The sequence below is a fragment of the Pseudomonas sp. WS 5412 genome, assembly GCF_012985615.1.
GTDB classification, from domain to species: Bacteria; Pseudomonadota; Gammaproteobacteria; order Pseudomonadales; family Pseudomonadaceae; genus Aquipseudomonas; species Aquipseudomonas shahriarae.
This window is the reverse complement of record NZ_JAARMB010000010.1, coordinates 57,672-166,957: the sequence shown is the minus strand read 5'-3', so window position 1 is coordinate 166,957 and position 109,286 is coordinate 57,672. Positions and strand designations below refer to the sequence as shown.

Below are 109,286 nucleotides of genomic sequence, written 5' to 3'. Positions count from 1 at the left end.
TTGTAGTCCTCAAGCTCTTTGGTCCGCTTTTGCTCATTGGTCAACGACGACTTGGTCAGCGCGTCAACTTTGGTCATGGCAGTAACGGCCGCACCCTGTGCCTTGGCCTGCTCGCCCTCCCACTTGGCGATATCTTCCTGGGCGGCTTTCTCATCTTCCAGCATGTTCAGGCGGTTTTGCCGGAACTCGATCAAGGCATCCTTGGACTTTTGGTTTTGGAATAGGCCATCCATGCCCTGGGCTTCAGCCAATCCAGCGCGGGCATTTTCGATGTCCGCGTTGATATCTCGGCGGCCGGCATTTTTGAGGCCATCGGCTGCCTGAGCAACCGCGTTGTAAGCCCTCTCCCAAAAACTGAGGTTCTCCAGGATCTTCGGTGTACGCTCATTGATGGCATCGGCGTACTGCTCTGTGGCCAGCTTCACCGCGCCGGCGTGATCGCCTTGCTCTTCCAGTGCCGCGATCTGCGAGTAAACCGAGGCTGTCAGGTAGTGGTATTGATCATTCAGCGCGGCAGACGCCTTGACCGGGTCGTCGGCCAGCTTCACGAACTCCGCGACCGTCTCGCTGACCGCCTTACCGGTGGCTTCCTGCATCGACACGGCAGCCTGGGTAATCCCGGTGAAGCTATCACCAGTGATCTTTCCGTTGTCCGCCAGCATCGCCAGAACGGCAGCAGCCTGGCCAGTGGTGCCCACGGTAGCGCTGACCTGCCGCGCCATGTCGCCCAACTGGCCCGCACTCACGCCGGCGTAGTTGCCAGTAAGGATCAGGGATTTGTTGTAGCGGTCCTGTTCTTCGCTGCCCTTGTCGTACGCAACGGCCAGGCCGCCCACAGCAGCAGTGGCCAACGCCAGCGGCGCCAGGATGGCGAGCAGACCAGCAGCACCAGCGCCAGCTCCGGCGCCCAACTGAGCGACGGCGCGAACGCCACTACCCCAGTCGCCAGAGGACAGCGCATTACCCAACTGCACAACGTTTTCCTGCGCCTGGCGGGTGCCGAGGCGCAGCTTGTCGAAACCGGTGGCCGTCTTTTCGAGCTTGGCGTAGTCCTTGTCGATCTTGCTCAGGGCAGTGTTGTACTGATCCTGGCTGATGCGGCCGGCGTCCAGATGCTTACCAAGCTGCTCGACCTGAGTGTCAAGCTTCGCCAGTGCGGCGCGGGCCGGGTCGATTGCGCCCAGCAGGCTGTTCAGGGCCTTCTGTTCGTCCAGGGCAGACTTGGCCAGGGCCACCTGCTGCTTGTCGAGCTGCGCGGAGATCTTCGCCGCCTCGGCCTCGCCATAGGCGCCGGTCTTGGTCAGCTTGGCAAGAGCCTCACGCTGCTTTGCCAGGTCCTGGGTAGTCTTAGCGCTGGTGGACAGCGACTTCTCCAGGGCCTGCATTTCGTTCATCAGCGAAACGGCGGACTGCTCGGCCCGGCCGCCGGCCTTCGCCATTTCATCCAGGCTCGTTTTTGCCTGGATCGCATCGGCCGAGTCGATCTTGACGCCGAGTTCTGCAATGTTCATCGACTCACCTTGAATAAGTGCCCGTGGTTACGGGCTGTTTTCCCTTTCCTCCGCCATAACGCGCAGGGCTTCACCTTCCAGCACCTGAAGGTCAGGGAAGATTTCAGCGAGTTTCTTTTTCTTGATGCCGAGGAAGCCGGCCACGTCGCGGATGCAGTTGTAGTCGAGACCGATCGCGCCGCCGGCGCCTGCTCGCCACTGGGTGGACATGCGGTTGAAAAGGAGGAAGGCAGGCCAGTTACAGGGCCAGACCTCCACCTCCTCAACCAGATCTCCCGGGGCAAGGCCGAACATCCCGATAATCGCGTCGGGCACGCTCGGCGAGTACATGGCGCGGGCGGCGTCGGTTAGTTTCCCAGGCGGGCCTGGTTATATGCGCCTTCATGGGCTTTAACGACCGCCTCGGCGGCGCCCTGGCAGGACTTCACGAATGCAACGATGTTGTCGTCGTTGTATTCGTCGTCGAAGCCCCAGCCTACTACCAGATCCTTGATCTGCTGGGTTTGCTGCTCGGTATCCACGGCCACAATTTCTGACCATGACGGTTTATCGCCCAATGCGGCCTGCGCTTTCTTCCGCTTCTCGTTCCATTCATCGAACAGAGCAGCAAGCTCGGCGCGATCCCGGTACTTGAAGGTGAACTCAACCTTCTCAGGCGCGCTGCCGACGATTGGAATCAGCACTGGAGCAGCGAAAGTGGCGTTCTGCGCGATACGGATCTTGGCCATGGGTTACACCACCGCAGTCAGGTAGCGAGTCGGCTCGGCCTGTAGCGCAAGGTTGACGGTGCGCGTCAGCAGGTTGTTACGAGACACCGCCGGCTGTTTGGAGAACGACGTGTAGGCGCCGTACAGCAGCGTGTCATTGCCCGGCAGGTTCAAACGTGCGGCCTCGACCTGCTTGCCCGCATCGGCCTTCATCAACACCTTGTTGAAGTCTTGAATCGGATCGTCGGCAAGGGTCAGTACCATGCTGGCAGCCGACTTATCGGTGGGAATCTGCTTGCCCTGGTCGTCTTCGAGGAAAACCACGTCGAGGTAGTTCTGCTCGCCACCGGAGAAGGCCACATCGGAGATTTGCGGGATCTGAACCCAGGTCAGCACCTTGCGCATGGTCCCGGCACCACCACCGACAGGGAAGGCCTGGGTGTCGGTAGTGTCGATACTTTCCAGGGTGATTGCAGTAGCAGTCGCCGCCTTCACGCGCACGACCTTGCTATCCAGCTTGCTCCAGCCGGAAGTGAGCAGGACGATGTCGCCCGCAGCCAGGGTGCCGCCGACAACGGTGGCCACGGCCTCAGCGGCGTTGGTGATGGTGGCAAACGCCAGAGCAGCTGCATAGGTTGCAGCGTGCTGGAAGGTGCCGCCATTCGGGATTTTGTAGCCCATGGGTATTTCCTCTTTGCAGATATGAAAAAACCCGCTCAATGGCGGGCTCGTGGGTTTGCCCAATGGGCGGGATCAGTTCGTGTCGGCTCGGTACAAGAACGAGACCGGGACGGTATAGGTGGAATCGCCGGTAATACCGGGGCCCTGGTCGACCGGCGACATCGTCACCACGGTGACCGGGCCCTTGGTGTCCCTGGCGTACAGCGGGAACAGATCTGTCAGTTCAGCTGCTATCGGGTTCGTCTTGGTCTTGCCGGTGCCCGCCGGCGCGATGATGCTTACTTGGAACACACCGGTGAACAGCCGGTGATCACCGCCAAGCGTGTTGCTCGCGGTGTCGCCCGGGATTGTGAAGGCTCGCAGGTAGGTCTCGCCCGCCGCCGGCGTGTAGGCCGTGTTCTCGAAGACGATCTTCAGCTTCTCCGACCTGGCAGCGCTCCAAGCGATGAGCTTGGCCTCGTAGATCGAAGCGATGATTGCGTGACTCATACCTGGTTGTTCCTTATGGCCTCCACCACGATCTGCTGAAAGCGAGCCACGGTTACCCGGACCATGCCGCCAGGGGCCTGGGTCGAATGGCCGAACTCCAGCGGGATCGCATAGGGCAAGTTGTTGATGATGTAGGCCATCTGGCCGGCGGTGAAGTCGCTCATTGCAGCGACGAGCGCGGCAGTGGTTTCGGCGCCGCTGGGGTCTACCTCGTCAAATGTGACGTTTTCGACCACGCCGAGCGAGATGTGCCAGTTGGCCCGGAACCGGCCGCCGACGTAGCCATCGGGCGCCTTGATGTCCATACCGTCGTTGAGCTTGCGGCCCCTCTTCAGCCTGCCGCCCTTGGTGAGGTTGGCCGGATCACTGCGCAATGCGCTGTTGTGATCGTCGACAGCCTTGTTGTACTGGGTCGCGACTGCGTTCTCAGCCCAGATCTCCGGGTTGCCCACGGGTGACATGCGGATCAGGCTGCTGCCGACCTCGATGATGATCTCTCGCACACTGGCGTCGATTGCTTCGCTGGTCTGGGCGGCGAACTCGGCGAGGCTCAGGGCGAAGCTGCCGGATTGGCCGGTGCCTGACCGGCTCAAGAGCGCACCTGCAGCTCATACAGGATCGGCGTGCCGGCGGGGTTGATCTCTTTCAGTGGCGGGACGATTGACCAGGTGCGGCCTTGAGCGACCACCTTGTCGAGCAGGCCCGGTACCCAGGCCAAGCCCTGCGCGGCGATCTTGAGCTTCTTGTCGCCCTGCCGGATGAGGCTGTTGTTTTGAAATTCGAGGCCGGTGAAGTCAAGGAGGATGCCCTGGGCGATTTGCTCGACGGTTGCTCCTGGCACTTCGCCGCCCTGTTCTGGGTCGTACTCTCCCTGCTCTGTCTTGCTGATGGTCACGGGCTGGCCGAACTCTGTGATCATCTCCAGAGCCATCACGGCCATTTCGTCGTAGAAGGCCATGGTGGCTCCAGATGTTAAAAGCCCAGCGCGGTGGCTGGGCAGTTTGAGTTAAAGCTTGAGAGGCACGCTTCGAGCCGTCGCCTTTTTCTCAGGGAACAACTCTCTCCGCTCGTTGAGTAGCAAGGTAGCGAACTGTGCGGCCTTTGAAGCCGCCAGTTTATTTGGCTCGCTTCCTATAGCAACAAGCGAGGAAAGAGCAGCGCTGGCATAAGCATCCCAAGCGTCTTTTTCATCCTGATTCGGGTGTTTTCTAACTATCTGATGCTCTGCCATATCGACTTCCTTTTTGATGGAGTCGCAAGCCTACGCCCGATTATGCCCGCACAGCAAACAGCCCCCTTTTCTGGAGGTAATCAGCAAACTGAGTGGCGCTCGGCCGATCCGGCGCTGCCGGCAGCAGCCGGTTGCTGGTGGACGGGATAGCCGCATACTGCCGGGTTACCGCACCTTCGACACGATCCAGCAGCACCGCGCCTTTGCGTTTTTCCACCGGGTCGATATCGTCCTGATAGATCTCAGCAGCCAGGGCCATCTGCCCGTACTGGATCCTCGCCGGAAGGTAGTTGTTCGGCTTGATCTCATAATCCAACCGCACCTCCTGGCGCGGCCAGGCCAGCCCCTGCTCGCTGCTGGTCTTGCGGCCCTTCCAGGTCATTCCATCCATAGCCAAAGCGGCCCGGCGCAGCAACGCTTCCTGCGCTGGAACACCGTCAGGAATGACCGTGCCGAACTTCACGGCATACATGGCCAGATCCTCGGCGCTCGCGTAGCTTTCGGCGTCAGGCTTGCCGGTGCCGTCCTCGATGATGAGTGTCATGCGTCAACTCGCTGGAATGGTTTGAAGATTGGCCGCCGGGTCACCGGCAGCCAGCAGTATCAGGTCTTGGGCAGATCAGCTACGAGCTTTTCCAAGGAATCTTTCGAGGCGTTGGCCCGGTACGGAACCTTGGCTTCGTCCAGCTTCGCTTTCAACGCCGCGATTTCACCGGCCTCGTCAGCGGTCGGCGGGATCGCAGCCTTCTTCAGCGCTTCGACCTCGTCGCGCAGCGCGTCAACCGTGGTGCGCAGGCCATCACGTTCAGTAGTCACTTCGACAACAGAGTTGTGAATGGACAAAAGCGCATCGAACAAACGAATTGGCAGTTCACCGGCTTCTGGGTGCTCAAGTGGAACCAAACCTTCGGCAGCAGCAATCAGCACACGCAGAGAATTGCTCTCGGCCTGGAGCCGGCCAAGCAGTTCTTCTACCTGGGATTGATCCTCACCGACCACAAGCACAGAGATAGACGGGACCAGGTCTCTCATCGTTACCGTTGGAGTATTTTCAGCCTCATCCTCGCGGCTCTCGGTAGCGCTTGCGTCGATGATGCGCAAACCATTCGCCTTGGCCAGTGCCTTCACGTCTTCCTGGTACTGGTGGAATGGGCCCGGCAAATACCAGATGTTTTTGTTGCTCATGATCTCGTCCTCGCCAAGTCGGGCACCAGGCCCGACTCAGCTTTCAGGGTTACTTGGAAGCGTCACCGATCAGGGCAACACCAGCGGTGTGCTTGATGCTGGTCGCGGTCTTGTCCCAGTTGGTGCCGGTCGCCAGTTCGGCGTCGGTCGGAGACTTGCCGCCGGTGGTGGTGTCCCAGGTGTAACCCTTCAGGCCCAGACCGAAGGTGTAGTCGGTCTGGAGCGTGGTTTCGATGCGCTCCTTGCCGTTGGTGGTCTGGACGTTGCTGATGATGTCGCGGCCGTCGTGGACCAGCGCAGCGCCTTGCACCAGGGACAGGATGATTTCCTTGTTCGGGGTGCCCGCCTGCATCAGCGCCGGGGCATCCGTCACAACGGAGATCTTGCCGAGGATGTCCACCACACGGACGTTGCCCGCCTGGAACAGCTGCTGCTGGTTCGCCAGGTTCTGACCTACCAGCTTATGGTAGCTGGTGCCCTGCATCACCTGAGTTACCAGGTTCTGGCTGGCATCGCCGAACTTCGCGTGTGCGTTGTTCAGGCCTGCGTAGGTGATGCCGGCGGTAGCCGACACATCGTTGACCGCGGCGGCCTGGGCGGTGATTGCAGCAACCAGTGCGGCGATCGCGGTGTTCAGTTGGTCCTTCAGCAGGATTTCAGCGAACGCGCGGCTCGCAACCTCGATGCCTTGCGCGGTTGGGCGCTCCAGCCAGGTCATTTGCGAAGGCTCATAGCGGATCGGGCCGAAGCCACCGGCGACTTTCACCGAGGTGTTCTTCAGTTCGGTCAGGTCGGTTGCAGCGACAGCAGCGTTCGCGCTGTAGCGATCCACGCGGCGCTGGGCAGCGGCCAGGGTCTGGAAGAACGATTCCTGGAGGAAGTCACCAGTGAAGCCATCCGGAGACAGCACGATTGCGCCACGGCTTGCGGCGTTGAAAGCGGCCAGGTACTGGTCCAGCGTCTCGAGAGTCGCCGGCATGATGTACTGGTTGAAGACCTGCATTTGCGACAGGGACATGAGCTATTTCCTTACGATTGAGGGAGATCCGGGAACCGGCTCGCGATAGCGGCCTGTCGTTCCTCTTTGGTGCCGCCGATTTTTCCTTTTGCGGCCCCGCCGCCACCTCCAGCACCAGCAGCCCCGCCGCCAGACGCCTTGCTACCCGCGATCAACGGCGCGAAGGCCGTGTCGTTTGCGAATTCTGCTTTCAGCTCATCCAGCGTTGCCGCCGAGAGCTTGCCCTGCTGGTCGAGGACGACCACAACAGGCTTCCCGTCGCGCTGCTCGACGCTCAGACGGCGTTCGATGTGCGGCAACAGGGCTTTGGCGCTGCCTGGGATTGCCAGAGCAGACGCGATGTCAGTAGCGGTACGGCCGACAGTCAGATCCCGGATCTGAGTGCTCAGCGTCCCACGCTCCTGCTCCAGCATGCCGTTCAACTCAGCTTCGCGGCGGTTGTACTTCTCGGACCAGGACTTTTCGAGTTCTTCGACGTTGCCGGACTTGCGAGCGGCTTCTTCACGCTCCAGCCGGGCCTGCTCTTCCGCATCCTTGCGAGCTTTCTCGGCGGCTTTCTTCTCGCCGAGCAGTTCATCAACCTTGGCCTTCAGGCCGGATACGTCTTCGGGTTGCGGTAGACCTTCGATACCGAGGACAAACTTGCCTTCCTTCTCGGTGTAGAGCGATTTAACGGAGTCATCGAGACCGTCAAGAGTGTCCAGCTGATATTTCAAACCCATTTGCTTGTCTCCCTGAGACGATTTGCAGGCCCAGCCCGCAGATATAAAAAAGCCCCGTCAATGACGAGGCCGCGTAAATTGTGGGTATAAAAAAACCCCGGCGGATGCCAGGGCTTTAGAAATTAAGAGCGTTAGTCAAACAATGATTCTGGTGGGTTAGCTCGATCAAATTGCAGCTGTTTTAGTTTCCCAGAAATATTGATGTCCCATGACGCCAGGGTAGTAGTCACAATCATTTTGGCGTTAGAAAAATCATCTTCAAAGTGGTCGATGACATCTTTGACGTCGACTCCCCCGATCCAAATGTCGATCTGCTCCCCATAATTTAGCTCGATCGGGAATCCCTTGCCCGTCTCACCGGCATGGTAACCCGTCCAGCAAATCCTACCTTGACGATCCAGAATTTTCGCTCCGGTAAGTCGAGCAGGTCTATTGCCAATAGAAACAATATCGACTACGAGACTCTTAGCGACAGAGCACGCACCATCATTCCTAAATCGCTTCAAATCGCACTTGAGAACTAAGCGTTCCATATTTTCCCGGCGTTGCATGTCAGCCAGAACAAATGCAGCAACTACTGCCGCCAAAGCACCCACGCCAGAAACCCACTCCCCAACAGAACCAAGACTTAATACATATCGGTCCGCTGTTCCGGGGTTCATTTGAATGGCAGTGAGAAAGCCTGCCAAACAACCAATGCTCATGCCGATCACTGCAATCAGTGCTGCCCATCCCTTTGCCATATGCCACCTCACCATTTAGGCGAAGCGTTATAACAACCCAGCACGCTCAAATGCCAGCGGTTCGAGCGCCTTCATCTGCACAAGTGTCAATGGCGCAAAGTTTCGATCAATCTGCAGCTCAGCAAAGCGCTCCACGCTCAGCCCGCCTTCGCGGAAAAGCTTGGCGCGGACCGGTCCGATGGCCTTGTCCTGAAACGCTGCCGGCTGCTGCTTGAGCCAGTCGTAGTAGCTGAGGTCTGCCCTTACCTGCTGGGCACCGCCATCGCTGATGGATGCACGCGTAGCGTCTTTGGCGAACAAGGCGCTGAAGCGCGTCACCGCCACCACCGTCGAGCGGCAGTTGATGTGGATCGGCGGTCTGGGCCCCTCAGTCAGCTTGAACCGGCGCTTATCGAGCGTGCGGCACTGGCTGGTAGTCTTCGAATCCAGGGTGCTGACCCACTCCACCGACTGCACGACGTCGCTGTTTTCCTTCAGCGTCTCCATGCGCGCTTGGGTGGCTACGTGCTGCACTGCCGTCCGCACGATGGCGCCGGCGTTGCGGTTGGTCGTGGCCAGGATGCCGTCGTTGTACTGAAGCGCCTTGGTGCCACGGATGTTCTTGATGATCTGGAAGTTCGTCTGGCCCTCGAAGAAGCCCTGCCTGATCGCGCCTGTGAGGCGTTGCCGCTCCGTGGCGGTGAAGCCATCAATGAATGACTTGAGCAACTTGCCGCCGTCGGCACCGCGCACGCTGAGCGGGTTTGTGAGGATCGCCGCACGAATCGCAGCAGCACCAGGCACAGCCGCGTCAAAGGTGACGCCCACCGGTGCCGCTCGGGTCAGGCTTGTCGCTTCAAACTCGGCCTCGTAGTTGGCGATGTCCACCAGGTCGAGGTTCAGCTTCTCGCTGTACCGGTCGAAGATGCCCAGCAACAGGCTATCAACCTCGCTCAGCAGCCGCTCCAGCCGCGCGACGGTGTAGTCCGTCAGGTCGGCACGGGTCAGCCGCTCACGGATCGAGCGGTCAATCTCCTTGAGGAAAGGCCCAAACTTAGCGACTTCCCCCGACTTCAGTTGCTCCAGGAAGACAGCATGCCGGATGGTGGCATCAAGGATTGCTTGGTTTGCCGCCATTTAGGTTTGCCTCGTCGTCATCCAGGTCAGGTCCGGGGTTCTCCGTTTCAAGTTCGTCGCGGATCTGCTCGTCAGTCTTCTCCGGGTCAATCACCCCGCGGTCGCGCAGGTACTGCCAGAAGTCACCCGCTGGCAGCTTGCCGCCCTGCACCGCATTGAACAGCGCGCTCAGGATCGTTGCGTCCAAGGTGATTTGGCTGAAGTCCTGGTTGAGCTTGTAGATCGCTTCGCCCGGGGCGTTCACGAACTCAGCCATCCAGGCCAGGCACTGGCTGTATGCCTCGCTGACGTTGCTCACCACCAGGGAGAGAACACTGTGTTCGGCGGCGCTGTCGTTATCGGCCTGGGTGGCGGTCTTTACCGCGCTACCACGCTCGATCAGCCGGGCGCCGAGCGAAACCATGTCGAGCTTCTTGGCGTCCATGGCCTCTTTTACAAGCGTGTTCGGCTCAGGCTGGGCAAACCCGCATGACCCGTTGGCCGGAAGCGTCAGCGGCGCCCTGGAGCCGACATAAATCCCATTGGTTTCAAGATGGTCGCGCCACGCCTCATCCAGCCCCGAAATCCAGAACTGCGGCTGGCCTGAAAACCACACCGAATCCTCGTAGTCAGCGCTGTTGCAGTAGTGACCAATGTTCAGCACGGCCATGTCGTACAGCGGAGAGTCGTCGATGCTGGTGTCATTGTTCTCGCTGCCGAGAAACTGAAAGGGAATCACGCGCCATGGCTGCCCAGCGCCATTGAGCGGGGTGAATGGTGGGATGACCATCGCCGTCTCGCTTGAGCTTTCCTGCCACAGCTCCTGGGTATATACGCCGGCCACATCCAGGCGCAACACGCGGTACTGCACGACCTTTTCGCTTCCAAAGCCGTCATCAGTGTCGATGTCTGCCTCTTCGCGCAACACGACCAGACTCAGCAGGTGCTGACCGCCAACCTTGCGTGTCTTCCAGTTCCGGATTGACTCGGCCGGGTAGCTCGCAACGTTCGCACGGGCGCGCCCGGCCTGTTCATCCGCCTTACTCACCGTACCGGCCTGCACCGCGGCGTAATCCACCAACAGGCCGTGACGACCGACTTCGAGCAGATGCCCGATGACCGACTGCGACTGCTGGTAGACACTCACACCCTGCCCGTCGACATCCTTGGCCACGTAATCGAGCGCGCCAGGAACAGTGAGCGTAGGCCAGGTACGGAACACGGCGCCTACCAGGCTGTGCTTCGTGCGGCCTGTAGCGTTGTAGAACACTGCGCGCTGCTTGTACGACTTGTACCGCTCGACGTTCTCAGGACTGGTGTCGTGGTGATTGGGCTTGGGCAAATACACATCGCCGCGCCCCTTTACCGTTTCGGAGCCCTTGCACACGTCGCGCACCAGCCGCCAACGGGACTGTGCCGCGTCGTACTCGGGGCGAGTGTATGTGACGTCTGCCATTAGCGTGCGAATCCCATTTTGATTGATTTGACCGGCTTCCTGGCACTCTTCGCAACGGCGAAGTACCGGAATCCGTCGGAGCCGTGAGAGGTCCAGTCGTGAAGAGGTTTGTCTTTCCAGCAGCCGCGCTTGTCGTCCCATTCTTTGCGGTAGTTCTCAAGGCAGGACACGCCCTGTTCGCACTTCGAGTCGTCGAAAGCGCACTTGGGCAAGATCTCCCGAACCTGCTCGATACCGTCATTGACGCCGAGCTTTGGAACGACCTGGAACGTCATGCAGTATTTTTGGCCGTCGATGTCGTAGCCCTCTCGGGCCAGTTCCCGGCGCGTCTTGGCATCACTGCCAAACTCCCGGTTGTCGATGTCGTGCGGCCCCCAGTGCTCGGAGTAGGTGTAACCCTTGTCCTTGAGAACCTTCATGTAGTGCCGTAGGCCCTCGCCGCTGTTCTCGTAGTAATCGATGACGTGAAACTCTTCACCGACCTGGCGCACGAACCAGATGGCAGTGGAGTCGCCGACGCCGATGTCCCAAAAGGTCATCACCGGGAGGTGACTGTTGTTCGGGATCACACCGATGCGCTGTTGCGCGTAGAGCTTGGTCAGTTGCTGGGCGTAATAGGCGCCCTCGACCGACTGCTGGAAGGCTTCGGCAGGGATCGACGGGTATTCCCGCTTCATGTCGTCGCCGAGCGTCTTCTCCTTGGCTGCATACCAGGCGCGCTGGCCGTCATTGGTGACGATCCCGTGCTTGGCGTGCAGGTTGTTGAAATAGTCGGTCAGACGCTGCGGCAGCACCACGTCGGTGGAATCCAGGCTGTAGGCCTTGTTGTTCCACCAACTGAAGAAAAAGAACTTCCAGTCGAGCAGGCCCAGCGGCACACCAGAAAGCTGTTGTCGCTCTGCTGACTGGCTGTAATCGAAGAAATACCCGGCCCGGCCCTCAGCCGTCGACTCGATGGTGACAAAACACTCAGCAGCGACAGCCTCGAAAGCACCAGTGACGATCTCCCGTGCCTTGTGCGGGAACTTGGCGCAAATCTTCCCGAACTCGGATACGTGCAGGTAGCGCAGCGTGCCGCCACGGAACGAGGTGGAAACGTAAAGCGAGCCGCCCTTACTGAACACCAGCTCGCCAGCGGCGTCATTTCGTGCTGGGTTGGCAGCACGGAGCTCTTTCGGCAGGTTGTCGTAGGCGTACTTGACCTTCTCACGGAAAAGCCGCTTCGCGTCGTTCAGTGTGTGAGCGATCAAGGCGCACTTCGCAGCCTCGAACAGCGCCGCATCCAACTGGACGATGCACACCAGAGTCGTGAACCCAAGCTGGCGAGCTTTCAGGATGATGTTCCGGGTATGCATCCCCTGGAAGTAATCGATCTGCTCCTGCGTCATGCGGAAGCGAACCTTCTTCCCCTGCTTGTCAGTGATGAAGTAAAGGTTGTTCAGTCGCCAGAATCGGTCCCGAAGCAGTTTCATGTGCTCGGGTTTCATATCAGGCGTCCTGTGATAATTCGTCCATCATCTTCGAGATCTCGTCGGCGTCGTCCGTCTTCTCCTTCTCGTCCAGGCTGAATGCCTGCCGCTCAAGGACTTGCAGGTTCTTCATTGCAGAGGAAAGCTGAAACAAGGTCTTGGAGTTGCTGGGCAGCGCAACAGCAGCGAGCATTGAGGCACGGCGCATGCCGTTATTGTCCTCGTCGGTCTCGTCGATGATCGCGTCTTCGATCTCTTCGCGGCGCTGGATGGTGTTGAGCAAGTCATCCATCAGCAGGTTCGCGAGGTTCGTGGCTTTGCGAATGTCTCGGCGATGACTGCGAACCACCCGAGCGCCCTCTTCTGCGGCCTCTTCGATGATCTCGGCGTCAAGTTCGCAGTTCGCGCCTTGGTCGTTGCGAACCTCTCCGCGAACCAGCTTGCTGCGAACCTCTTTGCGCACCTGGTCAGAAAGGTCTCTCGCCCATCCTTGGACCTTGGCTTTCTTCCGAATTGCCGTATCGCTCACGCCTTGGCGCTCAGCGATAGTTCTGATGGAAAGCGAACCGGCCCGGTAGGCGCGTTCGATTGCCTCCCAGTTGGGTTGCTTGATTGTCATGAGTCAACTCTTTCGCTTGAATTGATGGCCGATTGCCGCTATCACTGTCAGCCCACTATCTTCAGGTGATTTTGTGAAAAAACTCGTAGTTACCTTTATCGGCGTTTTGGTGCTCGCAGGTTGTTCGGAGGAAAGCAACCAGTACAAATCGATCGTTCAATGCTCGATATCTGCAGAATTATTGAAACGCGACCTATCCTGGAATTTGATACAGGCGCACTCAAAGATAATCGCCACGAATGAGCACTTTGATATTTCGCCTTCGAAGACCACTGAGCTAAGGCACGAAATCGAATCTGAGTGGAAGCTAGACTCCCTATCAAGTGAAGCTCGAACTGAAAAGCTAGAGTCCGTCCTTAACTCCCCAACCTGCAAAGCATTACAACTCTGATATTGCATCCATAGCCTCGCGGCACGATTTCCCTATTCGCGAAACGTGTCGCGGCCTACGATTTCCGGCGCTCAATCCCACCAGGCACCTTGTCACAGTGCATGCAGTGCTCGCAGTTCAGCGTCCGGCATAGCCAGACCTTCACCCGCCGCCAGTACGTGACCATGAAGATGTGCCGTGCACCGGCCAGAGCCAAGGCGACATGCAGCGTCAGGCCGGCGGTAGTCGGGCCGAAGAAGATGTTCTGGCTGCGCACCATCAAAACGAACCCGGTTATGGCGATCGTCGAGTAGATCAGCTTCCCGAGGATGCCGTCCCGCACCTTCCCGCTCAGTACGCACCAGGCTGCCCACAGCGCGATTAGGCCGCAGGCGATGGAGTTGATCAGTTCTAGATTCATGGTGGATTGCCTCCCCCGAACCGCTGGCGAATGAGCGCCCAGAGATCAGCGGATTTAATGGCTCGATTGATGGCCGCCAGGAGCGAGCCGCCGAATGCACCCAGCAGGAAGCCGATGCCGGCGACGATCTTCGGCTCGGTCACACCCAGATAGGTGCTAACCATGCTCGTGAGGTAGATTGAGCAGGCCATGCCGGTGATGAGGAAGATCATCCAGGCACGCCAGTCGTTCAAGTCGTCCTTGTGCCACCAACTGGCGATCACAGCTCCAACAAGGCCCGCGATAAGCAATTCGAACCTGTCGATCTTGTCGAGCAGGCGCTGTAGATACTCCATGCGCTCGACTCCGTAGGCATGATCAAAAAGGCTTTTGCCGGTCTGGGCGAAACCCAAAGATAAAAATCACTAGATAGAAGACCCGGCACATGGCCGGGTCAGTGGCTACAGATAGCCTTTATGCAACCAGGTCCCAGGTGATGGCCAGAGATCCAGTAGCGGTAATACCTGGGATCCAGGAGCCAGCGGTCACCCATAGCCCCATACCAGCAGGTACGAAAAGTGGAGCCGGAAGGAGAACTTGGGAGTGGCTGTTCGCAACAGCCGGACCATTGCCATTGAAAATCATGCGAGTACTGGCGTCACCGGTAATGCTAGGCGCTGTCTCCGAGGCGTACAGATTGACGTACCCGCTGGTTGGGTCGATGGAGGCCGTCTGGATGGTCAGACCGTTCACGTTTTCGGCTGGCGAGACGATCTGTACAACACCCTTCGGAAACAGATTGCCGAAGTGTTTACCAACTTTTACTGCGTTCATATTTTTCACCTTTGAATTGAATGATTGTTCGCGGAGGATTCCGCTTTCATGTCGCTCAAAGGCGATTGCTCGAGGCTCGCGGCCTTCACATGATTCAACGTCCCGCATCGGGAACATTTGATCTGGAGCTCTGTAAACCCACCCGTACGGGCGAGAAGTCTTTTGCAGTTACCGCACCTGAATTCTTTCAACATTTGCAAATTCCTTTTGCATTGTCTTTTCGGCGAGCAATAAAAAGCCCCGCACTTGGCGAGGCTTAGAAAAATACGTAGCGATTATGTCGATCGAGCGAACGAGTTCCACTCTTCAATGGCGTCATCGGCCGCCGACTTATGCTTCCGAATTGCGTCCTGCTGCTCCTCTACGAAGTCAGTTATGCACGTTTCGTATTCCTCAACATCAGCCTGAAATTGGTCACGCTCGTACTGGTCTTGAAACTCGTACGGCACGTCTGGCTGGTTGCAGTCATGCGAGGGCTCGGTTAGGTCGGCGAATGCCAATGGCGAGAGCAACATTCCGAGAAGTAAGAGAGTTCGCATCGTCCTTTGCCTCACATGAAAAAGCCCGACTTCATGCCGGGCTTTACTGTGCAACCTCAACGCGCAAGATCGACAGGATGGGTAAATACTCTCTCACTTTCTCACTCATTGCAATGGCTTTTTGCTATGCCGCACAACTTTCGATTAAGCCTTCCGCATCAAGCAGTTCCTGAGCGGCAGTGAGAGCCTCATTCACCTGGTCATCCAGCGCCTTGCGGATCGACGAACGCCACCGGTACCGGGTCGATTCCGGCTTGCCGTCATTGTCCCAGTTGTTGATGTCGTACCAGGCTGCCGGCAGCACTGCGGCGGAGCGCTTGCCCTCGGCACCGGCAACCTGCGGAATAGCCCAGGTCAGCACGGCACACTCCCGGAATCGTTTCGGCGCCGGCGTCTTCACAGAGTTCAGCAACTCCAGAATCGCGCCGTGCTTTCGTTCCTCATGCGTCGAATACTTCGCCACAAGTGCCCGCCAGTGCGCCGGGGTGAGCGCCTTATGCAGCCGACCGAACACCCAGCAATCTTGGAGAAACATCGCTTCCTTTCCGACGATCTCCCCCTTCTGCTTGGCACACTGCACCTTGGGCTCAAAGTCGCAGCCGCCGGCGGAAGTGATGGTCTCGGCCGCAAGGGCTCGAACTACTGCTGAAACAACGTTGCGATAGGTCATGCGGCAGCCCTCTTCAGTTCTCTGGTCTTTGCCCTGTATTCGGCGGTGATCGCTTTCAGTTGCTCCATGGTTTCCTTGCGCGGCGCGTGGTCGGCTTCCAGCGCCTCGACAGCCTCCAGGCCGATGCGGCCGATCAGCCCTTCCCGGAACGCCTGCGAAACCGTTTGGCCCTTTCGGGCGAACTTGGACGACCCTGCGTTACAGCTCTTGCACTGGAGCCAGATATTGCTGGGCACCAGCCTTAACTCTGGCCGGGCGCCCTTACCGAGGAAGTGGCCTGCATCGAAAGCACCGCCGGTCTTCCAACCCTGGGCGTTGAGGATTGATTCCTGCGACTCGCCGCAACTGATGCAGCCGCTACCAATGCTCAACTCGTAGGTGCGCCGGTAGTCGCGCACGGCCTTCTCTGCGTCCTTCATGTGGTCCGCCCGGGTCTTCAGCGCCTCTTTGCGCACCTTGATCTCGCGGCGACCGACATCCGCCAGGGCCTTCTTGGCGCTCGCCTGCCCCTTCTCCGACTTACCGTAAGCGATGGCGCACTCGATCTCGCCGCACACCGCCTGCGAGCCGCGGGCAGGCGTGAACATCACTCGGCACTCTGGGCAGCGTTTGCGGCGTGGCCCTCCGGACGTGAGCGGGGTTTTGCGTTGTAATGGGGTGCGCTTCATGCGGCCTCCTTGAATGCTTCGAACTCTGCCATTTCGGTCAGGCGCTCTTCCGTGAGCGTCGGCCAGTCATGCAGTACCAGGTACGCACAGCACTGGCGCCAGAAGTCTTGGAATGTCTCCTCCCCCATCGAATCGTAGGAAAGGCTGCGGGGTGTCTTGCGGGTGAGTTGGCCCAGGCCAGGGATGTCGAACTGCTCCTCGTCGCAGTACACGCCCGACTCAAGTTGCAGTGCCTTGATTGCGTCGTGGGACTGCTTGCCAGAGAACCGATCGATGTTCTGGCTCAGTACCCGGCCCAGGCCGTGGACCAATCCGTTGAACCGAGGATTGCGCGGCTGCTTAAGTTCGGCGCGGATCTTGGTATTGATCCGGAAATCACGCTCACGAAGAATCGACCGGTCAGCGTCGGAGGACGGCACGAACGCGGCCACCTCCCTGCCGGTGGCAGGATCAACTAGGCGGCGCAGCACCAGGTACACGGGCATCGGGCGAGGCTTCGCTGGCTTGGTCATTGCGCCGCCCTCTTCTCTTCCAGTTCCTGGACCTGCTTGATCAGCAGCGCCCGGCGATCCGCCAACTCGTTGGCCGCTGCAATCCGTATCTCATCCTTCCGCTCTGCGCTGGCCTTGCGCATTTCCAGCATCGAGCTCTTAACGATCTCAAGCTTTGCGCGAATAGCGGGTTCCGGCCGGGTGACGGTACCGGTGAGCAAGCCAGCGATCGCGCGACCGTCTTCGGTGACCGGCTCGACGCTCAGGTCTGCCAGGTACTTTTGGCCATGTTCGCGGGGAATACGCTTCAGCTCCATTGCTTTGGTTACGGCCTGGATTCGACGGTTGGTGTCGAAGCCCACGGACACGTGCCAGTTGACCGGCTTCGCATCCTCACGGGCCTGACTCACGAACCGCTGGTAGGCGTCAATGAACGCCATGCGAGCACCGATCTTGTCGCCACCATCCAAGATGGGTTTCGCAGCAGCCAGAGCCAGCTGGATCTCGTCGGTCAGCACCACGGTTTCAAATTCGTCGTTGGTGGTCATGGCGATGGCCCAGGCCTCGTCCTTCCCGGGGCGGCCGTCGGAGGTCTGGACACGTTGCAGGATGTCAGCCATAGCCATCTTGCCCTTCACTTCGAAGCGGCACGCCTTCAACGCGGCTTTGACGACAGGCACCGAGTAGGCGCATAGGTCTTCAGCCATCATCGCGGCAGTGCCTGGGTTCATTTCCTGGCCCATGGCCTCGGCTGTGGCGCAGATGGCGGCGGCTAGCCCGGCAACCTGCTGGTCATTCATTTCAGAGGTATTCATTGCGGTCACCTGCTTGGCGTTTTGCCAGAACCATCTGCGCGGCCTGCTCCGCTGCGGACAGGTTGGCCTCGGTTCGTTCCATCTGGCGGGCGGTTGTGCCGTTGACGCGCTGCCCGGTCACCCACTGGGTGTGGTAGCTCTCGGCGTTGGCCAGTAGCTCGTTGATGCTGTGGCATTTGCGCAGGACGGTGGCATCGCTGGTTTTCAGGTAATGCGCAGCGACGTGGTGGGCTACGTCGGCGCCCAGTCTGTCGACGAGCAACGCCATCTGCTTGCCAGCCTTGGCGTTCCAAACCGGCCAGGCGCTGTAGCGCTTGCGGTAGGCCATGGCGTAGTTCGCCCAGACCTTGAAGGTCTTGCAGGCCTGGTCCTTCGGCCCCGGCATGTCGGCAGGAATCTCAACTCGTGGTTGCTGCGGAACGAATTGCACGACCTGCCCCGTCACGACCTTGGCGGTAGCCTGGGGCGTAATTGGTTCAATGACCGGTTCCATGACTGGTTCAAGAGAGTTACTGATTCTGGGTGCATCTGCTGCACTACCCCCTAGTGCAGGAGATTCACTAGGGGGTGAACCTCCTGCACTACCCTGGTGAATTTGCTGCACTACCCCTGGTGCAGGAGGTGCACCACCTCCCTCGAGGGTTAGGAAGTAAACGTTCGACGAGTTTCCCTTCGGCCCCCCCTTACGGATTTCCTTACGTAGCAATCCCGCCTCACACAGGGCTGTGATGTGGTTCATGACAGAGCGCTTGCTAATCTCGCACTGATCGGCGATGTGCTGATAGGACGGCCAGCACTCACCAACGTCGCTGGCGTTGTCGGCCAGCTTGATCAGCACCAGCTTGCGCAATGGATTGCCGACGCGAAGTTTCATCGCGGCGACCATGAGGGTCATGCTCATACCGCACCTCCGACAAAGGCAAACAGCAGGGCCTGCTGAGAATTCAGCCCCCACTCCAGCGCCTTCACCTGGCTAATCGTGACGGTGTATTGCATGTCAGGCCGCCAGTCGAACTGAATACGAGCATTTGCGCGCCACGTTTTCAGACTGCGAAAAACGTGGCGCGAGATTGGTAGAGCTATTGATATATGGCTGGGTTTGCATACAATCGGCCTCACAAAGTGTTATCGAATCAGCCGACCTCGTACGTCGGCTTTTTTGTGCCTGTAATTCAGCGCCGAAGCGCCAACCTGCCCGCCCTACTCCCCGTTTCGCCCTCTCAAAACCCACTGGATAAAACTCCAGCGACCTCAGGTTTCTTACTTCGCAGACCGTCTGGGCCGATACTGGGTACACGGATTTGCGGATAGAGATCTCGCTTAGGCGGCCATCTCGGCCCAGGGAAACGAAGGACAAAGGGACTCTTTTTTGAAAGCACCTCCGGTCACCGCCTCTGCTCGTTTGGCAACCACTGGAGACATGCCGTGCTTCCCGCGAACCCAACCGGAAACGGTGCTTTGATCAACCTTGAGCTTTTCAGCGGTGACCTCCTGGGTGCCAATGAAGGCAACGAGGTCTTTGTAAATAGTGTTCATATCGCCCCTCCATACGGGAATACCCATATAGTAGGTTATGGGAATACCGATTTGCAAGGATATGGGAGCACCCGTAATACTCGCGGAATGGAATTCAAAGACCGTTTAAAGACAGCGCGCCGGCACGCCAAGCTCAATCAGGGCGAATTGGCCGCTAAAGCTGGTATCACGCAGACGTCGATTTCTGACCTTGAGCGTGGAAAATCGAAAGCCACCGCGCACGTCGTTAAGATCGCCGATGCATGCGGGGTGAGCGCCAAATGGCTTTCCGATGAGATCGGACCAATGCTGGCCCCAGGGTCGAGTGCAGGCTCTGCTGAATCGAACATCTCAATTGCCGCCCAGCCCAACAAGTCATTCCGCTACCCAGTAATCAGCTGGGTTGCCGCCGGCGCCTGGGCAGAGGCCGTCGAGCCCTACCCGGCCGGTTTCTCGGACAGCTATGAGTTCTCGGAGTACGACTCCAAGGGCACAGCGTTCTGGCTCAAGGTGAAAGGTGACTCGATGACAGCCCCCGCCGGCCAAAGCATCACCGAGGGCACGCTGATCCTAGTAGACACCGAGGCTGAGGTCGCGCCAGGTAAGCTGGTGGTGGCCAAGCTACCGGATAGCAATGAAGCCACATTCAAGAAGCTTGTCAGCGACGGCGGCCGATTATTCTTGAAACCGCTGAACCCGAGCTACCCAATTGAGGCCGTCGACGAAAACTGCCGGATCGTGGGCGTGGTTGTGCAGGCGCTGCAGAAGTTTTACTGAGCTCCAAATGCTTCGCCGCCCCAGCAAACAGCGCGGACGAGCGGAAACCAAATTGACAGGAATCAGCTAAGAGGATTGGATGCCTATACCTGCACTAGATGCCAGAGGGTTGCTCCCTGGTGGCATCCATGTCGGGACCTTGCGCGATATTGAGCAACGCTTTCTGTTCAATCAGCACAGGTCAGATCTCTACTACCAAGTCAAAACGTTCTTTGACGGTGAGCTTCGAGGAAAAGCGTTTGGGCTTCAGTTGGTGCTTGGTGGTAGTTTTTTCTCCGACAAAGAGCACCCCGCTGATATAGAGGCGACCGTATACTTGCCATCCCCTATGGTGATCGCCCACGTTCAGCTAATGGCTTTAAACAATTCAGCTGAGAACGCTCGAATCAAGAACTCCTTTAGGGCTGATTTCTATGTCAGTCTGATGGTTGCAGGGTGCATGAATCTAGGACAGTTTTTTCAGTACGTCGGCCCCAAAACAGCGCATGACAAGGGGCTTCACGAAAAGGACGCGCGCGGCGTAATTGAGGTGGAAGCATGGGAACTTGGGTAGAACAGGTCCATAAAAGGGCGTCAGTGTTTCAGGACCAGATCGTCGCAGCCAAGCAGACGCAGATTGCTCACGGCGTCGAACTGGGCCAAATGATCGAGTTTCTTCAAGGCAAGCTTCGTGATCTCTACGAAGAGGAGATGCCTTTGGCCAAAATTTATGACACCTCAGATCTGGTGTTCCATGCCGAAGGCCCTTCCACCGCATCCTCAACCCCTGGACTCCATGCTTTTAACTGGCTTTGTGGCTCTGCAGAAAAACAGCTGAAGATGCTTGCTCGATCCATTTTTGACCTTTCTGACCGCGACGCAAAGAAACTGTCGAATAACCTGGATCTTCGATTCACCGGCTTCGCACCTGGCAGCATTTATGCCGGCTTCACTCTTTCTGAAATTCCTTCCATTCTCGACAGCGACGAGCCTGAACTGATCTTTTCTGTACTGAAGCAGGCCATCAGACAATTGCCCGCTATCCCTGAATTTATTGGGGATGAAAGGGTTAGTGGCGCAATCAATGAACTGATCCCCGATCCCGCTATGCGTGATGCGAGCCTTGAGACCGTATTCAAGCTATCGCCAACCGGCCGGGCAGGCATTCACACTGTCGATATTTCCTCGCCGGACGCCAGAGTAGCTTCTCTCACTGCTCGTGAGCGGGTGGTTCTAAGGGACGCATTGCAGAAGCCGGTTACCAACATCAAAAAATTTGGCCGCTTTGTCGGAGAGGTCCGAGAAATAGACCTGGACTCGGGAAGATTTCATCTTCGGAACGTGCTTGACATAGGGACGGTGCGTTGCGTGATGCCTACAGTCACAAGCGAGCAAGGTCAGAAGCTGTTGGGCGCCCAAGTGTTAGTTGAAGGTCAGTATGAATGTGATGCTTCTGGGCGACCGAGACTGATGTTCGTTGAAGCAGTGAACCCCTCACAGGGAATAGACCTGCAATCGACGATGAGGTTTTAAACTAAGCCCGGCCCAGCGCCGGGCTTCTTGTACCTCCCCTTTAACACTCGGGCTCCTTTGGTCATCCCAAATTTTAGCACCCGCTTAAGCCCGCCCTGCGTAGCCGAATCCTTCGCGGCATATCTTGTTACAACCATTCACCTGTAGGCACCGCCCTTAGAGAACTTCAAACTTTGAGTCTAGTCCTAATGCTAGGCGTGCTTTAAACCGTGAGCGCCTGCTGACAACCCATAGAGGTTCACAAAATGAAAATGACACTACCCGCCCTAGCTTTGGGTGTCCTCATTTCGCAAGGAGCGATGGCAGCCGGAGATGGCACAGCCGCTCTTGGAGGCGGCGTTGGTGGTGCTCTAGGCAACATCGTAGGCCAACAGCTCGGGGGTTCGACAGGCGCGGCGGTAGGCGCAGGCGTAGGTGGTGCTGCGGGTAGTGCTGTTGGTGCTCAAAAAGGCAATAGAGCCGAAGCTGCGTTAGGTGGCGGTATCGGCTCGGCTGGCGGCTCACTAATTGGTAATCGCCTCGGCGGCACAACTGGCTCGACGATCGGCGCAGGTCTCGGCGGCGCTGCGGGTGGCGCGCTTGGAAACAACCTGGCGGATGATGAGAGCAATCATCGGTCGGATGGTAAGAAGCACAAAGGCAACAACAAGCATAAACACAAGAACAAGCATCGTTAGTTTCTGACGCGGTTACATCGAGCCCGGCCCAGCGCCGGGCTTCTTGTTTCTGGCGAGCCTCTACCCTGCTATTGTGGCGCCCTTAGATCGCAATGGAACCAATGAAGCATGGAGTCATGGAAGACACTGGCGATAGCCCTACTGGCATCGGTCAGCACGCAGGCCGTATCAGGTGATGGCGCCAACCCTATCGCTGCCGCGATATTTCTCACAATTTCCGCGCCAACCATTTTAATTGGGGCGACCACGTCCCTCACGACCGAGCCGCCGAAGGTTTTCACATCGGCGAAGACCGACGCTCTGGCATTCATTGGGTCGGATGGAGAGATTCGCGGCGCACAGTTTGAGCAAGCATCCCGACACTATCGATTGAGCTATAGGTCGCCCCTCATGTCCGATATGCAACTCGCCAAGGCAATCGCGACATCCTACTGAGCGCAACTTTTCACATCCCTTTCACAGTCGGGCGCTTATGGTTACCCCAGCTCCTAAAGAACATCCCTTTAAGCCCGCTAATCCCCATCGCGGGCTTTTCTTTGTCTGCGATTTATTGCGAGGCGGCTGAGGCTTGCGGCTGCGATGAAGGTACAAGACTCGAAGCGCTCAGCTTTCCAGTGGCGTCCTCTGGCAACGTGTACATGGCGCCTGTGAGTGGGTCAACGATCAGCATTCCTATCAAGCCGCCAATCAGCAGGTTGCCCCAGTACCAACCGCTAACAGTCGATTTCAAAGGAACAGTTGTCTCTGTGTAGCCTTCCTTCTGGAAGGTGACGGTATAGCTTTGGCTTTTGAAGTAGCCTCGGCTAGTCTCCAAAATCGCGGTGCCTGGCGTAACGCCCCTCAGCAGCACGTCTCCGCTGCTGTTTTTGATTACGTAGTTGGCGTTTGTAGGCAGGCTGTAAAGGCCAACTTTCGGCTTGCTGTCGCTCACAATGCTAGCGCAGCCGGCCAGAGTAATTATTGCAGCAAAAGCGATGGCACCCGCCACCTTCCCCATCTTCATACAATCACTCCGTTGCGCCGTCATTGGCATAGCTGATGCTCAGCCGGGCGCGATTGTATCGAAATGATGGCAATTAGACATCTATTCGACAAAAAGCTTCTTCGCGGTTTTCATAAGCCCCATGATCATGCGATATATGCATTTACGCATAGAACTTCCTGCCGCCCTCTTGCCAAGATATGTCAGCACCAATACTGTGTATGCATACAGTACTCGCAAGGAGCGAAGCATGAACCAGGCACCCTACTCCGCATCAAAACCACGAAATTCCTACGAGCTTGTTGGCCGCCGCCTGCAAGGCTTGATCGCCTCTCCCCGGGTACAGCGGATTCAATTGGTCGAGGTATCCAGGCGCGACGATGAAAGCCCTGAAGCCTGGCGCCAGGTCATCCAAGATATCGGCGACACAGCCGGCATCAGAATCGAGCACCTGGATGACGGTGCCGTAAGGATCGGCTGGCGTGAGTACTGCGATTCCTAAATGAGCCCGCCAGTGAGCGGGCTTTTTATTGTCTCCCGCAAAAAATATGGGAATACCCATTGACGACAAATATGGGATTGCCTATATTTGCGTCCATGCCAGCAACGAACATCGCCGGCCAGCAGCGAGAGCTGCGCCGCTCTTTAACAGTCAGCGAAATACAGAAATACCAACAGACCGCATTGCCTCTACCGGCGACCGGCGATCAGACGGGTCAGATAGCCCGCCCACGACAGGAGAACCCTGTACGGCTGATCGAGAGCGAAACGCTCGAACCGTGCGAATGACCTGGCAAGCAATGCGCCCCGCGAATCCCAGCGGCAGAAGGGAGACTCAACTGAACAGAATTAGCAGTCCCGATAGCCTCGGCTGGGAACGCCGGACCTCATGCACCCTGCCCCACTCAACCAGGGCATTCAGAGCTGTAGCGTGCATGTTGTAAGGACCTGTGATCCACGGCGAACAGATGCTGTTTGACGCCGTGAGGAGGAAGCTCGCCGCCCACCCACGAAGACGACCGGCCAGCCCTGCAATCAGCAGCGGGCAAGGGGCCACATCGCTGACGCAACAACCCCGGCCTGTCGCCAGTAGCGAGGCCGGGGGTTTCACCGATAGGCCTTGGCAACAGGGCCTAACGGGAAACCAACCCGGGAGTCACGACGATGGAAGCAACAATCATCAACGGCGCATGGAAGGGTCACCTCGGACGTGGCCTTGCGCCGCGAGAGCTTCAGTTTCTGCTATGGATTGCCCAGGGATTCACCTCGAAAGAGATTGCCCGAGAGGCAGGCATTGAGGCAGGCACAGTCAAGAAGCGCCTGACCAATGCGATGTTCAAGCTGGGCGTGACGAAGCGCACTGCTTTGGTGGCTGAGGCCATGAAGCGCCAGATCATCACGCCGGTGTGCTTTGTGCTGGCGGCGCTGATCGCCATGCACTCGATGATCAGTGACGACTCGCTGCGTCGTGATCGCCGGGCGCCGGAGAGGCGGATGGCTCAGGTGCGGATGGTGCGCCGAGCGGAATGTGCCGAGCTGTTCGCCTGATAGGCACGCAAACCCAGGCAGTCGCCAGCAGCTGGCCTGGCTGTTCTACCGGGCTTCAAACAGCAAGATCACTGTCGCAGGTAAGCAAACATGTGCTGTACATAATCGGCTTTCCCGAGAGGTACACCGTTATTGCGCAAGATGTTGTAAGCCGTGACCAGGTGAAAGTAAAACTGTGGAGTAGCCCAGTTCACTGCGTATTCGCTGCCGGTCATATCGAAGGCCATGCCGTTTGGTAACTCGATAGCGATTTTACGCTCGGCCCCTTCCTCTATCTGAGCTCGGTCTGCTGATTCAATAACTACCAAAGTGCGTTTGATTAGCTCCTTCGCTGCCGCCATATTTTCCGGAGGGGCGAGCGAACTAACCGGCCGCTGTGTAAGCCGCTGCACCGCCTCCTGAGCTTGAGTGCAAGCGTACTGAATTTGCCGGGCTAGATCGTGCATATCCGGTGCTAGCCGGGCTCCAAGCAGAATTTGCGAGTCGTAGCCACGCTCTAGAGCAGAAGCCTCGCCCTTAGACAAAAGTGACGATAAAGCTCGCAGCATTTGCGCGAAACACGGGATGGTAACTGTGTAGACCGACATGTCTTTTCCCTAAGTAGTCATTCATAACGGGCAAAAAGGATCTGCCTTTCTCCCGGACAGCAGCCTGAATCCTAGCAGACTGTTGACGTTCTTCCGCCGGCATTCCCGCGGCCCCTTCCCAGACTCTATTACGTCAGCACTCCTCCCCCGCGCCCATCAGCAACCAGCGGGAGGCATGAGTGTTGACGAATACAGGTGAACAATCCGCCAATCTGGAGGCGACCATGATCCAAAGTCACCAAGCTCACTGCGATGTAGCACTTGCAATGAACCAACGCCGCAATATCTCCATAGCCTTTTGTCTCGGCATGGTCGGCTCCAGCACGCCAAAGAACTCCCCCCGCTACCGCGTAGTCCCAGCGGGCCACGAGTTCTTCCACGTCGTCGAAGCCTCCACTGGAAAGGTGAAGGGGTTCCGTCGCAATCACAACGAAGCCTGTGCCCTTGCCCGCTCCCTGGAGTCTCGTCATGCAAACAAGCTACGCGGATAGCGCCCAGGCCCGCGAATCCGACAGGCGCTGGGACTTGCCCAACTTCGGAAAGACTCAGCATATCGATCTGTTCCACGAGTACACGGCAGATGACCTGGCAGAGCGTGAGGCGCGTCACCTCACAGAACGCGCCAGCTTAAAGCTGCGTATCAGCGTAGCCATGGGGCAGATGGAACTGATCTGCCCGCCAGTAAGGGGTGCTGAATGAACATCGCCCAGCGAGACCACCAGATAGCCGCGGGCTGGATAGAGGCCGAGATAGAAAACCTGATCCGGGATCTGGGTAAGGAAAATGCCAGCGCTGCGGCGCGGTCATGCATAACCCTGGCTTTTATGCTGAGAGCCATCGACGAAGCTGAGCACCGTCATTACCAGGCGAAAATTGACCAGATCTACGCCAAACACAACGCCTCTACCGTTTCCGCCGCATAACTCTGCTGACCCACACCACTTTCAATGCTGCGCCAAGCGCGGCGAGGGATCGTCATGTCCAAAAATGCCAACAAAGCACTCGCACAAGAATCGCTCGAAACATCTGAGGCTCAAGAAGTGCATAAATCTGTAGCGCCTGCTGTTTCGATCACCGACATCGTCGAATATCAGCCGCATGAAGAGCAGATCGTTCGCCTGGAGACCACCTACGCGAAGCTGGTCGTTGATTGCTCGACGAGCGAAGGTTTGGCAAATGCCAAAGAGGTTCGCGTTGACATCCGCGACGTGCGCTATGCCCTGGCGAACACTACCAAGACAGCACTGGTGCCATACCAGCAGAAGGTGAAAGAAGCACAGGCCCGAGTTAATCAGGTCAAGGATTTTGGCGAGGCGTTGAAGGCTCGAGTTTTGGTCCTGGAAGAGCCAGTTGATGAAGCCATCAAAGCCGAAGAAAAGCGTATCGCCGATGCGAAGGCCGAGAAGGAGCGCCTTGAACAAGAGCGCATCGAAGCCATCCGGGCAAAAATCAACCGCTTCAGCGCTGTCGCTGCCGCCTATGCAAGCCGAAGCGCAGCCGACGTTTCTAACATCCTGCAGGGCGTCAAGGAAGCGGTGATCCTGCCCGAGGAGTATGGCGAGTTTGAAGCTGAAGCCACCATCGCTCGCGACAACGCGATTGATCAGCTGGAAGTGCTGCACAAGTCTGCCCTGGAGCGCGAAGCGGCCGCCGAAAAGCTACTGGCCCAGCAAAAGGAGCTTGATGAGCTGCGCGAGAAGCAGCGAATCGCCGACGCCGAGGCTGAAGAGCTGCGCAAACAACGCGCAGAAGAAGACCGCAAGCGCTTGAAGCAGCAACAGGATGAGTTAGACCAGCAACGCCGTGACATGGAGGCTCAGCAACGTCAGCAGCGTGAGCAGCAGGAAGAGCAACAACGCCAGCAGCGCGAGCGCGAGGCACAGTATCAGCGCGACCAGGAAGAGCTGGCCCGTCTGCGCGCCCAGGCTGCCGCGCCTGCTCCAGTAGCGGCTGTCGCTGCCGCTCCAATCGAAAAGGAAGTTGAAACTGCGCCTGTTGCAGTAGTCGCCGCCGCCATGGCTTCCATCAACGTAGACCCGACTACACCCCCGGCTGAAGAAATTGTCGAAGTGGTCGCCCTGGGCTTCGACGTTGACATCGACACCGCTCGCACTTGGCTGCGTGCCCTCAGCTTCTAACCACCCTTTCCATCTGACGGCCAGCACAACCCATGCTGGCTACGGAGAGCGTTATGACCGATACAGACACCCAAGCACAAACCGGCCTCGCCACTTACCACGACCCATCGCACAACGCTGCAGCACTCATCCTCGACCCGGGCACCATGAAGTCGATGAGCGATCTCGCGATGATGATGTCAAAGGGCGTTACAACAGTCCCTAAGCACCTCAAGGGCAACCAGGCTGACTGCATGGCGGTAGTGCTGCAAGCGATGCAATGGCAGATGAACCCATTCGCGGTGGCGCAGAAGACCTTTATCGTCAACGGTGGCGCATTGAGCTATGAGGCCCAGCTCGTGAACGCAGTGATCACCGCCAAGGCGCCGGTCAAAGGTCGCTTGAACTTTGAGTGGTTCGGCTCCTGGGAAAACGTCATCGGGAAGATGCGCGAAGTCACCAGCAAAACGAAGAAGGACGAGGATACAGGCGAGCCCAAAAAGTATCGTGTCCCGGCCTGGAGCTTTGACGACGAAAAAGGCCTCGGGATCAAGGTCTGGGCAACCTTCAAAGGCGAAGACGAACCGCGCACTCTTGAGCTGTTGCTAACCCAGGTTCGCACACGCAACTCTACGCTCTGGGCGGAAGACCCGAAGCAGCAAATCGCATACCTGGTCACCAAAAAATGGGCGCGACTCTTCTGCCCTGACGTGATCCTTGGTGTTTACACCCCTGACGAATTCGAGGACTCGTACGGCGGCGAGATCGATATCACCCCCGCCAAACAGACTGCGAACACCGCTGCCGCGGCAAGCGTGTCGTTCGGGCCTAAATCTCCATCACCTGACATCGACGGAGTATTTGCGGACCTTCTGGTCGTCGCGAAGCGCCAGGACATTGAAGCCTACGCGGCAGCTTGGGCGAGCCTCAAGCCGAAGCAGCGAGCGGCAATCGGTCTTGAATGCCACGAAGCACTCAAGAGCATGGCGGCGACCGTTGATGCTGACTTCACCGACATGAGCGGCTCCAACGCAGACCAGCCCCATTCAGAGGAGGCCGCGTAGTGAGAACTGAGCTTCAGGGCACGGACAAGTGGCATGCAGACCGATCTGGCCGAGTGACAGCCAGCCGCTTTAAAGACGTGTTGGCCTGGGGAAAACCTGACAAACATGGGAAGCGCGAGCCGATGGGCGCGCGCACCTCATACATGCGCGAACTGTGCTTCGAGCGGCTGGCAAAGAAGTCCAAACACAACGTCAGCAGCGCCTCCCTGAAATGGGGGCACGCCGAAGAACAAAAGGCCCAGGACGCCTACGAAATGCTGACCGGCAACATCGTCCTTCCCTCAGAATTTATCGTCCACCCCAAGTACGACTGGCTTGGCTGTTCTCCCGACGGCCTGATCAACGATGACGGAGGAACTGAATCAAAGTGCCCTTTCAACGAAGCAATTCACATCAGGACCTGGCTCGAAGGCATGCCCGAAGAACACATCCCACAGATTCAGGGATGCATGTTCGTTACGGGTCGCAAGTGGTGGGACTTCATTTCGTTCGATTCCCGTCAGGATGAAGAGTGTCAGCTCTACATCGAGACGATTTACCGCGACGAGGACTACATCGCAAACCTGCACAAGGAGCTGGTCCAGTTCAACCTGGAACTCAATCGCATGGTCGACGAGGTCGCAGACAAGGCGCGGGCGCAAGCCCACCGCCTGGGAGCCTGACCATGCGCCGCATAGCCCGCACCCAGCAACGCAAACGTCAAACCTGGCTCGCACTGCCGGCCAGTGGAATAGAAGAGGTAGGCCATGGCCAAGACTGTTCAGGAACGATCGGCCAAGGCTGCGCATAAGCGCTTGGCGGTCGCCGAGAAAGAATTGCGGCACAAGGTCAGGCCTGGAATCGAGCAGGCCATGGAGCGGATCTGCGCCAGAGGCAAGACGCCGATCATCAGCGAGGTTCTGCAGATCGCCATCATGAAAATGGACTTGATGACCGACGAAGAGCTTGCGGCCTTCTTGAGCTATCCGCGCCACGAAATCGTGATTAGCGAAAAAGTGGCGCGATTATTTCAAGCTCAAAGCTTAAGCGCGGCTCTAAAGTACTCTGGCGACGAAATTATAAGGCCTGAGACAGTTGATTAGCGCTTTGTGCAGTGATCGCAGCTCACCTTTTGAATCCCGTAATGAAACTCGGCACCGAAATGCAATCGCCAAAGTTCACAGTGCAAATTAATAAAATCATCCATACAACGGTAAGGGATATACCCAGTTGGATGGGAACTTTACTCACAGAGAATTTTTCTAAGATCAGCGATCTCATGAATAATCCTGTTCCGCCCTTCTCAAGCCTGTTGCGAACTGCCATTCGGATCTCGCTCTGCTCCTGAGAGAAGAGCCGCACGGGCTCACGATCTCGCTCAAGCTTCAAAATATCTAGAAGTCTTATTTCTGACTCCCTCAACTCTGCCTCCCAATGCTCCTGCCAATACTTTGCGCCTGCTGCGATTTTTGTCTGATACCACGAGACCAGCACGCCGGTGACGCAAGCCATGAATGACACGACTGGGAATGCGCCGGAGGATTGCACCAATCCGGCAAACAACACGCCTTGAAAAATCATTAAAAAGTTGTTGCGGTTAGTTAACTGACCAATCTCGAAGTTTCTAATTGTGATGCACTGCTCGTAAACGCGCTTTGCTGCAGCAAGCTTATCGTCCGCCTGTGCGATGGGCTTTTCTGGTTCTTTCATTGCCTTTCCTTGGTCATTTTCGATCATTTAATCAGACTGAATACATAAATAGCCACTATCGCTGTCTCCGATAACGAGGGCAGCGCCTGACTGGATATAATCCATGGACGATCAGTTCTACCTGCAAGACAGCCGCAACCATGCCTACGTCGGCGACGGGTTGTCGTTCTGGGGCTTTGCCGGCTCCGGATATGTCACCGACCTGGCCAAGGCCCAAGTGTTCACCCGTGATGGCGCTTGCGATCACCGCGACACTGACATTCCTTGGCCCAAGGCCTACGTCGATGCCCGGGCGCGTATTGGTGTCGACTGCCAGAATGTGACCTTGAGCGAGGCGCTCAACAGGCACCCTGACGCACCCGAGTTTTACATCCAGAAGCCGCAGTGCTGGAACGGCAACAACCTGATTTGGCTTTGCGAAGATGGCGTGCTCACAAGCGACCTGTCGAAGGCAATCGTAGTGCCGAGAGCTCTAACCGTGACCTGGATCGGTAAGCTCGGTCAATCAGGTGCAGTGGTCTGGCCCAGGCTATACATCGACGAGCATAGCCGCCGGCTGGTCGAACGCGACGACGTGAATATCAAAGACGCCCTGCGCGGCACCGGGATCAAGTTGGCCAAGCCGAAGAAGCCCAAAATGATGATGTTCAATTGTCACGGCTGCGGCCGGTTTATCAGTGACGCGCAGCGCTATCGCGAAGACTGCCGGTACTGCGGGGCTAGCAACACGCCTTGATCCAGCCCTACCCATTACACTGGATGCCTACGGTCACTCTGTAACTGTGAAGTCGCCGAGATTATCGTTCATGTATTGGGCGATCTCCAAGGCCCGAGCAAACGACGTTCCAGGCTTAACGTCAAAACCGAACAATTCGGTCGGCATACCGTCGTCAGCAGTCGCATATTCAATGCAAATGAATGGGACGTGGCTTGCGTATTGCTTCACGGTGAACAACGGCTGAGCGCGCTTCGTCATTTTGATCTCCTTGAACCGGCTCCATGCCGGTCACCCGTAATACCCCATATCAACGAATCACGCCAGCCGATGAGGGTGGCATTGAAGGTCATACCAATCTCAATCAATAAACAGGCATTGGCCTTGATACACAATATTTTGTTATTTCCTTGCATTTTAAAATAACGGGCTCAATTACAGCTCCTTCACTTGGCCACCAGCAAGCTCTAAGTTCGGACTGTTCAGAGAACTTAAATTCTTTTATTAAAGCCGGATTTACTGAGTCGTCCCAATCAAAGCCGTTCCAACTCTGGTCTCGACTCATATACTTAACTTTATAGACGCCGAGAAACCGAACAACTGGAGCTACAGCTACTAGAGCTTGTGTCAGATGCCAATAGAATGCCCTAAGGTCAGTCACCTCAACACAGGAATCAACACCTTCAAACTGATCAGCAGTTTTTTTCGAGTAAACATTAGACATGCAATGAACAAACATATTTGGATGGTTGAATTCACGTACAAAGTGACAATCTGTTGTAGTGACTTCACAGTTAGGTCCAACATTAACAGCTCCAAACGCTGTTAATGCTCGAGTATGAATACTATCGACATCCCGTGTAGTTGACTTTTCAACATAGTGCCTAACTGTTTTAATCCCTTCTAAAGCGTCAGAAACCCCGTCTTTGTGTTCGGTTTTACGAAAGTCGTGAAGCGTGCCGATCCGAACGCCTCCTTGCATCAACAACGATTCACTGAATTTTTGTTCTGCGTACTTGAAAGCTGATGTCATGACTTTCCTCCCATGAATGGCACCACTATGCCATCAAGGAACTCCAATGCCCATTACCGACGGTAGCGTGTGCGGCGGTATCCAAGCTGCGACGCAAGCGTGTTCCGCTGGTTCGGGCGGCGCCTTCTGCTGCAGCTTTAAGCTCGCTCAGCAATCAGCTTGGCCCCGACCTCACGCCCAGCCACCTGCGCCAGGCCACGGTCAACATAGGTTCGGTCACCCGCAACAACCGGCACCACCACCTCACCACCACGCTTTACCTCTACGTTGATACGCCAGGTCTCCCGGCCTTCCTCGTCCTTGTCGCACTCCATGTAGTTCCAAACCTGAAAGCCTTCGATCTCGTCGTAAATATCGTGCTTGGTCATGGTCCTGCCCATTTAGAGGAAGGGGCCATCCTAGCTCAAAGCCATCCAGTACGGATGATCACGGTGATAAGGCGAAGAACGGCAGCGATCAGGTTTATCCACTCGGTCAGTCGTTTCATGCGGTAACGCTCCGGCTTGGTTGATGCCGAGATTATCGGCACGCCCAAGACAAGAGCCGTGGTAGCGGAACCGCACATGACTTAACTCCTCCCCCACTCCACCACCCGGGCATGGCCCGGCAAGGACTCCCCGTGAAACGGATTTACCTCAGCGGCCCCATGACCGGCCTGCCCGACCTCAACTTCGCCGCCTTCCACGCCATGACCACCAACCTGCGCGCCGGCGGCCACACCGTCACCAACCCCGCCGAGATCAACCCAGACGGCGGCACCTGGAGCGACTGCATGCGCCGCGACATTGCAGCCCTGATGGACTGCGACACCGTGGCCACCCTGCCCGGCTGGCAAGAATCGAAAGCCGCCCAGCTCGAAGTCCTGATTGCCCAGCACCTCGGCATGACGATTGTGAATGCCCATGATCTGACATGCGACACCGTCGATGATCCGGTGTAACTTGTTGAGCTCGGCACGTTCAGCCGCCCTCCTCTGCCTTGTCATAATTAAGGAATTGTCATGCCTGAGCCGATGGTCACCCCTCGCAGAACGTTCAACTTTGCAAAAATGAAAAGCCCCAGATCCCACGCCAACTCAGAAGCGCCAGGCTCTTATAATATTGCTACAACAATAAGCAAAACCGTAATTAATGCCGGAGAAAAATTAACTTTCGAACAATATATAACTGGCTACGGAGAAATCAGCGATGCGAAAATTCAATGCTATATATCCTCGGATATTTTCAGCTCAGAAACATCACTTGTTAAATGCGGCTTAGGATTAGAGAACGAGAAAGATCTTGCATGGGGAAACACTGAGCAAAGCATCGAAGGGGATGGCTTTCGCATGACTTTGGATGCGATCAGCGTTTCACATTGGGACAAGAGCACGGTCTTTGTCGACGCCAGTGAAAGAATGAACTCCGTAATTACCGAAATGCGTTATAAAAACCCTCCTTTCACCTACATCCTAAATACGAAAAAGAAAGCCAAAAGCGGAATTCATTACATAGACTTTTACTTAACATTTTTCAATGGTAGAGAATGGATTACCAACAAAGAGCGAGTAGAGTTTAAAATCAGGAACCTTTTCGAGAAATACACTACACCCATTTCAGGGTTGGCAATTGTGGCTTCAGTCTCAGCTATCGCCAAGATTATATTAATGCCTATAGGTAAATGGATAATCTCTCTATTCTGATTTTTCTCCCCCAAAGCAGGGTTCCTAATAAAGCCCTGCTAACTCCCGCTTGCCCCCTCCTTCAAAGTCAGCTGCTATAGCGGCAAGGAAAAGTGTTGCCGATGAAAGCTCTTTCCATTCGCCAGCCCTGGGCCTGGCTGATCATCCACGGCGGCAAGGAAATCGAAAACCGCAGCTGGCACACCAAGTTCCGCGGTCGCTTCCTAGTGCACGCCGCCAATGGCATGACAAACAACGAGTTCACCATGGCCCTTCTGTACTGCTCGGAACGTGGCTTGCCTATGCCAGATCGTGACGACATGCAGCGTGGCGGCATCATCGGCTCGGTTGAGCTGGTCGATAGCCTCGATACCAGCAGATCGCCCTGGTACATGGGGCAGAAGGGGTTCTTGTTGCGCGATCCTAAGTCGCTACCCTTCACGCCGTACAAGGGGCGACTGGGCTTCTTCGAAGTGCCTGACGAACTGGTGACTCCATGATCGCCCCCCCCTCCGGTTCGCCTACGTCTTCATCTGCAAGGCCGCGCGCCGAGAAATGGAATCCGTTATGTAATCGGGGGGATTCGAAGCTCGCGACACCAAAATTGATATGCACCTTCAAGAACCTCTCCGACCTGAAGCTGGGTGCCATTATCGTCGACATTGAAATAGTAACGGTGGCGCATCAAGGGCTCACCCGCAGGCGAACCCGCAGAAAAAGGTTGTTGCGTCCATTCAACCTCTGTCACAAGCCCGGCATCGGCGAACTTATCTATACCCAAATGCTTACCGCTATTGGCAAGTTGATAACAAATTCGAAGATGATCAGAGCTCTGTCTCACCCATTGCTCAAAATCGCTTTTCCCCTTTTTTGAAAATAGTGGATTCGCCCTCAACTCCACCTCGTGATATTTCCAAGCCCAATCAACCATTGACCACGCCGTGATCCCGCAATCAAACGCGTAATAAACAGCTGGGAAAAACTGGTCGCTTGGATCGTCTTTTTGAATTGCTTCATTGAAACGGTTTATTCCCCATTTCAACTTCAGTAGCAGATCGAAAGGCGTTTTTAAGTAGAAGTGCTTTATCTGAGAGGACATCGATGTTCCATCCAAGAATATTGGTTCCACTCTAAGCCTCAACCTCCCATTCCTCAACAACACAGCCTGCCAGAGCACCGCAGGCGAGGTATTCGCATGTCTCAGAAAACTGTTAAAGCCATCATGGAGCAAGCCCAGGTATTCGCCAGCAGCTGGTCCATGGTAGGCGGCCGGTTCGCCGCAGACGACCAGGCCGAGCGCGCCAAAGATGAAAAATTAGTGCTGGAGAGGCTCGTCGCCGGCGCACTGGAAGGATCGGTAGGCGCGCCACAGGATGTCGGCGAGATGATCGAAGCGCTGCTTGCCTGGCATAAACGGCAGACAGATCAACTGCAGATCATTACCGACAACTCCAAAGAAGGCACGACCCTTCAACTTGGCACCGACGAGCCGGTCGAGATCATGCTGACAAAAGATATGGCCAAGGGTTTGCGCATCGGGCTCGTTCTGGCAATGGATCGTCTTGGGAAACTGCCCATCAGCGTCAGCCATGACGGTGATGACGACCCTGACACCGACGACGAATAACCCCCTCCCCACCGTTTGCCGCCCAGTGCGGCAAGGACACCCCGTGTACGCAACGAAACTCACCCTGCTCATGACGGCCATCGTGTTGTACGTGGCGGGGTCCACCTTCTGGTTTTTCTGGCAGGTGCCGGAGCTGCTCTCTACCGGCACCGAACAAACCCTGGTCGTAGCATTCGCCGGCTCCGTCGCCTGGGCGCTGCTCACCTTCGGTTTCATCATCCACATCATCAAGACAGCGCGGCCTACAGCGGGCGGCGGGAGGTAGGCATGGACGACATTCAGTTTCTATCGCATGAAGATGTCTGTGAGCTCACAGGCGCCAAGACAAAAGCCGGGCAGATACTTGTCCTGTCCCGAAATGGCATTCGCCACACCATCAAACGCAATGGCTGGCCATGCGTGATCTCCGCATCACTACTAGTTGGAAAACATGACCGGCAGCCTGAGAAAGCCGAATGGCAGCCTCGGATGGGAATTCAATAAATGGCAAGACGACCCACTAACCCCGGCAGCATTCCCCGGTTGAGAAAGCGACTGCGCCCCGGGGGAAGGGTTTATTACTACTACGACGCAGGTGATAAGCCGCGCCGGGAGATCGCTCTAGGATCTGACTACGGTGCCGCAATTGTTGAGTATGCCCGACTTGAAAAGAGCCGGGCCGCCAATGCAATCGTCGCCCAGGTGCTGACATTTGAGTACGTAGCGAACAAGTACATGGATGAAGTGGTACCGACAAAGTCCATGGCCACCCAAAAAGACAACATTCGCGAGCTGAAGCAACTGCTGGTCTTCTTCAATGACCCACCCGGGCCGTTAGAGGCAATCGAGCCCAAGCATGTTGTTCAGTACCTCCGCTATCGGTCGAAAACGGCAAAGGTGCGAGCCAATCGTGAAAAGGCTCTACTCAGCGCAATCTGGAACTTCGCGCGCCAGAGCGGCTATACGTCACTCGCAAACCCTTGTGCTGGCATCAAAGGGAACAAGGAGACCGGCCGGGACACCTACGTCGAAGACGAGATGCTCGCTGCGGTGTACCTTCATGCGGACCAGCCACTCAAGGATGCACTAGATCTGTTCTACCTCACCGCCCAGCGCATTGGCGACACACTGAAGATGGACGAGCGCGACTTACTCGATGGTCAGCTGCTCATCAAGCAGGGAAAGACCAGTGCGAAGCGCAGGATAGAGGTTGTTGGTGAGCTGAAGGTGGTCATTGACCGTATTCTTGAAAGGAAAAAGGGGCACAAGATTCGATCAACCAAGCTCGTTGTAATGGACAACGGCCAGGCGATGACGGCGAGCATGCTCAGGGGAAGATTTGACGCGGCCAGGTTGAAGGCTGGGATTGAAAAGTCTGCGTTTCAGATGCGCGACCTGCGCGCAAAAGCTGCAACGGACAAGGAGGAATCGACAGGCAGCATCCGTGATGCACGAGACCAACTCGGGCATACAACTGTCGGAATGACAGAGCAATATATTCGGCGCCGCAAGGGCCTGAAAGTGCTTCCAACCAAGTGAAAATCCGTTCCGCAATTAATTTGGCACCCTTGAAAACAAAGGCCTTCAAGGCCTCGTTTTCAAAACAATTGCGGGCCGGATACGACGATAACTTATTGATTTATATACCTTTGAATGCGGACTTAAAATCCCCCGCTCGTAAGGGCGTCCCGGTTCGATTCCGGGTTCGGGCACCATAGATATCAAGGGCTTGCATGATGAACTTCATGCAGGCCTTTATCTTTTCTGCTCCGCAATTTTAGACTCTGCTCCGCAATTATCCCTCCCTCGGCGTCCTGCCGACCGAACACGAACTACCAAATTGCCCACGATTCGTGGTGCTTGTCGTATGGCCGCGTTCGGCCAGAAGCGGGAGTTCAGGTCATGGAAAATAAATCTGTCCCGTTATGACTGGTTCCGTTATTACTGCATCGCTTAGATACAGTGAAAAGTTCGCGACCGAGAGCTCGTGCAGTGTCCATATGAACCTTCGGATCCTGCATTTCTGACTCGAGTAGGAGTTCGGACGTCACTACGCATGCGCCGCAATAGTCGAAGATCCCATGGTCAATCTGCGTCTTCATGGCGTCGGCATAACCGTGCCGCTCATAGGTTCCCCCATCGGCACCGCCGACACCGACAAGATGAACGCGCAGGTGACGAAGCTTCTTCACCAGCTTGGCATCCGAACTGTAATCAAACGCCCAGCCATTGGCGAACACGCGATCGATCCATCCCTTGAGAAGCGCTGGCATCGACCACCAGTAGATGGGATAGACCAGCACAAGGGCATCGGCGCGATCGATCCGCGCCTGCTCGGCGGCAACATCAGCGGGAGGCGGTTCCTCCCTGTGATGGACAGCGAGATCAGCCGCAGTGAACCTTGGATCGAACGCTTGCGCCGAGAGGTCCGCGATTTCGAAGGAGTTGCCGGGATCTGCCAGGGATACGCCTTCGGCGATTTGCGAAGCGAGGCTATGGGTGAGGGACTGGGGATCGTGATGGGCAACAACGATAAGCGCGTGCATGTCGAAAACTCCTGCTAGTGATTGAGGGCGAAAGGGCGAACCCTATATACTATTGGTAAGTTACGCACAGTAAGTTACTTTTGGTATATAGTCATGTCAAGCATCGAGACAAGAGAGCAGGATTCCAGACCGCAGCCGCGTCGGCGCATGTCAAGGGAAGAAAGGCAACGACAGTTGCTGGACGTCGCCTGGCGGCTAGTCCGGGAGGAAGGCACGGAAGCTTTGACGCTTGGACGGCTCGCCGAACAAGCTGGCGTGACAAAACCCGTGGTTTACGATCATTTCAGCACGCGGCCCGGGTTGCTGGCGGCGCTCTATCAGGAGTTCGATGCTCGCCAGACCGCACTCATGGACGCCGCGCTTCAGACGAGCAAACCCACCTTGCTGGAAACTGCGACGGTCATCGCATCGTCTTACGTCGACTGTGTGCTTCTCCAGGGCAACGAGATACCCGGCGTGATCGCGGCGTTGGCCAGCTCACCAGAGCTCGAAAAGATCAAGCGCGAATACGAAGCGATCTTCATGAACAAGTGCCGGATGGCCCTCTCCCCATTTACCAGAGAGGGTTCTATCGCGCCCGCGAGTCTTCGGGCGATGCTCGGTGCGGCCGAGGCCCTATCCCATGCCGCCGCAACCGGAGAAATCACACCCGAGCAGGCGCAGGACGAACTCTTCGAAACGATCATCGCAATGGTCGACAGAAGCGCGCGCAGTGGCACGTAAAGTGTCGACGAGAGCGGTGAGCTGAGCGTTTAGTGAATCGGAGGGCCAAACACGAATCTACCCGACGTTGCACCGGACGTCCGAAAAGGGTCGATTGTAGCCGGTCGCGAAAGACAGGAACCGGCCAGAAGCGAACACTCAACATAACTCCTAGTCACCATGGTGCAGAATGCCCTTCCAAAGAGCGGCGGCCTCGATTACCGCCGCCATAGATGATCCTGATACCAGCCATCAAGGCAGATAGCCCGGCAGCATAAAGCGTTGGCGAATGCTGACTCAGCCATGCAAGCACGATGAGCCAGGTGTCTGGTTTGTCTGGCATGTTGGGCGTCGTAGCTGCGCTGATTAAAGGTAAGTCGCTGATAAAGTTCAGGCTCGGAGAAGAGCATATGGCCACGTGTTACGATCGGCTGCGTTAAACGGATATGTCCCCCAGGAGAACCTGGTACACGATCTAATGAGCTGCAAAACGAGAGGCGAAATATGCAATTTAGAAAACACTACCCAATACTGATCGCTATGAGCTGTCTTCTCTTAACAGCGTGTGACACGAAGAAAGATCAGATTTATCAGGTCGTCCGTTGCGTTATGGCAACAGAGACTGTGGCCGGCGGCGCCCCTGGTGAAGTGGGGATCAAAACCGGGCAGGCGGTTGCTCAATATCAGAAGGACCATGGCCTAGATATGAACTACGAAGAAATTAAAGATCTCGCAGAAAAAGCACGAATAGAAATAACAGGAAATCCGGAGTTGCCAATGCCTGCTCAGATTGATCGAGCAAAAAAAATCATGGCTTCGGATCAATGCAAAAATAGTCATCCCTGATTAACTTGCTTCGCAAAATAATTTCGCAAATAAAAAACCCGACTATGTGGTCGGGCCTCTATCAAACTCGCCGTAGGCAAAATATTAACTATGGGGAAATAATGTTCTCAGCCGTGCGGGAATTCAAGCGGCCTCATTCATCTTGTAAGTTATCCCACCAATTGGGTGTAATGCCTTGGCGTCAATGTCATAGCAGGCATCGAAGCAGAGCTGCACAAAAGGCTCCCAGTCGGTATGACTCACCCACATGGGTTACAAATCAGTTCACGCACATAGGTAACAGTTACTGACTGGCAGGCAATTACTGATCGTCGGGTACCTTCAAATACCTACAAGACACCGACCAAAGCTGATCAAGTCTTGTCGTATAGCTCTGACTCATAAGCTCCCGCCGCATCGCTCCGTCAGGATTCGCCGGCACCGAACAAAGGGCCGGTTCTGAAGCCCTGACATACGCCTGGCACGCCTGCAGCGCGATCAATCCTTGGTCGTAGGCGTTGATATTGCCTATAATAGGCGACCTCAAGATAAAGACAGAGGAGCAAATTTGAACAAGAACTCGTATCGTTATTTGGTGCCTTTGATTTTTGGAACGCTGCTCTCTGCCTCCTTGCTTGTTACATGGCATAGCCATATTTACTCCAGAACCTTCTTCAAGCCAGATCTACAACAAAGCTACCTTATCGCCTCATCAGTACTAGCAATCATAACTTCGCTGGGCATGTTATTCTTTAAAGCAAACATCACACCAGGCAACACTCTCAAAAACATAAAAATCATTATCTGCACGCCAATAGCCGCACTTATAGTATGCATGCTTATATTAGTCATTCCATTTTCACTTTCAATCTACCTTTCCACTGGGACTCAAAGCAGCTACACGACTGCCTATAAAAAAACCTCAGGCGGCAGAAGACGCTGTAGTGGGATTGAATTCTTCGAGCCAGAACTAAATAAGGAAATCAAAATATGCCGATCAAACGTTATCGACAATACTGGACAGGTAAGCGTTTACAAAACCAGCACTCATAACGGCATAGTCATAATAGGCACAAAAATTTAATGGTGTTCTTAGGCAGAGAATTCATATTTTAGGGAGCTGTAAACTATCCCCTCCCCTATCCGACAGGGTGAACACCTGGCCCTGGGCCCAGTCAGTCATGCCCCGGTAGATCGCCGAGATGTCACGCAGCAGCGACCAGGCATCAGCCTTGCTCTGCAGGTTCAGGTTGCAGATGAAACGCAGCTCCAAAGGCCGAGACTTTGACCGGCCTGCCATCACCCGCAATGACAGGAAAACTGCACGAAAAACCGAGCGTGGGTACAACAATCAGTTTGCGCAAAACGCCACCTGTCGACCCAATACTGTTCACCCTCTTCCCCCCGGCACCCCAACGCCCTGCAAGCTGGTGAACTCCAGAGCGACGGTAAAACGCTGCTGCTCAAGAATTACATCAATCTGCCAGCCCAATTTTGCACATAACTGACGCATCAACTGCAGCCCCAGGCCGTATCCATAATCGCTGGATTCCTCCCTCGGCTTGGCCTCCCTGATGTGGTTGGCAATTACCAGGCGCGGGTAGTTGAAGCTGATTTCTACCTGGCCCTCTTCCGCGTATTGCAGGGCGTTGCGCAGGAAGTTACCGATCACGATGCGGCACGCGGTGGGGGGTAGTCGGCAGGGTTCGCTGTGGATGTCGACAAGCAGCTCGATATCCCGGTTGCCGATCAGGTAGCGATGTTTGTCAATCAGCTCGCCGACCAACGCGCTCAGGTCTATATCTTCCTCAGGCAATGGTTCTGGGCGTTCGCGGCTCATCCACAGCAAGGTCTCAGCGATAAGTTGCATGTTCAACACCGAGCGCTCAATGCGCTGCAGGGAAGATGGCAAGACACCGCCGGCCTGCAGGGTCAACAGTTCTATATTGGCCTTGAGCACCGCCAATGGGGTTCGCAGTTCATGGCTGGTGTAGCGCAACAGGCGGCCTTCACGCTGGCTGGCAGCTTGTACTTGCTCAACACTCTGGGCCAGGGCATCGGCCAGGGTATTGAACTCCTTGAAGCTGAAATCCGGGCGCTCGCCGGCCCGGGCATCCGGGTTGTTCAGGGTACTGGACCATTGGGCCAGGCGTCCGAGCGGCCGCACCAGCCACCAGACCAACAGGGCGATGATAATCAGTGCCGGCACGAACACCGCCAGGCTGACAAACACGACGCCCTGCAGTACCTGGTCAAAGTAGGCATCGGACAGAGGCGTCTCGACCTCACCGCCCTCCTCGTGATCATGGTCAATGTCATACATGTAAAGGGTCTTGCCGTCACCCAGGGGCTGGGTGAGGACTGCCCGGATCTCAGCATCGTCATCATCGGAGTCTGTATCACCGAAGACCTGAACGGCACCGAAGGACATGCTCGGCGGAGCCTCGAGCAGTTGGCGCACGCTCGCCGGCAAGGCTTCCTTGCCGATGACGGCCTCGAAGAAGTAGTTGCGCGGCGGTGGCGTGGTCGGATCCTTCTTGTAATGCCTGACGAAATACTGAGCCTCTTCTTCCATCATCGCGCTGGCGGTGTAGAGCAGGCCACGCACGGTGTATACCGGCAGCAGTTGGCTGTAGATCAGTAACACCACAGCAATCAGGAACAGGAAGCTGCCACTGATCACCCACTTCAGACTCAGGCGGTTACGCATGGGGCTTCACCTGAACACCGACCCCAGGCAGGGTGTGGATCAGCGGCCGGTCAAAGGGTTTGTCTACCGCCTTGCGCAGCCGGTGCATGTGGACTTTAAGCGTGTTGCTGTCCGGTGGTTCATCGCCCCAGATCGTGGTTTCCAGGCGCTCCCGGGGCACGAGTTCAGGGCTGGCGCGCATCAGGTACTCCAGCAGGGTCCAGCAAATGGGTGACAAATGCAGCTCCTGCCCGGCGCGGCTGACTTTGCGGGTGGTCAGCTCCATGACCAGGTCGTCCACCTGCAGGCGGCTGGTCTGGCCACTGCGGCGCACGCTCAGGGCGCGAATCCTGGCGACCAGTTCGGCCAGCTCGAAGGGTTTGACCAGATAGTCGTCGGCCCCCGCCGCAAAGCTGGCGAGTTTGTCAGGGAGCGCGTCCAGTGAAGTGAGCATCAGGATCGGCGTCTGGCTGCCTTGCTGGCGTAGCCGTTCGCACACTTGCTGGCCGTCCAGGCGCGGCAACATGATGTCCAGGAGAATCACGTCGTAATGCTGGTCGAGTGCCAGGTTAAGGCCGGCCTGGCCGTTAGTGACGTGGTCGCAGACCATGCCGCTGATTTCCAGGTACTCGATGATGGTCGTGGCCAGGTCAAGGTTGTCCTCGACCAGCAGCAGGTGAATATGCACGGAAAAGTCCCCTCGGACAGGTGTTGCGCAGAGGGTTGAAGGATAACGGAAGTCGGGCGATTTCCCGTGGATGTTTACCTCGCGTTAACCCGGCACTCTCTAAGCTGGGGCTCTTCCTATCCCGAGCTCATCACCGTCATGAACCTTTACTCGATGGTTAAAAGAGTCCTGTTGGCTTTGATTCTATTCGGCCTGATGGCCAGCGTCCTGCCGTCTCGCGGGCAATTGGTCAACCTGGGAGGCGGCAGCCGGTTTCTGGTGGGCGGGCATCTCGAGCAGGCAGCTGCGTGCTGTGTCGCCAGTGCGTTCCGATAACGTAGGCGCCAGTTACAGCTGGCAGGTGCTGATATGCCTGGGGCTGATTGTGGGTGTGTCGATTGCGATGGGTAGCTACATCGTTCATTTGAATGCGCGCATTGATAAGCAGCGAGAACTGTCGCCGGTGTATCTGCACCAATGTGGCAACGGGCGCGGGGGGTTTATTGTGTACCCCGACGGCAGGCGCAGCAGTGATGACTGCTACCCCGCCGATGACCTTGAATCGACGAGCACTGATCAGCCGCAGGACGTACCAGGCACACCCCGCGAGCAATGGCTCAAATACATCCTGCCTGCCGTTGAAGGCCTGCGCAGAATGACCTCCAACAGTCTGATCAGCACCTCCATGCCCCAGCCGAAACCCCGGCACGCCAGCCTGCCAGGCACATCTGATATGCTTTTTTCTTTAACACCTGCATCTGTACCGAACAGCGCACAACCCGGACAATGGCTCATCGGCAGGAACTCTCCGGCCGCCCTTCTTCCTTTTGGAGGCCCCATGGCTAAGATGGCATTTTTTCTTTTAGGGTTTCTGGCACTGACCGTTGGCATTGGCCTGCTGGCCACGATCTCACCGGTCTGAGCCCCGGCCCGTAAAGGCCTGGACTCTTTAGCCGGCAAAAAACATCGGGTACAACGACAGCACCAACAGCCCCGCCATCGACCTGTTGAACAGCTTCAACCAGCGGGGCTCACGCAGGACATTGCGCAAGCCGGTGCCACACCCCGCCCACACGCACACACTCGGCAGGTTGACCACGGCAAACACCACGGCGATGACCAGCACGTTAGTGAAGTAGCCCTCAGCCGGCGTATAGGTGGTGATCGCGCCCAATGCCATGACCCAGGCCTTGGGGTTGACCCACTGGAACACCGCAGCGGCGAGAAAGGTCATGGGTTTGCGCTTGCCGTCGATGTCGTCCGACATTGCGCTGGAGGTCGCTATCTTCCACGCCAGGTACAGCAAGTAAGCCGCCCCGATATAGCGCAACGCGGTGTACGCCCATGGCAACGCCTTGAACACCTCCCCCAGGCCCAGGCCGACCGAAATCACCAACAACATAAAGCCCACGCTGATCCCCAGGGCATGGGGAATCGAGCGGCGAAAACCGAAGTTCACCCCCGACGCCAACAGCATGGTGTTATTGGGGCCAGGGGTGATCGAAGACACGAAGGCAAACAGCGCGAAGGCCGATAGCAAGCTGGTGGACATGAACATGGTGCGTCATCCGGCGAATTATTGTCGCCCTGACAGTAGAGGGTTCTGCCGCGCCTCGCCCCGTACAGCTAGGCCCAGATCGAGAGATACAATTCATCAAGGGTGGGAGCTGTAGAGCCCGGCGAGGCTGCGATGGCGGCTGCACACCCGCACAACTGCAGCTTCGCCGAAGCTCGACCGCAGATGCGAAAGGACTGACGCTTAAACCGGCATTGGCACCTGACGATAGGTAACGGTCTGCCCCAGCGCGATGGCACTGGCCTCAAGCCGCAGACGCTCGGCGTCAAGAAAGCCATGCAACGTTTTGAGATGACCGATCTTGAGTTGAATCTCAGCCATTTTGTCGGCCACCAACGCAGCGCCCTGGGCACAGTCAATCGTACTTTGCCGCTTGGCTTCGAGGATTTCGCCGACCTCAGCCAGGGAAAACCCCATCTTCTGCGCCATCTGAATAAACGCCAGGTCCAGTGCCGTCTGCTCACTGTAAACGCGGTAGTTATTGGCTCCCCGCTGCACGGTGATCAGCCCCAGCGCCTCGTAATACCGCAAGGTATGGCGCCCAAGGCCGCTCCTACGCTCAAGCTCTGCGACTTTCACGGTAAATTTTCCTTGACTGTAGAGGTAGCTCCACAGTTTAGCCTGCGCACCTTATCCAACCAAGGAATGCGCCATGAGTACTCAATGTTTTGTCACCGGCGGCAGCGGATTTATCGGGCAGCATTTGCTGGCCCACCTGAGCGCTACAGGGCACGAGGCCTGGGTGCTGATGCGCCACGCCGCAAATCTTGAAACGCTCAGGGAGCAGGTGCGCCTACTGGGGGGAGAACCCTCGCGCATTCAGGCCGTTCAAGGCGACCTCAATCACCCGAACCTGGGGCTGAGCGCGACTGACCGCCAGCGTATTGCCTCAGCCCGCGTGGTATTCCACGTCGCCGCCCAGTTCGCCTGGGGCCTGTCTATGGAGCAAGCCCGTGCGGTCAACGTCAAAGGTGCTCTGGAGGTTGCCCGGTTATCGGCAAGCCAGCACAGTCGGCTGCTGATGGTGGGTGGCTACATGCTGCAAAACACCGCGCACTTGACCAGCATTGGCATTGATCAGCAATGCCCAGAACACACCGATTGGCCCGCCGTGTACAGGCGTGTGGGTGGGTACGAGGCAAGTAAGCTGGAGGCGCATTTTGCGGTCATTCGCTACATGCAGGCGCAACGGGCCGACTACACCATCGTGCACCCGGCAACGGTCTGCGGGCATAGCGAGAGCGGGCATATCCTGGCTGGTCAGCCGGTAGCAGAGCTGATTCGCAACCTGGCGACGGGCAAGTTGACGGCGATTCCTGGATCAACCCGCCACTGGCTGCCATTGGTCAGTGTCGATTACCTGGTGGCGTTGATGGTCGCGGCGGCATTCGACCCGGCAATGGCAAATCAGCAGGCCCTGGCACTGGACGAGCTCAGCCCCAATCTGCAAGGACTGGTCACACACATCGCCCACACCCTGGAAGTGCAGACTCCCCGCCGCCACCTACCACTGGGCCCACTCAGATGGCTGCTGAAAATACCGGGCGTGGCTACGCACTTTGGCACTAGCCCGGAATCCCTGAACTTCATCCGCACCGAGCGATTCGACATGACTCATAGCCGCAAGCTGGAAAGCCGATATCAGCTCAAGCATGCTGATTTGGCATTAACGCTGGAGAAAACTGCGCGATTCGTCAGACATGGACTTCTGAACTGAAGGAGGTTTTGCCCCCCAACAAATGACATGAGCACTGTTGAGTGCTGGCGTAGAATCCAGCCCAAAGCACAATCATATTCAGGGAAATCCGGATAATGCTCTTCGAGAACCTCGCGCTGTTTTTGTTGATTGTCGAGAAAGGCGGATTGTCGGCGGCAGGCCGCGAGGTCGGGCTTTCGCCCACGTCTGTGTCGGAGCGGCTCGGGGCCTTGGAAAGGCACTACGGCGCGACCCTACTGACCCGTACGACCCGCTCAATCAGCCTGACGGACGAAGGGCGGACGCTGATGGAGGGCGCCCGGCGCCTGCTCGCAGAAGCTGAAGACATCGAGAGCACTATCAAACTGGGCACCGAACGAATCTCGGGGCTGATACGCCTGAGCGCCCCCGTCGACCTGGGCCGCAACCGCATCGTGCCCATCCTCGATGATTTTCTGCAGGAGCATCCCAACGTCAGCCTCGACCTGAACCTGACCGATGGCTACCTGGATCTCGCGGGGCAAGGGATTGATTTCGCCATTCGATATGGCGCCCTGTCCGACAGCACCCTGCGCGTCAGAAAACTCAGCGAGGGCCGTAGGGTCGTGTGTGCATCCCCCGCCTACCTCATGGCCCACGGCACGCCCCAACACCCATCGGACCTGGCGCAGCAACAGTGCATCCTGATGCGCTTTGGCAGCAGCATCCACCGTGAATGGCAGTTCCGCGCCGCTGGCCGTACGTTCAAGGTGCTGGTGTCGGGCAGGCGTATTGCCAATGATGGCGATCAGGTGCGCCAGTGGTGCCTGGCCGGCCACGGCATCTGTATCAAGTCCTACATCGATGTACGTGATGACTTGGACGCCGGCCGACTGGTCGAGGTGCTGGAGACCTACTCCCTGCCGGGCGTGGACTTGCAGATTGTCTACCCTTCCGGCCACGCAATGCCGCGCCGGGTCAAACTGCTGATGGACGAAATCTCCTTGAAGCTGGCGACCTGAGCGCGCCCCAAGGAGATTCTTTGGACCTGACCTACCGCTTTCAGCCCTGCTGAGCCCAGGCGGCAAAGTCCGAGTAACCTCGTTCGGTACCGCCAAACAACTCAGCGCCTTCCAGCCCGGCTAACGGGTAACCCTTCTCCAGCCGCAGTGGCAGATCCGGGTTGGCCACAAACTTGCGTCCAAAGGCGATAAAGTCTGCGTAGCCTTTTTCCAGGACCCACTCAGCAAGTTCCAGGTCGTACTTACCGGCCACCACAATCGCATTGCGAAAGCGCTCGCGCACGGCTTGGCGGAAGTCTTCGGGAAACTTGGGGGCATCATCCCAGTCCGCTTCGACCAGGTGCAGATACGCAATATTTTTGCCCTGCAAATAGCGGGTCGCTTCCAGCAACGTCGGCAGAATGTCCGGGCAAGCCATGCCACGCGCCGTAAGAAACGGCGCAACCCGGATCGCTGTGCGATCGGCCCCCACTTCATCAATGACCGCATCCATGACTTCCCTGAGAAAGCGCAGACGGTTCTCGCGCGATCCGCCGTACTCATCCGTACGCGTGTTCGACGTGGTGCGCAGGAACTGGTCGATCAGGTAGCCGTTGGCCCCATGCACTTCGACACCGTCGAAACCTGCCGTCATGGCATTACGCGCAGACTTACGATAATCGTCGACGATGGCGTGGATTTCGGCGCGCTCCAGTGCCCGTGGTGTCGGGCACGGGGCCATACTGCCGACACCCGACGCGGCATCCACTTTCCAGATGCTGCCATCAAACGCAATTGCAGACGGCGCGACCGGTAATTCGCCATTGTGGAAGTCGGGGTGCGACATGCGCCCTACATGCCACAACTGCAGGAAAATTCGTCCGCCAGCGGCATGCACCGCATCGGTCACCAGGCGCCAGCCGGCGACCTGTTCGTCACTGTAAATCCCTGGGGTGAATGAATAACCCTTGCCCTGGGGCGAGATCTGCGTGGCTTCAGTCACAATGAACGCAGCCGACGCCCGCTGCGCGTAGTACACCGCGTTCATAGCGTTCGGCACATCGCCAGGCTGGGTGCTGCGCGAGCGAGTCATGGGCGCCATGACGACACGGTTGGGCGTGCTCAGTTGACCAACAACGCCTGGGGTAAAGAGTGTGGACATCGGTGTCTCCTCGTAGATAGTCGGTGGTGCCAATGACCACAGCGTATCTGCGAGGGGATTTCTTGATAATCGACTCAGTTCGGGAAACATATTCCGGCTAATCCGGATAATGCGATGGTAGGCAGACGCAAAGCCCGCATGATCAAAAGACGGTCGGCAACTCAAGCGCCAAAATTAAAGGCAATAGAAATGCGCGGACGCGCCCCTTCAAAACGTCTTACGGAATGCATCAGCCACGACGGAAACATAATGAATGTTCCACTGGTAGCGGCATAAGTCGTACTAAAGCCAGCAGTAACACAATCTTCCACCCTCATGCGCAGCGCAGGATTGTAGGTCGATGCAACCATCCCGCGGGGGTCGATAAACTCAAGGTCACCGCCAACAGCCGGATCTTCCTCTCGCCCGCCGGCATCCACCCAATAAACCCCCGACCAGAATGCCCCTGGGTGGCCATGCAACGCATTGCTGTGCCCTGCCTGGTTAACGTTTGCCCAGGCATTGAGTTTCCATGCAAAACTCGGCTCAGTTAAGCCGTACTGCTCGCTATGCACCGCCGTCAGTTGAGTGGCGAACTCGGTGGCAAAGCCGACCAACGCATCGCAGGCCTGCCCGCCCCATTCCGGGAAGTCGCTCGCCGACTGCCAGCCGCCGTCATTACTACGCTGCGCGCCGCCCAGATCGTCCGCCATGCGACAAGTGATCAGGGTTTTCAGCTCTGCGTTGAGTTTTTCTGCATCGGGGTACTGGAGACTGGCCAGGGGAGTTGCAAACAGCCGTCTGATGTTTATCAGTTCAGGGTTTAGCGGGTTATTACTCGAGTGCATTACGATGCTGACCAAGTTGCGCTAGTTGCAAAAAACTTTACCCGACCCACTAAATAACAGCTGTAAACCTTTGTTAAAATTTACTGGACATTAGTTAACCACACCCTATCAAGTTGCCGAAAAGTCGAATTCAACCTCAGTCCATATAAACCCCCACCGACACACTCAAGCTGAATACTGAGTGATTACCAGCAGTATCCCGAAGCTCACCAGCAAGGCGCCAAAAGCCCGGTCAATCCATTGTCGTGCAGCCATCAGTTTTTCGCGCACCCTCCCAGCGGAAAAGCACAGCGCAATAAGGCTGAACCACAGCACATGCGCCCCCGCGATAAATAGCCCATAGGCCATTTGCACGGTCAACGCGGTGTCCGGTCGTACGACCCCCATAAACAGACTGACGATAAAAATCGATGTCTTGGGGTTCAACGCATTCGTGAGAAACCCGGTACGCAACGCTTCCAGGTCAGACATCGCGGCAGGTGGCGCGTCCAGCTGTTCAGTCGCAGGCCGGGAACGCAGCATCTTGATCCCCAAGTAGACCAGATATGCCGCTCCAGCCAGCTTCAACGCATTGAACAACCAAGGAGTCTGTTGCAGCACCAACCCTAATCCGAGCAGCGTGTAGCCCACATGAACCAGCACCCCCAGGCCGATTCCCACAGCGGTGAGCACACCTGCCCGCCGGGACAGGAGCAAGCCGTTACGAGACACCATGGCGAAGTCCGGCCCTGGACTGATGCATGCAAGGAGTGTGATGGTGATTACTGCTATCCATTCGCCCATGTTGTAGCCTTTGAATTATTGGTTGTGTAAGGCAATATTTGCAGATCCTCTGCTTGGGTAATAACGATGATTTCTGAAGAAAATAGTGACTACAACTCACTGATTTCTGAGACGCGCATGCCCTCCCTGCTTGCATTGCGCTGCTTCGAATCCGCCGCACGCCTGGAAAACTTCGCCCGTGCGGCTGACGAACTGCACCTGACACCCGGCGCCATTAGCCGCGCAGTGCGCCTGCTGGAAGAGGATTTGGGCGTTGACCTGTTCGAGCGACGCAGCCGAAGGGTGTTTTTAACGGAGCCCGGAAGACGCCTGGCAAAAGCCGTCAGTGAAGGGCTCGGGTTGATGAACCAGGCCGTGCGCGGGATACGCAGCGACGCCCGTCGAGCGCGCCGGCTTGTCTTATCCTGCGAGCCAACGCTGCTGATGCGTTGGTTGATCCCTCGCTGGAGCGACTTCCAAACACATCATCAAGGGCTGGACATTCACCTGGTTGCCGGCGGTGGCCCCTTCTCATTCAACCAGGGCATCGACCTGGCCATACGGCGGGACGATTTCCCACGGCCTCCCGGCTACCATGCCGAGACACTATTCCCAGAGAGGGTCGGCCCTGTATGCCGGCCGGACAAAGTAGCTGAGTGGTTTGGTAAAAACCGCAAATCCCTGCTCGCCTCGGCCCCGCGCCTACAGACGACTAGCCGGCCTACGGCTTGGCAAGAGTGGGCCAACGCAAAAGGCCTGCCCACTCCGACCATGGAAATGCAATCCTTTGAGCACTTTTACTTCAGCATCCAGGCAGCGGTTGCAGGCCTTGGAGTAGCCATTGGTCCGTGGCACCTGGTGCGCGACGATATCGAAAGCGGTGTATTAGCCGCGCCATTGGGGTTTGTTGAAGATGGCTCGCGGTACTGCCTGCTATCGCCGGCAGCCCCCAAGCCAGGCAGCATGGAAATGGCGTTACTTAACTGGTTGCAGGAGCGATCCTAAATGCCAGGCAACATTCACCCAGCGAAGGACAGACAGTGCTTATAGTATTCAGCGGCCTTCCCGGCACCGGAAAAACCACTCTCGCCAAGGACCTCGCCGCGACGACAGGCGCCGTCTACCTGCGCATCGATACCATTGAGCAAGCAATCCGAAACTCCGGAGCGCTTGCCCAAGACGTGGGACGCAGTGGTTACGTGGTCGCTAATGAGCTTGCACTGAGCAATCTCCTGCTAGGCCGCACCGTCATCGCCGACTGTGTAAACCCGGTAAGCGAAAGTCGAGTAGCCTGGAGCGAAACCGCCTCAAAGGCCGGTGTTCGGCTAGTCAATATCCAAGTGATTTGCTCTGATAAAAATGAACATCAGCGACGGGTAGAAACACGGAGGGTGGATATTCCGGGGCTGACGCCACCCACCTGGCAGTCGGTGCTCAATCATGAATATGAAGCGTGGAACCCCGCCCCGTTTTGCATAGACACTGCCCTGGCTTCACCGGCGCAAGCGGTGTCGATGATCACGAACCAATTCCTGCCCAGGGGAGAAGGTGTGATTAGCGAGCAATGACATCGACAGGGCTGCAAATGTAGGATTTATGCAAAATGGTCTGGAGAGGCATATGGACGTTGCAACACTCGCATTATTCTTGCCCGCCTGCTTTGCACTGAATATGGCGCCAGGGCCCAACAACCTGCTGTCCATCAGCAATGCAACGCGCTACGGATATCGCACAGCCTGCATCGCAGGCGTGGGGCGCTTGCTGGCATTCGCCATCATGATCGCACTTGCTTCGGCGGGCCTGGCGGTGGTGTTGCAAACGTCAGAGCTGATCTTCTACGGGATCAAAATAGTCGGCGCGGCGTACCTTTTCTACCTGGCGTATCAGCTGTGGAACGCCGCACCGCAAGCAGCAGCCGAATCAGAAGCCTCTGGGACGGGGTTGTGGGGGCTGGCCAGGCAGGAGTTCCTCGTCGCTGCCGGCAACCCTAAAGCCATCCTGATCTTTACCGCGTTCCTACCTCAATTCGTTGACCCCACGGCAGACGTTGGCGCTCAGTTCCTATTGCTCGGGTTGCTGTTTCTGGTGCTGGAGTGGATTGCCATTGGCGCCTATGCCTATATCGGGCTGCATATGCGCCGCTGGTTTACGCAGCCTCGCGGCAAGAAGATTTTTAATCGTTGCTGTGCCGGTTTGTTGTCTGCGGCTGCCTCGGCTCTATTGATGGCGCGGCGTGCCTGATCCTAGAAACAGGAGCGTTTTATTTTCGAAGCAGCTGCACCAGTGCCCCGAACGCATTGTGTGTAGCACACTCGGGCGAAGCCTGTGTCAGGACGCTGGCCCGGTGGCACTGGATTCTTGCTCTGCCACAACCTGGTTACGCCCCTGTTGCTTGGCGCGGTACAGCAATTGATCTGCCTTCTGGAACACATCATCCATCGAGTCGCCGGCTCGCCAGAGCGCGACCCCCAGCGAGACAGTAATGTGACCAACAGCCTCCAAGGCGGTGGATGCGATCGAGAGTCGTAAACGCTCTGCGATGTCTACAGCGGCAGCGATTGAGCTATCGGGAAGCAGCAAAACGAACTCTTCCCCCCCTACACGGCAAAGCAGATCGCTCGGCCGAGAGTTCTGTTTCATCAGTCCTGCTACCGATCTGAGCGTCTCGTCACCTACGTCGTGGCCAAAGGTATCGTTCACTCGTTTGAAATGATCAATGTCCACAGAAATCACAGCAATCGTCTTCTTCGACTCCAACCACACCGTGAGCGCGTCTTGCATTGCACGACGGTTTGCCAGCCCGGTGAGTGGATCACTTTGAGCCTGGTGGTTGAGTCTGCCGATTTTTTCCTGCAGTAGGCTCACGCTAAGCAAAAGTGCCCGACGTAACTGCCAGCTTTCCAGGTAGTCCACAGGAATGGCGCTGATGCGCTCATAGCTTTCCGGCACGTCCAGGCGTCCGGCGCTGTCCGCCAAGCGGGACAACGGGTTGGAGATTCTCGACCCCGACCACCATATTAGTAGCAAACCCAGCAGGCCCAGTGGCACGATCCCTTTAGCTACCTTCAGCGCGGTAACGCTCAAAGTTTCCTGAACAACGGCCATTGGCTGCTGCGAGACAATGCCCCAACGGCTGCTGGGTATGCCCGCGTAACCCGCAAGCATTTCATTCCCATCCCGGTCGACCGCCTGGAGTGAGCCATTAGCCTGACTGAGTGCAGCATCTACAATCCGATCATGGTCAATGAGCCTGCCGATTTGTTGAGGGTCAGGGTGGTAGAGCACACGCCGCTGACTGTCTACGAGATAGACATATGCCCCATTTTGTCGACGGTTCAAATCCATCAGCGCTTGAAGCGTATTCTGCTGCTCCAACCTGAGAGCCCCGCCCACCAACCCGAGGTACTGCCCATTTGCATCGAAGACCGGCTGGGATACGAAAACCACCAGATTGCCAGTGATAGAGTGAAATGCATTACTGACCAGTGGCTTGCGCCGCTCGAGCGGTTCGCGGCTTTGAAGAGATTGGCCGTTTAGCTGTAACCGCTCTGGCGCAGATGCGACGAAAGTGCCGTCGGCGTTGGTAATCAGCACTGAGTTGAAGCTGTTGTCTTGCTCAAGCAGCCGTCGAGCCTCGACAGCCAACAGTTGGCGATCAGAGAAGTTCTTTGAAACGATGGCCGAGCCATATTCAAGGCGGTCTAGATCAGAACTCAACACCCCTTCTACCGCTGCTGCGATACGAGCACCGTAAGCTCGGTTGCCTTCCAGCGCGTTTTCAATGAGCTCTCGCTTTTGGATCTTGAACATTACCCAGAATGTATTGGCAAGAGTGACTGCGGCACTGAACAGCGCAAAGGTGAGCAGTACGATGCGTAGGTTCAGTCTGGGTTTCGGCTGAGAAGGCATTCGGTGTTCCAAGGATATGCAGGTCTAATTTGCTGAAGTCTCAGCCATCGGGTAAAGAATGCACGTCCGAGTGCTTCTAGCTATTGGACAACACCTGCAGGATCTTAAATGGTGCAACGTCAATGGTTAGTGTCTCATGCAAAAGCCCCAGTCACCAACGGCTAGGCCCTGATGAACAGGCCTGGCCAGCAACTAAGCACCGTGGTTGAGGCGATTGAAGGCGTCGCCCTCGAGCCAATCGCCAACCGACCTAGAAGCCTCATACCTTGAGCAAACTCGGCTAGGCGCGTTCACGCCGGTATAGCGGACTCTACGGGCGACCGTACTTCCAGGAGCTTTTCCAGTGTCTGACATGCCGACCCATTTTGCTTACACACAACGCTTCAACGCCGTGCTCGCCTACATTGATGCCAATCTCGAAGGCGACCTGTCGGTGAAGACGTTAAGCGGTGTAGCAAACTTTTCGGCATTTCACTTCCACCGACAATTCACCGCGTTCGTTGGCGTGCCGGTCTCACGATATGTGCAGCTGATGCGCCTACGCCGTGCGGCACATCGCCTGGCGGCCGTCGCTGATCATTCGGTACTGGACGCCGCACTCGACGCCGGCTTTGAAAGTCCCGAGGCATTCTGCAGGGCGTTCAAGCGGGCGATCGGTATGACGCCGAGTGCGTTCAGCAAGGAACCGAACTGGCAAGTCTGGAATACGGTGTTCGCAATCCCTCACTTTTCCAGGACTATCATCATGCAAGTAAGGATCGTAGATTTCCCTGAGGTCAAGGTAGCAGCGCTTGAGCACCGCGGGCCTGCGGGGCTCGTCAGCGAGAGCGTACGCAAGTTCATCGAGTGGCGTATGCACAGCGGACAGTCGCCGCAGGCATCGAGTCGCACCTTTGGCATTCCCTATAACAACCCCGATACGACACCTCCACAAGCGTTCCGCTTTGCGATCTGCGGTGAGATTCATGAGGCTGTGGCGCCAAATGAGTTTGGCGTGCACGCCCTCGTCATTCCTGGCGGCCGCTGCGTCGTGGTGCGCCATACGGGTTCACCGGATCATATTGGCGAAACGATCTATCCGATTTACCGCGACTGGCTTCCCACCAGTGGAGAAGAACTTCGTGACCAGCCGCTGTTCTTCAATTACCTGAGCGCCTACCCCCAGACACCGCTGGATCAATGGCAAACAGATATTTATGTTCCACTGCAGTAGGGGAATAAGCTGCCTTCGACCTTGAGTTGGCGGTAGCGAGCGAAAATCGGGGCAGATGTATTTTTAGAGGTAAATCTGCCCCTTTTCACTCACATATCCCCTAACGCTCTCGCAATCAGATCGACAAAATGGAGGTTGATGTGGAGGATCGTAAGCAAAGCCGAGTCGTCGTCATAGGCGCGGGCATAGTGGGCGCGTCCCTGGCTTATCACCTGGCAGGCAAAGGTGCAGATGTTACGTTGGTAGACGCCGGAGATATTGCGTGCGGCGTGACGGGGACCTCATTTGCATGGATCAACGTTTCTCACAGCGGGTTCGACCCTATTGCGCAACTGCGCGGCTTGGTCATCAATGAGTTCCGTCGACTCGACCTGGAATTACCCGACCTGAACGTTCGATGGACAGGTGCCCTAACTTACGGCACGAACCTGGATGAAACGCTGCAAAGGGCAGGCAATACAACTGCAGAACATTTAGTGTCCCGCCCCCAGATTGTCGATATTGAACCCAATCTCAAGCATCCCCCTGAACAGGCCTTATACGAAACCCAAGCAGGTGCCTTGGATGCGGTACGAGCAACGCACACCTTGATTGCAGGCGCCAAAGCGCATGGGGCCAATGTATTAACCCATACACGGGTTCTCGGATTTAGAATGCTGAATACTCGAGTTACAGGGCTCGAAACCACAGCGGGAATAATTGACGCCGATATCGTTGTAATCGCAGCGGGGATTGGTACCAAGAAACTCACCGACATGCTTAACGTTTCTCTTCCTATAGAAGAATCTCCAGCCATTTTTATTCGTTACAAGGCACCCGCCAACCTGGTGCAGACCATAATTTCCAGCCCCGCAATGGAAGTCAGACAAGAAGAGGATGGGACGTTGCTAGCCGCAGAGGATTATCTGGGTGATGCCCTGGACAACCAGGCAAAAGCGATTGCGCTACGAACAGCCCAGGCCATCCGGGACGAACTTCATGGGGCTGATTCCATTGAGCCGGAATTGGCATGTGTCGGGCTAAGACCATTTCCCGCTGATGGCATTCCCATTGTCGGTTACTTGCCCACCGTCAGCGGTGTATATGTTTGCACAATGCACCCTGGCGTTATCCTTGCCCCAATAATAGGCCGTCTGGCCAGCGAAGAGATAATGGACGCCACCGTGGCCCCTGCCCTCGGCCCTTGCCGCCCCGACAGGTTCATTCAACCTTAGTCCGTGCTGGTTGACACCCTGAACCATGGCCCTATGGAACGTTGATCGCCGGCATCGGACACAGTGGTTTATGGTCGGCGTTGGAGCGACAGTAAAAAGCGCGTCATTGCGCGATTTCTATCCAATCCCTGCTTTGGGTCGATTGCTGCCTGTGGCAAGGGGCAGCAAACGAATGTCGTCATCCATCCTGTCGAGCGGCACCTGCCAGCCACATCAGGAACGCGCTCACATGCACCTGCCGCTCCCACCCTGGCACGCACACCGCAACGTAACGCGGACCAGGCAGGCTTACTTCTGGTCTATAGGCCACTAACTCTCCATGCCTGAGGCTGTCGGCTACCAGTACATTGCTTGCCAGCACCAGCCCATGACCCGCGATCGCAGCGCTCAAAGCAAAATGCTCGTCGTCGAACTCACGCATCTGCGCCGCTTCAAGCCAGGCCTGGCATCCTGCGGCCGCGCACCAGCTTTCCCAATTGATTGAAAAGGGTCCCGGAATTTTCCAGTGCAGGTTGATCAGTTCGACCTGATTTACGTTCAGCGAGGCCACCAGACCTGGGGCGCCGTAAACCGAGAACTGCTCGTTCATTAGCTCCTGACAGAACAACTTCGGGTCATCGCGGCTGACCGAGCGAATAGCAAGATCGACACTGGAATCACGCAGCAGATCGACTAGTTCGTTACGTGTATCGACCCGCACATTGAATTGCGGAAAGCTCCGATAGAAACCACCCAGCCGTGGAATCAACCAGGCTGCCGCCAAGCCCGGCGTAGTGGAAATGGTCAGGGTTTGGGGAGCAGTGTCCGGATAAAAAGCCTCCAGGCTGCGGCGAATGTCTAACAATGCGCGATGAGTACGGCGATACAGCAACTCGCCTTCTTCGGTCAACACCACACCGTGTCCAGATCGTTTGAACAGCATCGCACCGAGACGAGCTTCCAACGTCCTGACCTGGTGGGATATGGCCGTGGGGGTGACTGAGAGCTCCTCAGCTGCCGCTTTAAAGCTACCCAGTCGCGCAGCCGACTCGAAGGTCCGCAGCGCGTTGAGCGCAAGAGTCGAAAACACGCATCGCTCCCTAGATGAATTGAATTGATGTGCCTGCAATTTATCTCATTTTTCTTGGTGTGTACGGAGCGATACCGTCGCGGGTATTCGATCTACCCACCCTTCGGAAAACACCATGCAAGGACCTTCGCGAAAAATTCTGCAAGCCATCCTCTATGAATCAATCGCTGTTGCGGTGCTGTCGCCCAGCATCTCGTTGATATACGACGAAGGCCTGGCCCATGCGGGTGCGCTGTCGTTGATGTTGTCGGTGTGCGCGCTGCTGTGGAACGTGCTGTTCAACTACGTTTTCGAATGCTGGGAAGCGCGTCAGCCACAGCGCGCTCGCACGTTGGGCAGACGTTTGCTCCACTCACTGGGTTTTGAGGGTGGGCTAGTTCTACTGTTGGTGCCTCTGGTGGCATGGTGGCTGGAAATTTCCTGGTGGGCTGCACTGGTCACCGATCTGGGGCTGTTCGTTTTCTTCTTCTTTTACGCGCTGGCGTTTCAGTGGGTCTTTGATAGGGTGTTTGATGTACCAGAGTCCGCGAAGGAGCAGGTTTCAGTTAACCCGTAATCCGCCCGGAATCCCGATTGGCCCACCTGTAGCAGCACTAGGATTTGTGCATGAAAAACGCCACCAAAGCGATTGAGAACTACATCTTCGGCAAGGACGGAAATCGGCCTGACTTGTTGCGGCATGCTTTCAGTCCAGACGCAACTCTTACCATGCTGGTGCAGACAAGCACCATCCAATTTCCCCCCAACGTCCAGGGGCGCGAAGATATTGCTGAAGTACTGGTACGCAGCTTTAGCCTGCAATATGAGAACGTTTATACATTCTGCTTCGGTGCCCCTCCAAAGCCCGAAGCACATGCTCATAGGTGCAAATGGCTGGTTGGCATGTCAACAAAAGCAACTGGAGAGTTGCGCGTAGGCTGTGGGGAATATCATTGGGTCTTTTCACCGCAAAGCGGCCTGGCCATGCAACTGTCCATTACTATCGAACACATGTTGGAGTGCCCTTCCCAGCATATGCGGAAAATAATGGATTGGCTTCAAGGTCGCAGCTATCCATGGTGTGAACCTGCCGACATGCTCGATTCGGCACCGCCACTCACTTGCCTCCAGCCGGTTCTTGTCTACGTTGCTGCATGACCCCTATGGTTGTAAACGTTCGCGAGCGTACGCGTTTGGCCGATTTTGGCCCTCAAGACAGGCGGAAACCGTCCAAGCGCTGACGTCGCCCCCTTAAACACTACAATGCCGCGATTCATTATTGACGTAGCCTGGCACAAACAAGCATGTGAGCCCGGCTTTATGCATAGGCCTCGACCGTGACGATCTAATGGGTGCTAGCGCTATAGCCAACAACAGGATTTAAGTGGATTGAATTATGAGCAGAATTGATGATTTAAAGATCAGGTACCCGGGAGCCATTGCATGGTCATTTGGAGACACGCCAGAAATGGCAGATGAACTGGCTGAACTTGTCGCTAAAGGAATAAAAACAGCCAGTTGTAGCTCGCTCTCATCGTTCAAACATGAAGATGCAGCACCCGCTATTGGCGGCTACAGCATCATTCTTAACAGCAAGGGCGGCCCTGTATGTGTGATCAGGGTTATTTCGATGCGTATAATTCGTTACTGCGACGTAGATCAAGATTTTGCGAGGAAGGAAGGTGAAGGGGATCTCAGCCTAAGGTACTGGATGCAAGGTCATAAAGATTTTTTTCAAAGAGAGGGTTCGTTCGACGAGGCTATGGAGCTTGTTGCGGAAGAATTTGAGTTAGTGGAAGTACTCTAAAAGATAAGCTCCCCTAAACAACTATCCTTTTCCGGTCATGCCAGCGCTTTGCCGTATTCAATCTTGCGTCGCATACAGCCCGATCAAGCTCTTTTTTCCGCGCCTTCTATAGCTGCTAGGACGCGCGGCGATCGCCCACATCATCGCGCGGTTCTGATGCTCGGCACGCTTCTCCTCACCGGTACAACCCGCATCGCCGCACACATACGTTTGCCGGCGTACTCGGCATCGGCGAAAGGCATCTGTTTCTCGGTGCAAGAGCGCCTCGCATAATGGACGTTATGGCTAAATTCAGCGCCGAGACTTCGCTATTATCCCAGCGCTAAATGCCTCGATTCCGACGGCATAGCGACCATAACGTCTCAGACATTATGCTTAACACCGATAGCGACCTGGAACACCGCGCGCCAGATTCAAAAGCAGCCACCGTAGTCCTCGGCTGACCGGCCTTCGTTTGGCCTTTGGGCCATCGGACTTTTACAGCTAGTCAGCACACCGTTCACCAACACTTTGGTGAACTCGATAACTTTGCCCGTCGTAACGCAGCACTGGAAAACACAAGCCCGGGCCACCGACCTCGACATCAGGCCAACCATTACTGCCTTTGCTAGCGAGAAACTCAGCGACACCGCTTTCTTTGAGCATGAGTTTCCAGTGGCCGTCAGGCTGCTGACTTACCAGATAAAATCCAGTACCTGCTTGCCCATAACAGTAAGTGCTGCCTTCGGTAATCAACGCATCCGGTCGGCCGTCACCGTTCAGGTCCTCAACCAATTCCATGGTTACCGGCCTGTAGCTACCAGTTTCCTGAATTTCACACTCCGACGTCTCTTGGTTAAATCCAGCAGCGTGGAATGCTTTTATCTGCTCGCTACGCGGTAGTTCATCTGCCAGCGCCGTAACACTGCTCACGAAACATGCCACCCATAGACCTGACGTAAAACTTCCCTTCATATCGACCGTCCCTTTATGATGCTCAACGTTATTAAGTATCGTGCATGTAACCACACAAGCATCTTGGATAAGTTGGCCGTTTCACATGGGTACGCGTGCGGTACAGCATGCCTTCCGCAGTACCAGCGACGCTAACGACACCATCAGGAAAAACAAGACCACGGACTGCATTTTTACAGGTGCCAATGATCATTTCGACCGCACCCAAGGCTCGGCCTTCACGGAGGTAAAACCGGCGATTAAGCCTCCCTCCAATGGGTAACCTCGCAGCTTATGCGCGCAAGGTCACGGTCAAGCCGATTAACTCAGCACCGTCGTACCTAAAGCTCTTCCTTGCCAAGCCGATAGCCCGACGAAGCTCTAATAAAGCCGCGTCGATAATAAACGCTTCGTAAGGACGACCTCCATGCCCACACTGCGCTCCATCCAGACCCGCTACACCCTGTTCCTGGTGCTGTTCGTCCTGGTGTTATCGGTACTAACCGTCGTCGGCATCGGCCAGTTGGTCGCCCCCACGTTAAAACACACTGAAGAACAGGTGGTGCTCAACCGCATCGCCGAGGTAGCTGTGCAGATCCAGGGCGAACTCAACAAGGTTCAAGCCCAGCAACGCAGCATCACCCAAACCATCCCGCTGCTCGACAGTGACGCCATCGACAAGGTGCTGCCCGGCCTAGTGGATCAGTATGGCGAGCTGAAAGTCTTCGGCGGCGGTATCTGGCCGCTGCCCAACCAGCGCACGCCGGGGCGCAACAAGCACAGCACGTTCTGGCACCGCGATGCCTCGGGCAAGCTGGCGGTGAATACGTTCTGGAACAGCGACGCCGCACCCAATTATTACGACCAGAGCTGGTACAAAGGCGGCCTCGCCTCGCCCCGTGGCCAATGCGCCTGGGCCGCCGCCTACAAGGACGACGCCAGCCAGGAGCCGCGCACCAACTGCGCCATGGCCATCCAGCGGGACGGCGCGGCCTACGGCGTCGCCACCATCGACGTGACCCTGGGCTTTTTCAATGAGCTGGTGGCCAGCAAGGAAAAAGACATCAGCGGCCAGATGCTGATCGTCGAAGGCGACGGCAAGATCATCAGCAACAGCACGCGCATCAGTAGCCCGGTGGTGCTCAAGAACATCAGCGAACTGACCGGCACCTCGGCGTTTGCCGCCCAGGTCAGCAAGGCCCTTGCCCATCGCGACCAGGCCCTGCAGCGCGGTGAATTCGACAACCAGGGAGTGGCCAGCACCTTTTACATGCGCCCAATCGAGGGCACCCCGTGGTTCCTCGCCACTGCCCTGCCCACCTCGCTGATCACCGCCCAGCGTGACGATGTGCTCGGCAGCCTGGCGCTGCTGCAAATCCCGATGGTACTGCTGCTGGTGCTGCTGGCGTTCTATGCGATTCGCAATCTGGTGCAACGCATGAAGTCGCTGCGCACCAATATCGACTCGCTGTCTGCCGGAGATGCCGACCTGACCAAGCGCATCACCATCCGTGCTGAGGATGAAATGGGCGCCATCGGCCACTCGGTAAACCGCTTTATCATCTACCTGCAGAACATGATCGGCGAAGTGACCCAGGCCACGGGCGCCATGGCCTCGGGGCTTGAGCAATTGCAGCAGACGTCGGCGCAGACCAACCGGATTCTGGTGCGGCACGCCTCGGAAACCGATCAGACGGTCACGGCCATCACCGAAATGAGCTCCACCGCCGACACCGTCGCGCAAAACGCCGCTGAAACCGCCTCGTTCACCCAGCGCGCCAACGAACACGCCGACCGCTCCCGCGTGGTGGTGGGCGAAGCCTCGACCAGCGTCAGCGCGCTGATCGGCGAAGTGGCCAGCGCCACCCACACCGTGGAAAACATGCGCCAGGACGCCGCACGTATCACCGAAACCCTCGGCGTGATCGGCGCGATTGCCGGCCAGACCAACCTGTTGGCACTCAACGCGGCCATTGAAGCGGCGCGCGCTGGCGAACAAGGCCGTGGATTTGCGGTGGTCGCCGACGAAGTCCGGGCGTTGGCCGCACGCACCCAGGCCAGCACCTCGCAGATCAACGAGATGTTGGCGCGCCTGACCACTGGCGTGAGTTCGTCGGTGACGGCAATGGAAAACACCCAGGCCAGCTGCCAGTCAGCGGCGGATGCCACGGCACGCGTCAACACTGGGCTGGACGAAATGGCCGGTTCGGTCAGCCATATCAACAACCTCAGCACCCAGATCGCCACCGCCGCCGAGCAGCAAAGTGCGGTGACCGAAGAGATCAACCGCAGCATGGTGCAGATCCGACATATGGTCGAAGAGCTGGTGGAAAGTGGCCATGCCACTGAAACCAATACGCAAAGCCTGCTGGATGCCAATGGCCGGGTGATTACGTTGATGAGCCGTTTCAAGGTGCGCTGATAAATGAGTGAAACACTCCCGTGCAAACCACGGGAGTGGGACGATTCTGGCAGCTCCCGGTGCGGGATCTCGCCACATAGGCGGTGTGTCATGCATGCTGCTGGGCATTCTGTCCATGTGGAGCGGTCAGTCGACTAAAGCGATCAGAGAGCTTGAGCTTGGGCTCCCCAAGCTACACCGCGTAACGATGCAAGCCTCGTCATTGAACCTGGAAATCGAAGGGCTGATTTTTATTCCAGACCAGAATCCACTGAGGGGCCAGAACTGCCGGGGCGCAACAACCGCCCCCATCACAAAGCCGGAGGTGTGCGCCACAGCAGCGCGCGCCATTCCCGCCGATAACGCAAAGATCGTTTGCCTCTGCTCCGCTGTCAGGTCGTTATTGCTCACCTCTCCCTACAGCTGGTTAGCCTACCGCTACCCAATGCTCGTTCCCCAAGTCCTGAAACTTCTGCGCCGGGGCTTCAAAGCCTTTTGACTTGATCGGGCTTGGTTGCTCGAACTCATGCAAGAGCGCCTTGAAATCGCGCTTACGGTCAACGTCCGGCATTGGGACGGCGCTGAGCAGGCGCTTGGTGTAAGGATGTTGAGGGTTGCCCAGGACCTGATCGCGGCGGCCAATCTCGACGATCTGACCGCCGTACATGACGGCCACACGATGACAAATGCGCTCGACCACCGCCATGTCATGGGAAATGAACAAGTAGCTGAGCCGATGCACCTCACGCAAATGCTCAAGCAATTCCAGCACCTGAGCCTGAACCGAAACATCAAGGGCCGAAACGGATTCGTCGGCGATGATGACTTTCGGGTTGAGCGCCAGCGCCCGTGCGATACAGATGCGCTGGCGCTGGCCACCGGAGAACTGGTGGGGGTAGCGATACATCGTGTCGACTGGCATGTCGACTTGGCGAAGCAGTTCAGCGACCCGTTCCTGGCGTTGCGCCAGGGGCAACTGGTGGTGAATCAACAAAGGCTCGCCCACCAGTTCCAGGATGTTCTTGCGTGGGTTCAAGGCCGCATAGGGGTCCTGAAACACCATCTGGATATCCCGCCGCACCGCATGAAGGTCGGCGCCTTGCAGGCCGTTGAGCTCTTTGCCGAACAACTTCACGCTGCCCTGGTAAGCCTGCATGTTCATCAGGGCCTTGCCCGTACTGGACTTGCCGCAACCGCTCTCCCCCACCAGCCCCAGCGTTTCGCCCTGGCGCAACTCGAAGTTGACGCCCTCGACCGCATGCACTTGCCGGTTCTCCTCAAACCAGCCGGTACGCACGGGAAAACGTACGGACAAATCGCGAACCTGCAAAATCACCGGCTGCTGGCTGATGTTCTCCGGTTGACCCACGGTGCCCAACACCGGAACGGCTGCGAGCAATTTACGCGTGTAGTCTGCCTGCGGCTGTGTAAACAGTTGACGCACCGGTGCCTGTTCTTCGGTACGGCCATGATTCATGACGACCACTTGGTCGGCCATTTCCGCGACCACGCCCATGTCGTGAGTGATCATCAGCAAGCTGGTGCCGTACACCTGCTGCAACTCGCGCATCAATTCCAGAATCTGCGCCTGAATAGTGACGTCGAGCGCTGTGGTCGGTTCATCAGCAATCAACACCTTGGGCCGGCAAAGCATGGCCATCGCGATCATCACACGCTGGCGCATGCCACCGGAGAGTTCATGGGGGTACTGCTGTAGACGTTTTTCGACCTGCGGCATGCGTACCGACGCCAGCATTTCCTTGACTCGCAGGCGTAGGGCCTGACGCCCCAACGGTTCGTGGCGCAGCAGCGTTTCCTCCAACTGCTGACCAACGGTCATCAGCGGATTCAGCGAGGTCATCGGTTCCTGGAAAATCATGCCAATCTCTTTGCCACGCAACTGCTGAAGTTCGCGCTCAGGCATCCCGATCAGGTTGCGCTCGGCAAACCTGATCGCACCCTCCGCCACCCGCACGGCCTTAGGCAACAGCCCCATGATCGCCAACGACGACAGTGATTTTCCGCTACCGGACTCTCCGGCGATACACAGCGTCTGTCCCGGATACAGGTCGAAATTAAGGTTATCGACCACCCGCCGGGGCGTGGCCCCCAGGCCGACATCAATGGATAAATGCTGCACCGACAGAATCGGCTTGGAGATCCCGTTACTCATCAAAGCTCCTCGCGATTGAAGCGGCATACATCAAGCCGCTCGCAATGAAAACGCATCAGGCAAACACGACTTTCGGGAAGTAGAACGACACCACCCAGTTGGGCAGGTCGACAACTTCACTGATACGCAGATCGCCGCATACCGAACACAACATATAGGCCTGCTCTGCCGGCATACCGTGTTCACGGCACAGCCAGTCGATGGTATTGCTCACGGCTTGACGCGCCGCTTGCATCAGGTCCGGGCCGATCCCGGTGAACGCTTCGTAGCCGGCAGAATCGAGGTGGCGTGTGACCGGGCCAGGTGTGCTGAAGCGCGGGGTTGCCAGCGGGGTATCCTTGATCAGGTCGATTTTCACCACCACGTCCATGGCGCTTTCAATCGCGGTGCCACACACCTCTCCATCACCTTGTGCCGCGTGGGTATCACCGATCGACAGCAATGCGCCACTGACCTCCACCGGCAAGTACAACGTGGTGCCAGCGGACAGGTCCCGGATGTCCAGATTGCCGCCGACCCGGCGTGGTGGAACCACCGAATGTAACCCCGCCTGCGCTGGGGCCAGGCCGATGGTGCCAGCGAAAGGTTTGAGCGGCACACGGGCAAAATCACTGAACGCCGCAGGGGCCAGGTTGACCTTGTCGTAATGCCACAGGGCCAGGGCCGGGTCCTTGAACTGGTCGGCCAGCAGGCCGAAGCCCGGAATATTCGCCGTCCAGCCAAAGCCGCTGGGCTTGAAACTGTCGAGGGTAATTTTGAGCACATCTCCTGGTTCAGCCCCTTCGACGAAAATAGGCCCGGTAACCGGGTTGATTTTGTCGAACGGTACCTTGCCCACGTCACTCACCACCGAGTTGGGCGTAAAGAACCCGTTGGACGAATCAAGGCAGCAGAATTCAAGCATAGAGCCCGGCGTTACCCGTGCGGTTGGTTCGAAGCGGTTGTCCCAGCCAAAATGGCTGTTGACACTATGAATGGTCTTGACCAGGCAGTTCTGGCACATAAGGGAAGGTCTCCGCGTTGAAGGCCACGCCTTTTGGCAGGCGTGGCAAAGGCTGATCGTCAGGTCGACCGCGCGTTACTTGAGGTAGATATAGTCGTAGTTGACCGGCACGTGAACCGGGTCGACGTACAGCGAATCGGAGCCGCCCATGCGCGCAGAACGCACGGTGAAGCGCTGCTCGTTGAAGATTGGCACCCACGGCGCGTCAGCCATCACGTCGATGAAGATTTTCTTCCACAGCGCGATGCGCTCGGCTTGTTGCTCCGGCTTGGCCATGCTGTCGGCTTTGGCCGCCAGTGCATCCAGCGTCTTGTTGCAATACAGTGCCCAGTTCAAGCCGCCGTCAATCGCACCGCCGCAGCCCAGGATCGGCCCGTAGAAGTTCGACGGGTCCGGGAAGTCGGCAATCCAGGCCATGCCACCTGACCACACCATCGGTGCCTGATCCTTGGAACTGCCGGCTGCAATCACGTTGGCTTGTGCCAGGGATTTGATCTGCGCCCGGATACCGACCTTGGCCAGGTCTTGCTGGATGGCTTGGGCGATACGCGGTTGCGGATCGGTGTTCATCACGTACAGTTCGGTGTCAAAGCCCTTGGCGAAACCGGCGTCTGCCAGCAGTTTTTTCGCCGCCTCGACGTCGTAGGCATAGCCTTTATAGTCCTTGTCGTAGCCCGGCATGGCCGGCGGCAGCGGCTGGTTGGCCGGGACCGCACGACCATTGATGATGCGCACGATACGATCCTTGCTGATCGCCATGTTCACTGCCTGGCGTACCTTGAGGTTGTCGAACGGCGGCATCGTGGTTTTCAGGGTCAGGTAGCCGGTTTGCAACTGGTCACCGGTCACCACCAGGTGCTTGAACTTTGGATCGTTCTTGAATTCCAGGAACTTGGCGGGCGGCACACCGTCACCGGCGATGTCGACTTCACCCTTTTGCAAGCGCAGCAGGGCGACCATCGGGTCCTGGCCCACTTTAAAGGTGATGCTGTCCAGGTGCGGCAGGCCAGCCTTGAAATAGTTGGGGTTTTTCTTGAAGACAATCTGTTGTCCAAGCTTCCACTGCTCCAGGCTGTAGGCACCCGTACCGACCGGATGCTTGCCGAAATCGGCGCCCCACTTCTCGACTTCTTCCTTGGGCACCACAGAGGAGAAGTTGATCGCCATCACATGCAGGAACGTCGCACTCGCCTCCTTGAGGGTGATCTTGACGGTGTAGTCGTCCACCACTTCAATGCCCGACAAGTGTTCGGCCTTTTGGGTGCTCATTTCGTCATAGCCCACGATCGGGCTGAAGAAGCCGGCGCCCGGGCTCTGGGTTTTCGGGTTGACGGTGCGCTCCAGGGAGTACTTGACGTCGCTGGCCTTGAGCTCGCGACCGTTCTGGAACTTCACGCCTTTACGCAAGGTGAAGGTGTAGACCGTGCCGTCATCGGAGATGGTGTAGTCCGATGCCAGGTCCTTGACCAGCTCCGTGGTTCCGGGCTTGTAGTCCATCAGGCTATCGAACAGGCTTTTGATCATCGACCAGTTCTGCCAGTCGTAGCCAATGGCGGGGTCAAGTGTGGCCACGTCGTTCTGATAGGTAATGACTGCGGCGCCACCGTCTTTTGCGTTTGGATCGAAGTCATCGGCCAGAAGATTCCCGGCGAACAATGCAGCCGCGATGGCCAAGGATAATGCTTTGCGATTCATGCTCCAGCCCCTTACCTATGATGTGTTTTTTAGTGTTTTTGGATGTCGATGCGCGGATCGACCCATGGGATCACCAGGTCTGCGACCAGATTGCCCAGCACGATGGCGACCGCTGAAACCGTGGTCACGCCGACAATCACCGGAATGTCCACCTGCTGAATGGCTTGCCACGTCAACTGGCCGATTCCCGGCCAGCCGAAGACCGACTCGACCACCACCAGCCCACCCATGAAGATGCCGATATCGATGCCGATCATCGGGATCACCGGCACAATGGCGTTGGGGAGTACATGCCGCAGAACCACGCGCACCCAGCTCAGGCCCTTGGCCCGGGCGGTGCGGATGAAGTCCTGATGCAACACCTCGATCATCGAGGAGCGCACCATGCGCGAGTACCAGCCGCTGCCGAGAATCCCCAGGGTCAGCGCCGGCAGCAGCAGATGCTCGAACCCGCCATAGCCTCCTAGTGGAAACCAGCCCAGTTTTACGGCGAAGAAGTACAGGAAGAGCATCGCAGCGATGAATTGCGGGGCTGATACGCCGATGAACGAGAGCGCCATAAGCGCCTTGTCGGCCCAACTGTCGCGCCGCAACGCCGCGATCACACCCAGGCTGATGCCGATCAGCAATTCGAAACCAATACCGGCAGCCATCAACTCAAGCGATGGCCGCAGGCGCGAGCCGATCAACTCGGTCACCGGGCTGCGCTGGATATAGGAGCGACCCAGATCACCTTGCACCAGGTTGCCCAGGTAGTTGGCGTACTGCCGATAGAACGGCAAATCCAGGCCCAACTGCGTACGAATCCCCGCCACCACTTCCGGTGTGGCACTGCGCCCGGCAATCTGGCGCGCAGGGTCGGCAGGCAGCATGAACAGCAACAGATAGGTGATGAAGGTCACGCCGAGCAAAATCAGCAACGAATAGCCGATGCGACGAGTGATGAAGGCGAACATTCAGCTTCTCCCTTGCAGGGTAGGATCGAGTTCATCGCGCAGGGCATCACCGACCAGGTTGAAAGCCAGCGACAGCAGGACAATCGCGATACCGGGGAAGAACACCAACCATGGCGCGGAGGTGAAATAGGTCTGGCTTTCAAAAATGATGTTGCCCCAACTTGGCGTTGGCGGCTGGACCCCCACTCCCAGGTACGACAGGGTGGCTTCGAGCAGCACCGTGGTCGAAATACCCAGGGTCGCCCATACCAGAATCGTCGGCAGCAAATGGGGCAGCAAGTGCGAAAACAGGATGCGCAGCGAGCTCGCGCCCAGGGTCCTCTCCACCGCCACGAAGTCACGGGCACTCAAGGCGATGGTCTCGGAGTAGATCACCCGGGCAATCTGCACCCAGTTGACCATGGCGATGACCAACGCAACGATCCACACGCTGGGTTGGAAAATCGCCGACAACGCAATCGCCAACAGCAGCGCCGGGAACGCCATCATCAAGTCGGTAAAGCGCATCAGCGTGCTGCCGATCCAGCCCCGCAGAAAACCTGCGCTCAAGCCCACCAAGGTGCCGATCAGCACGGCCAGGCCGTTGGCAAGCAGGCCGATGAACAGTGAGGTACGTGCGCCGTAGATCAGGCGCGACAGCAAGTCGCGACCCAGCAGGTCAGTGCCCAGCCAATACGGCATATCTGGCGGTAGCGGCGCGCCCTCCATTGACAGGCCTTCGACAAATTGTTCGGACGGATCGTGAGGGCTCATCCACGGTGCAAACAGCGCCAACAGCACCACGATGACGATGTACAACAACGACAACGCCACCGCGGGCCGGCGAATCAAGGCGCGCAACACTTTCATTGGCACGCCCCGCCTTGCTGAAGATAATCGGCGGCCATGTCCGCACACAGGTCATCCAGGCTGCGATTAAGGTGCATCGACAGGCTGCGCAGGCGCTCATAAGCCTCGCGCTCGTCAATCTTTTGCTCAACCATCAACCGCGCCAATGCCTGGGCCAGCAGAGGTCGCGCATCGAGGCGCTGGCGCAGCGCTTCGAGGGTTCGCGCATCACTGTCCAATCGCTCACGCAAACTGATCGCCATCATCAGCGTGGTGTAGACAGAGCCCTGGGTAATCGGTTTGTTCAACAAGGCGGTCGCCCCCAGCTCGATGGCGCGCTGGATCTGCGACAGGGTTTCGTGGGGCGTCAACGCCACGATTGGCACACCGGTGCTGTTAAGCCGTTGCAGGGTGGCGGGACTGGCGAAGTGCTCCAGATCGACCACGGCGGCAAAGCAGCCTTCAAGCGAATCCTGCGCGTCTTCAAACAGCGCCTGCGGCGTGATGCCCAGGCGTTGCAGGCTTTTCTGCAGACTGGCCAACGTACGCGGTTCGCAGTCAACCAACAGCAATCGACCACTTTCGAAGTCCGGGCGTTTGAGCAGGCTCATTTGACGATCCTCAGGCGGGGCGCTGGCGCAATCGTGCGCAGGCGTTGGAATTCACTCAGGTCAGTGGCAGTCAGGTAGGGATCGGCTGGCAACGATTGCGCTTCACTGTGCAGTACCACAAAGCGCCCTTCGCGCAATTCGGCGATATGGCAAGGCTGGCTGCAGTGATTGTTGTGCGCAGAAATGTTTAACGTGCCGAGCACACTGTGCTGGGGGTGTTCGTAGAGGTAGTTGCAAATGAGCTCGGGATCGTCGCTGCCACACTGGTCCAAGGCCTTTGCAAACAAGTGCAAGGCGACGTACATCCCGGTGTAAAAATGCGACAACGGGTACAGTCCATGTTGGCGGCGTTGCTGCTGGCTGAAAGCCCGGTCTACATCCTCAAAAAATGGGCCGCACGACAACAGGCGCAGGCTCCGCATGACGCCGACTTCAGGCAGCTCGGCTTCCGTCAGGTTGCAGCTCAACACCGGTAGATTCAAGCCGACGGCAAGACACGCCGCGTCCAATTGCTGCAAGAAGACGTAGGAGGACTCACCGACTAGATTATTGAGCACAAACGCCGGTTTTTCAGTTATCAGGGTCTGGATAAGCTCACTGAAGCGAGTCGTGCCCAAATGCACGTACTTTTCCAGAAGCACAGTGCCGCCTGCGACATCGAGCACTTCCCGTGCGACGCGGTTACTTTCCCAACCCCAGATGTAATTCGAACCGATCAACGCAGCGCAAGAACCAAACGCCTGCAAGGCATACCGCAACAACGGGATCAACGTCTGATTCGGACACCCGCCCAGATAAAGGACGTTCTCGCTGCTTTCAAAACCTTCATACGGACAGGCGTACCACAACAAGCTCCCGTTCTGCTCTAGGTCCGGAATGATTTCCTTGCGGCTGGCCGAGGTCGTCGCACCAAAAATATGCCGAACCCCGGCCTGCATCAATTGAACAGCGCCTTCGCTGTAACTGTGCAAGAAGCCCTGCGGATTGATATGGGTAACTTGTAAGGTAAATGGGTAATCGGGATTGGCATTGATTTCCTGCAGTGCGTGTGTGGCCCCTGCCAGAGCATTCCGGCCTATGCACTGGTAAGTCCCATCGATAGAGAGCAAGAGTCCGACATCGATTGTGTGGCGCATTTATTCACTCCAAAAAAAAACCTGATAGACCAGTGGACTGGTCGATCAGGCTTCATTACCTGGCGCTTGGGCGCATGATGTAGGCAAGACTTAAAGGCCGGGGCCTGGCTTACTCGTTTATTTCTCTATGGAAAAAGTGTGCCAAATTGGTTTTTTGCTGAAAATCGGCCTTATCCGCAATGCTCATGACAGCCAGCGCACCGGTCTGAGCCGTAGCACTGTATTTTGCACCTAAGAGGTGCACATCAAATGTGAGGTTTTTGACGGGAACACTGCCCGCTTTATGAATGGGTGTGTAACGTAAATTCCCAGGTCGCCGACCTTGGAAACTGACAAACCTCAATAGCCGGTGTAGCGCAACGTAATAAAGGGCACGCTTATGTAGTACGCGCGGCGTAGCAGAAGCGAACCGCCCTTGTATCAATCGGGTGTGGGTTCCATCTAAGACGAAGAACACTAAAAATTAACGCTTCAAGCTAGGGTTAGCAAAGCCAGTTACGGAAGCGATCGTCAAATCTTAGGCAATAAAAAACCCGTGGACCGTTGATCTACAGGGCTTTCAAGATGCGAGCGCTGACGCCATCATCGATGTTCCTCCGGACGTCCTCAAAGCGGTGAATGTCGGTCTCGGTGATTCTTTGAGCATTGAGCGGGTCGACGAATCGATAGTGCTAAATCCAGTCAACACGGTTATGTAAAGTCCAAGCCCAAATACCTGTGCGGCGACGCCGGGTTTAAATCTCATGCGCGTGCTTTTCTGCCGTGAAAACCACATCCGACTTTTTCAATAATATCGGCCAAAAGCAGGCTGCCATATAAAGTGCGCCTGTGCCTTCGCTGGCTCGAAGCTGATGGGCGATGAGTTTGCTAATCCGCTCAAGTACTTGCTGGCATTGCGATGCGCTATCCTAATCAACTCGTTAAACAAGGAAGAATAATGCGCTCGTCGTCATTTCTGTCGTATCTCAAACTCCCGGCTGTTCTGCTGATTACCTGTCTTACAACCGCTTGTTCCAACTACCACTACAAGGATTACCAAGGCGATTGGGTGCCGGACTTGATGACGCCATATGACCTGTCCAATAACACGGCCAATGCGCCGGTGGTGTATTTCGCCACCACCCGCTTTCGCGGATTGGGAATAAAATTCCATCGACTGTTGCTGGCCACGCATGTGGACGACCAACTGCTAGAGGGCGCCGGGCGGCGCTCGATCCTCGACGTTTCCGGCAAGCAGGCACTGCGCTTGACCCCGGGCAAGCACTCGTTGAGCTGGTGTTGGGTCTGATGAATGCCTTGGGTACCGGTGGCGCGAAGTGCGGCTTCGGTGCGCGCGATGTGGAGTTCCGTGCAGGCCAGCGATATGTCGTGGACTTCACCACTCGCGACGACATCAGTGGGCCTCCTGGGCGTCAGGTCTCGACCATTACTATCGAATCCGAGATTCGAAATCTGGATACCCATGAAGTGATCTACCCGCTGAAAGGTATTGCAAAGCTGGAGAAGGAATAACGATTGCGACGATCACCGTCACAAACTGAGTTGGTCGGTGATCGGAAGCTACGTGGCCGAGAACAGCTTCCGACTGAATGCTGCCCTTAGCGAGAGACTGCAAACGGCCCAAAGCAGCTGCTCTACAAGGCCTGCTATCGACCCTTCACGGCAAGACATGCCGGCCAAGAACGGCCCTAGGACTTCAACTAAATCGGATATGATTACCCGAACGTTGGAGGCATGAATCAGGCTTAGGTCGGTGCCTGGCAACTGCTTAAATCAAAAGGGAGCACGCATGAGCAAATATCTGGTTTTGTTGTTGGTTGGCGCCGCAGGCTTTGCTCAGGCTCAATCGGTGTGCACTTACCCATGGTATCAATCGATCGATAAGATACTGCATACAACTGACGGACAAGGGCATGGGCCGGATATAGGCTCCGATGAATGGAAATCGGTGATCGAATTCAAATTAGGGGTTCGCGATGGGGCAGATGTCCCTGAACGAAGTTCCGATCAGTGGTGCCAATACATTGATCAGCATATCAATGGGAAGCAGGCGACCGGGGGCAGTACGGGGAAATCGTCGATAGTCAATGTGACACTTGGCCCTTCTTACGATTGCGCCAAGGTGAAGCCTGGTGCTATCGAAGCGATGATATGTGAGGACAAGGTGTTATCCGCGCTCGATCGCAATCTGTCGGAAGTATATGCCAGCGCGAGAATCAAGGCCGGAAACGAGCACCCACCCCAGCTTAAAGCAGAACAACGTGGATGGTTAAAGGGTCGCGACGACTGCTGGAAGAGTGATGACGTCGGTGCATGCGTGCGCATGGAGTACCAGCGCCGCATCGCCGAGTTGCAAGCACGGTACCGATTGGTACCGGGAGCCGGGCCTGTCTATTACGAATGCGAAGGCAACCCTGCCAGCGAGGTTGCTGTCATGTTCTTTAAAACCGATCCGCCGACATTAATCGCCGAGCGTGGCGACAGCGTATCGCTCATGTACCAGCAGCCAAGTGACAGTGGCGTAAAGTACCTTGGACGCAATGAAACGCTTTGGGAACATCAGGCCGAAACTATAATTACTTGGGGATACGGGGCGCCCGAATTACATTGCAAAAGAAAGCTTTGAGCAACGACCCAGTCAGCTGGGTAATTGCATTTTGGCGAAGGCTAGTAAGTGGCCGGAGGCGGCTTTCGTGAACGGATTCAAACGGTCCAGAGTGTGTAAAAACGCATATGGACTCGCGGTGACGGTTACGCACCAGTTCGAAGACTGAACCGCCCCGGGTTTCGTAGACGCCCTTGGTGTCCGTTTTTGGCGGTTAGTGGATGTTTAGCCTCCTTAGTCTCGAGCACAACCCCATGTCCAATCGAGGAGAGGCATAGCGATAACGGCATCTTAAATTTCTCGAAAGACGGCAGGGTTGCGAAAGCGATCCGAAAAATTGCGGAAGCGATGACCAAATGGCAGACAATAAAAAACCCCGTAGACGTTAATCTACGGGGTTTCTAAGAGTGGAGACCGAGGTCGGAATCGAACCGGCGTAGGCCGATTTGCAATCCGATCTGGAAACGTAAGCGGGCTGTGACCTGTAGAGATATTTACTTCCGAAACCAGCACAAAAAATCCCCTCTGGAGACCGCGTAGAATGCGGTCTATCTTCTTTATTTGGGAACTGATTTGCCCCTCCCCTAGCGTCCTGCCGACCGAACACAACCCACCACCAAGCAACCCAACTGCTACGCTGTTCACTCCAAGGAGGGACACCGATGCCGAACTCAGACCTGCTCCCTTACCTGGTGCACCGTCGCCCAGATCGCCTGAAACAGAAGCAGGCGCAGACGAAGGATCACTGGACCCAGGTCGAAGAGCTTGGGTGAGCCTGACTGGCGGCCATGGTGCTGATCGGATTCATGAGACCACTACACACTCTTTCAGGCGTGGATGGCGTCACCCAGTACCTAACCGAGCCAGGGCAGAAACGATGCGGGCACCCCTTCCCTATGCAGGACGATGAAGCAATACCGAGGGCATGGCAGCGTCCGCCACCTATCCGCGTACTTAAATCGGCACCTTCTACTGCATTGCAAACCTTCCTCGCCTGCTTATAATTAAGATCAATTCTTATCCGCATCTTGTAACTAGGAAGATCTAGGTGTCCTACCCTCAGTCTCCCGAATCCTCCCCCCAGGATGATATGCACGCGCTCTATCGCGACCACAGCCAATGGCTTCAGGGCTGGATTCGTCGGCGCCTAGGTGATGCAGATCGTACCGCGGATATCACCCAGGACACGTTCTTGCGCCTGATCAGCAGCGCACTGCGCCAGCCATTGAGAGAGCCGCGCAGCTTCCTGGCCACGGTGGCCCGAAGGGTGATGATCGACCAATTGCGCCGACGCAACCTGGAGCAGGCCTACCTTGAGTTTCTGGGCAGCCAGCCGCTCCTCGAGGAGTGCTCCCCCGAACAGCGCCTACTGATGCTGGAAACCCTGATGCAACTGGATGCCATGCTCGACGGCCTGGGCCAGAAAGTGCGAGATACCTTCCTGTACGTACAGCTCGATGGCCTGAGCTACCCTGAGGTCGCGCAGCGCCTCGGGGTGTCCGTCAGCTCGGTGACCAAGTACATGGCCAAGGCGACAGAGCGGTGCCTGCTGTTCGCTTTCGATGCGCAACTATGAATCCTTCCGATCAACGCAAAGCCCTGCGCGAGGCGGCGCAATGGCATGCGCGCCTCCACGCGGCGCGTGACTGTGCGGATAACCGCAGGCAGTGGCAGGTCTGGCTCGATCAGTCGCCGTTGCACAGTTGGGCGTGGGAGCGCCTTGAGCGGTTGCAAGCAGATCTTGCCGGTGTTCCCGGTCCGCTGGCACGGCACACCCTTGTCGCAGGCCATGGGGAACTGGGGCGGCGTACGCTACTCAAGGGCCTGGTGCTGGGTCTTGGCGTTTCAGGGGCTGTCTGGACGGGTTATCGCCACTCGCCGGTTTGGTTGGCCGACGTGCGCACCGTCAAGGGCGAACGCCGCAGCCTGACCTTGGAGGACGGTACGCGGCTGACGCTCAATACAGATTCTGCCGTCGATATCCGCTACAGCGCAGACCAGCGGCTGATAGAACTGGTCGAGGGAGAGATTGCCGTTTACACCGCTAGCGACCCACGCCCGTTGCGCGTGCACACGGTGCATGGCCGAATGCGCGCCCTCGGTACCCGCTTCAACGTGCGCCTGCATGCAGACCGCACAGAGCTGATCGTCATCGAACACGCTGTCGCGGTGCACAACGCCGCAAGCGAACACGAAGTGCGGGTCGATGCTGGCATGGCCCTGACCTTCAACAGCGGGCCGCTATCCGAGCCCCGTGCGGCTGACCTTGCTAGCACTGAGTGGCGCGAAGGTCAGTTGGTGTTGGACGGCTGGCCGCTGCGCAGCGCTCTGGCCGAACTCCAGCGTTACCGCCCGGGCGTGTTGAGCTGTAGTGACGATGTGGCGCAGCTGCGTCTCGCCGGGGTGTACCCGTTGGATGACACCGACCGCGCACTGGTGGCAATCGCCGGGGCGCTAAAGCTGAAGGTCAATACCTGGACGCGCTATTGGGTCAGGCTCACCCCGGCCGCTTAAACCAAACGAATGAAAAAAATTCTCAGTTGCATTGTCGGATTGGCCACTCTCGTACGAGCTCTTCTGAAAACCGCCCAAACAGGCATTTTAAGGAGCTGTCATGTCTAGAGCGACAATCTACCCACACGCGCGCCGAAAACACCTCACCCCCCTGCTGCTTGGCAGCGCCATAGCGCTGCAGGTCGGGATGCTGGCCCCGCTGCTGTCAACGGATGCCCAGGCCCACGCCGAACAGGTCAGCCGCGTTTACGACATTCCACCGGGGCCATTGGTAGCAACCTTGAACCGCTTCGCCCGCGAGGCCGGGGTGCTGCTGTCGTTTGATGCGGCGCTGACCCAGGGACAACAGAGTCGCGGGCTAAAAGGTCGCTTCAGCACCGAGCAGGGGTTTGCCCAACTACTGGCTGGTAGCGGGCTGGAAGCCCTGCTGGTGGGTAACAATTGGGTGCTTGCGCCTCAGGCGCAGGCCGGTTCAGCGCTGCAACTGGATGCAACCAGCATCACAGGCCAAAGCTTGAGCGTCACCACAGAAGGCAGTGGTTCCTACACCACCGGCGCAACTGCCGCCGCCACACGCCTGGACCTGAGCCTGCGCAAGACTCCACAGTCAATCAGCGTAGTGACACGCCAGCAGATGGACGACCAGAACCTGCAAAGTGTTTCCGATGTCCTGAAGCAAACCCCTGGCATCACCGTCAACCAGGAAAGCTCCGAGGCCTTCACTTTCTATTCGCGCGGTTTCAAGCTGGATAACTTCCAGTTCGATGGCGTGCCCAGCCTGTCCTCGGACGGCGGCTCATTGCGCGACAACTACAGTATCGGCAACAGCCTGATCTATGACCGAGTCGAAGTGCTCAAGGGTGCGACCGGCCTGGTCAACGGCTCCGGCAATCCTTCGGGGGTCATCAACCTGGTGCGCAAGCGCCCGACTGCCGAGGCGCAGGGCCATATCAGTGTCGGCGCAGGCTCCTGGGATAAATACCAGGCCGATTTTGACTTCGCCGGGCCGTTGACCGACAGCGGCAATATCCGTGGCCGCATGGTTGCGGGTACGCAGTCGCAGCGCAGTTATGTCGATTACCTGACCGGCGAACAAAATACCTTCTACGGTGTGCTGGAAGCCGACTTGAGCGAGAAAACCCTGCTCACACTCGGCCATGACGTACAGAAAAACTATGACAACGGCAGCACCACCGGTGCCCTGCCCGCGTTCTTTATGGATGGCCGCAGGGCCAAGTTCGATCGTGACACCAACGCTGCCGATCGCTGGACCTGGCGCAATCAGGAAACCCAGCGCACTTTCGTGGAGTTGGCCCACAGCTTCGACAACGACTGGGTCCTCAAGGGGGTCGCCAGCAGCCGCGACTACCGTTCGAGGGAGCTGATCTCGGGCATCAGCAGTGAGGCCATTCAGGCCGACGCAAGCATCTCCCACGGCTTCATCGCCGGCAACGTTGACCGCGCCAGCGGCTATGTGAACAACAGCGGCACCGCGAGCAAGTTCAACACTACCAGCAAGGAAAAAGGCCTGGACCTGTATGCCCGCGGCCCGTTTTCGCTGGGTGGTCGCATGCACGAAGCCATATTCGGCTACAGCATCGCCCATACCGAATCCACGTCCAAGCGCCACGACGGGGTTACCAATGGCATCATCAACGATGTATTCCAATGGGATGGCTATGGCGATACACCGAGGGACTTCGAATGGTGGTCGACCTTCAATATCGAAGCACGGCAGAAAGTCGGGTTCGCGGCCACCATCCTTAAACCGACCGACGCGCTGGCAGTGATCCTGGGCGCCCGTATCGTCGACTACAAATGGGACATCGACACGATCAACGCCATCGGTCGCCGCCTTCCGGCCAGCGCCACCAACTCCAGCGAAGTCGTGCCTTATGCCGGTATCACCTACGATCTGGACGCCTACCACACGGCCTACGCCAGCTACACCGACATCTTCAAACCGCAGGCCTACAGCCTCGGCCCGGACGGTAAACCTATCGACCCACTCTCCGGCGAAAGTCATGAGGTCGGCATCAAGGGCGCCTACTTCGACAACCGCCTAAATGCCAGCATGGCGCTGTTCGAGCTCAAGCAGGACAACTTCGCCGTACCCACCGGCGGTAGCACACCGAGTGGTAGCAGTGCCTATCGAGCAGAGAAAGGCGTCACGACTCGCGGCGTCGAGCTGGAGGTGAACGGCGAACTGATGAATGACCTGCAGGTGATGGCAGGCTACACCTTTGCCGAGTCCCATAACGCGGATGACCGGCGCGTGGCCACCAACCAGCCGCAGCACCTGCTCAAGATGGCAACCAATTACCGCTTGCAGGGCGATTGGCACAAATTCACCGTGGGCGGCAATGCCTACTGGCAGAGTTCGACGTTCTTTAAGCCAAGCGACGAGGATTGGTACGAGATCAAAGACCCCACCGCCAAATTCGAGCAGAAGTCTTACGCACTGGTGGGGCTGGTTGGCGGCTATGATGTCACCCGCGACCTGAAGGCGACTCTCAACGTCAACAATCTGTTCGACAAGCACTACTACAGTGGTATTGGCAATTACGGCACAGTGTTCTGGGGGGCGCCGCGCAACGTGATGTTCAATGTGAAATACAGCTTCTAGGCGGTTTCTCGGTAGTACGCTTACCCCCTGCGCCAAGGCGCCGGGGGTACGACGAGTACGTTCAGGCCTGGGAAAATTTAGCTCAAGCGCTTGAGGCCACGCCGAAAACACTTTTGAATCGCCCCTTATTTCATCGACGCGTTCAATTGTCTGACTTTTGCCAATTAGCCTGTTCTGAATGACGGAAGCGGGTCATAAGCCGCCTGACCCGATCGGCGGCTTTTGGCCGAATGCGGCCCCTCATGACAGACAGCAATCGGCCAGAAGCGGTCATCTAAGTTGCGCGCTCTCCGGAATGACTTAGGCCTCGACGTTAAACCTGCTCAACAATGCGGCACCGTCAGTGACACCAAGAATCTGATCGATTGCAGCGATTTTAAAGCTTGCCTTGGCGATCTGAAAATCTGCGTTGTTGTATGCAGCCTCCGCCTCATTGTGGAGCGCATAGGCCATATGTGCCGCGACACGGACACTCATAGGAGCATCTACATCTCTGCCCAGGTAATCGGCAAGCAATGTCCTGATCTCAAGCAGTGCGAGCGCGAGTAGCTTGGTCTGGTCAGTCTGCATAAAGTGATCCCGGATTCTAAAAGCGAGAGTGCTAGCGGATTCGTGAGGTTACATAAACTCTTGGTCAGTCAAAAGCGGACGCTAATGAACGGGAATGCTTAACTATTAACCGATTAAAGACCTGATGCCCACAAATTCGTATCCTTAATGTAGAACTTGTCACTTTTCTCCTTTGCCCGTGTTGAGCTACTGGCACTCGGCTCAAGACTCGTGGATTACATACGACGAGGGACGGCCTGCGACACAGGTGGCGTAAAAATTTATCATTTGTATCGCCCACTTCTAGTTAGGTGTTGAGACTATGCGCATCCAAGATCATAAATTGGCGTGGCGCTGGACCGATCCAGCGTATGCCGTGTTGCCAAATAAAGTCCTCGCGCAAATGCACTCAGTGACCTCCGATGAGGCGAAGGCGTTGTATAAGCGGGCGCAAGGGTTCATGGGTAATCACGGCCTGAGCACCGAGCTACGTCCTGAAATGGTCAGCGCCGAAGAGGCCGCATCGGAGGCCGGTTCCAATTGGCTGAAGCAACATCAGCCACATTTAGAGCAGCCAGTATCGCTTTCTTGGGATTCAGAGACCGCGCTGCGTACAACTTGGGGAGTGTTCATTTCATACTGGCCGGAGTTCTGCTATCCGGCTTCAGACGATCTGGTCGTGTTTCCAGAGTCAGAGGCGTGGATGCTCTTGTACCATCATGAGCGTGAGTTTCACTTTGGTAGACGAGCCGCCAAAGCCTAGCCAGTTGTTCCAACTGAGTACTCCGCCGCCGCTTTACTCCAACGCAGGATTCCACGCATGCATCACATGAAAAAGGCAATTGTTGTACTGGCAATCACGGGCCACATCGCAGGGTGCCAAACCTCCAGGCCGCCAAGCTCCTTTGAACAAACTCTGGCCAAAGTCCAATGCATACTTTTTGAGGGCGTAAAAAGCCCCACTGCAGAAGATGTTCAATACATTCGTAAAGCCAGCGATGACGGCAACGTGCGTTGTAAGATCGCGCTCGGCGGTTTGTACGAATCCGGCCGTGGCGGTCTGCCACAAGATTTTGGCAGGGCCAAATCGCTCTATGAATCCGTCGCTGCCGTAGATGGCGTCGGTAACGAGAGACTGGCGCGCATGGCCGAAGAGGGGCATGGGCAAGCACGCAACGACGTGGAAGCGCGACGGCTTTATCAGTTGGCGCTGACCAACAGCGACAGCGATAAAAGTAAACTCGCATTGGCCAGATTGATGGAGGAAGGCCGCGGTGGCCCGCAGGATTTGTTCGGGGCAATGATGTATTACGTGGAAGCCAGCCAACATTCCGGCGATGTTGCCTGGAAGGGCATTCAGCGGATCCGCTCTCAAGGGTTGGTGCTGACGGCTGCACAGACACAGCGCTACAACGACGTCTGGAGCGATACCAGTCGCAAGAGTCTAAACCGTACGACATTGGACATCGAGATTGCCTTGAACAAGCAATTCAAACGCGGCAGCGCCAGCAAACCGGTGACGCTGCAAGTGCAAGGCAAGCCGGGTTCAAATGTGCCGAAAATCGCATTGATAGAAAGCTCGGGCAACGCCGACGTAGACCAGGCCGTCGTCAAGGCATTCGGTAAATACCGCATTCCTGCCGAACCAACATTGCAAGCAGGCCAGGACTCCTGGTCTTCCGAGCGGTCCATCAAAGTCGGCTTGAATTGAAGCGCTAGCGCCGTTTACCTAGACCGAAAAGGAGACGGATTTATTTGTTTCTTAAGTCCGCTGTCGCTTAAATGAACCCGCCTTCTTTTGTCTTTAGGTTGATGTCGCTCGCTTGTGCATGAAGCTGGAAAAGGCGTTCTGCGGGAAAGGGGGCCGGGGTGGATTTTGACGCATAATGCCCGGCCGCTCCTTTTACTTCGCTGTAGAGACTTCTTTTGCGTAGGCCTGACAGGCTCGCCGCGCGATCAATCCTTGATCGCCGCTGTCGGTAATGGCAATAATTCGTTGAGCATGCGCTGAGTCAAGTTGGGCTCGACGGGCTGCATGAACCACGCCGACGCCGCCGGTGGTGGCAGGCACGTTGAAGTCACTGGCTGAATCCGTGGCCTCGAGAAGGACTGACAGCCGCACATCAGCAGTAGCAAGGCGGTCACGCAGGAGAGCCTGGCGGCGTTGAGCATCGGAAAGTTCTCGGGTGTGTTGTTGATCGGATGTGGCCAGCGTCTGCTCCAGGTCCAGGCGCCCACCCTGCTCAACGCTCACCTGATTGGCGGCGGCCGCGATGACGGCAGCCAGTTCGCCCTGGTGCAGGCCGACCTGCTCGGACAGCCTCTTGCCCGTGCGCCATTCCTGCACCTGCCAGGCGGAGCCGGCGGCGCTGGCCATCAGCACCAGGATCAGCACCATCAGCCCGGCCAGCTTCTGCACGGGCGTCATCACGGCACATCCTTGAAAAAAACGTGATGCCCGAAGCGCAACGTCTGCTTGGCCTTCGCCGCCCAGGCCGGAGCCTTGGGCATCGTGGTTGCGTAGTAGTGCGTGGCCCCGCCGGTTGGATCCGGTATTGATCAGCTCCGCTTCGCTCCGGACGCCATGGACGAAAAGATCAAGGCTGCCGAGGCAACGCCAAAACGCGAGGTTTGGCGAGTCTGTCGTGGCAGCGTATGGGTGGGCAACTACCCAGAGGGTCAGTACGAAAAAGCAGCCGACCACCTGCTGCACATCTTCAAACCGAAATTCATGGAAGAGGCAGCGGGCTATGTGAAGAAGCCCTACGGCACCGAGACGTTCCGCCGCGAACTGCCAAGCATCGAGATCAATGCGAGTTACCCAGTTCGAATACGATACCGAGTGGCTCCCCTCCAAATCCTAAACCACCTTCTGCTGCCCAGCGCAGCAAGAACGGGGATGCGCGTGTCTCAACAAATGCTGCGCAACAGGTGGGACGACGCCCGAGAAGCTGCTCGCTCCTTGGCCGCAAGTGAGGGACGAGTTGATGACGCGGAGAAGATCCAACAGTTTCAGTTCAAGGATATCCGACCGAAGGCGGCGTCCGAAATTACTGATATCGCAGACGCCAGCCTCCTGCTCGGGCACTCGGAGCAGGAGATCACCAAGCGCGTTTACAGGCGCATCGGTGCGGTCGCGCAGCCTTCAAAATGAGATAGTTTCGGAACTCCACCCTCTAAAGTTTCGGAACTCCAGCACTTTCCTACAGGCAATAAAAAACCCCGTAGACGTGAATCTACGGGGTTTTCAAGAGTGGAGGCCGAGGTCGGAATCGAACCGGCGTAGGCGGATTTGCAATCCGCTGCATAACCATTTTGCTACTCGGCCTCAAACGATCAATGCCCAAACTACTGACATTCACCGCATATAAACTTGAGTGGGCTATGTGAAGATTGCCTCTACTCTATCTCATTGAAAACATTGAAGTTTTTTATGCCTCAGTGCGTTCGATGGCGGCAATTATGTACTGATTTGCCGGGACTGGCAAGCCCTTGATTTCAAAAAATATTCTTCCGTGGAGCAGAACAGGGGCGGTTGGCCCCTGCTCTGCCTGGGCTTAGTAGCCCAGGGACAGTCCGGTATTGCGCCGTGGGTCGTTGGCGCCGTAGAAGCGGTTGTTGCCCACGGGCTTGCCGTCCAGGGACGGGGCGCCGACGAGGATGGCGGCCAGGTGGTTGGCGTCTTGGGGGCCGGCGAATTTATGGCCCCAGCTTTCGAGGATTTTCTGGGTGTCGGGGCTCAGGGCGAAGGTTTCGAGGTTGGTGGTGTCGGGCATCCATTGTTGGTGGAAACGTGGGGCGTTGACGGCTTCCTGGATGTTCATCTTGTAGTCGATGACGTTGAGGATGGTCAGCAAGGTGGCGGTGATGATGCGACTGCCGCCCGGTGTGCCGATGACCATCACGGCCTTGCCGTCCTTGGTCACGATGGTCGGGCTCATGGACGACAGGGGTGCCTTGCCCGGGGCGATGGCGTTGGCTTCGCCCTGGACCAGCCCGTACATATTGGGCACGCCGACTTTGACGGTGAAGTCGTCCATTTCGTCGTTGAGGATGACCCCGGTCTTGCTGGCCATGACGCCGGCGCCGAACCAGTCGTTGAGGGTGTAGGTCACCGATACCGCGTTGCCCCATTTGTCGACGATGGAGTAATGGGTGGTGTTGCTGCCTTCATGGGGCGCAACGCCGGGTTTGATGGCCATGGAGTCGCCGGCTTTTTGCGGGTCGATGGCGGCGCGCAGTTTGGCCGCGTAGTCCTTGTCCAACAGGTGTTCCACCGGGTTCTGCACGAAGTCGGGGTCGCCCAGGTAGCTGTTGCGGTCGACGTAGGCGTGGCGCATGGCTTCGATCTGGTAATGGGTGCCTTGGGCCGAGCCGTAGCCCAGTTCGGCCATGGGGTAGCCTTCGAGGATGTTCATGATCTGGCAGATCACCAGGCCGCCCGAGCTCGGTGGTGGTGCCGAGACCACGTGGTAGCCACGGTAGTCGCACTCGATGGGCGCCAGCTCGCGGGTCTGGTATTTGTCCAGGTCGGCCTGGGCGATGATGCCCTTGCCGGCCTGGCTGGAGTCGACGATGGCCTTGGCCACCCAGCCTTTGTAGAAGCCATCGGTGCCCTTAGCGGAAATTTCCCGCAAGGTACGGGCCAGGTCTTTTTGCACCAGCTTCTGCCCGACCTGCAGCGGCTCGCCTTTATTGAGAAAGATGCCACGCAGGTCCTGGTCTTTTTTGAACTCTTCGGTGGCGCTGTGCAGCATGTCGATATCGCCCTGGTCGAGGGCAAAACCGTCTTCCGCGAGCTTGATCGCCGGTGCGATCACTTGGGCACGTTTGAGGGTGCCGTATTTGCTCAGGGCCAGTTCCATCCCGGAGACGGTGCCGGGCACGCCGACCGCCAGGTGGCCCTTGGCGCTGAGGCCGGGGACGACATTGCCGTCCTTGTCCAGGTACATGTCGGCAGTGGCCGCCAGCGGCGCTTTTTCACGGAAGTCGAGGAAGGTCTTGCGCCCGTCCGCCAGTTGCACGGTCATGAAACCACCGCCGCCGAGGTTGCCCGCAGCCGGGTAGACCACCGCCAGGGCGTACCCCACCGCCACTGCCGCGTCCACGGCGTTACCGCCAGCCTTCAGCACGTCCACACCCACATGGGTGGCCAGATGCTGGGCCGTCACCACCATGCCGTTTTCGCCGGCCACCGGGGCCTGGGAGGCGGCCTGCACGCCACTGAATGTCAGGACCAGGGCCGTCGCTATCAAGGTTCGGGTAAGGGGTTGGTAGTTCATCCGTGGATACTCTGTTTATTAGAAGCATTAAACGTAGCTTCTTTCGCACGGCAACCCCAGTCAGGTGGCGCGTTTCAGACAGAGCGTGTCGGTGACGGAATGCTATATTCGCCCCGCCCTCCTCATTGCCCTGAGACACACCGATGCCCACGGTCGCCGACCCGATTCACGCGCTGTACCACAAGATCACCTGGAAGCTGATCCCGTTCCTGTGCTTCTGCTACCTGGCTGCCTACCTGGACCGCATCAACATCGGTTTTGCCAAGTTGCAGATGCAAGACCAGCTGCAGTTCAGCGAAACCGCGTTCGGCCTGGGCGCCGGCCTGTTTTTTGTCGGCTATATCCTGTTTGAAGTACCCAGCAACCTGATCCTGGAGCGCGTCGGCGCGCGGATCTGGATTGCGCGCATCATGATCACCTGGGGCCTGCTGTCGGCTTGCACGTTGCTGGTCACCTCCACCACGCAGTTCTATGTGCTGCGGTTTTTGCTGGGCGTCGCCGAAGCCGGGTTCCTGCCGGGGGTGTTGTATTACCTGACCACCTGGTTCCCCACCCATCGCCGGGGCCGGGTGATTGCGCTGTTCATGATCGGCCTGCCGCTGTCCAGTGTGATTGGCGGGCCGTTGTCCGGCTGGATCATGGGCCACTTCGACCAGATCGGTGGCCTGCGCGGCTGGCAGTGGCTGTTCCTGCTTGAAGCCCTGCCCAGCGTGCTGTTGGGGGTATTGGCGTTCTGGGCGTTGCCCAATACCTATCACCAGGCCAAATGGTTGTCAGCCGCCGAAAAGACCCTGCTGCAACAGCAGTTGCAGGCCGATGACTGCCAGGCCAGTCAAAGCCCACGGCGTTTTCGCGAAGGATTCTTCAACCTCAAGGTGTGGATGCTTGGCGGGATCGACTTTTCGATCCTGCTCAGTGCCTACGCCATGGGTTTCTGGATGCCGACCCTGATCCGCAACGCGGGGATCAGCGACACCTTCCATATCGGCCTGCTCACCGCCCTGCCCAGTGTGGCCGCGCTGGCCGGCATGCTGCTGATCGGCGCCAGCTCCGACAAACACCGCGAGCGCCGTTGGCACATTATCGTGCCGTTTGTGGTGGGCGCCGTGGCCATGGCCGGCAGCACGTTCTTCACCCATAACGTGGTCGCCACCGTGGCCCTGTTTGCCGTGGCGTCGGCAGCAATCCTCGGCGCCGTGCCGGTGTTTTTCAGCCTGCCGGCGACCTTCCTCACCGGCACCGCGGCGGCCACCGGCTTTGCCCTGGCCTGCTCCCTGGCGAATATCGCCGGGCTGGTCAGTAACTCGTTGATGGGCCTGGCGATAGATATCACCGGCAGCAGCGCTGGAGCCATGTGGTTCTTTGCCGCCAGCTTGCTGCTCAGTTGTTTGCTGGTGATTGCGTTGCCGGCGAAATTGGTCAACCGCTAGGAGCGAGCACGAAGCTACATACCCCTGTGGGAGCGGGCTTGCTCGCGAAAGCAGTGGGTCAGTCAACATCAATGCTTGCTGGGCCGACGTCTTCGCGGCGATGCGGCGATCCGACAAGCCCGCTCCCACATTTGATCTTCACTGCTTTGAGCGTTGCGTTCGCTTAACTGATCGGCATTAGGGCAAACCCGCTCCCACAGGGGGGCTCAATGACTGCTATGGCCCATGCCACTCGGCTGCTGCAACAGTGCCAGGTCTATCTCCTCGAAACGCAGCACCCGCCCGCCGGTATCGGCCGCGATTTTCTGCGCCACCGCCTGCTCGGCAAACGAGGCCAGCACCACGCCCATGGCGCCCTTGAGCCCGGAGCCGAGCACGTAGTAGGCGGTCTTGGCGTCGATCAGATGGGCATCATCCGGGGTATCCCAATGGCTGCGCCCCATGTCATGCACATACAGCTTGGACTGGGCATGATGGTTTTCCGGCTGCAACCACCAGCCGAGCATTTCTGCCGTAGAGCAAAACTTCTTCGCCGCGCCCTGCTCCACCACCTCGCCCTTGGGCCCCGGGAACTCGCTGATCACCATGCCACACACATGGCACTCATCTGCAGGATGGAACGCCACCGGCCCGTCACCCGCCCCCGCCGCCACCGGTTTGTCACAACCGACCAACAGCAGGCTCAACAGTAAAACCAACCCCATCTTCATGCTTACATGCTCCACCGATAAAAAATTCATGCCGCGCGCCGGCCGAACAGCCAGTAGGCCCAGGCCAATGGCCCGGCGACCCACGCGGCCAAGCACAGCCACAACGCCGCCTCCGGCACCGCCAGGTCTGCGCCCAGGGCCATCACGCCCATGGACGCGGGGCCGGCATCGAAACCCGACAGGTTGATCAGGCGGTACACATCCGCCGGGTTGAACAGCAACAGCCAGGGCAGCAGCGTCGGGCTGAACTGGCCTTCGCTGAGCACCAGCAGCGCCAGCAACGCCAGGTCGAAGACCAACACAAAAAAGAACCACACCCCCAGGGCCAAGCCGGCCGCCGTGGATTTCTCCGCCGAGACGCTGCTCAACACATACGCCAGCCCCAAAAAGCCCCAGCCAAGCAAGGTCGAGGTCAGCATGAACCGGCCAAAGGCCCAGAGCAGTAGGCTGAACTCGACGTCATCCACCAGCAGCGCAATGGCGAGCATGGCGCAGCCGAATCCGATAAAGGTCGCCAGCGCCAGGATCAACCCGTGCCCGACAAACTTGCCGAGCAGGATCTGCCCGCGCCCCAGGGGATAGGTGAGCAATAGCAGCAAGGTGCCGCTTTCGTCCTCGCCGACAATCGCGTCATAGGCCAGTAGCAGCGCAATCAACGGCATCAGGAAGGTTGCCAGGCTGGCCAGGCTGGCGATGGTCGCCGGGATCGAGGTAAAACCCAGTTGCCCGGACGCCGCGGCCCCGAGCCAGGCAATGCCGATGGCCAGCACCGCAAACAGCAGGCTGATGGCCAATAACCAACGGTTGCGCAGGCCATCGCTGAATTCTTTGCGGGCCATGTTCCAGATCGGCGTCATTGGGCACGCTCCACAGGGCTGTCCATGTAATGGCGATACAGGTCTTCCAGGGACGGCACGACAATTTCCACATCGCTGGGGCTGTCCTGGTCGAGCAACTGGCGCAGCAGGTCCAATTTATTGCCATTCAACGCCGCCACTTGCAGCCCTTCCGCGCCCCAGCGCTGGGTCACGTGGCCAGCCTCGCTCCAGCGTTTTTGCAAGTGCGCCGCACGTTGCAGGCCGCTGCTGCGGATCAGGGTGGGCAGCCCGGCCTCTTCGCGCAACGCCGCCAGGGTGCCGAGGGCCAGCAGACGGCCCTGGGTCAAGATGGCGGCGCGGTTGATATGGGCCTCCACACCGGGCAACACATGGGAACAGAGAATGATACTGGTGCCCTGCCCGCGCAGGCGGTCGAGCAAGCGATACAGGTCCTGGGTGGCAATCGGGTCGAGGCCCACGGTGGGCTCGTCGAGCAGCAGCAGGCGCGGCTCGCCAAGCAGGGCCTGGGCCAGGCCGAGGCGCTGGCGCATGCCCTTGGAATAGGTCTTGACCCGCCGCCGTGCCGCCACCGTCAGGCCGACGTCTTCGAGCAGGGTCTGGACCTGGCTCATCGGCGCGCCCTTGAGCCGGGCGAAATGCTGCAAGGTTTCCAGGCCGCTGAGTTGCGGGTAGAACGTGACGTTTTCCGGCAAGTAGCCGAGCATCTGCCGCACATGAGGGTCGCTGGGCGCGCGACCGAACACCCGCACCTGACCACTGCTTGCCTGCAACAAGCCGAGGATCAGTTTCATGCTGGTGGTCTTGCCCGCGCCGTTATGGCCGAACAGGCCCAGCACTTCCCCGGGCGCCAGGCTCAGGCTCAAGTCGTGCAGCACAGTGGCGTGCCCATAACGCTGGGTCACGCCTTCGATTTCGACAACGGGCATCATGCAGGCTCCTTGAGCAGGGAAAGCGTGGGGTCTTGCATCAGCGGATGGCTGTCCATCACCCCCGGCGACTTGATCACCGGAAACGCCCGCTGCACCCAGCGCAGCAACTCGATGCCGGGGCTGTTCATCAACAGGCGCACCTGGGGATACAACCACAGCAGGCGGTCGACGTTATCGTTGGGCTCGTAGGCCACATCCCCGAGGCCGTCGTTATTGCGGTCCCAGCCCAGGTAGTCGCTCCAGTAATTGCCGCGGCCATCTGCCGACCATTCCTGCAAACGCGTGGCCACGTACTTGACCTGGCGCTGGTTGCCGACAAAGGCGTTGTTGGCAATCCGGTTGTCCTCGGAACCAGCTGTGAGGTGAATGCCCACCGCGCTGCGCCCGAAGTGGTTGTGTTCGATGCTGTTGAACAGCGAGTTGTAGATAAACAACGCCTTGCCTTCGGCCCCGGTGATCATGGTGTCGCCGGTGGTGCCGTCGCGCACGTCGTTGACCACGTTGTCGCGCAAGGTGGAATAGGTGATGTAGTTCATCAGGATCCCGTAGTTCTGATCCTCCTCGGAGCGATTGCCGATCACCGTCAGCTTGCGGCTTTGCATCAGCGCATAGCCGGTGCGGGTGCGGCGAGTAATATTGCCGAGCACCTGGTTGTCGTTGGCGAACATGTAGTGGATGCCGTAGCGCAGGTCTTCCAGGGTGTTGCCTTGCAGCAGGTTGCCGTTGGAGGTGTCGATGTAGATGCCATCGCGGGCATCGCGCACGTGGTTGCCGATCACCCGCGCGCCTTTGACTGCGTACAGGTGGATGCCATTGCCCCGGTCCTGGGAGCGCATGGTCGGGTCGCCCTGGATCTGGTTGTCGATCACACTCACATCCGCCGTGCCATCGACCCACACGCCAAAACCCTGGCCGCGCAGGCGGTTGTTCTTGATCAGGGCGCCGTGGGCCTTGGGCTGGATGAAGATGGCGGCGTTCATCGCGGTGAGGTCATGGCCCCAGTCGAGGAAGGTACAGCCCTCGACGGTGACGTCGGCAGCGTTGATCAGCAAGCCATTGCCCAGGCCCTGGCTGTGGATCACCGCACCGGGTTCGCAAGTCAATTGCAGGGGTTGGTCGATGCTGAAGGAGCCCTGGTAGTCACCGGCAGGCAGGCGCCAGTGCTGCGGGCCTGCAGCGACCAAAGGCAGGTGGGTAATGGGCAGTACAGCAGCGCCGGCGGCGGCCGAAAATAGCAGCCACACACACCCGGTCCATAACGTGCGGGGTCGAGCCACGGAGTCTTCCTTTTGATCAAAGCCCAATCTGTGGAGCGACACAGATCTGGTGTGAGAGCTGGCTTGCCTGCGATGGCGGTGTACCAGCCGCCAAAAACAGTGGCTGAACCGCCGCTATCGCGGGCAAGCCCGCTCCCACATTGGTTGGTGCTCGCCGTTAAGCCCGCTCGACCAACATCCGCCCCACCATCTCCATATGCAGCGCATGGCAGAACCAGCTGCAGTAGTACCAATGCAGCCCCGGTTTATCGGCAATGAAGGTGATGGAAGAGGTCTGCTGCGGGCTGATTTCCATGCTCACGCCATGGTTGGTCATGACAAAGCCGTGGGTCACGTCCTCGATCTGGTCGATGTTGGTGATGGTCACGGTGACCTCATCGCCATGCTTGACGGTGAACTCCGTCAGGCCATAGGTCGGCGCCATGGACGTCATGTACACCCGCACTTTCTTGCCGTCGCGGATCACCTTGTTATCGGTCTCCAGCTTGATCCCGTCCTTGGCCGCAATGGCCACGGTTTCGGCGAAGAAGGGGTCGTTGCGTTCCCAGATTTTCTTGGTCTTGATCTGGTCACGCCGCGCCATCACACAGTCATGGGGTTCGGCGAAGGTCGGGCCGTCGTGGACCAGTTTCATTTCATCGCCCGAGATGTCGATCAACTGGTCGTTTTCCGGGTGCAGCGGGCCGGTCGGCAGGAAGCGGTCCTTGGAGAATTTGCTCAGGACTACCAGCCATTGGCCGTCAGCATCCCGGGTCTCGGTGAGCGAGGCGTGGTTGTGGCCGGGTTGGTAGTGCACATCGAGCTTCTGCTTGATGTAGTTGACCTTCTCGCCGCCGTAGGCACGGATGGCTTCGGCGATGTTCCACTTGACCACCTGGCTGTCGATAAACAGCGTGGTGTAGGCAAAGCCCCGGCCATCGTAGGTGGTATGCAGCGGGCCCAGGCCCAGTTCCGGCTCGCCGACCACCACGCCGCGCGGGTCTTTGATCTTGTCGCTGAACAGGTCGTCGAGCTTGTCGATGGCAATGATGGTGCAGGTCGGCGACAGCTTGCCGTTGGCGATAAAGTACTTGCCGTCCGGCGAGGTATTGCAGCCGTGGGGGTTCTTCGGCACCGGGATATAGCGGGTGAATTCGCTGTCCTTGCCATCATCGCCCTTGCGCCCGTCCACCACCGGCACCTTGACGCCGTCGAGGTTGATGAACTTGCCGGCCTTGATCGCCGCCTCGATGCGCGGGATGTTGAACACCACCACCCAGTCGCGCTCGTTGCGCATCATGCCGCCCAGGTCGGAGGCTTTCTCCGAGTTGTAGCAGGTGGCCGCCGCGTATTTGCCGGTGTAGTCCATGTCGGCGTTGTCGAGGTTGCCGTCAACGATGACCTGGAAGGCCATTTCCATCTTCTCGGCGTCGATCGCGTTGAACATGGTGAAGCTGTTCTTGTCCTGCAGGTCGAAGGTGTGGCCGTCATTGGGGTGCGGGATGATGAACTCGGCGTTGCAGAACACGTACTTGGTGTACGGCACCTTTTGCAGGCGCAGGCCGTGGATCGCCTGGGCGTTGGGCACGGTGACGATCTTGTCGCACTTCATGATGTCCAGGCGGATCCGCGCCACGCGGGTGTTGGCCTTGTCGTTGATAAACAGGTATTTGCCGTCGTAGCGGCCATCGGTGGTGGACAGGTGCGGGTGATGGCAATCGCCGTTCTGGTACTTGGCGCCCTCGCCCAGGATGCGCTTGCTCTCGTTGGTCAGGCCCCAGCCGGTGGCGGAATCGACGTTGAACACCGGGATACGCATCAGTTCACGCATCGACGGCACACCGAGTACCCGCACCTCACCTTGGTGGCCGCCGCTCCAGAAACCGTAGTACTGATCCAGCTCCCCTGGGCCCACATGAATCTTCGACTTGGCTTCCTTGGCCGCCGCCGCAAAGGACTCGCGGGTAAACACCGTACCACCGAGGGCCGAGGCCCCTGCCAGCACCGCGCCGGTGACTGCGCCGGTGCCAAGGAAGCCACGCCGGCTCATGCCTTCAGGTTCCGGGGTGGCCCCGGCTTTTTTCGATTCGCTGTCGTTCATGATGTGCTCCAGATGGGAAAAGTGAGTGCCCAAGGCCGTCATTCAGGCACCGCCACCTGCACCACCGGGATCAATTGCCCAGTGACGGGTGCGGCCTTGTTGCGTTTCTTGCGCTGGTTGATCAGTGGCGGGCATTTGTGGTCGTTGTGCCAAGTCATCTGGCAATCCAGGCAGTAGTGGCATTCATTGGCGTTGATATGGCCGTCAGGGTGAATCGCCTGGATCTCGCATTCCTTGGCGCACAACTGGCACGGATCGCCACACTCTTTGCGCCGTTTGAGCCAGTCGAACAGCCTGAACTTGCTGGGGATCGCCAGCGCGGCGCCCAGCGGGCAGATGTAGCGGCAGTAGACTTTGCGCGTGAACAGGTTGATCACCAGCAGCGCCACCGCGTACAGCACGAACCACCACTGGCGGTCGAAATGCAGGGTGATGGCGGTCTTGAACGGCTCCACTTCGGCAAACCGTTCGGCGGTGGCCATCGACTCCAGAGACAAGCCAAACAGCCCCAGCAGGATCAAATACTTGATCGCCCACAGCCGCTCATGCACGGCAAACGGCAGCTCGAACTGGCGCACCTTGAGCCTGCGCGCCGCCTCGTTGATCAACTCCTGCAGCGCCCCGAACGGGCACAACCAGCCGCAGAACACACCTCGGCCCCACAGCAGGATGCTGGCAGCGGTGAATACCCAGAGCATGAAGATCAGCGGGTCGGTGAGGAACAGCTCCCAGCGGAACTGCTGGAACAGCGCATGCACAAAGGTCAGCACATTGACCACCGACAGCTGCCCCAGGGCGTACCAGCCGATAAACACCACGGTAAACAGCAGGTAGCCACGGCGTACCCAATGCAACAGGCGCGGACGCCGGGCCAGGCTGTCCTGCAAAAACAGAATCACCGTCAGCAGTACCAGGGCGGCGCCCAGGATCAGGATCTGCACGTGTTTCTGGTACCAGATCGTCAGCCACATCGGCCGATTCGCTTCGTCGATGGCAGCCTGCTCGGCGGCAGTCGGCAACGGGCGCTCCAGATACGCCTCGGGCATCTGGTAGGGCAATTCAAAACTGCTGAAGGTGCCGCTGACCGGGCCGGTCTGGCGCCGTACCAGCAGCTCCAGGGTCCAGGCCGAGCCAGGGTCGAACCCGGCTTGGGGGCGCACGATAAACACCGACATCTCGTCGAACTCGGGCATGCCCTCGGCGAACACGTCATACAGGCGCTGGTGGTCCATATCGCGGAAGCTGATGACATTGCCGAACTGGCGCAATTGCACCCGATCAAAAATCCCGCCGCGCACGTAGCCCGAGCCCTTGAACGAAAACAACCCACGCCCCAGCACCGCAATGGCCTGCTCGCCGGGCTTGAGGCCCTGCATCAGCACCCGGTATTGCGCGTCGCCCAACAGGTTGCGGCCGATGGTCGGCGCGTTGAGATCGGCCACATACAGGTCAATAAAGGTCTCGTCGGCCTGCCCCGGCGCCGCCACTTCCACGCCTTCGGCCTCGGTGCCCTTGAAGGCCGCGTCCACTTGCCCGCGCGTCAGGTGCAGGCGGCGCACCGCGCCGTTGCCGGTCAACTGCGCCCAGTTGGCCGGCTCGAACAGGTCAGCGCGCACCAACGCGACTTTCTGCGCGGTACTGGCCTTGTCCTCGATCAGCTTGAGCGACACCGCCACTTCGTGGGCGGCGCGCATGATCACCTCATTGACCACCATGGCCGTGACAGTAGCGCCGGCCACCGCGTCCACGGTCACCGCCTGGCTGTCGCTGGAGTGCCCCACCACCACCCGTTGCTTGACGTTGATCCCGCTGTAGCGGGCGGTGAAGTCATGCAACTTGGCCTCGGGAATGCCGATCAGCAGAATCGGCTCGTGGTGCTCCAGCACATAGGCATCACGGATCACCCCGGCCGGGTCGAGGATCACCTGGGTGTTGATCGGTTTGCCGGAATACGCCGGGATGTCCACCACGTCCAGGCTCTGGAACACATAGCCGATGACCGCGCCTTTGGCCGACAGCGTGCGCACCTTGAACTTGCCTTCGGCGGCGGAAATGGCGTCGGTCTGCGGGAAGATCTTGTCGATGCGCTGTTGTTCAATCGCGCCGTAGGACTTGGCCTGGGCCGGGCCGGCCAGGCTGAACAGCAGCACCAGGACAACCAGCCAGGTGACGGGACTTGCGGCCAGGGTAGCGAGGGCCGAGGGCTTGGTGCGGTTCATGGGCTCACTGACTTCAACGGCCGGAATATGAAGTCGATGGTAGGTGGCAGCTGGCCAGTGAGCCCTTGATTGAAATCAAGTCTGGGGGCGGTGCGGCGTTTGGGCGCTGGCTACATACCCAACCACTGCGGCAGCGCCAGTGAGATAAACGGCACGTACGTCACCAGGATCAGGAACGCCAGGAGGATCATCAACCATGGCATCGCCGCGCGGATCGTCTGGCCCAGGGTCAGGCCGGTCACCGCCGAGGTCACAAACAGGTTCAACCCAACGGGCGGATGCACCAGGCCGATTTCCATGTTCACCACCATCACAATCCCCAGGTGAATCGGGTCGATGCCCAGCTTCATCGCGATCGGGAAGAAGATCGGCGCCAGGATCAGCACAATGGCCGAGGGCTCCATAAAGCTGCCGGCAATCAACAGCACCACGTTGACCATCAGCAAGAAGCCAATCGGCGTCAGCCCTTCGGAAATGACCCAGGCCGTGATTTCCTGCGGAATCTGTTCGGTGGTCAACACATGGGCAAACAGCATGGCGTTGGCGATGATGAACATCAGCATGATCGACAGGCGCCCAGACTCCAGCAGCACCTTGGGGCAATCCCTCAAGCGCATGTCCTTGTACACAAACAGTGCGACAAACGCCGAGTACACCGCCGCCACCGCTGCGGCTTCAGTGGGGGTGAACATGCCGCTGTAGATACCGCCGAGGATGATCACCAGCAGCAACAGGCCCCAGAACGCACGGCGCGCACAGCCCAGCCACTGGGCAAAGGTCGCCCGGGGTTGTGCCGGCAGCTTTTTGATCCGCGCCACGATGTAGATCGCGATCATCAGCATCAGGCCCAGCAGCAAGCCGGGGATCACCCCCGCCATAAACAGCTTGCCCACCGAGGTTTCCGTCGCCGCCGAATACACCACCATCACGATGGAGGGCGGAATCAGGATGCCCAGGGTCCCGGCATTACAGATGATCCCCGCGCCAAACTCCTTGGGGTAACCGGAGCGCACCATACCGGCCACGGCAATCGACCCCACCGCCGCCACCGTCGCCGGCGATGAACCCGACAGCGCAGCAAACAGCATGCACGCCAGCACCGCCGCAATCGCCAGGCCGCCACGGATATGGCCGACACAGGCGTTGGCGAAGTCGATCAAGCGTTGCGCCACGCCGCCGGTGGTCATGAACGCCCCCGACAGCAGGAAGAACGGAATCGCCAGGAAGGTGTAGGCATCACTGGTTTCAAACAACTTGATCGCCAGGGAGCTTAACGAGTCCTGGCTGAACATCAGGATCGACATCGCCCCCGATAACCCCAGGGAAATAGCGATGGGCACGCCGAGAAACATAAACACCAACAGCAGCAAAAACAGACAGAGAATGGCCATCAGTCACGCTCCTTATGGCTGCCGGCCAACTTGCTGGCTTCACCGGCTTCATCGGCCAGCCCCAACCCGACCTGGCGGTGGGTGAACAGGCGGTAGAAAATTTCCAGGTAGCGGATCAGCACCAGGGCGAAGCCGATCGGCACGATCAGCGCGATATGCCCGACCTCAAGACCGAAATGGTCGAGGTCTTCAGCCCCGATCCCGGCCGTCAGCACCGCACTCACCCACTTGTAGCTGGCCACCATGAACAACCCGGCGTAGGCCAGGCAGCACAGACACGCGAGCATCCCCAGCAGGCGCTGGACCCGGCGTGGCGTCAGGCGTACCAGGGCATCCACCCCCAGGTGGCCGGCGGTGCGCACGCCATAGGAAATCCCGAAGAAAATCAGCCAGCCGAACATCGCCTTGGTCAGCGCGACGCTCCAGGTCATGTCCTGGGCCCAGGTCATGGTGCCGTCACCCAGGGCGTTGAAAAAACCGCTGCTCCAGGCCCACTTGTCAGCCAGGGCAAAAAACAGGGTGTAGATGTTGTTGAGCATGACGTAGACAAACGTCACCAGGGTCATGGCGGCCAGCAGGAAGGCGATAAAACCTTCCTCCAGGTGCTCCCAGACGCGCCTTAGGGATTGCATGGCAAAACCTCACGAAGCAGAGATGAGTGGTCGGGGTGGTAACCGGGTCAAAATGTGGGAGCGGGCTTGCTCGCAAAAGCAGTGGGTCAGTCAACATCAATGTTTGCCGGGCCGACGTCTTCGCGGGCAAGCCCGCTCCCCCATTGGATCTTGGTACACCCCGAAATCATTGGTTGGACGCGTCTGCGGCCTTGATCAGGTCAGCGCCAATCGGCCCCTCGAACTTCTGCCATACCGGGCGCATGGCTTCGCGCCACAGCTGGCGTTGCGCGGGGGTCAGTTCGATGATTTCACTGGTCTTGGCATCGACGATCTTCTGCTTGGCCGACTGGTTCAGCGCTTCGGCCTGTTTGTTCACCTCGACGGTGACCTCGCCCATGATCTGTTCCAGGCTGCTGCGGATATCCGGCGCCAGGCCGTTCCAGAACTTGGCGTTGGTGATCACCATGTAGTCGATCAGGCCGTGGTTGGATTCGGTGAAGTACTTCTGCACCTCGTTGACCTTCTGGCTTTCATAGTTCGACCAGGTGTTCTCGGTGCCGTTGACCGTGCCGGTCTGCAAGCCCTGGTAGACCTCGGCAAAACTCATCTTGCGCGGGTTGGCGCGGATCGCCTTGAACTGTTCCTCCAGCACGCTGGAGGCCTGCACGCGGAACTTCAGGCCGCGGGCATCCTTGGGCTCGTGCAGGGCCTTGTTGGCCGACAGTTGCTTGAGGCCGTTGTGCCAGTAGGCCAGGCCGAGGATGTTCTTGTCCTGCATCGACGTCAGCAGTTGCTTGCCTTCAGCGGCCTGGAACCGGTCGACGGCGGCCAGGTCGTTGAACAAAAACGGCAGGTCGTAGATCTGCACCTGCTTGGTGTATTGCTCGAACTTGGCCAGGGACGGCGCCAGCATTTGCACGTCGCCCAACAGCAGCGCTTCCATCTCCTTGCCGTCACCGAACAGCGACGAGTTGGGGTACACCTCGACCTTGACCCTGCCCGCCAGGCGCTCTTCAGCAAGTTTCTTGAACAGCAGCGCGCCCTGGCCTTTGGGGGTGTTTTCCGCTACCACGTGGGCGAACTTGATGATGATCGGATCAGCCGCCTGGGCCAGGCCTGCGGTAAACAACGTGGCGGCGCACAACAGCGCCCGAGAAAGCTTGAGCATGGGTATCACCTTTTTATTGTTGTGGTGGTTTCAGGCAAGGTGCCTGATGTGAGGCGTGTAGTGAATTTCAAATTTTTAAACCCTGCGTTCGGCCAAGCCGAACACCAGCCTTGGGAACAATGCCTATCCAGTGTGGGCACTGGTTTGGTCTGTCAGGGCTGTGCCGCCAGCAGCCTTTGGGCCCGCAGTAACACCGGCGCATCCACCATCTGCCCATCAATCTGGTAGGCCCCTGCCCCATGGGCGCCGGCCTCTACCACCCGTTGTGCCCAGGCCAGGTCCGCCGCGCTTGGCGCCAGGGCTTCATGGATCACCGGCACCTGCTTGGGATGGATGCACAGCGCCCCGGCAAAGCCCATTTCATAGGCATGCCGGATCGAATGGCGCAGGCCCTCCGGGTCGTCGATGGCCGGGTGCACACCGTCCAGCGGTGCCACAAGGCCGGCGGCGCGCGAGTGCACGATCAGCGCCAGGCGCGCCTGATCGAGGGCGAAATTCGCCGCCGCCGAGTGGCTGCTCAGGTTCAGGTCCAGCGCCAGGTCCAGGCCACCAAACGACAGGCGCTGCACTTGTGGCGCATGAGCGATTGCTGCGACCGCCAGCAGGCCTCGCGCGCTTTCGATAATCGGCCAGATGACTTTGCCGGTGGCGGCCACCACTGCCACCTGGGCGGCACTTTCCACCTTCGGCAGCAGCACCCCGGCCACGTTGCCGTGGGCCTTGCAGAACGCCACATCGGCAAAGTGCTCGGCGTGTTCCGGGGCATTGATGCGTACCCACACACAGGCATCGGGGTTGGCCGTTAAAAACGCACCTAGGTTATCCCGGGCCTGGCGCTTGAGCGGTTCTTCCACCGCGTCTTCAAAATCCACGATCACCGCATCGGCACCACTGGCCAGCGCTTTGGCAAAGCGCTCCGGGCGGCTGCCCGGCACGAACAAGGCAGAACGAATCAAAGGCATCACTGAACTCCTTTTTAGATAACGCCGCGCGCGCGCAGGTTGTCGATGGCCTCGCCCGAGTAGCCAAGCGCTTGGAGAATCCCCTGGCTGTGCTGACCCAGCCCCGGTACACCGTCCATACGCGGGGTAAACGCGGTGTTACGCGCCGGTGGCAATAACGACGGCAACGGCCCGGCCGGGCTGTCGACGTCACGCCAGCTGTCGCGGGCCTTGAGTTGCGGGTGGTCCCACACGCCTTGCATATCGTTGACCCGCGCACTGGCGATCTGCGCGTGTTCCAGGCGCTGGATCACGGCTTCGGTGTCGAGTTGGGCAAAGCTGTCGACAATGATCTGGCGCAGCACTTCGCGGTTGGCCGAACGCTTGAAGTTGGCCGAGAAGCGCTCATCCGTCGCCAGCGTCGGGGTGAGCAGCACCTTGTCGCAGAACGCCGCCCATTCGCGCTCGTTTTGCAAACCCAGCATCACTGTGCCGCCGTCGCCCGTGGGGAACGGCCCGTAGGGGTAGATCGTCGAATGCGCCGCGCCAGCACGCGGTGGCTGCGGGGCACCGTCGAAGGCGTAGTACATCGGGTAGCCCATCCACTCCACCAGGCTTTCCAGCATGCTCACGTCAATGCGGCTGCCCTTGCCGGTCTTGCCGCGCAGCAGCAGTGCCGACAGGATGCCGCTGTAGGCGTACATGCCGGCGGAGATATCCGCGATGGAACAACCGGCCTTGGCCATCTGCTCGTCACCAGGGCCACCGGTCACCGAAAGAAAACCGCCCTCGCTCTGGATCAGCAGGTCATAGGCTTTCTTCTTCTCGTAGGGCCCGCCTTCACCGTAGCCGGAAATATCGCAGACAATCAGCCGTGGAAAGCGCGCCTGCAGCGCCTCGAACGACAGCCCCATACGCGCCGCCGCGCCGGGCGCAAGGTTCTGCACCAGCACGTCGGCATCGGCCAGCAAGGTGTCGAGGATAGCGCCGGCCTCCTCCTGCTTGAGGTCCAGGGTCAGGCTTTCCTTGGAGCGGTTGGTCCACACAAAATGCGAGGCCAGGCCGCGCACACGCTCGTCGTAGCCACGGGCAAAATCACCGCTGCCCGGGCGTTCGATCTTGATCACCCGCGCCCCCAGGTCGGCCAGTTGGCGGGTACAGAACGGCGCAGCAATCGCGTGTTCCAGGCTGACCACGGTGATGCCGTCCAGCGGTCGTTGATTAGCAGTCATGACAATTCCTCAAAACCAATGGGCCATGGATACGGCGCTGCGCAGGTTCCAGACTTTTTCGATCAAGGCGCTGGCCTGGGCCGGTGTGCGGGCGCCGCTGAACTGGCAGAGGCGCTGGAACTTGTCCGCCAACTGCCCACGGTCCAGGGTGTTGCCGGGGTCGCCCTTGGGTTCGTCAATCGCGCCGTGCAACGTGCGGCCATCGACGCTGGTAACGGTGACGCGGCCCAGCCAGCGTTGCGGATAAGCATCGTCGACTTCGCGGTCGAGGCGCATGCTGACCTTGTCGCGGAACGCAGCGACGGCCGGATCGCTCAGGGCCAACTGGTGAAACTCAGTGAGCCCGGCCTTGCCATGCACAGCAATCAGGCCGAGCACGGTGCCCATGGAGAATTTGGCCTGGTGTACGGTGGCCGGCACTGTCACGCGGCCGAGCACATCAATGGCGCCTTGGTAGACGCGGGTTTCGACCTTGGCGATATCCGCAGCGGCCAGGCCTTCGCGCTGCATCAAGTCCAGCAACGCGTCGGCGGCCGGATGGGTATGGCGGCACGAAGCGTGGAACTTGAACGAGGTTTCCAGCAGCGCCCAGCGGCTACCGAGGCCCGCGGACAATTTGCCCGGCTCGGCGTCAGTGGACATGCCGGCCGCCAAACCCTGGTCGCCTTCGAGGATATTGCGCGCACCGCTCAGGCCATCCGCCGTCAGGTACGCGGCCAGCAAGCCATCCGCGGCAGCCTTGGCAGTGTGCAACTGCTTGGAATCAGCCGCATCGCGCAGGAACGCCCAGAGCCCGGCAGCCTGGGTGCCGGCGCTGCCGAGCAGGTTGATGAATTGTTCTTCGTTGAAGTCCAGCAACTTGCCCACGGCCACCGCCGCCGCCAGGGTGCCGACCGTGGCCGTGGTGTGGAAGATGCGGTAATGGGAACGGCCCATGAACTCGCCGATGCGAATCCCGGCCTCATAACCGGCCACCGAGGCCAGCAACAATTCGCGGCCGGATTTGCCGAGGTCTTGCGCGGCGGCCAGGGCGGCGGGAAACACCACCGTCGCCGGGTGCAGTACCGAGCTGTTGTGCAGGTCATCCTGCTCCACCAGGTGCGACGAGGCGGCGTTGACCAACGCGGCAAAATACGCGCTGCTGCTGCCACCGTTGACGATTATCTGCGAAGGCCCGGTGGCCGGGCCCATCTTTTGTGCATAGCGCTCGAACAAGGGAATCGGGTGCGAGCCTTGGCTGGCCAGCGCCGAGGCCAGCCAATCCAGATACAGTTCTTCGGTACGCGCCAGCACCGCGTCGGGCAATTGCGCGTCATTCAACTCGGCGAGGAACCGGCACAAGGCTTGGGTATGGCTCATGCTCAGGCCCTCAGAAGCTGCGTGGCAGCTCGAGCAGATGCTCGGCCACGTACGACAGGATCAGGTTGGTGGAGATCGGCGCCACCTGGTACAGGCGCGTCTCGCGGAATTTGCGCTCCACGTCGTACTCGCAGGCAAACCCGAAGCCGCCGTGGGTTTGCAGGCAGGCGTTGGCCGCTTCCCAGGACGCCTTGGCTGCCAGGTACTTGGCCATATTGGCACTGGCCCCGGCATTGGCGCCGCGGTCGTATTCCTCGCAGGCACGCCAGCGCATCAGGTCCGCCGCCTCAATTTCGATATGGGCTTCGGCAATCGGGAACTGCACCCCCTGGTTTTGCCCGATGGGCCGGCCAAACACCACGCGGTCGCGGGCATAGGCGCTGGCCTTTTCGATAAACCAGCGGCCATCGCCGATGCATTCGGCGGCGATCAGCGTACGTTCGGCGTTGAGACCGTCGAGGATGTATTTGAAGCCCTTGCCCTCCTCACCGATCAAGCTGTCGAGGGGCAGTTCGAGGTTGTCGAAGAACAGCTCGTTGGTCTCGTGGTTGACCATATTGGCGATGGGCTGCACGGTCAGGCCGTTGCCGATGGCCGCGCGCAGATCCACCAGGAAGATCGACATGCCTTCGGACTTTTTCTTCACCTCGGCCAGCGGCGTGGTACGCGCCAGCAGGATCATCAAGTCAGAATGCTGCACCCGCGAGATCCACACCTTTTGCCCGTTGATCACGTATTTGTCGCCGCGCCGAATCGCGGTGGTCTTGATCTTGGTGGTGTCGGTGCCGGTGGTGGGCTCGGTGACGCCCATGGACTGCAGACGCAGTTCGCCGCTGGCCAGCTTGGGCAGGTAGAAGCGCTTTTGCGCCTCGCTGCCATGGCGCAACAGGGTGAACATGTTGTACATCTGCCCGTGGACAGTGCCGGAGTTGCCGCCGCAGCGGTTGACCTCTTCAAGGATCACCGAGGCTTCGGCCAGGCCCAGGCCGGAGCCGCCGTATTCCTCGGGAATCATCGCCGACAGCCAGCCGGCGTCCGTCAGGGCCTTGACGAAGGCTTCGGGGAAACCCTTTTCTTCATCGACTTTGCGCCAGTAAGCGGCGTCGAATTCAGCGCACAAGGCACGCACGCCTTCGCGGATGGCGTTGAGTTCTTCGTTGTCATTGGGGTTCATTAACGGCTCTCCGCCTGTTGTTCTTGGATTATTCGAAATGCACTTCAGCCTGCTGCGCCAAGCCAGCAGCGTTACCGGCCCACAGCTGGGCGACACCTGACGCCGTCACCCGCCCGCCCACCTCAAACGGCTGCGGCGCAATCAACGGGCGCACGCCGCGATAGGCAAAACGGCGCAAGGTGGCTTCGGGATGTGTCCGGCAGAAGGCGCGCAGGCTCAAGGTGGCGATCAGCGGCCCATGCACCACCAGCCCTGCATAGCCTTCAGTGCCGGTCACGTAGGGGTAGTCGTAGTGGATGCGGTGACCGTTGAAGGTCACGGCGCTGTAGCGGAACAGCAAGGTGGGCGTGGGCTCGATCACCTCAACCCACTCGCCCCGGGCCAGGGCATCGCCACTGCCGGCCTTGGGCGGTGTGGGCTCGCGGTAGACGATGTCCTGTTCCTCACGGATTGCCAGGCGGCCCTCCTGGGAGTAGTCGTGGCGCACGGTGACAAACAGCAACGAACCGCTGCGCCCGGTCTTTTCCTCGACCTGGGTGATGGTCGACACGCGGGTCGCCGACTCACCGGCACGCAAGGCGTGCAGGAACTCGATACGCCCACCGGCCCACATGCGGTTGCGGTTATCGGCCGGCGGCAGGAACCCGCCACGGGCCGGGTGGCCGTCGGCGCCCAGGGCGGTTTCCGCCAGCGGGTCCTGGAAGAAGCACCACTGCCATAGCGGCGGTAAATCTGCTCCGTCGTCCGGCACCGCCTCGCCGAAGGTGGCGGCTATACGCTTGAGTAGGTTACGGCTCAAATGGTCGTGGGCGGTTTCGCTTCGGCCAATCCAATCAGTGGCGCTCATCGGGGGCAGGTCCTCGGGCAGTGAGTGTCTGCCCCGGATCATGCAAGCGCCTGGCCGTTCTGAGAATTTGCATTTCAATAAACCAGCGTTCGGTTATGCTGAACGCCGCTATCCTCACCTGGGAGCCTTGCATGCACTTCGACCTGGCCGACCTGCGCCTGTTTATCCATATCGCCGAATCCCCCAGCCTGACCCAGGGCGCCAAGCGTGCATTCCTCTCGCCGGCAGCCGCCAGTGCTCGGATCAAGGCCCTGGAGGGCCAGTTGGATACGCGCCTGCTGTACCGTGACAGTCGCGGCGTGGAAGTCACCCCGGCCGGTGAACGGCTGCTGCATCACGCGCGACTGATCATGCGCCAGGTCGATTACCTGAAAAGCGAATTCACCCAATATGGCGCCGACTCTGCCGGGCATATCCGCATCTTTGCCAATACCACCGCAGTCACCGAGTTTCTCCCGGAAATCCTCGCCGGCTTCCTCTCCCAGCGCCCCGGCGTAACGGTCGACCTGCAAGAACGCCTGTCCCGTGACATCGTGCGCGGGGTGCTCGACGGCACCAGCGACATGGGCATCATCGCCGGGCCCGTGCAGGCGCCGGGCTTGCAGGTCTTGCACTTCAGCACTGACCACCTGGTGCTGACGGTGCCGGTGGGCCATCCGCTGGCCAACCAGCCGTCGGTGACCCTGGAGCAGACCCTGGCCTATCAGCATATCGGCCTGCACGAGGGCAGCACCTTGCTCAGTTTCTTGCGTGAACACGTCGAGCGCCTGGGCAAGCAACTGTCCCTGCGCATCCAGATGTCGAGTTTTGAAGCGATCTGCCGCATGGTCGAGGCCGGGGTCGGCATTGGCATCATCCCCGAGTCCGCCGCCGTGCGGCACAGCCGGACCATGCAACTGGTGACCATCAAGCTTGATGAAAGCTGGGCGGTGCGCGAACGCAGCATCCTAGTACGCGAACTGGATGCCCTGCCGGGCGCGATCCGCGCACTGATTGCGACCCTGATGCCAGCCGCTTAACAGTCTTTGACAGTTTCCCGACAAAGCTGTCAAAGACCCCTGCCCACGCCGTCCCTAGGATTTGAGCCTTCCTTGGAATGACGAAGGCCATCATGCGCTCAAAAACGATTTACCTCGCTGCCACTTCTGTGTGCCTGATCACCTGCACCCAACTGTCAGCCGCCGCCGACTGGCAATACAGCCTGCAAGCCGGGGCGGCCAACCTGCCGCGCTACAGCGGCAGCAATGAGCGCATGACCGCGCCATTGCTCGGCGCAAACGTCGTCAGCCCGTGGGGGATTTTTCTCGATACCAACAAGGGGCTGGGCTGGGGTTATGAAGATGACAACCTCAGTTTCAGTGCCTATGTCGGCGCCAGCACTGCGCGCAAGGACCATAAGAAAAGCACCAGCCTGGGCTCCGACCGGCTCAAGGGCATGGGCCAAATCAAGTCGCGACCGCAGTTCGGTGTGAGTGCCAGCTACACCTTGGGCACGGCCGTGCTGGGCGCGACCCTGGAGCATGCGCTGGAGCAAGACGATAAAAAAGACAGCGGCAAGGCGTTTACCTCCCTGGAGCTGAGCATTGGCACCAACCTGTATGACGGTGACTACGGCACTGTGGACGCCAGCCTCAATAGCCTCTTTGGCGATGGCAACTATGTGCGCACCTGGTACGGCGTCACCCCCGGCCAGGCCCAGCACAGCCGCTTTCGCGCGTATGACGCCAAGGGTGGGATGGTCAGCCGGGGCTTGAACCTCGATTGGAGCGTGCCGCTGGGCGACCACACAACGTTCTCTACCTTGCTGGATGTGCAGTATTTGTCGGGGGATGCCGGCAAAAGCCCGATTGTGGAACGCCGGATGCAAACCTCGGTGATGGGTGTGCTGAACTACAGCTTTTGATTTGCAAACCCGATCAGACAGGGGGGGGGGCTGGCTTGCCGGTCGCTCCATTACTGCGATGGTCATTCGCTCTTTTTGGGTTGTTGGGGGGGTGTACATATCCGTTGCTGCGGTCACGGCGGCTATTGGTTCCGCCCTTACGGCGGGTCACTTTTGGAAAAGAGCCCCAAAAGTAACCAAAAGGGCTCTTGCCCCACCACTCGGTGCCTCGCCTAGGCTCGGCATGCCCGCAGTCAGGCATTGCTCCGTGGGCCCGCCGCGATCGGCCATCCATGGCCGTGTCGCGGCTACCCCGGCATCCATGCCGGGGTGCCCACTGCGCAATGCCTGCCTGCGGCCATCGTGGTTTAACGGGGCGCCTGAGATCAAGATCAAAAGCCAGATCAAAAGCAGAGCAACAGCAACAGCAAAGCCGGGGTGCGAAGCTGCATTCCCCTGTGGGAGCTGGCTTGCCTGCGATGGCGGCCCAATAGATCGCCACAGAGTGTCAGGTACCCAACGTCATCGTTTACGACCATCGCAGCGAGGCGGCGACCCGACTAGCCAGCTTCCACACCCGCCAGCCCCCACATTTACAATCTTCATGGGTTTGCAGAGGATCAGTCGGCGTACGCCCAGGTCATCCGGAACGACGCCCCGCCCCACTGCGAGTCCAGCACCTGCACCTGCCCGCCATGCCACTGGCTGACCCGCTGCACCAGCGCCAAGCCCAGGCCAAAGCCGCCGGTGCGGCGGTCGCGGCTGGCGTCCAGGCGCATAAAGGGTTGGAAGATTTTCTCCCGGCCGTCCTCGGGTACGCCGGGACCGTCGTCGCAGACGCGTACTTCATAACCACTGCCGAACTTGACCAGCGACACCTCGACCCGATGCTCCGCGTAACGAATGGCATTGCGCAGCAGGTTGATCACCGCGCGTGCCATAAACCGCGGTTCGATCTGGATGAAGTCGACTTCACAGGTACCCAGGGACAGTTGCACGCCTTCGGCCTCGGCTTCCAGGGCCACGCTGCCGATCACACTGTCGAGCCAGCTGTGGGCCTCGATGTTCTCGCGGGTGACCTGTGTCGCGCCACGTTCAAGGCTGGCGTAGGTCAACAGTTCGGAAACCATGTCCTCCAGTTCGCCTAGGTCGGCGTACATATCGCCGATCAACGCGCGGCTCTGGCGCGGATCGGCCTCCTGTTTGAGTTGGTCGAGTTCAAACGACAAGCGTGCAATCGGCGTGCGCAGTTCATGGGACACCGCATTGGTCAGCTCGCGCTGGTTGGCGATCAGGTGTTCGATGCGCTCGGCCATCTGGTTGAAGTGCCCGGCCAACTCGCGCACGCTCGAGCGCCGTGGCAGGAGGATGCGCGAACCCAGGTCATTGTCACCAAATCGCTGGGCCGCCAGGCGAATATGCTCCAGGTCGCGCCAGTGCGGGCGCACCCAGAAATACAGGACAATCGCCAGGCACAGGCCCAACAAGCTATAGGCCCACAGGTACAGCCAGCGCGGCTCCACCGGCAGCTTGATCTGAAGCAGCTGCGCGCCACCGTCGATTTCGGTGATGAACTCCATAAAGTCGCCGCGCACCACCAGCTTGCCGTCAGTCAGCAATTGTTGCTCGCGGGAGGTAAGTGCCGCAGCGTCCCGGGCAATCAAGGCCAGGCGCAGGCCATAGTGCTGCTGCAGCTCGGCCAGGCGTGCTTCGCGGGCCGCGCCAGCGGGCAGCGGGCGCAACTGCTCCACCAGGCCGTAGGCCGGGCCGCGCATGGCTTCGCGGTTGTAGGTTTCGTTGGCTTCGGGCAGCAGTTCGTCGAAGGTGTAGTTCACCAGCCAGATTGCCCCGGCCAGGCCCAGGGCCAGGATGATGTACAGACGCAGAAACAGGCGCAGCATCGGGCTAGGCCTCCCAGGCAAACGGGTTGAACAGGTAGCCCTTGCCCCAGATGGTCTTGATGCACACCGGCTCGCGGGGGTTGTCATTGAGCTTGTTGCGCAGCTTGCTGATATACACATCGACACTGCGGTTGAGCCCATCGAAGGCGATCCCGCGCATGCGGTTGAGGATATCGTCCCGCGAGAGGATCTTGCCCGCGCTGCTGGCCAGCAGCCACAGCAGCTCGAACTCCATGGTGGTCAGGTCGATCTTCTCGTCACCCAGGCATACCCCCCGACAACTGCGGTCAATCGCCAGTTGGCCGAACGCCAGGGAACCACGCACCGTCGGCTCCGGCAGATGGCGGCGCTGCAAGGCGCGCAGGCGTGCCAGCAGCACCGGCGGCTTGATCGGTTTGATCACATAGTCATCGGCGCCGGATTCCAGGCCGAGGATATGGTCCAGGTCGTCTTCCTTGGCGGTGAGGATCACGATGGGGGTGTCGGACACATTGCGGATCTCGCGACACACATGCAGGCCGCTCTGGCCCGGCAGCATCAGGTCGAGCACGACAATCTTCGGTTTGAACGCCAGGAACACCGCCAACGCCTCATCGCCCCGGTGCACCACGCGCACTTCAAAGCCATGCTGTGACAGAAAATGCGCGATCAGCCCTGCCAGCTTCTCATCGTCCTCAACGAGTAGGACCTTGCCCAGACCCAGGTTTTCCATACGTTCTCAGTGTGCAAAAGCGGATTGAAGAGCGAGCATTATAGGTGGCAAGCTGTCCGGCAAAAGCGCCTGGCCAGCAGCGGCTGACGAAGCTTCATGTTTTTAAGAGTTTTTAACAATTAGCCTGCAATGTTTAACGCCACCCACTGGGAGTTGTATGCGCAAGGATTACCTGGCGTTCTTTGTTTCGCTGTTCCTGTCCCGGCTGGCGGACCAGATTCTGCTGTTTATCGTGCCGCTGATCGTATTTCAGACCACCAACAGCGTAGCGTGGGCCGGGCTGGCGTTCTTTATCGAGTCGCTGCCGCGATACCTGGCGTTCCCGGTGTGCGGGGCATTGTGCGACAAGTTTTCGCCCGTGCGCATCCTGCATATCAGCCAGGCCTACCGGGCGCTGGCATGCCTGGTGGCCGTGGCGCTGTACGCCATGTTCGGCGGCATACATTGGCTGGTGATCCTGTCGGCGCTGTGTGGAGTGCTGACGACCCAGGGCATCATGGCGCGAGAAGTCGTCATGCCGCATATTTTCAAGCATTACACCTACGCCAAGACCCTCTCCTACTCGCAAATCGCCGACCAGAGCGGCCTGGTGCTAGGGCCACTGATTGCTGCGCTGATGCTGGAGGTGTGGGCCTGGCATTGGGTGGTGGTGGGGATTGCCGGGCTGTTTGTGCTGGCAGACCTGGCAATGCTGGTCTGGCAGCGCACTACCACGGTGAATCTCGAAAACCACGCGCAACACCGGGATATCTGGCTGCAACCGCTACGCATCGCGCTCGGGCATATCCGTAACCTGGCGGAGCTCAAGCGCATTATCGCCCTGGCAGTCGGCGTGAATTTGATTATTGGCGTGACGCTGGCCACCTCCGCCGCCATGGTGACCGGCCTCTACGCGGCCGACAAGGATGCCTATGCACTGCTGCAGGCCGCCGGCGCGGTGGTGACCATCGTCATCCTGTTTTACCTGGCGCGCTCGAGCCTGGCGTTGAAAGTGCTGGGCGGGCTGTCGTATTCGGTGATTGCGCTTGGGGCATTGATCATGGCGATCAGTCCCAACCTCTGGCTGTACACCCTGGGTTTTCTGCTGGTCACCGGTTTCGACAAGATGTTCAACGTGTACATGCGCAGCACCCGTCAGCGGGTCATTCCCGTGCAGGATTTCGGCAAGACGGTGGGCGTGATCACCTTGTTCAATAACCTCGCGCAGCCATTGGCGGGCCTGGCAATTGCCGTGCTGGCGGCACCTTTTGGCACGCAAACGGTGATCCTGCTGCTGACCGGGATCACCGCGCTGATCGGCGTGGCCGTGGCCTCAGGCTGGCACGCCACTGTGAAAGCGGAACTCGATATCGGGTGATTCGATCAATTCCTGCTCGGCCGCCCTCACCCGCTCAATGACCTGGGCAACATCCTTGGCATCACCGTATTGATAGGCCAGCTTCAGATAGCCCTGGAAATGCCGTGCCTCGCTTTTCAGCAGACCAAAGTAGAACTTGCCGAGTTCTTCGTCCAAATGCGGCACCAGTGCCTCGAAACGCTCGCAACTGCGCGCTTCGATAAACGCCCCGACCACCAGGGTGTCCACCAGCTTCACCGGTTCGTGGCTGCGTACCACCTTGCGCAAACCCGAGGCATAGCGGCTGGCATGCAGCTGGCGCAGCTCGATCTTGCGCTTTTTCATCAGGCGCATGACTTGCTCATGGTGCACCAGCTCTTCGCGGGCCAGGCGCGACATCATGTTGATCAGGTCGACATGGGAGTGGTACTTGGCAATCAGGCTCAAGGCCGTGCTGGCGGCCTTGAATTCGCAGTTTTTGTGGTCGATCAGCAGAGTTTCCTGGTCGGCCAGTGCGGCCTGGACCCAGGCATCGGGGGTGCGGCAACCGAGGAAGTCATGGATTTCGGGGAGGTTCATCGGGCTCACGGGCAAAGGGTCACAAAAGGCCGTCGATTATACCGACCCCGCCGCAGACCACCAGTCACGGGGCTTGATGTGCATCAACATGCTGTACGGCGGGCAACAACTATAGTTGTTCGAAGCCTTGCCCTTCCCACCCTTGGAGATCTCGCTCATGAACGAAATTGGCAAAATCCTGGTGATCATTGAGCCCGAACACTCGGAAAGCCTGGCCCTCAAGCGCGCCAAGCTGATCGCTGGGGTGACAGGCGCTCATTTGCATCTGCTGGTGTGCGACAAAAAGCATGAGCATTCGGCGCTATTGGCCTTGCTCAAAGAGCAATTGTCGGCCGATGGCTACAACGTCACAACCGAACTGGCCTGGAACAACAACCTGCACGAAACCATCATCGGTGTGCAGCAGGCCGAAGGTTGCGCACTGGTGATCAAGCAGCACTACCCCGACAGCCCGCTGAAAAAGGCCCTGCTGACGCCGGCGGACTGGAAACTGCTGCGCTTGTGCCCGGCCGCTGTGCTGTTGGTCAAGACCGCGA

General features: G+C 58.2%; 123 protein-coding genes, 1 tRNA gene and 6 pseudogenes (2 of these 130 cut by a window edge). 52 read left to right on the top strand and 78 right to left on the bottom strand.

The genetic code is table 11. The features are described from left to right. From HBR94_RS15560 to HBR94_RS15430, 28 genes and pseudogenes are all read right to left on the bottom strand, one after another. Positions 1-1,511, bottom strand: partial view of a phage tail tape measure protein gene (locus HBR94_RS15560; protein WP_170045141.1) — the 5' portion only. It extends 1,552 nt beyond the left edge of the window; 1,511 of the gene's 3,063 nt are visible here — the first part of the coding sequence; its start codon is at positions 1,509-1,511; the stop codon falls past the left edge of the window. Between the two features lie 27 nt (positions 1,512-1,538). After that, positions 1,539-1,841, bottom strand: a complete 303-nt coding sequence (locus tag HBR94_RS15555; RefSeq protein WP_170045140.1) for a DUF1799 domain-containing protein — start codon at positions 1,839-1,841, stop codon at positions 1,539-1,541. 17 nt (positions 1,842-1,858) lie between these two features. Further along, the gene (locus tag HBR94_RS15550; RefSeq protein ID WP_032880702.1) at positions 1,859-2,239 is read right to left on the bottom strand and encodes a phage tail assembly chaperone; all 381 of its coding nucleotides are present in this window, start codon (positions 2,237-2,239) and stop codon (positions 1,859-1,861) included. A gap of 3 nt (positions 2,240-2,242) precedes the next feature. Beyond that, a complete protein-coding gene (locus HBR94_RS15545; RefSeq protein ID WP_057959946.1) occupies positions 2,243-2,899 on the bottom strand; it encodes a phage tail protein in 657 nt (218 codons plus the stop codon). Positions 2,900-2,971: 72 nt separating this feature from the next. Then, positions 2,972-3,388, bottom strand: a complete 417-nt coding sequence (locus tag HBR94_RS15540; protein ID WP_120731892.1) for a phage tail terminator-like protein — start codon at positions 3,386-3,388, stop codon at positions 2,972-2,974. Then, complete coding sequence (locus HBR94_RS15535) at positions 3,385-3,981, bottom strand: hypothetical protein (RefSeq protein WP_170045139.1); 597 nt, start codon at positions 3,979-3,981, stop codon at positions 3,385-3,387. Before HBR94_RS15535 ends, HBR94_RS15540 begins: the two co-directional genes overlap by 4 nt. Continuing rightward, on the bottom strand, positions 3,978-4,346 hold the full coding sequence (locus HBR94_RS15530; protein WP_170045138.1) for a hypothetical protein: 369 nt from the start codon (positions 4,344-4,346) through the stop codon (positions 3,978-3,980). Before HBR94_RS15530 ends, HBR94_RS15535 begins: the two co-directional genes overlap by 4 nt. A gap of 48 nt (positions 4,347-4,394) precedes the next feature. Then, positions 4,395-4,619 (bottom strand): hypothetical protein, encoded by a 225-nt coding sequence (locus HBR94_RS15525; protein ID WP_169998788.1) that lies wholly within the window; start codon positions 4,617-4,619, stop codon positions 4,395-4,397. A gap of 40 nt (positions 4,620-4,659) precedes the next feature. Further along, positions 4,660-5,163: a DnaT-like ssDNA-binding protein gene (locus HBR94_RS15520; protein WP_170045137.1), complete on the bottom strand. Its 504-nt coding sequence runs from the start codon at positions 5,161-5,163 to the stop codon at positions 4,660-4,662. A gap of 59 nt (positions 5,164-5,222) precedes the next feature. Beyond that, positions 5,223-5,804, bottom strand: a complete 582-nt coding sequence (locus HBR94_RS15515; protein ID WP_170045136.1) for a hypothetical protein — start codon at positions 5,802-5,804, stop codon at positions 5,223-5,225. 49 nt (positions 5,805-5,853) lie between these two features. Further along, positions 5,854-6,822, bottom strand: a complete 969-nt coding sequence (locus HBR94_RS15510; RefSeq protein ID WP_170045135.1) for a major capsid protein — start codon at positions 6,820-6,822, stop codon at positions 5,854-5,856. Between the two features lie 11 nt (positions 6,823-6,833). Then, a complete protein-coding gene (locus HBR94_RS15505; RefSeq protein WP_170045134.1) occupies positions 6,834-7,544 on the bottom strand; it encodes a hypothetical protein in 711 nt (236 codons plus the stop codon). 131 nt (positions 7,545-7,675) lie between these two features. Then, positions 7,676-8,287, bottom strand: coding sequence for a hypothetical protein (locus HBR94_RS15500; protein ID WP_170045133.1), 612 nt, complete (start codon positions 8,285-8,287; stop codon positions 7,676-7,678). 27 nt (positions 8,288-8,314) lie between these two features. Further along, complete coding sequence (locus tag HBR94_RS15495; RefSeq protein WP_170045132.1) at positions 8,315-9,403, bottom strand: minor capsid protein; 1,089 nt, start codon at positions 9,401-9,403, stop codon at positions 8,315-8,317. Continuing rightward, positions 9,378-10,838, bottom strand: a complete 1,461-nt coding sequence (locus HBR94_RS15490; protein WP_170045131.1) for a DUF4055 domain-containing protein — start codon at positions 10,836-10,838, stop codon at positions 9,378-9,380. Before HBR94_RS15490 ends, HBR94_RS15495 begins: the two co-directional genes overlap by 26 nt. Then, positions 10,838-12,325 (bottom strand): terminase, encoded by a 1,488-nt coding sequence (locus tag HBR94_RS15485; protein ID WP_170045130.1) that lies wholly within the window; start codon positions 12,323-12,325, stop codon positions 10,838-10,840. Before HBR94_RS15485 ends, HBR94_RS15490 begins: the two co-directional genes overlap by 1 nt. A gap of 1 nt (position 12,326) precedes the next feature. Next, entirely contained in the window at positions 12,327-12,926 is a 600-nt protein-coding gene (locus tag HBR94_RS15480; protein WP_170045129.1) for a hypothetical protein, read from the bottom strand. 446 nt (positions 12,927-13,372) lie between these two features. Next, entirely contained in the window at positions 13,373-13,717 is a 345-nt protein-coding gene (locus tag HBR94_RS15475; RefSeq protein WP_170045128.1) for a hypothetical protein, read from the bottom strand. Beyond that, on the bottom strand, positions 13,714-14,052 hold the full coding sequence (locus HBR94_RS15470) for a hypothetical protein (protein WP_003218335.1): 339 nt from the start codon (positions 14,050-14,052) through the stop codon (positions 13,714-13,716). The genes HBR94_RS15475 and HBR94_RS15470 overlap by 4 nt, the downstream gene beginning before the upstream one ends. 118 nt (positions 14,053-14,170) lie before the next feature. Beyond that, the gene (locus HBR94_RS15465) at positions 14,171-14,530 is read right to left on the bottom strand and encodes a hypothetical protein (protein WP_170045127.1); all 360 of its coding nucleotides are present in this window, start codon (positions 14,528-14,530) and stop codon (positions 14,171-14,173) included. Between the two features lie 5 nt (positions 14,531-14,535). Further along, positions 14,536-14,730, bottom strand: coding sequence for a Com family DNA-binding transcriptional regulator (locus HBR94_RS15460; RefSeq protein ID WP_170045126.1), 195 nt, complete (start codon positions 14,728-14,730; stop codon positions 14,536-14,538). Positions 14,731-15,193: 463 nt separating this feature from the next. Beyond that, positions 15,194-15,739: a hypothetical protein gene (locus HBR94_RS15455; RefSeq protein ID WP_170045125.1), complete on the bottom strand. Its 546-nt coding sequence runs from the start codon at positions 15,737-15,739 to the stop codon at positions 15,194-15,196. Beyond that, entirely contained in the window at positions 15,736-16,407 is a 672-nt protein-coding gene (locus HBR94_RS15450) for a recombination protein NinG (RefSeq protein ID WP_170045124.1), read from the bottom strand. Before HBR94_RS15450 ends, HBR94_RS15455 begins: the two co-directional genes overlap by 4 nt. After that, a complete protein-coding gene (locus HBR94_RS15445; RefSeq protein WP_128593515.1) occupies positions 16,404-16,919 on the bottom strand; it encodes a hypothetical protein in 516 nt (171 codons plus the stop codon). Before HBR94_RS15445 ends, HBR94_RS15450 begins: the two co-directional genes overlap by 4 nt. Next, a complete protein-coding gene (locus tag HBR94_RS15440; RefSeq protein ID WP_170045123.1) occupies positions 16,916-17,713 on the bottom strand; it encodes a hypothetical protein in 798 nt (265 codons plus the stop codon). The genes HBR94_RS15445 and HBR94_RS15440 overlap by 4 nt, the downstream gene beginning before the upstream one ends. Continuing rightward, a complete protein-coding gene (locus HBR94_RS15435) occupies positions 17,700-18,614 on the bottom strand; it encodes a helix-turn-helix domain-containing protein (RefSeq protein ID WP_170045122.1) in 915 nt (304 codons plus the stop codon). Before HBR94_RS15435 ends, HBR94_RS15440 begins: the two co-directional genes overlap by 14 nt. A 5-nt stretch (positions 18,615-18,619) precedes the next feature. Next, positions 18,620-18,832, bottom strand: a pseudogene (locus tag HBR94_RS28970) (phage replication protein); the annotation flags it as partial. Between the two features lie 201 nt (positions 18,833-19,033). Further along, positions 19,034-19,249 carry a YdaS family helix-turn-helix protein gene (locus HBR94_RS15430; protein WP_090291380.1) on the bottom strand — a complete coding sequence of 72 codons (216 nt, stop codon included), beginning with the start codon at positions 19,247-19,249 and terminating at the stop codon, positions 19,034-19,036. Between the two features lie 87 nt (positions 19,250-19,336). Here HBR94_RS15430 and HBR94_RS15425 point away from each other — a divergent pair, with 87 nt between their 5' ends. From HBR94_RS15425 to HBR94_RS15405, 5 genes are all read left to right on the top strand, one after another. After that, complete coding sequence (locus HBR94_RS15425; protein ID WP_170045121.1) at positions 19,337-20,005, top strand: S24 family peptidase; 669 nt, start codon at positions 19,337-19,339, stop codon at positions 20,003-20,005. 79 nt (positions 20,006-20,084) lie between these two features. Continuing rightward, complete coding sequence (locus HBR94_RS15420; RefSeq protein WP_170045120.1) at positions 20,085-20,558, top strand: hypothetical protein; 474 nt, start codon at positions 20,085-20,087, stop codon at positions 20,556-20,558. After that, on the top strand, positions 20,543-21,517 hold the full coding sequence (locus tag HBR94_RS15415; protein WP_170045119.1) for a hypothetical protein: 975 nt from the start codon (positions 20,543-20,545) through the stop codon (positions 21,515-21,517). The genes HBR94_RS15420 and HBR94_RS15415 overlap by 16 nt, the downstream gene beginning before the upstream one ends. A gap of 245 nt (positions 21,518-21,762) precedes the next feature. Beyond that, complete coding sequence (locus HBR94_RS15410; RefSeq protein WP_081044269.1) at positions 21,763-22,194, top strand: hypothetical protein; 432 nt, start codon at positions 21,763-21,765, stop codon at positions 22,192-22,194. 108 nt (positions 22,195-22,302) lie between these two features. Further along, complete coding sequence (locus HBR94_RS15405; RefSeq protein ID WP_154907479.1) at positions 22,303-22,629, top strand: DUF2388 domain-containing protein; 327 nt, start codon at positions 22,303-22,305, stop codon at positions 22,627-22,629. A gap of 112 nt (positions 22,630-22,741) precedes the next feature. On the opposite strand, the gene HBR94_RS15400 is transcribed toward HBR94_RS15405, so the two are convergent. Then, a complete protein-coding gene (locus HBR94_RS15400; protein WP_170045118.1) occupies positions 22,742-23,197 on the bottom strand; it encodes a hypothetical protein in 456 nt (151 codons plus the stop codon). 229 nt (positions 23,198-23,426) lie between these two features. Here HBR94_RS15400 and HBR94_RS15395 point away from each other — a divergent pair, with 229 nt between their 5' ends. Both HBR94_RS15395 and HBR94_RS15390 read left to right on the top strand, forming a co-directional pair. Next, a complete protein-coding gene (locus HBR94_RS15395; RefSeq protein ID WP_054898154.1) occupies positions 23,427-23,678 on the top strand; it encodes a DUF1654 domain-containing protein in 252 nt (83 codons plus the stop codon). 662 nt (positions 23,679-24,340) lie between these two features. Next, complete coding sequence (locus HBR94_RS15390) at positions 24,341-24,724, top strand: helix-turn-helix transcriptional regulator (RefSeq protein WP_170045117.1); 384 nt, start codon at positions 24,341-24,343, stop codon at positions 24,722-24,724. 68 nt (positions 24,725-24,792) lie between these two features. Here HBR94_RS15390 and HBR94_RS15385 read toward each other — a convergent pair whose 3' ends face one another. Next, positions 24,793-25,311 (bottom strand): DUF1993 domain-containing protein, encoded by a 519-nt coding sequence (locus HBR94_RS15385; RefSeq protein WP_170045116.1) that lies wholly within the window; start codon positions 25,309-25,311, stop codon positions 24,793-24,795. Between the two features lie 224 nt (positions 25,312-25,535). On the opposite strand from HBR94_RS15385, the gene HBR94_RS28710 reads away from it, so the two are divergent. The 7 genes from HBR94_RS28710 to HBR94_RS15355 all read left to right on the top strand — a co-directional run bounded on the left by HBR94_RS28710 (position 25,536) and on the right by HBR94_RS15355 (position 29,574). Then, complete coding sequence (locus tag HBR94_RS28710; RefSeq protein ID WP_262383399.1) at positions 25,536-25,802, top strand: hypothetical protein; 267 nt, start codon at positions 25,536-25,538, stop codon at positions 25,800-25,802. Beyond that, the gene (locus HBR94_RS15380) at positions 25,780-26,010 is read left to right on the top strand and encodes a hypothetical protein (RefSeq protein WP_170045115.1); all 231 of its coding nucleotides are present in this window, start codon (positions 25,780-25,782) and stop codon (positions 26,008-26,010) included. Before HBR94_RS28710 ends, HBR94_RS15380 begins: the two co-directional genes overlap by 23 nt. Further along, on the top strand, positions 26,007-26,234 hold the full coding sequence (locus tag HBR94_RS15375; protein WP_170045114.1) for a hypothetical protein: 228 nt from the start codon (positions 26,007-26,009) through the stop codon (positions 26,232-26,234). Before HBR94_RS15380 ends, HBR94_RS15375 begins: the two co-directional genes overlap by 4 nt. A 54-nt stretch (positions 26,235-26,288) precedes the next feature. Continuing rightward, complete coding sequence (locus HBR94_RS15370) at positions 26,289-27,449, top strand: hypothetical protein (protein WP_178112862.1); 1,161 nt, start codon at positions 26,289-26,291, stop codon at positions 27,447-27,449. A 53-nt stretch (positions 27,450-27,502) separates the two neighbouring features. Then, complete coding sequence (locus tag HBR94_RS15365; RefSeq protein WP_170045113.1) at positions 27,503-28,492, top strand: RecT family recombinase; 990 nt, start codon at positions 27,503-27,505, stop codon at positions 28,490-28,492. Next, positions 28,492-29,154, top strand: coding sequence for a lambda exonuclease family protein (locus HBR94_RS15360; RefSeq protein WP_057442113.1), 663 nt, complete (start codon positions 28,492-28,494; stop codon positions 29,152-29,154). Before HBR94_RS15365 ends, HBR94_RS15360 begins: the two co-directional genes overlap by 1 nt. Positions 29,155-29,238: 84 nt before the next feature. Further along, positions 29,239-29,574 (top strand): hypothetical protein, encoded by a 336-nt coding sequence (locus tag HBR94_RS15355; RefSeq protein WP_170045112.1) that lies wholly within the window; start codon positions 29,239-29,241, stop codon positions 29,572-29,574. Between the two features lie 22 nt (positions 29,575-29,596). On the opposite strand, the gene HBR94_RS15350 is transcribed toward HBR94_RS15355, so the two are convergent. Beyond that, positions 29,597-30,181: a hypothetical protein gene (locus HBR94_RS15350; RefSeq protein ID WP_170045111.1), complete on the bottom strand. Its 585-nt coding sequence runs from the start codon at positions 30,179-30,181 to the stop codon at positions 29,597-29,599. A gap of 103 nt (positions 30,182-30,284) precedes the next feature. Between HBR94_RS15350 and HBR94_RS15345 the strand changes: the two genes are divergently transcribed. Beyond that, complete coding sequence (locus tag HBR94_RS15345; RefSeq protein WP_170045110.1) at positions 30,285-30,917, top strand: hypothetical protein; 633 nt, start codon at positions 30,285-30,287, stop codon at positions 30,915-30,917. Between the two features lie 33 nt (positions 30,918-30,950). On the opposite strand, the gene HBR94_RS15340 is transcribed toward HBR94_RS15345, so the two are convergent. From HBR94_RS15340 to HBR94_RS15330, 3 genes are all read right to left on the bottom strand, one after another. After that, complete coding sequence (locus tag HBR94_RS15340; RefSeq protein WP_170045109.1) at positions 30,951-31,157, bottom strand: hypothetical protein; 207 nt, start codon at positions 31,155-31,157, stop codon at positions 30,951-30,953. 103 nt (positions 31,158-31,260) lie between these two features. Continuing rightward, on the bottom strand, positions 31,261-31,929 hold the full coding sequence (locus HBR94_RS15335) for a hypothetical protein (protein ID WP_170045108.1): 669 nt from the start codon (positions 31,927-31,929) through the stop codon (positions 31,261-31,263). Positions 31,930-32,066: 137 nt separating this feature from the next. Continuing rightward, the gene (locus HBR94_RS15330; RefSeq protein WP_170045107.1) at positions 32,067-32,297 is read right to left on the bottom strand and encodes a hypothetical protein; all 231 of its coding nucleotides are present in this window, start codon (positions 32,295-32,297) and stop codon (positions 32,067-32,069) included. Between the two features lie 251 nt (positions 32,298-32,548). On the opposite strand from HBR94_RS15330, the gene HBR94_RS15325 reads away from it, so the two are divergent. From HBR94_RS15325 to HBR94_RS15315, 3 genes are all read left to right on the top strand, one after another. Continuing rightward, positions 32,549-32,869, top strand: a complete 321-nt coding sequence (locus tag HBR94_RS15325; RefSeq protein ID WP_170045106.1) for a DUF4406 domain-containing protein — start codon at positions 32,549-32,551, stop codon at positions 32,867-32,869. Positions 32,870-32,929: 60 nt separating this feature from the next. Continuing rightward, positions 32,930-33,610, top strand: coding sequence for a hypothetical protein (locus HBR94_RS15320; RefSeq protein ID WP_170045105.1), 681 nt, complete (start codon positions 32,930-32,932; stop codon positions 33,608-33,610). Between the two features lie 101 nt (positions 33,611-33,711). Further along, entirely contained in the window at positions 33,712-34,089 is a 378-nt protein-coding gene (locus tag HBR94_RS15315; RefSeq protein WP_170045104.1) for an ASCH domain-containing protein, read from the top strand. A 65-nt stretch (positions 34,090-34,154) separates the two neighbouring features. On the opposite strand, the gene HBR94_RS15310 is transcribed toward HBR94_RS15315, so the two are convergent. Beyond that, positions 34,155-34,688, bottom strand: coding sequence for a hypothetical protein (locus tag HBR94_RS15310; RefSeq protein ID WP_170045103.1), 534 nt, complete (start codon positions 34,686-34,688; stop codon positions 34,155-34,157). A 96-nt stretch (positions 34,689-34,784) separates the two neighbouring features. On the opposite strand from HBR94_RS15310, the gene HBR94_RS15305 reads away from it, so the two are divergent. Genes HBR94_RS15305 through HBR94_RS15290 form a run of 4 tightly spaced genes read left to right on the top strand, consistent with a single transcriptional unit; the run spans position 34,785 to position 36,734 of the window. Further along, on the top strand, positions 34,785-35,216 hold the full coding sequence (locus tag HBR94_RS15305; protein WP_170045102.1) for a hypothetical protein: 432 nt from the start codon (positions 34,785-34,787) through the stop codon (positions 35,214-35,216). A gap of 43 nt (positions 35,217-35,259) precedes the next feature. Then, positions 35,260-35,481, top strand: a complete 222-nt coding sequence (locus HBR94_RS15300; protein WP_170042688.1) for a hypothetical protein — start codon at positions 35,260-35,262, stop codon at positions 35,479-35,481. A gap of 2 nt (positions 35,482-35,483) precedes the next feature. Further along, a complete protein-coding gene (locus HBR94_RS15295) occupies positions 35,484-35,699 on the top strand; it encodes a DUF4224 domain-containing protein (RefSeq protein WP_170045101.1) in 216 nt (71 codons plus the stop codon). Next, a complete protein-coding gene (locus HBR94_RS15290; RefSeq protein WP_128593487.1) occupies positions 35,700-36,734 on the top strand; it encodes a tyrosine-type recombinase/integrase in 1,035 nt (344 codons plus the stop codon). It abuts the gene before it with no gap. 356 nt (positions 36,735-37,090) lie between these two features. On the opposite strand, the gene HBR94_RS15285 is transcribed toward HBR94_RS15290, so the two are convergent. Beyond that, positions 37,091-37,741 carry an NAD(P)H-dependent oxidoreductase gene (locus tag HBR94_RS15285; protein WP_057959519.1) on the bottom strand — a complete coding sequence of 217 codons (651 nt, stop codon included), beginning with the start codon at positions 37,739-37,741 and terminating at the stop codon, positions 37,091-37,093. A gap of 93 nt (positions 37,742-37,834) precedes the next feature. Between HBR94_RS15285 and HBR94_RS15280 the strand changes: the two genes are divergently transcribed. Beyond that, on the top strand, positions 37,835-38,464 hold the full coding sequence (locus HBR94_RS15280; protein WP_170045100.1) for a TetR/AcrR family transcriptional regulator: 630 nt from the start codon (positions 37,835-37,837) through the stop codon (positions 38,462-38,464). A 172-nt stretch (positions 38,465-38,636) separates the two neighbouring features. Here the strand turns inward: HBR94_RS15280 and HBR94_RS15275 are convergent. Beyond that, positions 38,637-38,786 (bottom strand): annotated as a pseudogene (locus HBR94_RS15275) (phage holin family protein); the annotation flags it as partial. Positions 38,787-38,947: 161 nt separating this feature from the next. On the opposite strand from HBR94_RS15275, the gene HBR94_RS15270 reads away from it, so the two are divergent. Then, the gene (locus HBR94_RS15270) at positions 38,948-39,289 is read left to right on the top strand and encodes a hypothetical protein (RefSeq protein ID WP_057445079.1); all 342 of its coding nucleotides are present in this window, start codon (positions 38,948-38,950) and stop codon (positions 39,287-39,289) included. Between the two features lie 301 nt (positions 39,290-39,590). Here HBR94_RS15270 and HBR94_RS28965 read toward each other — a convergent pair. Then, positions 39,591-39,713, bottom strand: a pseudogene (locus HBR94_RS28965) (DUF4113 domain-containing protein); the annotation flags it as partial. 123 nt (positions 39,714-39,836) lie between these two features. Between HBR94_RS28965 and HBR94_RS15260 the strand changes: the two are divergent. After that, positions 39,837-40,352, top strand: coding sequence for a hypothetical protein (locus HBR94_RS15260; protein WP_170045065.1), 516 nt, complete (start codon positions 39,837-39,839; stop codon positions 40,350-40,352). 306 nt (positions 40,353-40,658) lie between these two features. On the opposite strand, the gene HBR94_RS15255 is transcribed toward HBR94_RS15260, so the two are convergent. Both HBR94_RS15255 and HBR94_RS15250 read right to left on the bottom strand, forming a co-directional pair. Continuing rightward, positions 40,659-41,978 carry a HAMP domain-containing sensor histidine kinase gene (locus HBR94_RS15255; protein WP_057441967.1) on the bottom strand — a complete coding sequence of 440 codons (1,320 nt, stop codon included), beginning with the start codon at positions 41,976-41,978 and terminating at the stop codon, positions 40,659-40,661. Then, positions 41,971-42,645, bottom strand: coding sequence for a response regulator transcription factor (locus HBR94_RS15250; RefSeq protein ID WP_057441969.1), 675 nt, complete (start codon positions 42,643-42,645; stop codon positions 41,971-41,973). Before HBR94_RS15250 ends, HBR94_RS15255 begins: the two co-directional genes overlap by 8 nt. 171 nt (positions 42,646-42,816) lie before the next feature. Between HBR94_RS15250 and HBR94_RS15245 the strand changes: the two genes are divergently transcribed. Together HBR94_RS15245 and HBR94_RS28705 are read left to right on the top strand one after the other, a co-directional pair. Beyond that, entirely contained in the window at positions 42,817-42,960 is a 144-nt protein-coding gene (locus HBR94_RS15245) for a hypothetical protein (protein WP_169961124.1), read from the top strand. Then, complete coding sequence (locus HBR94_RS28705; protein WP_233093370.1) at positions 42,947-43,546, top strand: hypothetical protein; 600 nt, start codon at positions 42,947-42,949, stop codon at positions 43,544-43,546. Before HBR94_RS15245 ends, HBR94_RS28705 begins: the two co-directional genes overlap by 14 nt. A 27-nt stretch (positions 43,547-43,573) precedes the next feature. On the opposite strand, the gene HBR94_RS15235 is transcribed toward HBR94_RS28705, so the two are convergent. Both HBR94_RS15235 and HBR94_RS15230 read right to left on the bottom strand, forming a co-directional pair. Next, positions 43,574-44,182, bottom strand: coding sequence for a LysE family translocator (locus HBR94_RS15235; protein ID WP_115128057.1), 609 nt, complete (start codon positions 44,180-44,182; stop codon positions 43,574-43,576). Positions 44,183-44,383: 201 nt separating this feature from the next. Next, positions 44,384-44,779: a MerR family transcriptional regulator gene (locus HBR94_RS15230; protein ID WP_057441976.1), complete on the bottom strand. Its 396-nt coding sequence runs from the start codon at positions 44,777-44,779 to the stop codon at positions 44,384-44,386. A 73-nt stretch (positions 44,780-44,852) separates the two neighbouring features. On the opposite strand from HBR94_RS15230, the gene HBR94_RS15225 reads away from it, so the two are divergent. Next, positions 44,853-45,917: an SDR family oxidoreductase gene (locus HBR94_RS15225; protein ID WP_170045099.1), complete on the top strand. Its 1,065-nt coding sequence runs from the start codon at positions 44,853-44,855 to the stop codon at positions 45,915-45,917. Between the two features lie 95 nt (positions 45,918-46,012). Beyond that, entirely contained in the window at positions 46,013-46,897 is an 885-nt protein-coding gene (locus HBR94_RS15220) for a LysR family transcriptional regulator (protein ID WP_115128055.1), read from the top strand. A gap of 40 nt (positions 46,898-46,937) precedes the next feature. Here the strand turns inward: HBR94_RS15220 and HBR94_RS15215 are convergent, their stop codons facing one another. From HBR94_RS15215 to HBR94_RS15205, 3 genes are all read right to left on the bottom strand, one after another. Next, complete coding sequence (locus tag HBR94_RS15215) at positions 46,938-48,038, bottom strand: alkene reductase (RefSeq protein ID WP_170045098.1); 1,101 nt, start codon at positions 48,036-48,038, stop codon at positions 46,938-46,940. 161 nt (positions 48,039-48,199) lie between these two features. Further along, complete coding sequence (locus tag HBR94_RS15210; protein WP_057441982.1) at positions 48,200-48,865, bottom strand: TIGR02466 family protein; 666 nt, start codon at positions 48,863-48,865, stop codon at positions 48,200-48,202. Positions 48,866-49,030: 165 nt separating this feature from the next. Next, positions 49,031-49,648: a LysE family transporter gene (locus HBR94_RS15205; protein ID WP_057445077.1), complete on the bottom strand. Its 618-nt coding sequence runs from the start codon at positions 49,646-49,648 to the stop codon at positions 49,031-49,033. 66 nt (positions 49,649-49,714) lie between these two features. Here HBR94_RS15205 and HBR94_RS15200 point away from each other — a divergent pair, with 66 nt between their 5' ends. The 3 genes from HBR94_RS15200 to HBR94_RS15190 are packed head-to-tail and all read left to right on the top strand — an operon-like array spanning position 49,715 to position 51,868. Continuing rightward, positions 49,715-50,632, top strand: a complete 918-nt coding sequence (locus HBR94_RS15200) for a LysR family transcriptional regulator (protein ID WP_057441984.1) — start codon at positions 49,715-49,717, stop codon at positions 50,630-50,632. Positions 50,633-50,667: 35 nt separating this feature from the next. After that, positions 50,668-51,195, top strand: a complete 528-nt coding sequence (locus HBR94_RS15195; RefSeq protein WP_170045097.1) for an AAA family ATPase — start codon at positions 50,668-50,670, stop codon at positions 51,193-51,195. 52 nt (positions 51,196-51,247) lie between these two features. Next, on the top strand, positions 51,248-51,868 hold the full coding sequence (locus HBR94_RS15190; protein WP_170045096.1) for a LysE family translocator: 621 nt from the start codon (positions 51,248-51,250) through the stop codon (positions 51,866-51,868). Positions 51,869-51,955: 87 nt separating this feature from the next. Here HBR94_RS15190 and HBR94_RS15185 read toward each other — a convergent pair whose 3' ends face one another. After that, positions 51,956-53,536: a sensor domain-containing diguanylate cyclase gene (locus HBR94_RS15185; RefSeq protein WP_170045095.1), complete on the bottom strand. Its 1,581-nt coding sequence runs from the start codon at positions 53,534-53,536 to the stop codon at positions 51,956-51,958. Positions 53,537-53,879: 343 nt separating this feature from the next. Here HBR94_RS15185 and HBR94_RS15180 point away from each other — a divergent pair, with 343 nt between their 5' ends. After that, positions 53,880-54,749, top strand: a complete 870-nt coding sequence (locus tag HBR94_RS15180; protein WP_057441989.1) for an AraC family transcriptional regulator — start codon at positions 53,880-53,882, stop codon at positions 54,747-54,749. A gap of 128 nt (positions 54,750-54,877) precedes the next feature. Further along, positions 54,878-55,963, top strand: a complete 1,086-nt coding sequence (locus HBR94_RS15175; protein ID WP_170045094.1) for an FAD-dependent oxidoreductase — start codon at positions 54,878-54,880, stop codon at positions 55,961-55,963. A gap of 178 nt (positions 55,964-56,141) precedes the next feature. Here HBR94_RS15175 and HBR94_RS15170 read toward each other — a convergent pair whose 3' ends face one another. After that, complete coding sequence (locus HBR94_RS15170; protein ID WP_170045093.1) at positions 56,142-57,032, bottom strand: LysR substrate-binding domain-containing protein; 891 nt, start codon at positions 57,030-57,032, stop codon at positions 56,142-56,144. A gap of 115 nt (positions 57,033-57,147) precedes the next feature. Between HBR94_RS15170 and HBR94_RS15165 the strand changes: the two genes are divergently transcribed. The 3 genes from HBR94_RS15165 to HBR94_RS15155 all read left to right on the top strand — a co-directional run bounded on the left by HBR94_RS15165 (position 57,148) and on the right by HBR94_RS15155 (position 58,818). Then, positions 57,148-57,588 carry a PACE efflux transporter gene (locus HBR94_RS15165; RefSeq protein WP_057441996.1) on the top strand — a complete coding sequence of 147 codons (441 nt, stop codon included), beginning with the start codon at positions 57,148-57,150 and terminating at the stop codon, positions 57,586-57,588. A 50-nt stretch (positions 57,589-57,638) separates the two neighbouring features. Continuing rightward, positions 57,639-58,169 (top strand): hypothetical protein, encoded by a 531-nt coding sequence (locus HBR94_RS15160; protein WP_057441998.1) that lies wholly within the window; start codon positions 57,639-57,641, stop codon positions 58,167-58,169. 238 nt (positions 58,170-58,407) lie between these two features. Then, positions 58,408-58,818, top strand: a complete 411-nt coding sequence (locus tag HBR94_RS15155) for an ASCH domain-containing protein (RefSeq protein ID WP_169961141.1) — start codon at positions 58,408-58,410, stop codon at positions 58,816-58,818. A gap of 84 nt (positions 58,819-58,902) precedes the next feature. Here HBR94_RS15155 and HBR94_RS28700 read toward each other — a convergent pair. Together HBR94_RS28700 and HBR94_RS15150 are read right to left on the bottom strand one after the other, a co-directional pair. Next, positions 58,903-59,031 (bottom strand): annotated as a pseudogene (locus HBR94_RS28700) (IS5/IS1182 family transposase); the annotation flags it as partial. Between the two features lie 270 nt (positions 59,032-59,301). Continuing rightward, a complete protein-coding gene (locus HBR94_RS15150) occupies positions 59,302-59,772 on the bottom strand; it encodes a hypothetical protein (protein ID WP_178112859.1) in 471 nt (156 codons plus the stop codon). Between the two features lie 406 nt (positions 59,773-60,178). Between HBR94_RS15150 and HBR94_RS15145 the strand changes: the two genes are divergently transcribed. Continuing rightward, positions 60,179-62,173, top strand: coding sequence for a methyl-accepting chemotaxis protein (locus HBR94_RS15145; protein ID WP_169961140.1), 1,995 nt, complete (start codon positions 60,179-60,181; stop codon positions 62,171-62,173). Positions 62,174-62,579: 406 nt separating this feature from the next. On the opposite strand, the gene HBR94_RS15140 is transcribed toward HBR94_RS15145, so the two are convergent. The 7 genes from HBR94_RS15140 to HBR94_RS15110 all read right to left on the bottom strand — a co-directional run bounded on the left by HBR94_RS15140 (position 62,580) and on the right by HBR94_RS15110 (position 70,554). Next, positions 62,580-64,325, bottom strand: a complete 1,746-nt coding sequence (locus tag HBR94_RS15140; RefSeq protein WP_057959796.1) for an ABC transporter ATP-binding protein — start codon at positions 64,323-64,325, stop codon at positions 62,580-62,582. Positions 64,326-64,380: 55 nt separating this feature from the next. Continuing rightward, on the bottom strand, positions 64,381-65,328 hold the full coding sequence (locus HBR94_RS15135; protein WP_169961139.1) for an acetamidase/formamidase family protein: 948 nt from the start codon (positions 65,326-65,328) through the stop codon (positions 64,381-64,383). Between the two features lie 75 nt (positions 65,329-65,403). Next, complete coding sequence (locus tag HBR94_RS15130; RefSeq protein WP_170045092.1) at positions 65,404-67,023, bottom strand: ABC transporter substrate-binding protein; 1,620 nt, start codon at positions 67,021-67,023, stop codon at positions 65,404-65,406. A 29-nt stretch (positions 67,024-67,052) separates the two neighbouring features. Next, a complete protein-coding gene (locus tag HBR94_RS15125; RefSeq protein ID WP_170045091.1) occupies positions 67,053-67,979 on the bottom strand; it encodes an ABC transporter permease in 927 nt (308 codons plus the stop codon). After that, entirely contained in the window at positions 67,980-68,828 is an 849-nt protein-coding gene (locus HBR94_RS15120) for an ABC transporter permease (protein ID WP_120732765.1), read from the bottom strand. After that, a complete protein-coding gene (locus HBR94_RS15115) occupies positions 68,825-69,418 on the bottom strand; it encodes an ANTAR domain-containing protein (protein ID WP_170045090.1) in 594 nt (197 codons plus the stop codon). The genes HBR94_RS15120 and HBR94_RS15115 overlap by 4 nt, the downstream gene beginning before the upstream one ends. Next, complete coding sequence (locus HBR94_RS15110; RefSeq protein ID WP_057959802.1) at positions 69,415-70,554, bottom strand: transporter substrate-binding protein; 1,140 nt, start codon at positions 70,552-70,554, stop codon at positions 69,415-69,417. The genes HBR94_RS15115 and HBR94_RS15110 overlap by 4 nt, the downstream gene beginning before the upstream one ends. 937 nt (positions 70,555-71,491) lie before the next feature. On the opposite strand from HBR94_RS15110, the gene HBR94_RS28695 reads away from it, so the two are divergent. The 6 genes from HBR94_RS28695 (at position 71,492) to HBR94_RS15085 (ending at position 78,299) form a co-directional block, all read left to right on the top strand. After that, on the top strand, positions 71,492-71,842 hold the full coding sequence (locus HBR94_RS28695) for a hypothetical protein (protein ID WP_262383396.1): 351 nt from the start codon (positions 71,492-71,494) through the stop codon (positions 71,840-71,842). After that, entirely contained in the window at positions 71,842-72,066 is a 225-nt protein-coding gene (locus HBR94_RS28690; RefSeq protein WP_262383395.1) for a hypothetical protein, read from the top strand. The genes HBR94_RS28695 and HBR94_RS28690 overlap by 1 nt, the downstream gene beginning before the upstream one ends. 277 nt (positions 72,067-72,343) lie before the next feature. Beyond that, entirely contained in the window at positions 72,344-73,180 is an 837-nt protein-coding gene (locus HBR94_RS15100; protein ID WP_170045089.1) for an MliC family protein, read from the top strand. Positions 73,181-74,249: 1,069 nt separating this feature from the next. Beyond that, entirely contained in the window at positions 74,250-74,735 is a 486-nt protein-coding gene (locus HBR94_RS15095) for a sigma-70 family RNA polymerase sigma factor (protein ID WP_170045167.1), read from the top strand. Further along, positions 74,732-75,673: a FecR domain-containing protein gene (locus tag HBR94_RS15090; protein ID WP_170045088.1), complete on the top strand. Its 942-nt coding sequence runs from the start codon at positions 74,732-74,734 to the stop codon at positions 75,671-75,673. The genes HBR94_RS15095 and HBR94_RS15090 overlap by 4 nt, the downstream gene beginning before the upstream one ends. A gap of 100 nt (positions 75,674-75,773) precedes the next feature. After that, on the top strand, positions 75,774-78,299 hold the full coding sequence (locus tag HBR94_RS15085) for a TonB-dependent receptor (RefSeq protein ID WP_170045087.1): 2,526 nt from the start codon (positions 75,774-75,776) through the stop codon (positions 78,297-78,299). A gap of 300 nt (positions 78,300-78,599) precedes the next feature. On the opposite strand, the gene HBR94_RS15080 is transcribed toward HBR94_RS15085, so the two are convergent. Beyond that, on the bottom strand, positions 78,600-78,869 hold the full coding sequence (locus HBR94_RS15080) for a hypothetical protein (RefSeq protein ID WP_115128046.1): 270 nt from the start codon (positions 78,867-78,869) through the stop codon (positions 78,600-78,602). A gap of 301 nt (positions 78,870-79,170) precedes the next feature. Between HBR94_RS15080 and HBR94_RS15075 the strand changes: the two genes are divergently transcribed. Further along, on the top strand, positions 79,171-79,611 hold the full coding sequence (locus tag HBR94_RS15075) for a hypothetical protein (RefSeq protein WP_120732757.1): 441 nt from the start codon (positions 79,171-79,173) through the stop codon (positions 79,609-79,611). A gap of 57 nt (positions 79,612-79,668) precedes the next feature. After that, on the top strand, positions 79,669-80,559 hold the full coding sequence (locus HBR94_RS15070; protein ID WP_115128044.1) for an SEL1-like repeat protein: 891 nt from the start codon (positions 79,669-79,671) through the stop codon (positions 80,557-80,559). Positions 80,560-80,751: 192 nt separating this feature from the next. Here the strand turns inward: HBR94_RS15070 and HBR94_RS15065 are convergent, their stop codons facing one another. Next, on the bottom strand, positions 80,752-81,276 hold the full coding sequence (locus HBR94_RS15065; RefSeq protein WP_170045086.1) for a lysis system i-spanin subunit Rz: 525 nt from the start codon (positions 81,274-81,276) through the stop codon (positions 80,752-80,754). Continuing rightward, positions 81,276-81,404, bottom strand: a pseudogene (locus tag HBR94_RS15060) (cell wall hydrolase); the annotation flags it as partial. The pseudogene HBR94_RS15060 and the gene HBR94_RS15065, both read right to left, overlap by 1 nt. Before the next feature lie 331 nt (positions 81,405-81,735). Here HBR94_RS15060 and HBR94_RS15050 point away from each other — a divergent pair. Further along, positions 81,736-82,002, top strand: a pseudogene (locus HBR94_RS15050) (integrase); the annotation flags it as partial. Between the two features lie 100 nt (positions 82,003-82,102). On the opposite strand, the gene HBR94_RS15045 reads toward HBR94_RS15050, so the two are convergent. Together HBR94_RS15045 and ggt are read right to left on the bottom strand one after the other, a co-directional pair. Continuing rightward, a tRNA-Cys gene (locus tag HBR94_RS15045) sits at positions 82,103-82,176 on the bottom strand. Between the two features lie 229 nt (positions 82,177-82,405). Continuing rightward, positions 82,406-84,130: a gamma-glutamyltransferase gene (gene ggt, locus HBR94_RS15040; protein ID WP_057959811.1), complete on the bottom strand. Its 1,725-nt coding sequence runs from the start codon at positions 84,128-84,130 to the stop codon at positions 82,406-82,408. 143 nt (positions 84,131-84,273) lie between these two features. Here ggt and HBR94_RS15035 point away from each other — a divergent pair, with 143 nt between their 5' ends. Then, a complete protein-coding gene (locus tag HBR94_RS15035; RefSeq protein ID WP_170045085.1) occupies positions 84,274-85,560 on the top strand; it encodes an MFS transporter in 1,287 nt (428 codons plus the stop codon). A 206-nt stretch (positions 85,561-85,766) separates the two neighbouring features. On the opposite strand, the gene HBR94_RS15030 is transcribed toward HBR94_RS15035, so the two are convergent. The 14 genes from HBR94_RS15030 to HBR94_RS14965 form a co-directional block, all read right to left on the bottom strand. After that, entirely contained in the window at positions 85,767-86,300 is a 534-nt protein-coding gene (locus tag HBR94_RS15030; RefSeq protein ID WP_262383394.1) for a nitrous oxide reductase accessory protein NosL, read from the bottom strand. Next, positions 86,297-87,127: an ABC transporter permease subunit gene (locus HBR94_RS15025; protein WP_057439640.1), complete on the bottom strand. Its 831-nt coding sequence runs from the start codon at positions 87,125-87,127 to the stop codon at positions 86,297-86,299. The genes HBR94_RS15030 and HBR94_RS15025 overlap by 4 nt, the downstream gene beginning before the upstream one ends. Continuing rightward, on the bottom strand, positions 87,124-88,035 hold the full coding sequence (locus HBR94_RS15020) for an ABC transporter ATP-binding protein (protein WP_115129386.1): 912 nt from the start codon (positions 88,033-88,035) through the stop codon (positions 87,124-87,126). Before HBR94_RS15020 ends, HBR94_RS15025 begins: the two co-directional genes overlap by 4 nt. Continuing rightward, entirely contained in the window at positions 88,035-89,282 is a 1,248-nt protein-coding gene (locus tag HBR94_RS15015) for a nitrous oxide reductase family maturation protein NosD (RefSeq protein WP_170045165.1), read from the bottom strand. The genes HBR94_RS15020 and HBR94_RS15015 overlap by 1 nt, the downstream gene beginning before the upstream one ends. Positions 89,283-89,472: 190 nt before the next feature. After that, positions 89,473-91,395 carry a TAT-dependent nitrous-oxide reductase gene (gene nosZ, locus HBR94_RS15010; protein WP_170045084.1) on the bottom strand — a complete coding sequence of 641 codons (1,923 nt, stop codon included), beginning with the start codon at positions 91,393-91,395 and terminating at the stop codon, positions 89,473-89,475. A gap of 38 nt (positions 91,396-91,433) precedes the next feature. After that, the gene (locus HBR94_RS15005) at positions 91,434-93,614 is read right to left on the bottom strand and encodes a NosR/NirI family protein (RefSeq protein WP_170045083.1); all 2,181 of its coding nucleotides are present in this window, start codon (positions 93,612-93,614) and stop codon (positions 91,434-91,436) included. 110 nt (positions 93,615-93,724) lie between these two features. Further along, the gene (dctM, locus tag HBR94_RS15000) at positions 93,725-95,005 is read right to left on the bottom strand and encodes a C4-dicarboxylate TRAP transporter large permease protein DctM (RefSeq protein ID WP_057439643.1); all 1,281 of its coding nucleotides are present in this window, start codon (positions 95,003-95,005) and stop codon (positions 93,725-93,727) included. Continuing rightward, positions 95,005-95,637 (bottom strand): TRAP transporter small permease, encoded by a 633-nt coding sequence (locus HBR94_RS14995; RefSeq protein WP_169961389.1) that lies wholly within the window; start codon positions 95,635-95,637, stop codon positions 95,005-95,007. The genes dctM and HBR94_RS14995 overlap by 1 nt, the downstream gene beginning before the upstream one ends. A gap of 166 nt (positions 95,638-95,803) precedes the next feature. Continuing rightward, on the bottom strand, positions 95,804-96,787 hold the full coding sequence (locus HBR94_RS14990; RefSeq protein WP_057439645.1) for a TRAP transporter substrate-binding protein: 984 nt from the start codon (positions 96,785-96,787) through the stop codon (positions 95,804-95,806). Between the two features lie 152 nt (positions 96,788-96,939). Further along, positions 96,940-97,749 carry a CoA ester lyase gene (locus HBR94_RS14985; protein ID WP_115128036.1) on the bottom strand — a complete coding sequence of 270 codons (810 nt, stop codon included), beginning with the start codon at positions 97,747-97,749 and terminating at the stop codon, positions 96,940-96,942. Between the two features lie 14 nt (positions 97,750-97,763). Beyond that, positions 97,764-98,960 carry a CaiB/BaiF CoA-transferase family protein gene (locus tag HBR94_RS14980; protein WP_170045082.1) on the bottom strand — a complete coding sequence of 399 codons (1,197 nt, stop codon included), beginning with the start codon at positions 98,958-98,960 and terminating at the stop codon, positions 97,764-97,766. A gap of 9 nt (positions 98,961-98,969) precedes the next feature. Then, on the bottom strand, positions 98,970-100,319 hold the full coding sequence (locus HBR94_RS14975; protein WP_170045081.1) for an MmgE/PrpD family protein: 1,350 nt from the start codon (positions 100,317-100,319) through the stop codon (positions 98,970-98,972). A 10-nt stretch (positions 100,320-100,329) separates the two neighbouring features. Continuing rightward, the gene (locus HBR94_RS14970; RefSeq protein WP_057439649.1) at positions 100,330-101,493 is read right to left on the bottom strand and encodes an acyl-CoA dehydrogenase family protein; all 1,164 of its coding nucleotides are present in this window, start codon (positions 101,491-101,493) and stop codon (positions 100,330-100,332) included. 28 nt (positions 101,494-101,521) lie between these two features. Then, complete coding sequence (locus tag HBR94_RS14965) at positions 101,522-102,340, bottom strand: MaoC family dehydratase N-terminal domain-containing protein (RefSeq protein ID WP_170045080.1); 819 nt, start codon at positions 102,338-102,340, stop codon at positions 101,522-101,524. Between the two features lie 131 nt (positions 102,341-102,471). On the opposite strand from HBR94_RS14965, the gene HBR94_RS14960 reads away from it, so the two are divergent. Both HBR94_RS14960 and HBR94_RS14955 read left to right on the top strand, forming a co-directional pair. After that, entirely contained in the window at positions 102,472-103,359 is an 888-nt protein-coding gene (locus tag HBR94_RS14960) for a LysR family transcriptional regulator (RefSeq protein WP_057439675.1), read from the top strand. A 92-nt stretch (positions 103,360-103,451) separates the two neighbouring features. After that, on the top strand, positions 103,452-104,243 hold the full coding sequence (locus HBR94_RS14955; RefSeq protein WP_170045079.1) for a MipA/OmpV family protein: 792 nt from the start codon (positions 103,452-103,454) through the stop codon (positions 104,241-104,243). A 599-nt stretch (positions 104,244-104,842) separates the two neighbouring features. On the opposite strand, the gene HBR94_RS14950 is transcribed toward HBR94_RS14955, so the two are convergent. Continuing rightward, positions 104,843-106,123, bottom strand: coding sequence for an ATP-binding protein (locus tag HBR94_RS14950; protein ID WP_170045078.1), 1,281 nt, complete (start codon positions 106,121-106,123; stop codon positions 104,843-104,845). A 4-nt stretch (positions 106,124-106,127) separates the two neighbouring features. After that, a complete protein-coding gene (locus tag HBR94_RS14945) occupies positions 106,128-106,835 on the bottom strand; it encodes a winged helix-turn-helix domain-containing protein (RefSeq protein WP_170045077.1) in 708 nt (235 codons plus the stop codon). Positions 106,836-106,992: 157 nt separating this feature from the next. On the opposite strand from HBR94_RS14945, the gene HBR94_RS14940 reads away from it, so the two are divergent. Beyond that, positions 106,993-108,192 (top strand): MFS transporter, encoded by a 1,200-nt coding sequence (locus HBR94_RS14940; protein WP_057959817.1) that lies wholly within the window; start codon positions 106,993-106,995, stop codon positions 108,190-108,192. On the opposite strand, the gene miaE is transcribed toward HBR94_RS14940, so the two are convergent. Further along, entirely contained in the window at positions 108,148-108,750 is a 603-nt protein-coding gene (gene miaE, locus HBR94_RS14935; protein WP_057439654.1) for a tRNA isopentenyl-2-thiomethyl-A-37 hydroxylase MiaE, read from the bottom strand. The genes HBR94_RS14940 and miaE overlap by 45 nt on opposite strands. A 157-nt stretch (positions 108,751-108,907) precedes the next feature. Between miaE and HBR94_RS14930 the strand changes: the two genes are divergently transcribed. Next, a protein-coding gene (locus HBR94_RS14930; RefSeq protein ID WP_057439655.1) for a universal stress protein crosses the window boundary here: on the top strand, positions 108,908-109,286 show its 5' portion. Its footprint extends 488 nt past the window's final position; 379 of the gene's 867 nt are visible here — the first part of the coding sequence; its start codon is at positions 108,908-108,910; the stop codon falls past the right edge of the window.

Bases quoted from the DNA above. Each gene is read 5' to 3' on its own strand.
- HBR94_RS15530 (WP_170045138.1), bottom strand. From the start codon at position 4,346: ATGGCCTTCTACGACGAAATGGCCGTGATGGCTCTGGAGATGATCACA.
- HBR94_RS15210 (WP_057441982.1), bottom strand. From the start codon at position 48,865: ATGCACTCGAGTAATAACCCGCTAAACCCTGAACTGATAAACATCAGA.
- HBR94_RS14975 (WP_170045081.1), bottom strand. From the start codon at position 100,319: ATGAGCCATACCCAAGCCTTGTGCCGGTTCCTCGCCGAGTTGAATGAC.
- HBR94_RS15320 (WP_170045105.1), top strand. From the start codon at position 32,930: ATGCCTGAGCCGATGGTCACCCCTCGCAGAACGTTCAACTTTGCAAAA.
- HBR94_RS15475 (WP_170045128.1), bottom strand. From the start codon at position 13,717: ATGAATCTAGAACTGATCAACTCCATCGCCTGCGGCCTAATCGCGCTG.
- HBR94_RS15080 (WP_115128046.1), bottom strand. From the start codon at position 78,869: ATGCAGACTGACCAGACCAAGCTACTCGCGCTCGCACTGCTTGAGATC.
- HBR94_RS15380 (WP_170045115.1), top strand. From the start codon at position 25,780: ATGCAAACAAGCTACGCGGATAGCGCCCAGGCCCGCGAATCCGACAGG.
- HBR94_RS15315 (WP_170045104.1), top strand. From the start codon at position 33,712: ATGAAAGCTCTTTCCATTCGCCAGCCCTGGGCCTGGCTGATCATCCAC.
- HBR94_RS28710 (WP_262383399.1), top strand. From the start codon at position 25,536: ATGATCCAAAGTCACCAAGCTCACTGCGATGTAGCACTTGCAATGAAC.
- nosZ (WP_170045084.1), bottom strand. From the start codon at position 91,395: ATGAACGACAGCGAATCGAAAAAAGCCGGGGCCACCCCGGAACCTGAA.
- HBR94_RS15390 (WP_170045117.1), top strand. From the start codon at position 24,341: ATGGAAGCAACAATCATCAACGGCGCATGGAAGGGTCACCTCGGACGT.
- HBR94_RS14950 (WP_170045078.1), bottom strand. From the start codon at position 106,123: ATGCTGCGCCTGTTTCTGCGTCTGTACATCATCCTGGCCCTGGGCCTG.
- HBR94_RS15155 (WP_169961141.1), top strand. From the start codon at position 58,408: ATGAGCAGAATTGATGATTTAAAGATCAGGTACCCGGGAGCCATTGCA.
- HBR94_RS15085 (WP_170045087.1), top strand. From the start codon at position 75,774: ATGTCTAGAGCGACAATCTACCCACACGCGCGCCGAAAACACCTCACC.
- HBR94_RS15400 (WP_170045118.1), bottom strand. From the start codon at position 23,197: ATGAAGATGGGGAAGGTGGCGGGTGCCATCGCTTTTGCTGCAATAATT.
- HBR94_RS15495 (WP_170045132.1), bottom strand. From the start codon at position 9,403: ATGGCGGCAAACCAAGCAATCCTTGATGCCACCATCCGGCATGCTGTC.
- HBR94_RS28690 (WP_262383395.1), top strand. From the start codon at position 71,842: ATGAATGCCTTGGGTACCGGTGGCGCGAAGTGCGGCTTCGGTGCGCGC.
- HBR94_RS15545 (WP_057959946.1), bottom strand. From the start codon at position 2,899: ATGGGCTACAAAATCCCGAATGGCGGCACCTTCCAGCACGCTGCAACC.
- HBR94_RS15340 (WP_170045109.1), bottom strand. From the start codon at position 31,157: ATGACGAAGCGCGCTCAGCCGTTGTTCACCGTGAAGCAATACGCAAGC.
- HBR94_RS15445 (WP_128593515.1), bottom strand. From the start codon at position 16,919: ATGACCAAGCCAGCGAAGCCTCGCCCGATGCCCGTGTACCTGGTGCTG.
- ggt (WP_057959811.1), bottom strand. From the start codon at position 84,130: ATGAACTACCAACCCCTTACCCGAACCTTGATAGCGACGGCCCTGGTC.
- HBR94_RS15075 (WP_120732757.1), top strand. From the start codon at position 79,171: ATGCGCATCCAAGATCATAAATTGGCGTGGCGCTGGACCGATCCAGCG.
- HBR94_RS14940 (WP_057959817.1), top strand. From the start codon at position 106,993: ATGCGCAAGGATTACCTGGCGTTCTTTGTTTCGCTGTTCCTGTCCCGG.
- HBR94_RS15295 (WP_170045101.1), top strand. From the start codon at position 35,484: ATGGACGACATTCAGTTTCTATCGCATGAAGATGTCTGTGAGCTCACA.
- HBR94_RS15165 (WP_057441996.1), top strand. From the start codon at position 57,148: ATGCAAGGACCTTCGCGAAAAATTCTGCAAGCCATCCTCTATGAATCA.
- HBR94_RS14960 (WP_057439675.1), top strand. From the start codon at position 102,472: ATGCACTTCGACCTGGCCGACCTGCGCCTGTTTATCCATATCGCCGAA.
- HBR94_RS15095 (WP_170045167.1), top strand. From the start codon at position 74,250: ATGCACGCGCTCTATCGCGACCACAGCCAATGGCTTCAGGGCTGGATT.
- HBR94_RS15395 (WP_054898154.1), top strand. From the start codon at position 23,427: ATGAACCAGGCACCCTACTCCGCATCAAAACCACGAAATTCCTACGAG.
- HBR94_RS15425 (WP_170045121.1), top strand. From the start codon at position 19,337: ATGGAATTCAAAGACCGTTTAAAGACAGCGCGCCGGCACGCCAAGCTC.
- HBR94_RS15020 (WP_115129386.1), bottom strand. From the start codon at position 88,035: ATGCCCGTTGTCGAAATCGAAGGCGTGACCCAGCGTTATGGGCACGCC.
- HBR94_RS15030 (WP_262383394.1), bottom strand. From the start codon at position 86,300: ATGAATTTTTTATCGGTGGAGCATGTAAGCATGAAGATGGGGTTGGTT.
- HBR94_RS15120 (WP_120732765.1), bottom strand. From the start codon at position 68,828: ATGAAAGTGTTGCGCGCCTTGATTCGCCGGCCCGCGGTGGCGTTGTCG.
- HBR94_RS14990 (WP_057439645.1), bottom strand. From the start codon at position 96,787: ATGCTCAAGCTTTCTCGGGCGCTGTTGTGCGCCGCCACGTTGTTTACC.
- HBR94_RS15525 (WP_169998788.1), bottom strand. From the start codon at position 4,619: ATGGCAGAGCATCAGATAGTTAGAAAACACCCGAATCAGGATGAAAAA.
- HBR94_RS15345 (WP_170045110.1), top strand. From the start codon at position 30,285: ATGGACGATCAGTTCTACCTGCAAGACAGCCGCAACCATGCCTACGTC.
- HBR94_RS15065 (WP_170045086.1), bottom strand. From the start codon at position 81,276: ATGACGCCCGTGCAGAAGCTGGCCGGGCTGATGGTGCTGATCCTGGTG.
- HBR94_RS15480 (WP_170045129.1), bottom strand. From the start codon at position 12,926: ATGACAATCAAGCAACCCAACTGGGAGGCAATCGAACGCGCCTACCGG.
- HBR94_RS15365 (WP_170045113.1), top strand. From the start codon at position 27,503: ATGACCGATACAGACACCCAAGCACAAACCGGCCTCGCCACTTACCAC.
- HBR94_RS15375 (WP_170045114.1), top strand. From the start codon at position 26,007: ATGAACATCGCCCAGCGAGACCACCAGATAGCCGCGGGCTGGATAGAG.
- HBR94_RS15285 (WP_057959519.1), bottom strand. From the start codon at position 37,741: ATGCACGCGCTTATCGTTGTTGCCCATCACGATCCCCAGTCCCTCACC.
- dctM (WP_057439643.1), bottom strand. From the start codon at position 95,005: ATGGCCATTCTCTGTCTGTTTTTGCTGCTGTTGGTGTTTATGTTTCTC.
- HBR94_RS14985 (WP_115128036.1), bottom strand. From the start codon at position 97,749: ATGCCTTTGATTCGTTCTGCCTTGTTCGTGCCGGGCAGCCGCCCGGAG.
- HBR94_RS14995 (WP_169961389.1), bottom strand. From the start codon at position 95,637: ATGCAATCCCTAAGGCGCGTCTGGGAGCACCTGGAGGAAGGTTTTATC.
- HBR94_RS15505 (WP_170045134.1), bottom strand. From the start codon at position 7,544: ATGGGTTTGAAATATCAGCTGGACACTCTTGACGGTCTCGATGACTCC.
- HBR94_RS15215 (WP_170045098.1), bottom strand. From the start codon at position 48,038: ATGTCCACACTCTTTACCCCAGGCGTTGTTGGTCAACTGAGCACGCCC.
- HBR94_RS15140 (WP_057959796.1), bottom strand. From the start codon at position 64,325: ATGAGTAACGGGATCTCCAAGCCGATTCTGTCGGTGCAGCATTTATCC.
- HBR94_RS15280 (WP_170045100.1), top strand. From the start codon at position 37,835: ATGTCAAGCATCGAGACAAGAGAGCAGGATTCCAGACCGCAGCCGCGT.
- HBR94_RS15310 (WP_170045103.1), bottom strand. From the start codon at position 34,688: ATGTCCTCTCAGATAAAGCACTTCTACTTAAAAACGCCTTTCGATCTG.
- HBR94_RS15485 (WP_170045130.1), bottom strand. From the start codon at position 12,325: ATGAAACCCGAGCACATGAAACTGCTTCGGGACCGATTCTGGCGACTG.
- HBR94_RS15500 (WP_170045133.1), bottom strand. From the start codon at position 8,287: ATGGCAAAGGGATGGGCAGCACTGATTGCAGTGATCGGCATGAGCATT.
- HBR94_RS15115 (WP_170045090.1), bottom strand. From the start codon at position 69,418: ATGAGCCTGCTCAAACGCCCGGACTTCGAAAGTGGTCGATTGCTGTTG.
- HBR94_RS15150 (WP_178112859.1), bottom strand. From the start codon at position 59,772: ATGAAGGGAAGTTTTACGTCAGGTCTATGGGTGGCATGTTTCGTGAGC.
- HBR94_RS15520 (WP_170045137.1), bottom strand. From the start codon at position 5,163: ATGACACTCATCATCGAGGACGGCACCGGCAAGCCTGACGCCGAAAGC.
- HBR94_RS15355 (WP_170045112.1), top strand. From the start codon at position 29,239: ATGGCCAAGACTGTTCAGGAACGATCGGCCAAGGCTGCGCATAAGCGC.
- HBR94_RS15370 (WP_178112862.1), top strand. From the start codon at position 26,289: ATGTCCAAAAATGCCAACAAAGCACTCGCACAAGAATCGCTCGAAACA.
- HBR94_RS15415 (WP_170045119.1), top strand. From the start codon at position 20,543: ATGGGAACTTGGGTAGAACAGGTCCATAAAAGGGCGTCAGTGTTTCAG.
- HBR94_RS15125 (WP_170045091.1), bottom strand. From the start codon at position 67,979: ATGTTCGCCTTCATCACTCGTCGCATCGGCTATTCGTTGCTGATTTTG.
- miaE (WP_057439654.1), bottom strand. From the start codon at position 108,750: ATGAACCTCCCCGAAATCCATGACTTCCTCGGTTGCCGCACCCCCGAT.
- HBR94_RS15185 (WP_170045095.1), bottom strand. From the start codon at position 53,536: ATGCCTTCTCAGCCGAAACCCAGACTGAACCTACGCATCGTACTGCTC.
- HBR94_RS15190 (WP_170045096.1), top strand. From the start codon at position 51,248: ATGGACGTTGCAACACTCGCATTATTCTTGCCCGCCTGCTTTGCACTG.
- HBR94_RS15255 (WP_057441967.1), bottom strand. From the start codon at position 41,978: ATGCGTAACCGCCTGAGTCTGAAGTGGGTGATCAGTGGCAGCTTCCTG.
- HBR94_RS15305 (WP_170045102.1), top strand. From the start codon at position 34,785: ATGTCTCAGAAAACTGTTAAAGCCATCATGGAGCAAGCCCAGGTATTC.
- HBR94_RS15220 (WP_115128055.1), top strand. From the start codon at position 46,013: ATGCTCTTCGAGAACCTCGCGCTGTTTTTGTTGATTGTCGAGAAAGGC.
- HBR94_RS15550 (WP_032880702.1), bottom strand. From the start codon at position 2,239: ATGGCCAAGATCCGTATCGCGCAGAACGCCACTTTCGCTGCTCCAGTG.
- HBR94_RS15455 (WP_170045125.1), bottom strand. From the start codon at position 15,739: ATGACCTATCGCAACGTTGTTTCAGCAGTAGTTCGAGCCCTTGCGGCC.
- HBR94_RS15110 (WP_057959802.1), bottom strand. From the start codon at position 70,554: ATGCGCCACACAATCGATGTCGGACTCTTGCTCTCTATCGATGGGACT.
- HBR94_RS15510 (WP_170045135.1), bottom strand. From the start codon at position 6,822: ATGTCCCTGTCGCAAATGCAGGTCTTCAACCAGTACATCATGCCGGCG.
- HBR94_RS15405 (WP_154907479.1), top strand. From the start codon at position 22,303: ATGGAGTCATGGAAGACACTGGCGATAGCCCTACTGGCATCGGTCAGC.
- HBR94_RS15035 (WP_170045085.1), top strand. From the start codon at position 84,274: ATGCCCACGGTCGCCGACCCGATTCACGCGCTGTACCACAAGATCACC.
- HBR94_RS15450 (WP_170045124.1), bottom strand. From the start codon at position 16,407: ATGAAGCGCACCCCATTACAACGCAAAACCCCGCTCACGTCCGGAGGG.
- HBR94_RS15025 (WP_057439640.1), bottom strand. From the start codon at position 87,127: ATGACGCCGATCTGGAACATGGCCCGCAAAGAATTCAGCGATGGCCTG.
- HBR94_RS15330 (WP_170045107.1), bottom strand. From the start codon at position 32,297: ATGACCAAGCACGATATTTACGACGAGATCGAAGGCTTTCAGGTTTGG.
- HBR94_RS15440 (WP_170045123.1), bottom strand. From the start codon at position 17,713: ATGAATACCTCTGAAATGAATGACCAGCAGGTTGCCGGGCTAGCCGCC.
- HBR94_RS15200 (WP_057441984.1), top strand. From the start codon at position 49,715: ATGATTTCTGAAGAAAATAGTGACTACAACTCACTGATTTCTGAGACG.
- HBR94_RS15205 (WP_057445077.1), bottom strand. From the start codon at position 49,648: ATGGGCGAATGGATAGCAGTAATCACCATCACACTCCTTGCATGCATC.
- HBR94_RS15385 (WP_170045116.1), bottom strand. From the start codon at position 25,311: ATGTCGGTCTACACAGTTACCATCCCGTGTTTCGCGCAAATGCTGCGA.
- HBR94_RS14970 (WP_057439649.1), bottom strand. From the start codon at position 101,493: ATGAACCCCAATGACAACGAAGAACTCAACGCCATCCGCGAAGGCGTG.
- HBR94_RS15490 (WP_170045131.1), bottom strand. From the start codon at position 10,838: ATGGCAGACGTCACATACACTCGCCCCGAGTACGACGCGGCACAGTCC.
- HBR94_RS15290 (WP_128593487.1), top strand. From the start codon at position 35,700: ATGGCAAGACGACCCACTAACCCCGGCAGCATTCCCCGGTTGAGAAAG.
- HBR94_RS15350 (WP_170045111.1), bottom strand. From the start codon at position 30,181: ATGAAAGAACCAGAAAAGCCCATCGCACAGGCGGACGATAAGCTTGCT.
- HBR94_RS14965 (WP_170045080.1), bottom strand. From the start codon at position 102,340: ATGAGCGCCACTGATTGGATTGGCCGAAGCGAAACCGCCCACGACCAT.
- HBR94_RS15435 (WP_170045122.1), bottom strand. From the start codon at position 18,614: ATGAGCATGACCCTCATGGTCGCCGCGATGAAACTTCGCGTCGGCAAT.
- HBR94_RS15420 (WP_170045120.1), top strand. From the start codon at position 20,085: ATGCCTATACCTGCACTAGATGCCAGAGGGTTGCTCCCTGGTGGCATC.
- HBR94_RS14980 (WP_170045082.1), bottom strand. From the start codon at position 98,960: ATGACTGCTAATCAACGACCGCTGGACGGCATCACCGTGGTCAGCCTG.
- HBR94_RS15235 (WP_115128057.1), bottom strand. From the start codon at position 44,182: ATGTTCATGTCCACCAGCTTGCTATCGGCCTTCGCGCTGTTTGCCTTC.
- HBR94_RS15090 (WP_170045088.1), top strand. From the start codon at position 74,732: ATGAATCCTTCCGATCAACGCAAAGCCCTGCGCGAGGCGGCGCAATGG.
- HBR94_RS15175 (WP_170045094.1), top strand. From the start codon at position 54,878: ATGGAGGTTGATGTGGAGGATCGTAAGCAAAGCCGAGTCGTCGTCATA.
- HBR94_RS15410 (WP_081044269.1), top strand. From the start codon at position 21,763: ATGAAAATGACACTACCCGCCCTAGCTTTGGGTGTCCTCATTTCGCAA.
- HBR94_RS28695 (WP_262383396.1), top strand. From the start codon at position 71,492: ATGCGCTCGTCGTCATTTCTGTCGTATCTCAAACTCCCGGCTGTTCTG.
- HBR94_RS15145 (WP_169961140.1), top strand. From the start codon at position 60,179: ATGCCCACACTGCGCTCCATCCAGACCCGCTACACCCTGTTCCTGGTG.
- HBR94_RS15135 (WP_169961139.1), bottom strand. From the start codon at position 65,328: ATGTGCCAGAACTGCCTGGTCAAGACCATTCATAGTGTCAACAGCCAT.
- HBR94_RS15430 (WP_090291380.1), bottom strand. From the start codon at position 19,249: ATGAACACTATTTACAAAGACCTCGTTGCCTTCATTGGCACCCAGGAG.
- HBR94_RS15225 (WP_170045099.1), top strand. From the start codon at position 44,853: ATGAGTACTCAATGTTTTGTCACCGGCGGCAGCGGATTTATCGGGCAG.
- HBR94_RS15470 (WP_003218335.1), bottom strand. From the start codon at position 14,052: ATGGAGTATCTACAGCGCCTGCTCGACAAGATCGACAGGTTCGAATTG.
- HBR94_RS15465 (WP_170045127.1), bottom strand. From the start codon at position 14,530: ATGAACGCAGTAAAAGTTGGTAAACACTTCGGCAATCTGTTTCCGAAG.
- HBR94_RS15100 (WP_170045089.1), top strand. From the start codon at position 72,344: ATGAGCAAATATCTGGTTTTGTTGTTGGTTGGCGCCGCAGGCTTTGCT.
- HBR94_RS15160 (WP_057441998.1), top strand. From the start codon at position 57,639: ATGAAAAACGCCACCAAAGCGATTGAGAACTACATCTTCGGCAAGGAC.
- HBR94_RS15335 (WP_170045108.1), bottom strand. From the start codon at position 31,929: ATGACATCAGCTTTCAAGTACGCAGAACAAAAATTCAGTGAATCGTTG.
- HBR94_RS15070 (WP_115128044.1), top strand. From the start codon at position 79,669: ATGCATCACATGAAAAAGGCAATTGTTGTACTGGCAATCACGGGCCAC.
- HBR94_RS14945 (WP_170045077.1), bottom strand. From the start codon at position 106,835: ATGGAAAACCTGGGTCTGGGCAAGGTCCTACTCGTTGAGGACGATGAG.
- HBR94_RS15515 (WP_170045136.1), bottom strand. From the start codon at position 5,804: ATGAGCAACAAAAACATCTGGTATTTGCCGGGCCCATTCCACCAGTAC.
- HBR94_RS15005 (WP_170045083.1), bottom strand. From the start codon at position 93,614: ATGAACCGCACCAAGCCCTCGGCCCTCGCTACCCTGGCCGCAAGTCCC.
- HBR94_RS15555 (WP_170045140.1), bottom strand. From the start codon at position 1,841: ATGTACTCGCCGAGCGTGCCCGACGCGATTATCGGGATGTTCGGCCTT.
- HBR94_RS15130 (WP_170045092.1), bottom strand. From the start codon at position 67,023: ATGAATCGCAAAGCATTATCCTTGGCCATCGCGGCTGCATTGTTCGCC.
- HBR94_RS15270 (WP_057445079.1), top strand. From the start codon at position 38,948: ATGCAATTTAGAAAACACTACCCAATACTGATCGCTATGAGCTGTCTT.
- HBR94_RS15540 (WP_120731892.1), bottom strand. From the start codon at position 3,388: ATGAGTCACGCAATCATCGCTTCGATCTACGAGGCCAAGCTCATCGCT.
- HBR94_RS14955 (WP_170045079.1), top strand. From the start codon at position 103,452: ATGCGCTCAAAAACGATTTACCTCGCTGCCACTTCTGTGTGCCTGATC.